Source organism: Pseudomonas sp. BCRC 81390, from assembly GCF_030341915.1.
Lineage (GTDB): Bacteria > Pseudomonadota > Gammaproteobacteria > Pseudomonadales > Pseudomonadaceae > Aquipseudomonas.
The window spans coordinates 228,360-316,247 of sequence record NZ_JATAAG010000025.1; the positions used below are offsets into that span (position 1 = coordinate 228,360).

Consider the following 87,888-nt stretch of genomic DNA (forward strand, 5'->3'; position numbering starts at 1 on the left):
CTCAGCCAGCCAGGCCGCTTCGGCAAATGCACACAGCGTCTGCCCATTGCCCAGCGCCAGCCGCACCTCGCTCGGCCCATCAGCCTCCGCCAGCACACCCTCCACCGTCGCCTCCAGGCAGTTGTCACTCGTTTCGGCCTCTTCCCCTGCCGCCAACAACCGTACCCACCCGGCCTTGAGCAGTGCCACCACCGTGGTCCCCAACGTCAGCTCTAGCCGCGCAGTGCTGTCCCGGGTGATCAGCGCCTCGATCTCCAGCCCGCCGCCCAGCGCCAGGCTGACGCGATCATGCCGCCCCTCCCGGCGCAAGCCACTGACCTGGCCCTGCAACTGGTTACGCGCACTGGTGCGCAGCATCAGGCGACCGAGCAGGTCGAGGTCGCTGGAGTGCTCAGCCGCTTCGAGCATTTGCGCCTGCAAGGCCTGCAGACGCTGATACAGGCGCAGCACCCGTTCGCCCTCCGGCGATAACCGTGCACCGCCGCCACCTCGCCCGCCGGCGCTCCGTTCAACCAGCGGTTGGCTGGCCAGGTTGTTGAGCTCGTCGATGGCGTCCCAGGCGGCCTTGTAACTGATGCCAGCAGCCTTGGCGGCGCGGGTGATCGAACCCTGTTCGGCAACGTGCTGCAGCAGCGCGATACGCTGGGGGCGGCGGGCGATGTGCTGGGTAAGGAGGGTGGGCAGAGGCATGGTATCCAGTCGTCATGAGGCTCAGGTGGATAGTGTGTAGGACTGGCCTTGTATCGCGAAAGGGCCGCGAGGCGGCCCCAGGGTTTCTGCCGTAGCAAATATCGTGGGTCATGCATACCCCGGTTTGGGCGTGCGGGCCAGGCAATAGACATCCACGCGCCGCGCACCGGCCTTGCGGAGCACCTGGGCGATGGTGTGCGCGGTTGCGCCCGTGGTCAGCACGTCATCGACAATGGCGACATGCTGGCCGGTCAACTCACCCGTGAAGGCAAACGCCTGACGCAAATTGCGCCGCCTTGCCCTGGCATCCAGTTGCTGCTGCGCGGGTGTTTCGCGTGTGCGCGTCAGCAACCGTTCGTCGTAACGTACCCGGAGCTGCCCCGACAACCAGCGCGCCAACATTCCAGCCTGGTTGAACCCACGCTCGCGCTGTCGACGCCTGGCCAGGGGCACCGGCAACAGCAGGTCGGGCCGTGCCATCCCCTCGGCGAAGCGATGCAGCAATCCATGGCCCAGCAATTCAGCCATCAGGCGTCCCAGCGGCCACTGGCGCTTGTGCTTGAAGCGGCTGATCAGCGTGTCTACCGGAAAACCGAAGTACCACAGCGCCACCACCTGCTCGAAAGCCGGCGCGCGGCGGCTGCATTGTGCGCAGGTCAGGCCAGACATCGGCATGGGCAACGCGCAGCGCAGGCATTGATCATCCAGCCAGGGCAGGGCCTGTTCGCAGGCGATGCACAACGGGTAGGCCTGCCCGGCCCGCTCGTCGCAAAGCAAGCATGTTTGATTAATTATTGAGCACTTGTAAACCAGCCTTTTCCAGTATGGTTGACAGTTCATAGGCCTTCCATGACTATGCGAGCTATCCGTGATGCGCTGGCGGGCTTCCCTGTCCCGGCGCCAGCTACAGCCTAAACAAGGAAACACCGATGAGCGCCAGCACAACTGCAACAACACGTCACGACTGGTCCCTGGCCGAGGTCAAGGCGCTGTTCCAGCAACCGTTCAATGACTTGCTGTTCCAGGCACAGACCGTGCACCGCGCGCACTTCGACCCGAACCGTGTGCAGGTATCGACCTTGCTGTCGATCAAGACCGGCGCCTGCCCGGAAGATTGCAAATATTGTCCACAGTCCGGCCACTACAACACCGGGCTGGAAAAACAGAAGCTGATGGAAGTGCAGAAGGTGCTGGAAGAAGCCGCACGCGCCAAGGCCATCGGCTCCACCCGCTTCTGCATGGGCGCGGCCTGGAAGCACCCGTCGGCCAAGGACATGCCCTACGTGCTGGAAATGGTCAAAGGCGTGAAGGCCATGGGCCTGGAAACCTGCATGACCCTCGGCAAGCTCGACCAGGAGCAGACCAAGGCCCTGGCCCAGGCCGGCCTGGACTACTATAACCACAACCTCGATACCTCGCCGGAGTTCTACGGCAGCATCATCACCACCCGCACCTACAGCGAGCGCCTGCAGACCCTGGCCTACGTGCGCGATGCCGGGATGAAGATCTGTTCCGGCGGCATCCTCGGCATGGGCGAGTCGCTGGACGACCGCGCCGGCCTGCTGATCCAGCTGGCCAACCTGCCAGAGCACCCGGAGTCGGTACCGATCAACATGCTGGTCAAAGTCGCCGGCACGCCGCTGGCCGAGGAAGAGGACGTCGACCCGTTCGACTTCATCCGCATGCTGGCCGTGGCGCGTATCCTCATGCCCAAGTCGCATGTGCGCCTGTCCGCCGGCCGTGAGCAGATGAACGAACAGATGCAGGCCCTGGCCTTCATGGCAGGCGCCAACTCGATCTTCTACGGTGAAAAACTGCTGACCACCGCCAACCCGCAGGCGGACAAGGACATGCAACTGTTCGCCCGCCTGGGCATCCAGCCCGAAGCCCGTGAGGAACACGCCGACGAAGTGCACCAGGCAGCCATCGAGCAGGCGCTGGTCGAGCAGCGCAGCAGCGAGATGTTCTACAACGCCGCGTCGGCCTGAGATGGCCTTCGACCTGGCCGCGCGCCTGGCCGAACGGCGCGCCGCAGACCTGTATCGGCAGCGGCCACTGCTGCAGAGCCCGCAGGGGCCGGAAGTGGTGGTTGACGGCCAGCCCTTGCTGGCCTTCTGCAGCAACGATTACCTGGGCCTGGCCAACCACCCGCAGGTGATTGCCGCCTGGCAGGCCGGCGCTGAGCGCTGGGGTGTCGGTGGTGGCGCCTCGCACCTGGTGGTCGGCCACAGCACCCCGCACCATCAGGTGGAAGAGGCCCTGGCCGAACTCACCGGGCGCCCGCGTGCGCTGCTGTTTTCCACCGGCTACATGGCCAACCTGGGCGCCATCACCGCGCTGGTGGGGCAGGGTGACACCGTGCTGCAGGACCGTTTGAACCACGCTTCACTGCTGGATGGCGGACTGCTCAGCGGGGCCCGTTTCAGCCGCTACCTGCACAACGACCCGGCCAGCCTGGCCAGCCGCCTGGACAAGGCGGTCGGCAACACCCTGGTGGTCTCCGACGGTGTGTTCAGCATGGACGGCGACCTGGCTGACCTGCCGGCACTGGCCGCTGTCGCCAAGGCGCGCGGTGCCTGGCTGATGGTCGACGATGCCCATGGCCTGGGCACCCTCGGCCGCCACGGCGGCGGTGTCGTCGAGCACTTCGGCCTGGGTGTGGATGAGGTCCCGGTACTGATCGGCACGCTGGGCAAGGCGTGCGGTACCGCCGGCGCCTTTGTCGCTGGCAGCGAAGAATTGATCGAGGCGCTGGTGCAATTCGCCCGCCCCTACATCTACACCACCAGCCAACCACCGGCGCTGGCCTGTGCCACGCTGAAAAGCCTGGAACTGCTGCGCCGCGAAACCTGGCGCCGCGAGCACCTGGCGGCTTTGATTCGCCAGTTCCGCGAAGGCGCACAGCAGATCGGGCTGCAATTGATGGACAGCCCGACACCTATTCAGCCGATCGTCATCGGCGACAGCGCGCAAGCCCTGCGCCTGTCGCACATGCTGCGCGAGCGCGGCCTGCTGGTGACGGCCATCCGCCCACCCACCGTACCGGCGGGCAGTGCGCGCCTGCGGGTGACCTTGAGCGCCGCCCACAGTGAGGCGCAGGTGCAGCTATTGTTGAATGCATTGGCCGAGTGTTATCCACAGTTGGAGAACGCCGATGCGTAATCGCCTTGTTCTATTGCCCGGCTGGGGCCTGGGCACTGCCTCCCTGGAGCCGCTGGCTGCCAGCCTGCGTGGCCAGGACGCGCGCCTGCAGGTAGAACTGATGTCCTTGCCGGAACTGCCACACAGCGATGTCCAGGCCTGGATCGAGCACCTCGATCGCAAGCTGCCGAACGATGTCTGGCTGGGCGGCTGGTCGTTCGGCGGGATGCTGGCCAGCGCCTTGGCGCACAAGCGCGGCGACCACTGCTGTGGCCTGCTGACCCTGGCCAGCAACCCCAGTTTCGTAGTGCGCCCGGGCTGGCCCCACGGCATGGCCGAGGACACCTTCGGCACCTTCCTCGACGGCTGCCGTAGCCATACCCAGGTCACCCTCAAGCGCTTTCGCACGTTATGCAGCGACGGCGCCCAGCAACCCCGAACCCTGCTGCGCCAGCTGGGTATCGGCGTGCCGGACACCGACCCGTTGTACCTGGCCACCGGCCTGGAAGTGCTGGCCAAGCTGGATACCCGCGAAGCCCTGCAGGCCTACGCCGGCCCGCAGCTGCACCTGTTCGCCGGCAGCGATGCACTGGTGCCGGCGGAAGCGGCAATAGCCCTGAGCGAGCTGTTGCCCGATGTGGAAGTGGGCCTGGTCGAAGACAGTTCCCACGCGTTCCTGCTGGAGTACCCGCAGGAACTGGCGGCGGGCATCAAGAGTTTCCTGCATGAGAGTGGCGATGACTGACCTTTCCCGTCCGACCCTGCCTGGCGCACTGCCCGACAAGCGCCAGGTGGCGGCCTCGTTCTCCCGCGCTGCGGCCAGCTATGACAGTGTGGCGGCCCTGCAGCGTGCCGTGGGCCTGAACCTGCTGGCGCATTTGCCGGAAGGCTTGCAGCCGTCGCGCTGGCTGGACCTGGGCAGCGGCACCGGCTACTTCAGCCGGGCCCTGGCCGGGCGTTTCGCCGCGGCCAGCGGCGTGGCGGTGGATATCGCCGAAGGCATGCTGCGCCATGCGCGCAACGAGCAAGGTGGGGCGCACTATCACGTCGCAGGCGATGCCGAGCGTTTGCCGTTGCGTGATGCCAGCGTCGACCTGGTGTTTTCCAGCCTGGCGGTGCAGTGGTGCGACCAGTTCGCCAGCGTGCTGGCAGAGGCGCAACGGGTGCTGCGCCCGGGTGGCGTGATGGCGTTCAGCAGCCTGTGCGTGGGCACCCTGGCTGAACTGCGCGCCAGCTGGCAGGCGGTGGATGGCCTGGTGCATGTGAACCGCTTTCGCCGTTTCGAAGACTACCAGCGCCTGTGTGCGGCCAGCGGCTTCGAGCAGCTTGAGCTGCAGCGTTGCCCGCATGTGCTGCACTACCCGGATGTGCGCAGCCTGACCCACGAACTGAAGGCGCTGGGTGCCCACAACCTCAACCCAGGCCGGCCTTCCGGCCTGACCGGGCGGGCTCGCATGCAGGGCTTGCTGCAAGCCTACGAGGCGTTTCGCCAGGCCGAAGGGCTGCCAGCCACGTATCAAGTGGTCTATGGTGTGTTGCGCAAGCCGCAGGCGTAAGGGGAGCGAGATGAGCCAGGCCTATTTCATTGCCGGTACCGATACCGACGTTGGCAAGACCACCATCGCTGCCGGGCTGTTGCATGCGGCGCGCTTGCAAGGCTTGAGCACTTTGGGGGCCAAACCGGTGGCTTCGGGTTGCACGATGACCGCGAAAGGGCTGCGCAACAGCGATGCCCAGGCATTGATCGACGAAAGTTCGATCAAGCTGCCCTACGAGCAGGTCAACCCGTTTGCCTTCGAACCGCCTATTGCCCCCCATGTGGCGGCGCGTGAAGCGGGGGTGACCCTTGCGGTATCCGAGCTGCTCGCGGCGATGCGCAATGTGCTGCAACAGAATGCCGATTTCACCCTGATCGAAGGGGCTGGCGGCTGGCGCGTGCCGTTGTCGGGGCAGGCCAACCTGTCCGACCTGGCCATTGCCCTCAAGCTGCCGGTAATCCTGGTGGTGGGGGTGCGGCTGGGGTGTATCAGCCACGCCTTGCTCAGCGCCGAGGCGATTGCCCGCGATGGGCTGCAGCTGGCGGGGTGGGTGGCGAACATCATCGAACCCCGTACCTCGCGCCTGGAAGAGAACCTGGCCAGCCTGGCCGAACGGCTGCCGGCGCCTTGCCTGGGGCGGGTGCCCAAGCTCAAGCAGGCCAGTGCCGACATGGTGGCTGAGCATTTGCAACTGGATCTGCTGGATTAGCCGCAGCAGGAATACCCAAGGGCTATCAAGTGGCACCGGGCCATTAGGGATTTAAACGGGCCTTTTCGCGCCCGGCCTGCTTTAATTGGGCCTGTTCGTTATCCAGGGTCAATGGAGTCCTGACATGGAAATCACCGGTAGCTCCGCCTATTACGCGGGCCTGAGCGCAATCCAGACCGGCCAGAACCGCGTCGATCAGGCCGCCAGCCAGATCGCCAATACCACCGCCGAACGTACTGCCACCAGCCAGTCCAGCGACTTTCAGGCCGAACGCCTGCGCGCGGTCGACCGCAGCCAGCAGATGGACCTGGCCACCAGCACGGTGCAGATGGCCATGGGCAAACATGAGGTCGAGCTTGGTGTGAAACTCGCCAAGGCATCCGACGAAATGCTCGGCCGGTTCATCGATACCTACGCCTGACCGCCGGTATCCACCTCCGTATCAACGCCTGCGCCCTTGTTGGAGCGGGTTCACCCGCGAATGCGTCAGCCCGGACAGCTGTTTTCCAGGCCGGCTTTTTCGCGGGTAAACCCGTGCCGACTGCAATCGTGTCATGTGTTGGCGTATTTGCCGTTTTTCGTGGCGTAAATGGCACCATAGTCCATTCTTGACATCCGGCGGAGCTAAACGTAAGTTTCAAACAAGTGTTTGATCGATGCCGCACGGCGCGCGTCACCCCACAGAACTCACCTAGAGGTTCATCGCAATGCCTGACTACAAAGCCCCCTTGCGTGATATCCGCTTCGTTCGCGACGAACTGCTCGGCTATGAGGCGCATTATCAGAGCCTGCCGGGTTGCCAGGACGCCACGCCCGACATGGTCGACGCGATCCTTGAAGAAGGCGCGAAGTTCTGCGAGCAGGTGCTGTCGCCGCTGAACCGTGTGGGTGACCAGGAAGGCTGTACCTGGAGCGAAGCGGGCGTGAAAACCCCGACTGGCTTCAAAGAGGCCTACCAGCAGTTCGTCGAAGGCGGCTGGCCGAGCCTGGCGCATGATGTCGAGCACGGCGGCCAGGGCCTGCCGGAGTCGCTGGGCCTGGCCCTGAGCGAAATGGTCGGCGGGGCGAACTGGTCGTGGGGCATGTACCCTGGCCTGTCCCACGGCGCGATGAACACCATTTCCGCGCATGGTACCCCTGAGCAGCAGCACACCTACCTGACCAAGCTGGTATCCGGCGAGTGGACCGGCACCATGTGCCTGACCGAGCCGCACTGCGGTACCGACCTGGGCATGCTGCGCACCAAGGCCGAGCCTCAGGCCGACGGCAGCTACAAGGTGTCGGGAACCAAGATCTTCATTTCGGCCGGTGAGCACGACATGGCCGACAACATCGTCCATATCGTCCTGGCCCGCCTGCCGGACGCACCGGCCGGCACCAAGGGCATCTCGCTGTTCATCGTGCCGAAGTTCCTGCCCAACGCCGAAGGTGGCGTGGGCGAGCGCAACGGCGTCAGCTGCGGCTCGATCGAACACAAGATGGGCATCCACGGCAACGCTACCTGCGTGATGAACTTCGACGGTGCCACCGGCTTCCTGATCGGCCCGGCCAACAAAGGCCTGAACTGCATGTTCACCTTCATGAACACCGCCCGGCTGGGGACCGCGCTGCAAGGCCTGGCTCACGCCGAAGTGGCCTTCCAGGGTGGCTTGAAATACGCCCGCGAGCGTCTGCAGATGCGTTCGCTGACTGGCCCGAAAGCACCGGACAAGGCAGCTGACCCGATCATCGTCCACCCTGACGTGCGTCGCATGCTGCTGACCATGAAGGCCTTCGCCGAAGGCAACCGGGCGATGGTGTACTTCACCGCCAAGCAAGTGGACATCGTCAAGTACAGCCAGGATGAAGAAGAGCGCAAGAAGGCCGACGCCCTGCTGGCATTCCTGACCCCGATCGCCAAGGCATTCATGACCGAAGTCGGCTTCGAGGCGGCCAACCATGGCGTGCAGATCTATGGTGGCCACGGCTTCATCGCCGAGTGGGGCATGGAGCAGAACGTGCGCGACAGCCGTATCTCCATGCTGTACGAAGGCACCACCGGTATCCAGGCCCTCGACCTGCTTGGCCGCAAGGTACTGATGACCCAGGGCGAAGCGCTGAAGGGCTTCACCAAGATCGTGCACAAGTTCTGCCAGGCGCAGGAAGGCAACGCTGCGGTGAAGGAATTCGTCGAACCGCTGGCGGCACTGAACAAGGAGTGGGGCGAGCTGACCATGAAGGTCGGCATGGCTGCCATGAAGGACCGTGAAGAAGTGGGCGCGGCCTCGGTCGACTACCTGATGTATTCCGGTTATGCCTGCCTGGCCTACTTCTGGGCCGACATCGCTCGCCTGGCCGCCGAGAAGCTGGCTGCCGGCACTGGCGAAGAGGCGTTCTACACCGCCAAGCTGCAGACCGCGCGCTTCTACTTCCAGCGTATCCTGCCGCGTACCCGCACCCATGTGGCGGCGATGCTGTCGGGTGCCGACAACCTGATGGCGATGGACGAAGAAAGCTTCGGTCTGTCCTACTGATTCATCGGTTGTAACCGAAACCCGCCTGCCCTCACCGGCAGGCGGGTTTTTTCGTTTCAGGCCCGGCGCGGTGCCTTTGCCGGAACGCTGCCTGATTTGAATTCAACTGTTCATGTGCACTGCCGATGAAGTATGGGCACAATGCCACCATTGATCTGCCGGGTTGGAGATTACCCTTGCTTCGTCTTAACGCTGTTCGCGCGAGCCACTTCCTGCCTTCGCTGATCCTGTTGCTGGCAGGCCTCGCCGCGGCTTACGTAAGAGACCTCAGTGTCTTTTTCACATCGTTGTTCAATGTCCTGCCCACCTTGGTCCTGCTGCTGGGCGGTGCCTACTGCGCGGTGTACCGCCGCCAGCGCGAGCTGTTCCTGATGCTCACGGTGTACATCGCCTACTTCCTGCTCGACACCCAGACCGACTTCTACCGTGACCATGGCCGCGTGCGCGAAGATGCCGCGGTAATCTTCCATTTGGTGTGCCTGCTGTTGCCCACCCTGTTCGGGCTGTACGGTGCCTGGCAGGAGCGCACCCACCTGCTGCAGGACCTGGTTGCCCGTGGCGCCGTGCTGTTCGCCGTGGGCAGCGTGGCGGTGGCCCTCGAACAGAGCTACCCCGAAGCGCTGCTGATCTGGCTGGCGGAAATTCGCTGGCCGTCATTGCATGGCCAGTGGATGAGCCTTATCCAGATGGTCTACCCGTTGTTCCTCGGCGTGTTCATCCTGCTGGTGGTGCAGTACCTGCGCGCCCCGCGGCCGCTGCACGCCGCGTTGATCTCGGGCCTGCTGGGGATTTTCTGGATGTTGCCGCAAACGTTCATCCTGCCGTTCACCCTCAACATCATGTGCAGCCAGGTAATGCTGATGATCGCGGCGTCGGTGGCTCATGAGGCCTACCAGATGGCCTTCCGCGACGAGCTGACTGGCTTGCCGGGGCGTCGCGCGCTGAACGAGCGCATGCAGCGCCTGGGGCGCAACTACGTGATTGCGATGACCGACGTGGACCACTTCAAGAAGTTCAACGATACCCATGGCCACGACGTAGGCGACCAGGTGCTGCGGCTGGTCGCCAGCCGCTTGTCCAAGGTGACCGGCGGTGGCCGGGCCTACCGTTATGGCGGCGAGGAATTTGCCCTGGTATTCGCTGGCAAGACAGCCGAAGAATGCGTGCCGCACGTGGAAGCCGTGCGTGAAGTGATTGCCAATTACGTGATGCACCTGCGCGACCAGCATAACCGCCCGCAGGACGACAACGCCGGGCGCCAGCGACGTGCGGGCAGCGCGGGCGGGACGGTATCGGTCACCATCAGCATCGGCGTAGCCGAGCGCCAGGCCGATCATCGCAACCCCGAGGCAGTACTGAAATCCGCCGACCAGGCGCTGTACAACGCGAAGAGCGCGGGGCGCAATTGTGTCATGGTGCACGGGCAGCAATCGCAGCGTGGCGCAGTGCGCATGGCGTGACCGAAACTGACTTTACAGTCTGGTGATGACCCTATGTCTCGTAAAAGTTGTTCGGTTACACTGCTCGTTACCCAGTGTCGCGGTTCCCCGAGACCGCTCCGACCCGACTAGCGAGAGGTTGTCATGGCTGAATATAAAGCGCCCTTGCGCGACATGCGCTTCGTACTGAATGAAGTCTTCAACGTGGCCGAGCAGTGGGCGCAGTTGCCCGGGTTGGCCGAGGTTGTCGATGCCGACACAGCCATGGCGGTGCTGGAAGAGGCCGGCAAGGTCACCGCCAGGTCCATCGCGCCGCTCAGCCGGGCCGCCGACGAAGAGGGCTGCCACTGGGACCAGGGTGCCGTACGCACCCCGGCCGGTTTCATCGAGGCCTACAACACCTACGCCGAAGGCGGCTGGGTGGGCGTGGGCGGCGACCCACTGTTCGGCGGCATGGGCATGCCCAAGGCCATTTCGGCCCAGGTCGAGGAAATGGTCAACGCCTCCAGCCTGGCGTTCGGCCTCTACCCGATGCTGACTGCCGGTGCCTGCCTGTCGATCAATGCCCACGCCAGTGAGGCACTGAAGGAAAAGTACCTGCCGAACATGTACGCCGGTGTGTGGGCGGGCTCCATGTGCCTGACCGAGCCGCACGCCGGTACCGACCTGGGCATCATTCGCACCAAGGCCGAGCCCCAGGCCGACGGCAGCTACAAGGTCAGCGGCACCAAGATCTTCATCACCGGTGGCGAGCACGACCTGACCGAGAACATCATCCACCTGGTGCTGGCCAAGCTGCCGGATGCACCGGCGGGGCCGAAAGGCATTTCGCTGTTCCTGGTGCCAAAGTTCCTGGTCAACGAGGACGGCAGCCTCGGTGCGCGCAACTCGGCCACCTGTGGCTCGATCGAACACAAGATGGGTATCCAGGCCTCGGCCACCTGCGTGATGAACTTCGACGAAGCCGTTGGCTACATCGTCGGCGAGCCGAACAAGGGCCTGGCGGCGATGTTCACCATGATGAACTACGAGCGCCTGGGCGTGGGTATCCAGGGCTTGGCCTCGGCCGAGCGCTCCTACCAGAACGCCGTGGAATACGCCCGCGATCGCCTGCAGAGCCGCGCCCCGACCGGGCCGCAAGCCAAGGACAAGGCCGCCGACCCGATCATCGTCCACCCGGATGTGCGCCGCATGTTGCTGACCATGAAGGCGCTGATCGAAGGTGGCCGGGCGTTCTCCACCTACGTGGCCATGCAACTGGACAGTGCCAAGTACAGCGAGGATGCCAGCGTGCGCAAGCGCAGCGAAGAGCTGGTGGCATTGCTGACGCCGGTAGCCAAGGCTTTCCTCACCGACCTCGGCCTGGAATGCGCGGTGCACGGCCAACAGGTGTTCGGCGGGCATGGCTACATTCGCGAGTGGGGGCAGGAACAGTTGGTGCGCGATGTGCGTATCACGCAGATCTACGAAGGCACCAATGGCATCCAGGCCCTGGACCTGATGGGGCGCAAGGTGGTGGCCAGTGGTGGTGCGTACTACCGCCTGTTCTCCGACGAGATTCGCCAGTTCATTGCCAGTGCAGGTAGCCAGCTGGCGGAATTTGCCAAGCCGCTGGCGGCCAGCCTGGACCGGCTGGACGGACTGACCGAGTGGGTGCTGGAACAGGCCAAGGGCAACCCGAATGAAATCGGCGCGGCTTCGGTCGAGTACCTGCACGCCTTTGGCTACGTGGCCTACGCCTACATGTGGGCGTTGATGGCACGGGCGGCGCAGGCAGGTGAAGGGGATGAGGCGTTCTATGCTGGCAAGCTGGGTACGGCGCGGTTCTACTTTGCGCGGTTGCTGCCACGGGTGGATTCGCTGGTGGCTGCGGTGAAGGCGGGGAGTGAATCGCTGTACCTGCTGGATGCCGAACAGTTCTGACAGGTTTTGGGGCCGCATGGCGGCCCCGATTCACAGGCCACAGGCGAACAACGTTGCCCGTGTAAGCTTTTTCCTACATGACGTGGTGACTTTTCTCCACTGTTATCACTTTGGATCCACGGTTAATCTTTCCCACATGGACGTTGCGCAGGAAGCGCAAAGTACAGATCAAGGAAGACAACGAAGGACCACCTGCCAGGATGGCGGGGCGATACGGATGTCACAGGGAAACAGTCTGGAAAACCCCGCTTAGGCGGGGTTTTCTTTGTGCACGCGTTTTTTCAGGCGAGCACATCCAGTGGCGATGCCCCCGACAGGCGGGCATCTGTCTCCTCCTCCAGCAGCGTGCGCAGCAGCTCCACAGAGGCCTGCTGGCGCTGGGCATCGCGAAATACCAAGCCAACCTTCAGCGGCACGCGCGGCTCGCTCAACGGTTTCCACAGCAGCGCCTGGTCTTCCTCGGCAGCCTCCTTGGCCCGGCCCGGCAGGATGGTCGCCAGCGCCGTGTGGGCGAGGCTGTCGAGTATCCCTGCCATGTTGTTCATCTCGGCCTGCACCTGCGGCCGACGCCCCTGGCTGGCCAGCTGCGCCTGCCAGATCTGGCGGATCTGGAATTCTTCACCCAGCATCAGCATGGGCAGCTCGGCGGCCTGGCGGATGGATACCTTCTTGAAGTCCTTCAACGGGTGCGTCGCGGGGATGACCAACTGCAGCTCATCTTCGTACAGCAACAGGCCATGCAGCCCCGGTTGGCGTGGCGGCAGGTAACTGATGCCGATGTCCAGGCTGCCGTTGAGCAGGCGCCGTTCGATTTCCAGCCCCGACAATTCGTAGATCTGCACCACAAGGTGCGGCTGTGCCCTGCGCAGGCGTTCGAGCAGTTGTGGTACGAGGCTGGGGCGCACGGTCTGCAGCACGCCGATGGCCAGGGTACGCAGCGACTGGCCCTTGAAGTTGCGCATGGCCTCGTGGGCGCGTTGCAGGCCGTCGAGCAGTGGCAGGGCGTGGTTGTACAGGGTATGCGCAGCCAGGGTCGGCAGCAGGCGCTTGTTGCTGCGCTCGAACAGGCTCAGGTCGAGGCTGTGCTCCAGCTGGCGGATCTGTTGCGAAAGCGCCGGCTGGGACAGTGACAGGCGTTCGGCGGCGCGGCCCACATGGCCCTCTTCATACACCGCGACGAAATAACGCAGTTGACGAAAATCCATAAGTAATACTTATCGAAAATGCTGGAAAAACGAAATGGTCGAAACCCCCTGCGAGGCCTAGTCTATCGCTGTATTCCAAAGGGTTACAGCGATGAATGGTTCGATTGTTACCCTGGATGAAAAACACTTTTGATAGGCAAGGCAAAATATCGAGTGACGGCATCCAGACCGCACCGACAACGCCTTCCGCTGTGACTGGTTGGAGCCCTGATGAACCTGTTCAAGCTGCGCCGCCCGGCCCTCGCCACCGTCGCCCAGCCCAAGCGTGCGCCGGTGATCGTGCCGCAAGCGTCGCAGCTGTCGCATGAGCAACTGATGCCTGGCAGCGAACGTGCAGCGCAGGTATTCGTACGTGGCCAGGGTTCCTGGCTGTGGGACAACGAAGGGCATGCCTACCTGGACTTCACCCAGGGTGGCGCGGTCAACAGCCTGGGGCACAGCCCCAGCGTGCTGGTCAAGGCACTGGGCAACCAGGCCCAGGCGCTGATCAACCCGGGGGCAGGGTTCCACAGCCGTGGCCTGCTGGAATTGGCCGACCGCCTGTGCCAGAGCACCGGCAGCGACCAGGCCTACCTGCTCAACAGCGGCGCCGAAGCGTGCGAGGGCGCGATCAAGCTGGCGCGCAAGTGGGGCCAGCTGCACCGCAACGGCGCCTATCACATCATCACCGCCAGCCAGGCCTGCCATGGCCGTAGCCTGGGTGCGCTGTCGGTATCCGACCCGTTGCCGTGCAATCGTTGCGAGCCCGGCCTGCCTGGCTTCAGCAAGGTGCCGTTCAACGACCTGGCGGCGCTGCACGCTGAGGTGGACTCACGCACCGTGGCGATCATGCTCGAGCCGATCCAGGGCGAGGCGGGTGTCATCCCGGCGACGCAGGAGTACCTCAAGGGGGTAGAAACCCTCTGTCGCGAATTGGGCATTTTGTTGATCCTCGATGAAGTGCAGACCGGTATCGGCCGCTGTGGTGCGCTGCTGGCCGAAGAAACCTATGGCGTGCGCGCCGACATCGTCACGTTGGGCAAAGGCCTGGGCGGTGGCGTGCCACTGGCGGCATTGCTCGCCCGGGGCACGGCGTGCTGCGCCGAACCAGGCGAACTGCAAGGCAGCCACCATGGCAACGCGCTGATGTGTGCTGCGGGCCTGGCGGTGCTGGACGCTGTACTCGAGCCTGGCCTGCTTGCCCAGGTGCGGGACAACGGGCGCCACCTGCGAGAAGGCCTGAGCCGCCTGGCCGGGCGTTACGGTCAGGGCGAAGTGCGTGGGCAGGGCCTGCTATGGGCGCTGCAACTGAAGGAAAACCTGGCCCGCGAGCTGGTGGCCGCAGCCCTGCATGAAGGCCTTCTGCTGAATGCCCCGCAGGCGGATGTGGTGCGCTTTTCGCCGGCCCTGACCGTGAGCAAGGGCAACATCGACGAAATGCTGCTGCGCCTGGCCCGCGCCTTTGCCCGCCTGCACACCCGGCAGCAGGCCCGCCGGGAAATGCCGGCATAGCGTATTGGCGAAACCGAGAATTCTACGAACCGTCTGGCGTTCCTGCGCATCGCCCCTGGCCTGTTTCATTCGGCCCGGGGCGTTTTTTTGCGGGTGGAACCTCTGTGGCGGGTGGCTAGTCTGTGAGGTAACCCCTACAGGAGAGACTCGCATGGACTTCATACGCATCATCATCGCCATCATCCTGCCGCCGCTGGGTGTATTCCTGCAGGTGGGGTTCGGCGGGGCGTTCTGGCTGAATATTCTGCTGACCTTGCTGGGGTACATTCCGGGGATCGTGCACGCGGTGTACATCATCGCCAAGCGCTGAGCCCTTCTGGGGCCGCAAAGCGGCCCCAGACTCTCAGCCCCTCAACACCCGACAATAGAACTTCCATTCTTCTTCCAGCGCGTGCGCCAGGTTTTCGGCCTTGCGGAACCCGTGCCGTTCGCCTGCATAGAAGTGCCCTTCGGCATCGATCCCGCTAGCCTGCAACGCTGCCAGCATCGAGCGCGTCTGCTCCGGCACCACCACCGCATCCAGTTCGCCCTGGAAGAAAATCACCGGCACCTTGATCTGCCCGGCATGCAGCAGCGGCGTACGCTGGCGATAACGCTCGGCGTCCTGCTGCGGATCACCGATCAACCAGTCCAGGTAGTCACCCTCGAACTTGTGCGTGGCCCGGCCCAGCGCCAGCGGGTCGCTGACCCCGTACAGGCTCGCGCCGGCGCGGAACACATCATGAAACGCCAGGGCACACAAAGTGGTATAGCCGCCGGCGCTACCGCCGCGGATGAACGCCTTGTTGCGGTCGACCAGGCCACGGCTGGCGAGGTATTCGACTGCCGCACAGGCATCGGCCACGTCGCTTTCCCCCCAGCGCAGGTGCAAAGCCTGGCGATAGTCCCGACCGTAACCGGTGCTGCCTCGGTAATTGAGGTCGGCTACGGCGAAGCCGCGCTGGGTCCAGTACTGCACGCGCATGTCGAGCACCGGATAGCAGGCCGAGGTCGGGCCGCCATGGATGAACACCACCAGCGGTGTGGCCCCTTGTGAGCGGGCTGCCGGGTAGAAGAAACCGTGCGCCTGGTGGCCGTCACTGCCATAGTGGATCGGCTGCGGCAGGCTGATCTGCGTGGCCGAAAGCACTTCGGCGCCACCGGCCAGTACGCTGACCTGATGGTTGCTGCGGCTGATACTGATGACTGCCGGTGGGCTGATCGGCGATGCGGCGATGGCGTACAGGTGTTCGTCATCCATGGCCAGGCTGCGAAAGCGCGTATAGGCACTGGCGAATCGCTCCAGGCCATTGGCGTTGCGCAGCCCCAGCTGCCCGAAGCCGTTTTCGAACCAGCTGGCCAGGTAGTTTTGCTGGCCCAGCGCCAACCAGGTGCTCGCGCCCAGTTGCCAGGGTGCGGCGGCATGGTCTGCTGGCTCGGCAGGCAGCGCCTGCCAGTGACCATCAACCTCGCCCCAGGGTTGCCAGAAGCCGTTACGGTCAGACAGGCAGTAAAGCCGGCCTTGTGCATCGAAGCGTGGCTGCTGTAGCGACTCATCGGCACCGGCCACAAACTGCGCGGGCCCCCATCGACCGCTGTCGTCACGCCTGCGACACATCAGCCGGGTGACCGTCCAGGGCTGTGCCGGGCGGTCCCACTCGATCCATGCCAGGCGCTGGCCATCGGCACTCACGGTAGGCGAGGCGTAGAAATCGGCGCCTTCGGCGAGCACTTGCCGGCTGCGCTCAGCCAGTGCCACCAGCCGATGTTCGACCCGTTCGCCATGCTGCTCCTCGACCGCCAGCACCAGGCCAGCGTGCCACTGCAGGTCGCCGTAGCGGCAATTGGCGCGGTCGGTCAGGGCGCGTGGTGGCGTTGCTGCCAAGCCCTGGGTATACACCTGCTGGTCCTTCTCGTTGACGAACAGCACGCCGTCGCCACCCAGGCAGAAGCTGCCGCCGCCGTATTCATAGACGCGGCTGCGCACGCTGAAACCATCGGGGGTCAGGCAGCGCGCCTGCTGATGTTGCCAATGCCAGATGCGGCATGCGCCGTCGGCGGGGCGGAACTCGTTCCAGAACAGCCCGGCAGCGCTGACCTTGAGTTCGGCGAAATCGGTGCCGGCGGCGACCGCCTGCGCCGCGCTGAACTCAGCCACGGGCGATGACACGGGAGTTTCGCTCATTGCGGAAGGTCATCTGTTCGATGGCGAGCTGGGCGCTTTCCGCCTCCTCGCGGGCCTTGAGGATGATGCCATGGTCGGCCGACTTGGCGCACACCGGGTCGGCGTTGCTGGCATCGCCGGTAAGCATGAAGGCCTGGCAGCGGCAGCCGCCGAAGTCCTTTTCCTTTTCGTCGCAGGAACGGCACGGTTCGGGCATCCACTCATAGCCACGGAAGCGGTTGAAGCCGAACGAGTCGTACCAGATGTGCCGCAGGTCATGGTCGCGCACGTTGGGGAACTGCACCGGCAACTGGCGCGCGCCGTGGCACGGCAGCGCGGTGCCGTCCGGGGTGACGGTAAGGAACAGGCTGCCCCAGCCGTTCATGCACGCCTTGGGTCGTTCTTCGTAGTAGTCCGGGGTGACGAAGATCAGCTTGCACGGGTTGCCTTCGGCCTTGAGCTTGTCGCGGTATTCGTTGGTGATGCGTTCGGCCCGCTCGAGTTGCGCACGGGTCGGCAGCAGGCCCAGGCGGTTGAGGTGGGCCCAGCCGTAGAACTGGCAGGTGGCAAGCTCGACGAAGTCCGCTTCCAGGGCGATGCACAGCTCGATGATGCGGTCGATCCTGTCGATATTGTGCCGGTGGGTGACGAAGTTGAGCACCATCGGGTAACCGTGGGCTTTCACCGCGCGGGCCATTTCCAGTTTTTGCGCGAAAGCCTTCTTCGAGCCGGCCAACAGGTTGTTCACCTGCTCGTCGCTGGCCTGGAAGCTGATCTGGATATGGTCCAGGCCAGCCTTCTTGAAGTCGGCGATGCGCGCCTCGGTCAAGCCGATGCCGGAGGTGATCAGGTTGGTGTAGTAACCCAGCCGGCGCGCCTCGCCGACCAGTTCGGCAAGGTCCTGGCGGACCAGCGGCTCACCGCCGGAAAAGCCGATTTGTGCGGCGCCCATTTCCCGCGCTTCGGCCATCACCTTGAACCACTGCGCAGTACTCAGCTCCTGGCCCTGGGCAGCGAAGTCCAGCGGGTTGGAACAGTACGGGCACTGCAGCGGGCAGCGGTAGGTGAGCTCGGCCAACAGCCACAGCGGCAGGCCCACTGCGGGCGTGGGCGGCAATTCAGGCGAGGACGATCCAGTGTTCGGCACGGGCCACCTCCATGAACTGCTCGATGTCATCGGCCACTTCCGGGACACCGGGGAACTGTTGTTCGAGTTCGGCGATGATCGCAGCCACGTCGCGTTGGCCGTCGATCAGCCCGCCGATCAGGGCTGCGCTGTCGTTGAGCTTGATCATGCCCTCAGGGTACAGCAGCACATGGCCCTTTTGCGCCGGCTCGTACTGGAAGCGGTAGCCGGGGCGCCAGTTCGGCACTTGATTACGGTCGAAACTCATAGGGTGATCCCCTTGTGCCACACCCGTTCCTGGGTGACGGAGTGATAGGGCGGACGGTTCAGCTCGTAGGCCATGCTCATGGCATCGAGCATGCTCCAGAGGATATCCAGCTTGAACTGCAGGATCTCCAGCATACGCTCCTGGCCTGCGCGGGTGGTGTAGTGCTGCAGGGTAATCGCCAGGCCGTGCTCCACGTCACGCCGGGCCTGGCCCAGGCGGGTGCGGAAGTATTCATAGCCGGCCGGGTCGATCCAGGGGTAGTGCTGCGGCCAGCTGTCCAGGCGCGACTGGTGGATTTGCGGGGCGAACAGCTCGGTCAGCGAGCTGCTGGCGGCTTCTTGCCAGCTGGCCCGCCGGGCAAAGTTGACGTAGGCGTCCACGGCAAAACGTACGCCGGGCAGCACCAGCTCCTGCGAGCGCAGCTGGTCCGGGTCCAGGCCCACGGCCTGGCCCAGGCGCAGCCAGGCTTCGATACCGCCGTCTTCGCCGGGCGCACCATCATGGTCGAGCAGGCGCTGGATCCATTCGCGGCGTACTTCGCGGTCCGGGCAGTTGGCCAGGATCGCCGCATCCTTCATCGGGATGTTGACCTGATAGTAGAAGCGGTTGGCCACCCAGCCCTGGATCTGCTCGCGGGTGGCGCGGCCCTGGTACATCGCCACGTGGTAGGGGTGATGGATATGGTAATAGGCGCCCTTGGCGCGCAGGGCCTGCTCGAATTCGGCAGGGGACATTGGCAGTGCGTCGCTCATTCGGCTGGCTCCTGTATAGCTGAGTCTCGGCTCACCTCGCCCCCTGTGGGAGCGGGCATGCCCGCGAACACCGGCGAAGCCGGTGCCATACACCGTGTCGGATTTTTCGCGGGCATGCCCGCTCCCACAGGGTTTGTGTCACCTCAAGGGCTGTGCTTACAACTCGATACTCATGCCGTCGAAGGCCACTTCCACGCCTCGGCGCAGCACTTCGGCGCGCTCGGGCGAGTCCTCGTCGAGGATCGGGTTGGTGTTGTTGATGTGGATAAGCACCTTGCGCTGGCGCGGGAAGCCCTCGAGCACCTCCAGCATGCCGCCAGGGCCGTTCTGAGCCAGGTGGCCCATTTCACGCCCGGTACGGGTGCCCACGCCACGGCGTTGCATCTCGTCATCTTCCCACAGTGTGCCGTCGACCAGCAGGCAGTCGGCGCCGTCCATCATCCTCAACAAATTGTCGTCCACCTGGCCCAGGCCCGGGGCATAGAACAGCTTGCCGCCAGTGCGGGTGTCCTCGACCAGCAAGCCAAGGTTGTCGCCCGGGTGCGGGTCGAAGCGGTGCGGCGAGTAGGGCGGTGCGGCGCTGCGCAGGGGAAACGGGGTGAAGCGCAGGTTGGGGCAGGCGTCGATCACGAAGCTGCCTTGCAGTTCGATGCGGTTCCATTGCAGGCCGCCGTTCCAGTGGCTGAGCATGTTGAACAGCGGGAAACCGGTGGTCAGGTCCTGGTGGACCATGTCGGTGCACCACACCTGGTGCGGGCAGCCTTCGCGCAGGCTGAGCAGGCCGGTGGTGTGGTCGATCTGGCTGTCCAGCAGCACGATGGCATTGATGCCGGTATCGCGCAGGGCACGAGCCGGTTGCATCGGCGCAAAGGCCTGGAGCTGGGCGCGGATATCGGGCGAGGCATTGCACAGTACCCAGTGCACACCGTCATCGGACAGGGCGATCGACGACTGGGTGCGTGCCGTGGCCCGCAAGGTGCCGTCACGGTAGCCCTTGCAGTTGATGCAGTTGCAGTTCCACTGAGGGAACCCGCCACCGGCGGCGGAGCCGAGAACCTGGATATACATGGCCACTCTCTATGCAGAAAACCGTAGCGAATAAACGAAAACGCCCCGGCAGGCCGAGGCGTTGAACCGTAAGCCAGGCTTAGCGGTTGGCGAAGTACATGGTGACTTCGAAGCCGATGCGAAGATCAGTGTAAGCAGGTTTGGTCCACATGGAATTACTCCTTCCGGATGAGGGTTGGGTTTGTCAGCTAATACTAGGGTACCGCCATGAGCTGGAGGTTCCCTTGAATCGGGATTGCGCTATCTTACAAGAAATAGGTGTACCGAAAGGTTAATTATTCAGAAATGTGCCCTTGCAGTTCGCGTAATAATCACGCGGTTGCGGTCAGCCAGGCGCCTTCTGGTGCGGCGGCGTTGGCCAGGCACAGCCACTGGCTGTCGCTGTCGAACAGGTAGCCCAGCAGGTGCTCAAGGTCCGCCTGTTGCGTGCTTAGAATCGCCCCGCGCAGCGCATCCAGCCCCCCAGCTTGCGTAGCCAGGTATGTCTGCCATGCCCATTCGGCGACTTCCTCGTTGGCCATCGCGGGTTCCGCGAACTGCCCGGCCAGTGCCTGACGAGCGGCAGGGTCGCAAGTAACACCCCGGCGTAGCAAGGTGAGCAGGTGGTCGAGTATCTGCGCCTGGCTGGCATGCGGCGACTGCACGCCGAACAGCAGGCCGCCGACCCCTTCGACCTGACGAAAGGCACTGAATACCGCGTAGCCGAGTTGCAGTTCTACCCGCAGCCGTTGATAGACCGGCCCTTGCAGCAATTGGGCGAGCAGGCGGCCAGCGGCTTCCAGCGCCGGTGGCAATGGGCAGAACAGCAGCAAGGCGTGTTCACTGCCAGGAACGTCGACCTGCTGCCAGCGGTGGCTGGCCCAGGTCGGCAGCGGGCCAGGTGCCGCGGCTTGACCAGGGCAATGCTGCAACGCCGCTGCCAAGGCATTCAGGGCGCTATCGCCGAAGCCAACCGCCAGGCCGTACCAGCGTGCGTTTTGCCAGAGGCTGTCGAGCTGAGGCCGCGCCAGCGTGCCGGGTGGAACAGGCGCAGGCAAAGCGCCCAGCACGGAATTCGGCAGTTGCTTGAGCAAGGCCCTGATCGGTATCAGCGGCGGAGGCGGGATCGAGGGGGCGAGCCAGCTGTCGTCCGGTGGCTCTAGCAGCAGCATCAAAGCCTGTTCCAGGGTACGCAACACCGCTGCCGGCAACCCGGCGCAGCGCAATTGCCAATACTCGCCAGCGGCGCTCAACTGCAACTGTACCGCTGCCCGCGCGCAGCGCTCCTGCAGGGGCTGCAAGGCGCGTTCGAGCACCGCGTACAGCGGCTGGCGCGAGGGGGCCGGGACCTGCCAGCGCAGGTACAGCGTTGCGTACTGACGGGTGGCCGGCAGCTGGTCGCTGATCTTCAGGGCTGCTGGCAATGGTTGCGGCCTGGCAGCAGGCAGGTCGACCACCAGCAAGGGCTCTACAGCGGGCAAATGCCAATGCCCATGTACGCTGCTCGGCAAGCCCGCCAGCAAGGTACGGAAGGCCTGCAGGCCTGTTGTATCCAGGCCGCTGAATGGCAGGCCGGCGCTGTCCCGGCGGGCCAGTTCAAGCGCGCTGGCACTGCGTTCACGGCTTTGCTGCAGCAAGCCGAACTCAGCGTTCAATTGCTCGGCTTCGGCCTGGCGGAGGAAGCCGAACCATCCTTGCAGCAGGGCATCCACCTCTTCCCGGCACGCGTCCTCGGTAAGCTGCAGGTCGATATGCCACAACATTTGCCCGGCGTATGCATACAACGCCTCGGCCTTGAAACCTTGCAGCCAGCCGTGTTGGCGAAGCGCAGCCAGCCAGGTGCCCGGGCGGCTGTCGCCAAGGCAACTGATCAGCAGCTCCAGGGCTTGCTCGGCACCCGCCGGCAGGTGCGTGTGGCTGAATACGCGCGGCAGGGTCGCCGTGGCCAGCGGCGGTGGCAGGGCCTGAGGTACCCGTCCACCCGTTGTGAACTGCGCGGCATGCTGCCGGCCGAGCATTTCCAGTTCGTCCAGCGGCTGTGGGCCGCACAGGCTCAAGGTAATCTGGCCACCTTGGTAAAAGTGTTGATGAAAACCCTGCAACGCTTGCTGGAAGGCTGGGTCGTGCAAGGCCAGGGTGTACCGGTTGCCGGCATGAAAGGCACCCAGTGGATGCTCGGGCGCCACGGCCTGCAGCAAGGCGAACTGCTGCTGGGCTTGCGGGTTGCGTGACCAGGCAATGAACTCGGCATGGATCACTTCACGTTCGCAGCGTTGGCGCTCGATGCCCAGGTCCGGTTCGGCGAGCATCTGGCACAAGCGCTCGAGCCCGCCCCCCAGGGCGCTGGGCGGCACTTCGAAGAAAAAGTCGGTGGTGCGTTCCCGGGTACTGGCATTGACCTGGCCGCCCAGCGCCTGCACGTAGCGCATCAGGCCGTCTGCGAGCGGGAAGCGCGGGGTACCGAGGAAGAACAGGTGCTCCAGGAAGTGGGCCAGGCCGGGCCATTTGCTCGGGGCATCGTGGCTGCCCGCGTGCACCCGCAGGGCAGCGGCTGACCGCTTCAGGCGCGGGGCGTGGCGCAGGGTCAGTTGCAGGCCGTTGGCGAGGGTGAGGTGGCGGGTGGCGTCAGGCATGGAAACTCCGGGGCAGGTGTTCATGCTAACCCATTTGTTCGCAGGGCCGGCCTCTTCGCGGATAAACCCGCTCCCACAGGGTAAATCACAGGCCTGAAAGCTGTGCAGTGCCTGTGGGAGCGGGCTTACCCGCGAATGGGCTGCAAAACGGCCCCTGTCAGCCTTTACGCCGGTGCAGCTCCTGGCGCAGATCGGTCAGGTAGGGAAATGCCGCCCGACCCTGTACCACCCGCTCGTGCTCGAGTTCAGCCAGCAACTGGCACTCGTCATGCCCGGCCATCGCCAGCAGGCTGCCATCGGGGCCGATGATGCTGCTCTGCCCGCAATACTGGATCTCGCCTTCCGCACCGCAGTAGTTGGTATATACCAGGTAGCACTGGTTCTCCTGTGCCCGCGCCCGCACGGTCACCTGGCAGACAAAGTCGTACGGCGTCATGTTCGCCGTCGGCACCAGGATCAGCTCGGCGCCGTCCAGCGCCAGGCGGCGGGCATTCTCCGGGAACTCGATGTCGTAGCAGATCAGCAGGCCGACCTTCCAGCCATCCAGCTCCACCACGGGGAAGTGGTCGGGGCCTGCGCTGAACATCGAGCGGTCCAGTTCACCGAACAGGTGGGTCTTGCGGTAGTTGCCCAGGCTGCGCCCCTGGGCATCGATCAGTTGCACGCTGTTGTAGATCGCGCCGTCATCGCCGCGCTCCGGGTAGCCATAGACGATGGCGATGCGGTGCGCCTGGGCGATCTCCACCACCTCCAGGGCTGCCGGGCCATCGTCGGCCTCGGCCAGGCGCTCGACCTGGGCCAGGCCGATGTTGTAGCCGGTCAGGAACATTTCCGGGCACACCAGCAACCGCGCGCCGCGTTCGGCCGCCAGTTGCGCCTGGTGGCGCAAGCGTTGCAGGTTGCCGGGCACGTCCAGTGGCTTGGGCGCGCCCTGGAACAGAGCGATGCGCATGCTGCCTCCTTGTCTCAGTCCGCCAGGGCGATCGGGCCGATTTCGTTGAACACGTCGCCTGGGCCAGGGTTTTCCGGGTGGGTGCGGCCACCAAAGTGGTTCATGATACCCCACACCGCATTCAGTGAGGTCTGCACAGCGCCTTCGACCCAGGCGGGGGTCCAGGACACGTCGTCACCGGCGATGAAGATGCCACGCTGCTCGGCAGGCATGTCTTGCTGCATGAAATGCGCATACATGCGCTGGTTGTAGCGGTAGTGGCCGGGCAGCGCACCCTTGAAGGCGCCGAGGAAGTACGGGTCGGCTTCCCAGGAAACGGTGATCGGGTCGCCAATGATGTGCCCGGCGATGTCGGTCTTCGGGTAGATCTTCTTCAGCGCGTCCAGGGCCAGCTGCACGCGTTTTTCCACCGGGTGCGGCAACATCTTCAGGGCGTCGCTCATCCAGGCGTAGGACAGGCAGATCACCCCCGGCTTGTCGTCGCCGTTGTCGAACAGGTAGGTACCGCGGGTGAGGCGATCGGTGAGGGTCATGCTCATCAGGTCGCGGCCGGTTTCCGGGTCCTTGTCCTTCCAGAATGGCCGGTCGACCATGACGAAAGTCTTCGACGATTGCATGTAGCGGGTGCGGTCCAGGGCCATCCACATCTTTTGCGAGAACAGCGATTCCTCGCAGTCGATCTGGGTGGTCAGCAGCCAGGTCTGGCAGGTGGCGAGCACGGCGCTGTAATGCCGCGTGTCGCCCCAGTTGTCGGTGACCGCCAGGCGGCCATCGGCAGCGCGGGCGATGCGTTTGACCCCGGTACGCGGCGCGCCGCCATGCAGCGAACTCAGGCTGGTGCCCTCGGGCCAGTGCACGCAACGTTCCGGCACATGGCGCCAGATGCCTTGCGGCACCTGCTCGACCCCGCCGACCACCAGGTGCTGGTGGTCGTCGCAATTGGTCATGACCACGCGGAAGATTTCCAGCATCGAGTTGGGGAAGTCCGAGTCCCAGCCGCCGGTGCCGAAGCCGACCTGGCCGAACACTTCACGGTGCTGGAAGCTCAGCTTGGCGAACGAGCGCGAGGTGGCCACGAAGTCGTAGAAGGTGCGGTCGTCCCACAGCGGTACCAGCTTGTTCCACAGTTCTTTCAGGCGCGGTACGTCACGGTCACGGATGGCCTGCTGGATGTCGGCGAACTGGGCACCGCTTTCCAGCGCGTCGGCCCAGGCGTCGGCCACCTCCTGGAACAGCTTGGGCAGGTCGCCGGGTTTCTCGGCGTAGTAGGTCTGGCCTTCCAGGTCGATCACGGTGCTGCCCGAGGCCGGCGTCAGCGGGTTGGGGAAGGGTTTGGTTTCCAGGCCCAGCTTGTCCACATAGTGGTAGAAGGCGGTGGACGATACCGGGAAGCGCATGCCACCCAGTTCGGCGATGACCCCGTCGGTACCGTTGAAGGCCTGCGAGCGCAGCCGGCCACCCAGTTTGGAGGCCTCGTACACCACCGGTTTGAGGCCCAGCTTCATCAGCTCGTAGGCCGCCACCAGCCCGGCGATACCGGCGCCCACGATGGCCACTTCCTCACCGTGGCGCTCGGCCGGGATGCTGCCAAGGCCTGCGGGGTGTTCCAGCCAGTCGTCGAAGGCGAAGGGAAAGTCCGGGCCAAAAATGGTGATGGGCTTTTTGCCGTCGGCGGGGTGGCGGTTTTTCTTGTTCATGGACTTGACCTTGCCAGAGGGGCTGCGCCGGGAGCGGAGCCTGAGTATAGGAGATGCCTGGGGCCATTCTAGGGAGTGGGGTGTTCGTTATTAAGGTGCATAGTGTTGTCCAAATGTCATTTATTTCGTCTCTATGACTGGCAATTGATCACTTAAGACGAATCAGTTGGATGCCTTCTCAAGGTGGACGCCTTAACTATCGGCTTTGAATCGGGGGGTGATCAGCCATTTCCTACACCCGAGCCGTGCGTTAAAGAATTACCCTACGCCCGCTATAGCCTCGGTCTGGCTGCGTGGGAAACGCCTCATCGTTAACTTCACTGGGTCGCCCCCGTTCGGGCGATCGGGTGTGAGAACCCATCCTCCAACTTCGCACCAAGGCTTGTGTCATGGCAGCTGTGCGCGGGCAGGCTTCGGCCTGGCCGGATTTCCAAGTTGGCCGGTTTCTCACCCCGTGCATGGCTGCCGCCCAGTCCCGTGAGAAGGAGTTGGCCGGCAGTTTCCTCAAGTCTCAATTTGGAAATTGCATCATGAAGAGTGCTGATTCCGGTCAACCCGAAAAACTCAGACCCACCGCCGAGAAATCCTTCTGCAACTGCGACTCCAGCCACCCATCGCTGTTCGCCATCCGCCCCGGCATCGACGCCGCAGATGCCTTGGTCCACGCTTGCCTTCTGGCCCGTGGCCTCAACCAGATCGCCAGCGACTACGCCCAGCACCATGCCCCCGAGCGCAGCCGTGCCATGGTCTGGTCGATGCAGCATTGCGCCGAAAGCCTCTCGGCGATCCTGGAGGGCTTGCTCGACGGCCAGGAGGCCTGAGCGCCAGCTGGCTCAGAGCGGCTGCCCGCGGTCCACCTTGCTGCTGAGGATGATCGACGTGGTGGTCTTCTCCACCCCGTCGAGACTGCCGATCTGGTCGAGCAACTGGTCCAGCTGTTCGGGCGAGTCGGTACGCAACCAGGCCACATAGTCGAACTCGCCGCTTACCGCACACAGCTGCTGCACCTGCCCCATGGCACTCAGGCGCCGCACCACCTCCTTGCCCGAGCGCGGCTGCACCTTGATCCCCACATACGCCTGCAGCCCGCCGCCCAGCACCCGCTGGCCCAGGCGCACACCATAGCCGGAGATGACCTTGTTCTTCTCCAGCCGCTCCAGGCGCGAGTTGACGGTGGTGCGGGCGATACCCAGCTGGCGGGCGAGGGTGGCGACGCTTTCGCGGGCGTTGATCTGCAGCAGGGCGATCAGCTGGCGATCGATTTCATCCAGCGTGATGGAGCGGGAATCCGACATGGCAAGTCTCTACGGTTGGCCTGCTAGCCTAGCCAGCCCTTGGCGATGAGGGCAAGGGCAGTCGCAGTGGCTTGTGTTGGCAAGGTGCTGTGCAGGCAGCAGGTGAGGCGTCGGGAGATGTGTGAGTCAGGTGTTGGGGGTTAGGCCATCCGCACTTGCAGAAACCGAAGCGACAGCGCCCTTGAGGAACGTCAGCAGACCAGGATGGAGCCAGGTGCCGATGCGCAACTCTGGCTCCGACGCCTCGGCCCGTCGCATCGCCTGGAGGGCAGCGTCGTCCAGCGCGAGCTTGCGGCGCATGTCCAGCCAGGACCTGGCGATAGCCTGCACCTCGGCGTTCGTGGTCGGACAACGAGCCTTGCGCAGGGCTTCCAACCTGTCCAGCAGGCGCGGCCACTCGCGCATCACGTCGATGTAGGTGCGTCGCAGATGTTTATAGGCGTTGGCAGCCAGGTGCTTGCGATACACCAGCAGGCGGTGCTCACAGAACGCACTGAGGATGTACTCTGCAAGTTGTGGAGTAAAACCTGTATTCGCCAGATCGGCGCTTTGCGAAGTCAGCAGATTATCTACGCGCACGAACATTCCGGCATTGGACCGCGTGTCTTTTTCCAACAGCGCCATCCAGTCGCGTGCTGCAAGGCGAGCAACCGATGCGCGTGGTGACACGCCCTTTGCAAGCAAAGCGCGAAGGCCATCAACCCGCCCCTGCCAAGCAGCCGCGAATTTTCCGTTGCTTCCCAGCAAAGGCAAGCTGAGATCGTCCTCGGTGAGGTGTTGGCGGTAGCACGCCAGGGCTTCCAGCGTGTTCAGGCAAGCCGCCTCAGACGGTTCCTCTTCAAGTAGTGCGCGCTGGAGACGTTCCAGGCTGGCGCGAAGCTTCTGCTGACGTGCTATTTCCGCATCGACACGGGCCAGCTGTGCAGCGAGAACCGCTGGAGTTGAAAGCACGCCTCCATCAAGGGTGTGGCGAATTTCATCCAGCGGAATGCCCAGCTCGCGAAGCGCCAGGATCTTGCCGAGCCTTTGGATGTCTGTCGCGCCATAAATTCGATAGCCGGCGTCAGAACGAACGGACGGTTTAAGCAGCCCAAGGCTGTCATAGTGGTGCAGGGTGCGTACCGAAAGCCCCGACCGCCTGGCAAGTTCGCCGACTTTAAGTCGCACGGCAATATCTCCTCCTATAACCCGGTGGCGAATGTAGGTTAACCGACGGTGGCCCTGTACAGGCGCAAACCGCCATCCAGAGTCTGCAGGCCGTCTCGCCGGCGCATGAAGTAGCGAGCGTTGATGGCTTCAGCGTCCAGGCATTCCACCTCGCAGAACCCACTGCCAAGGAGTGTCGCCTGCAGTTCGGCGGGGTCAAACGCGCTTAGCCAAGGCTCGCCTGCGGCCGCGAATGAGCGTGCAGCCATATCGTCCATCCATTGCTCGACCGGTGACAGCAAGCCGCGCGTAACGCGCGCATCGAACACAATTTCGCTCTGGGACGGATAAAGGGCAACCTGGCGGACCATTGCCAAAGCGACGGAGGTTTCCAGGTAGGGAAGTACGCCCAGGCAGCTGAAAAAGGTCGGGCGTTCCGGGTCGATTCCATGTTTATCGAGCACTGCTGGCAAAGAAACTTCGGCAAGGTCTGCGGTAACGAAGGCGACGTTGGAAGGGATCGCGACACCGCTCTTCTGCAAACGCTCCAGTTTCCATTGTTGGATCTCTGCCTGATCCAGCTCAACGCATCTGACGCTGTCGGGAAGGCGGAGCGACAGCGTGTCCAGGCCGGCTCCGAGGATCACGACCTGGCGCAGCCCAGCGCTTATGGCAAGGGCCACTCGGTCTTCCACCAGCTTGCTGCGTGCGACCACTGCCGCGCGCAGCGTACGGAGCATTGGCGCATTGTAGGCATAAGGGTCGACGACCGTTTGCCGTGCCAGGCTGCTGCCCAGTACATCGAACGCGTGCCTGTCCTGCAATAGCGTAGGTTCGTCGAGAAGTTGATGAGCCGCACGCGCAAGGGCCATGGTAAGCGCTGAGCGGCGGCGGGGAATACCCTCGAGAAGGGGTTGCTGTTTCATCATTGTCGTTACATCCCATCACGTCTGGTTGACCATACACATGGTCAAGCCTCCCGTAGCGTGAGGGTCAAGTCTGCTTCCGCGTTCTTTTGGCGCGGGGGGGAGCCACTGTTCTACGGCCTGATGAAGCAGTGCGGCAGTGGGGTGCGGTTCAACTGCTCAGCGTGTTATTTGATAGCGTGTGCTGCGCCCGCCACCAGGCAGTCGTTCGATACAGCCCTTTTCCAGCAAGTCGCTCAGGTGACGGGTCGCGGTGGCTTTGGACACCTTGGCCACCGCTTGGTACTGAGCGGCGCTGATGCCCTCTTCAAAGCCACGTTCTCCACCGTCCAGCAGGCGATTGAGCACTTTGATCTGCTCTACCGACAACGCCTGGCTGCGATGCTCCTGCCAGAAGCGTGCCTTGGCCAGCACGCGGTCAATACGAGCAAGGGCCTGTTCCAGGCTTTTGAGCAACGTCGTGAGGAACCATTGCAGCCAGGCGGTAATGTCCAGGGAGCCTTTCTGGCTGGCCTCGAGGATGCGGTAGTAACCGGTGCGGTCATCGAGGATGCTTGCGGACATGGCGTAAAAGCGGATGGCCTGCTGCTCGCCCTGGGCCAATGCCAGGTCGGTAATTGCGCGTGTGAGGCGACCGTTGCCGTCATCGAAAGGGTGCAAGGTAACGAACCAGAAATGAGCGATGCCGGCGCGTACAAAGGGGTCGAGGCTGGTCTCAGTGCGGCTGCGCTCGAACCAGGCGAGGAATTCTGCCAGTTGCACCTCCAGCCCTGCGCGAGGAGGGGCTTCGAAATGTACGGTAGGGCGGTCGATCCGGCCTGATACGACCTGCATCGGCTCATCGCCACGCAGTGCGCCGATGTGTAACGGTCGAGCCAGCAGTTGCTCATCGCTGGGGAATAACCAACGGTGCCAGGTGAACAGTCGCTGTTCGTCCAGCGGTTGCTGGTGGGCACGGGTGGCGTCGAGCAGGAGTTCCGCCAGGCCCTCGGAGCGGGAGGTGGTGCGGCCCTCCTCGTTCAGCCCCAAGCGCCGTGCCAGTGATGAGCGTACCGAACCGACATTCAGCTGCTCACCCTCGATGGCTGAAGAGGTGATGATGTTCTGCAGCATCGCATCCAGGCTGCTCTGCACTTCGGTGTCCTTCCCCACCGCGCCGAGCATGCCCAACAAACGTCCCTGGGCCTGACCGCAAGCGCGCAGCAGCGGTGCGAGCGCTTCGGCTTGCCAGCTGAAGTGTGGCCAGTTGGGCTGCTGCCACATCCAGAGCGGGTCGTTCATAAGATTCGCTGAGCCGATTAACGAGCCTATTCGGCTCACATGATGAGCCGATAATGCCGGCTATTCGGCTCACTGTCTATTTTCTGAGCAGGTTGTTTGGTTATGGCGTGTTTGGAACGTCAAAGTCACCTTGCGTTTTCGCAGGGCTAGAAACGCAAAAGCCGCGCAATCGCGCGGCTTCGTCGTAGCTGGTGGGCCCACACGGACTCGAACCGTGGACCAAAGGATTATGAGTCCTCTGCTCTAACCGACTGAGCTATAGGCCCTCAGTAAGTGGCCGGATTATAACGAGGGTTTCGCACCTGTGCCATCTGAAAGATCCGATAGTGCTATGCGAAGGAACCCTGCCGCAAACTCCTCCGGTGGCAATGGCAGGCTGACAATGTAGCCCTGGATCTGCTCGCACCCTTCAGCTGCCAGAAAACGCTGCTGGGCCTGGTTTTCCACGCCTTCGGCAATGATGGTCAGCTGCATGCTGCGGCCCAGGGCGATGATCGCGCGGGCGATGGCGGCGTCGTGTGGGTCGTCGGGCAGGCCGCGGATGAACGACTTGTCAATCTTCAGGATGTCCAGCGGCAGGCGCTTGAGGTAGCTCAGCGAGGAGTACCCGGTGCCGAAGTCGTCAATGGCCAGTTGCACGCCCAGTTTCTTCAACTGGTACAGCACGGCCAGGGCTTCTTCTGCCTGGCTCATGATGAAGTTCTCGGTGATTTCCAGCTGCAGGTCGCCGGCCCTCAACTGGTAGTGCTTGAGCAGTTGTTCGATACGTCGGGCCAGGTGCGGGTGGCGCAGTTGCGCGCCGGCCAGGTTGATCGACAGCGGGCCGAAAGGTTCGTAGTGCTGCTTCCAGGCCTGCATCTGGCTGCAGGCCTGCTCCAGCACCCAGTCGCCAAGCTGGAGAATGGTGCCGTTCTCTTCCGCCAGGTGGATGAAGTGCTCCGGCGGTACCTCACCGAAGGTCGGGTGGCTCCAGCGGATCAGCGCTTCGGCACCCACCAGGCTCTGGGTCTTGAGGCTGAGCTTGGGCTGGAAGCACAGGCTCATTTCGTTGCGTTCGATGGCGCGACGCAGCTCATGCTCCAGGGCGATGCGTTCGCTGGCCTGGGCGGTGAGGTCGACGGTATAGGCTTCGACGCGGTTGCGGCCCTTGGCCTTGGAGCGGTACATGGCCGCGTCGGCGTTGCGGATCAGGGTGGAAACGTCGGTGCCGTCCTGTGGATAAAGGCTGATGCCGATGCTGGCACTGGTGAAGAATTCGTGCTCGCCGGCCTGGAACGGCGCATTGAAGCAGGCCAGCAGCTTGTTGGCGATGGTGCTGGCGTCGCTGGGTTTGTGCAGGCCGGGCAGCAGGATGATGAATTCGTCACCGCCCAGGCGGGCCACGGTGTCGACGTCGCGTACCTGCTCCTTCAGGCGTTGGGCGATGCCCTTGAGCAGCAGGTCGCCGACCGGATGGCCAAGGCTGTCATTGATGTGCTTGAAGCGATCAAGGTCGAGGAACAGTACCGCGCCCTGGCGGTTGGATTGCTGTTCACTTGTAAGCACGGCCTGCAGGCGACTCTCGAACAGGGCGCGGTTTGGCAGGCCGGTGAGCGGGTCGTGGTGGGCCTGGTAGTCCAGCTTGGCCTGGGCGTGCTTGAGGCTGGAGATGTCGGCGAACACGGCGACGAAGTGGGTGATCTCGCGCTCGCTGTTGCGTACGGCGCTGATGGTCAGCCAGCCAGGGTACAGTTCGCCATTCTTGCGTTTGTTGTAGATCTCGCCTTGCCAGTGGCCTTCGGCAGTCAGCTGATGCCACATGGCGGCATAGAAGGCACTGTCGTGCTGGCCGGAGGCGAGCAGGCGCGGGGTCTGGCCGAGCGCTTCGATCTCGCTGTAGCCGGTAATTTCGCTGAAGGCGCGGTTGACGGCACTGATGCGCTGGTCGATGTCGGTGATCAGCACGCCTTCGGCGGTGTTTTCGAACACGGTGGCGGCCAGCTGCAGTTTTTCCTGCATCAGGTGGCGCTCGGTGATGTCGCGGGCGATGGTCAGCATGCAGTCGACGCCGGCAATCGGCAGGGGCCGCGCGGACAGTTCACAAAGGCGAATCTGTCCGTCGCTACGGCGAATGTGGCAGGTGAAGTCGCGCACGAAACCGTCGCGGTTGAGCTGGTCGACCAGGCGCTTGCGTTCGTTGAGGTCTACCCAGATACCCAGGTCCAGCGAGGTCTGGTCAAGGGTCGGGTGAAGGTCGTAACCGGTCAGGCGGCAGAAGCCCTCGTTCACTTCAAGCAGCAGGCCGTCGGCCTGGCGCGACAGCAGCAGGCCGTCGGGGGAGGCATGGAAGGCCTTGGCGAATTTTTCTTCCGAGGTCTGCAGCTGCTCCTGGGTTTCCTTGAGCTGGCTGATGTCGCGTACCGCAACCACCAGCGCCGGGGTACCGTCGAGCTCGAAAGTTTCGGCCGAGGTCAGGCCAGTGAACAGCTGGCCGTTGCTGCGCCGGAAACTCATCTCCAGGTTGCGGATGCCACCCTGGTGCAAGCGTTCGAGCAGGCGCGGGCCGCTGCCTTCGAGGCCCCACAGGTTCAGGTCGGTGGCAGTGCGGCCGATCACCTGGTCCGGGGTGAGGCCGATCTGCTCCTCGAAGGCTTCGTTCACCTCCAGCAGGCAGCCGTCGCTGTGGCGGGCAATCAGCAATATGTCAGGGCACTGCTGGAACACCGAGGCGAACTTCTGTTCCGACAGGCGCAGGGCATTCTCGGTGCGCTTGGTTTCGCTGATGTCGATCATCAGCCCGCGCATCACCGGCTTGTGGCCATGCTCGATCATGCTGACGATGTTGCGTACCCACAGCGGCTGGCCATCGGCCCGGATCACCCGGTAGTCCAGGCTGTGGTCCCGTCCGGCCGCCGTTTCGCTGTCGCAATAGGCCTGGGCCCACAGGGCATCATCCGGGTGCAGGATACTGCGCCAGAAACCGGGCTTTAACCAGTCGCTCAGCGGATAGCCCAGCAGGTCTTCGGCGTGGGGTGAAACGTAGCTGTAGACGAAGTCGTTGGCGTCGGCCTCCCAGGCTATCGCGGAGAGGCCCTCGACCAGGCTGCGGTAGCGATACTCGCTGCTGCGCAGCTCCTGTTCGAGGGCGATGCGCCGGGAAATCTCCGAGCTGAGGCGGCGATTGATGCGAATGACCACCGCCAGCACCGCCATCAATATCAGTACCGCTGGCAGGCCATACACCACCAGGTCGGACCAGAACATCCGTTGGTCGACCACATTGCCCACCCAGCGTTGCTGGATCTGGCTGACCTCGCCGCTGCTCATGTCGGCCATCACCTTGTCCAGAATGCCAACCAGTACCTTCTTGTCGCTTGGGACGGCCATTGCCAACTGGTAGCGGTAAGGCGTCTCGCCACTGACATAGAGGCCGTCCAGCTTGAGCTGGCGCAGGCTCCAGATGCTCGACGCAAGGTCACCGACCACGGCGTCCACCTCATCGGTGGCCAGGGCTTGCAGCGTGGAGCTGACATTGGGCAGGGCCACCAGGTTGAGGTCTGGGTGATGCGTGCGCAGCAATTCGTGAGGGGCGTAGTTTTCCACCACGGCCACCTTCAGGCCGTACAGTTCGTCGAGGTTGCGCGGCTGTGCTCCGCCCTTATGCGCGAGGATGACGATGGGGAAGTCGAGGTACGGACGGGTGAAGGCCAGGTAGGCCTGGCGCTCGGGGGTGGACATGATGCCGGGCAGCAGGTCGATGCGGTTTTCCCGCGCCAGCGCCAGTACTTCGGTCCAACTGTGGGGTTCGACCGGTTTGAGCGCCACCTCCAGGCGTTGCTGGATGGTGGCGATGTAATCGGCGGCCAATCCCTGGTAGCGGCCCTCCTGGTCGCGAAACTCGAACGGTGGCCAAGAGGCGTCTACACCCAGGCTCAGCTGCGGGTGGGCAGCCAGCCAGGCCTTTTCCTCGTCTGTCAGGGTCAGGGCGCCGGCCGTTGTGTTCCACAAAACCAGGAACATCAACAGGATGGCCGGCAACAGGGACATAGCGGCCTCGCATTCAGGGGGGACTGAATCGAGTGTAGACGGGCATTGCTGCCGGTGTGGGGTGGAAGGTGGAGTCTTTCGTGGAGGCCTGCACGATCCATGTGGAAGCTTCCGGAAGCGGAAAGAAAAACCCCGGCCTGGGCCGGGGTTTGTCATCACTCGTCGAGGAAGGAGCGCAGGTGCTCGCTGCGAGTGGGGTGGCGCAGTTTGCGCAACGCCTTCGCTTCGATCTGACGGATCCGCTCACGGGTCACGTCGAACTGCTTGCCCACCTCTTCAAGGGTGTGGTCGGTGTTCATGTCGATACCGAAGCGCATGCGCAGCACCTTGGCTTCACGCGCAGTGAGGCCGGAGAGCACGTCGCGGGTGGCTTCCTTGAGGCTTTCGACCGTGGCCACGTCGATCGGCGACTGCATGGTCGAGTCCTCGATGAAGTCGCCCAGGTGCGAATCTTCGTCGTCACCGATCGGGGTTTCCATGGAGATCGGCTCTTTGGCAATCTTCAGCACCTTGCGGATCTTGTCCTCAGGCATTTCCATGCGCTCGCCAAGTTCTTCCGGGGTCGGTTCGCGACCCATTTCCTGCAGCATCTGGCGGGAAATACGGTTGAGCTTGTTGATCGTCTCGATCATGTGCACCGGAATTCGGATGGTGCGTGCCTGGTCGGCGATCGAACGGGTAATTGCCTGACGGATCCACCAGGTGGCATAGGTCGAGAACTTGTAGCCGCGACGGTATTCGAACTTGTCCACCGCTTTCATCAAGCCGATGTTGCCTTCCTGGATCAGGTCGAGGAACTGCAGGCCACGGTTGGTGTACTTCTTGGCGATGGAGATCACCAGACGCAGGTTTGCCTCGACCATTTCTTTCTTGGCGCGGCGGGCCTTGGCTTCACCGATCGACATGCGACGGTTGATTTCCTTGATCTCGGCAACGGTCAGGCCGCTTTCGTTCTCAAGGTCGATCAGCTTCTGCTGGCAAGCGACAATGGCAGCGTCCTTTTCACCCAGGGCGGCAGCCCACTTGGTGTTGCGCTTGGCCAGGTCACCGCTCCAGGTCTGGTCGGTTTCGTTGCCCGGGAACATGCGCAGGAAGTCGGCGCGTGGCATGCGCGCATCACGTACGCACAACTGCATGATGGCGCGTTCTTGCTGGCGCAGACGGTTCAGGGCGTCACGTACACGTTCTACCAGTACCTCGAACTGCTTGGGTACCAGCTTGATCGGCATGAACAGGTCGGCCAAGGCCTGCAGGGCCTCGATGCTGTCCTTGTGGGCGCGACCGTTTTTCTTCAGGACCTTGTTGGTGGCCTGCAGCTGGTCGGCGACGGCACCGAAACGCTGGCGGGCGACTTCCGGGTCCGGGCCGCTCTCGGCCTCTTCCTCGTCGTCACCGCTTTCGGATTCTTCCTCGTCGTCGTCGGACTCTTCCTTCGCGGCCGCGGCCTTGGTGCCCGGGATCGGCACTTCTTCGGTCGGTGCAGCGATGTTGTCGTCAGGGTCGATATAACCGCTGAGAACGTCGGACAGCCGGCCACCTTCGCTGGTGACACGGTCATATTCGCCGAGAATGTAGTCGACAGTGCCCGGGAAGTGGGCGATGGCGCCCATGACTTCACGGATGCCTTCCTCGATACGCTTGGCGATTTCGATCTCGCCTTCGCGGGTCAGCAGCTCGACGGTACCCATTTCGCGCATGTACATGCGCACCGGGTCGGTCGTACGGCCGATATCGGTTTCAACTGCCGCCAACGCAGCAGCGGCTTCTTCGGCCGCAGCTTCGTCGGTGTCGGCTTCCGCCAACAGAAGGGCATCCGCATCCGGAGCACTCTCGAATACGTTGATCCCCATGTCGTTGATCATGCGGATGATGTCTTCCACCTGTTCCGGATCTGAAATATCCTCAGGCAGGTGGTCGTTGACCTCCGCGTAAGTCAGGTAGCCCTGCTCACGGCCGCGGGTGATCAACTCTTTGATACGAGACTGCTGTTGCGCTTTTCCGGACATAACACCCTATCCACTGAAGGTCTTGGCGGGCAAAAAACAAGCCGAGGATTATACCCGAGCATGGGCCTCACGCGCCAGATGAGGTCGGCGTTTGTGCGGGAACATTCCGGCTCAGCAGGGCGAGGAGCTGGGATTTTTCCTCGCTGGTCAATTCGCTTTGACGTGATTTCCTGAGCAGTTGTTCCAGGCTGCGCTCGCGTTGGCGGGCGGACAAGCTAGTTATAGTGTCGAAAAACTGTTGTTCAAGGTTGTCGGCCACGATCAGCCATTCCTTTTCCGCCAGCGCCCTTAGCAGACGGCCTTGTTCGGTGCCGTGCCAGCGTGCGATCAACTGCATTGAGCTTAGCCCAGGATTTTTCTGCGCGGCTTCGATCAGGGCCACCAGCAGCTGGCTGTACAGGTGTTCTTCGTCGGCAAAGTGGCTGGCATCTTCCACCTTGCCGGCCAGCAACGGGTGGTGCAGCAGCGTGCGCAGGGCGGCCAGGGTTGGCGGCTCGACCGGGGCCGGCACGCGCGGTGGCGCTTCGTCACGTTGTTGCCAGGGTTTGCCGCCCTTTCGGTTCTTGTCCCAGGGTTTGTCGCCCCATTGTTTCTTGCCGCCGCCCTTGTTCGGCTTCCACGCCTGTTCCTGCTGGGCAGGGGCGTAGTCGTGCGGCGGCATGTCGCCATAGTCGGGGGTGTAGCTGGCCATGGCATCGTAATCGTAGCCAGGGTCATAGTCCGGCACGTTGCCGGGGGCCGGCGCGTGCTGCGCCAGTTGCTCGACCTGCTGCGGGTCGAGGCCGGTGATTTCGCGCAGGCGATTGCGCATCAGCTGGCGCAGGTTGGCGCCGGGGATCTTTTCGATCAGCGGTGCTGCCAGGGTCGCCATGTGCGCCTTGCCTTCCAGCGAGCGCGGGTCGGCTTCGACGCCCAGCTGCTCGAAGAAGTAGTCGGCCAGCGGCTGGGCGTGCTGGTTGATGCGGGCCATGAAGGCATCGGTGCCTTCGGCGCGCACCAGGCTGTCCGGGTCCTCGCCTTCGGGCAGGAACAGGAAGCGCGCACGGCGGCCATCCTGCAGGTTCGGCAGGGTCGACTCCAGGGCACGCCAGGCGGCCTTGCGCCCGGCCTGGTCGCCGTCGAAGCAGAACAGCACGCTGGGTACCACGCGGAACAGGCGCTTGAGGTGCTCTTCGCTGGTGGCGGTGCCGAGGGTGGCCACGGCATTGCGCAGGCCCTGCTGGGCCAGGGCGATGACGTCCATGTAGCCCTCGACGACGATGATTTCGTCGAGGTTGCGGTTGTGCTTGCGTGCCTCGTACAGGCCGTACAGTTCCTGGCCCTTGTGGAACACCGGGGTTTCCGGGGAGTTCAGGTACTTCGGCTTGTCGTCGCCGAGCACCCGGCCACCGAAGGCGATGATGCGCCCGCGGCTGTCACGGATCGGGAACATCACCCGGTCGCGGAAGCGGTCGTAGCGCTTGCCGGTTTCGGCGTTCTCGATCAGCAGGCCAGCGTCGATCATCACCTTCTGCTGCAGGCTATCGGCACCCAAGTGCTTGAGCAGGTTGTCCCAGCCTGGCGGGGCGAAACCCAGGCCGAAATCGCGGGCGATCTCCCCGGACAGGCCGCGGCCCTTGAGGTAATCCACTGCCGCCTTGCGGGTCGGGTGGCTGCGCAGGGCCTGGCGGTAGAACTCCGAGGCCGCGTCCAGTAGCGGGTACAGCGGCGAATCGGTGGGCTGGCGCGGTTTGTGGTCGCGGCGGCCTTGCTCGCGGGGTACTTCCATGCCGGCGGCCCGGGCCAGCTCCTCGACTGCCTGGGGAAAGTCCAGGTTGTCGTGGTCCATGACGAAGCCCAGGGCGTTGCCACCGGCACCGCAGCCGAAGCAGTAGTAGAACTGCTTGTCGGGGCTGACCGTGAAGGAAGGGGTCTTTTCCTTGTGGAACGGGCAGCAGGCGGAGTAGTTCTTGCCGGTCTTTTTCAGCTGGACGCGCGAACTCACCACATCGACGATGTCGAGGCGGTTGATCAGGTCGTCAATGAAACTCTGGGGAATCAGCCCGGCCATGGCAGTCTCGTCATCTGGCAACTGGCAAGTCTAATCGCTCACGCGCCGAATGGGGCGGGTGCCGCTTGGAGAAGTACGAGGGAAAATGTGCTCGTCGCCAGCCCTGTAGGGCCCGTCAGTCGGACGTGCACGTCTGGTCATACAACAAGGAGGACCAGCTCTGACGTTTCAGGCAGGTTGCCCATGTGCAGTTCGCTAGAAGCTTGTGCAGGGCCTTGAGCTAGCTGCTCAAGTTTGAAGCGACCACTGCCATCGCCCGGCGGTGAGCCGGGCAGGGCAGAAGCCTTGCGTAGAGCGCCTGTATTAGTACAGGCGAACGGCGCGGCGCTGTTCGCGCTGAACTTTCTTGGCGTGACGCTTAACAGCAGCAGCTGCTTTGCGCTTACGCTCGGCGGTCGGCTTCTCGTAAAACTCGCGGCTACGAACTTCAGCCAGTACACCGGCTTTTTCGCAGGAGCGCTTGAAACGACGCAGAGCTACGTCGAAGGGTTCGTTCTCTTTAACTTTGACGGCTGGCATCCAGGGCTACCTTAATTCATTACCGGGGTAGACGTGCTCCTGGCAAAACAAAGGTGTGCTGGAGAACGTCGGTTTTCAAGGGTTGCGGATGTTAACCCTTAGCAAGCCGGAATGCAAAGCCTCTGATCGAAAACCGCTGGTCGGCATCCGACACGGGGACTATCATGCGCGGCTTCGAATTCAGCCCCCACAAGGGACGAACCCATGCTAGTACTGGGATTGGAAACATCCTGCGACGAAACTGGCGTCGCATTATATGACAGCGAGCGCGGTTTGTTGGCCGACGCCCTGTTCAGCCAGATCGACCTGCACCGCGTGTTCGGCGGGGTGGTACCCGAGCTTGCCTCGCGTGACCACGTCAAGCGCATGTTGCCGCTCATCCGCCAGGTGCTGGACGAGGCCGGCTGCGTCGCCACCGAGATCGACGCCATTGCCTACACCGCTGGCCCCGGCCTGGTCGGGGCCTTGCTGGTGGGCGCATCCTGTGCCCAGGCGCTGGCCTTTGCCTGGGACATCCCGGCGATTGGCGTGCACCACATGGAAGGCCATCTGCTGGCGCCCATGCTGGAGCAGAATCCGCCTGAGTTTCCGTTCGTCGCCTTGTTGGTCTCGGGCGGCCACACCCAGCTGGTGCGCGTCGATGGCATCGGCCACTACGAGCTGTTGGGCGAGAGCCTGGACGACGCCGCTGGCGAAGCGTTCGACAAGACGGCCAAGCTGATCGGCCTGAACTACCCCGGTGGCCCGGAAATCGCTCGCCTGGCCGAGCGCGGTGTGCCGGGGCGCTTCGTCTTCCCGCGGCCGATGACCGACCGGCCGGGCCTGGAGTTCAGCTTCAGCGGCCTGAAAACCTTCGCCCTGAACACCTGGCAGCAGTGCCGCGATGCTGGTGACGACAACGAACAAACCCGTTGCGACCTGTCCCTGGCGTTCCAGCAGGCAGTGGTGGAGACTCTGACCATCAAGTGCAAGCGGGCGCTGAAGCAGACCGGCCTCAAGCGCCTGGTCATCGCCGGTGGCGTCAGCGCCAACAAGGCCTTGCGGGCGTCCCTCGAAGACATGCTCGCCAGCATCAAGGGCAACGTGTACTACGCGCGCCCGCAGTTCTGTACCGATAACGGCGCGATGATCGCCTACGCTGGCTGCCAGCGGTTGTTGGCCGGGCAGCAGCAGGACCTGGCAATCAGTGTGCAGGCACGCTGGCCGATGGAGCAGTTGCCGCCGGTCTGATGGCTAGAAATGCCGTTCACGCCCGGCGAACAGGTCGCGCAGGTTGTTGCGGTGGCGCCATACGATCATCAGCGTGAGCACGCTGATCGGCAGCAGCGCCTCGGGCTCGCGCCAGGCCAGCAAGGGCAAGGTCAGCGGCGTGGCGATCAGCGCGGCCAGCGAGCTGGTGCGGGTAAGGTAGAAGGTCAGCAGCCAGGCGCCGATGGCCAGCAGTGCGGCCGGGAAGTACAGGGCCATGAGCATGCCGGCGGCAGTCGCCACGCCCTTGCCGCCGCGGAAGCGGAAGTACAGCGGAAACAGGTGGCCCAGCACCGCGCACACGCCAACCCAGGCCTGGGCGTGCAGGTCCAGCCCGGCAAGGCGGGCGAGCAATACTGGCAACAGGCCCTTGCACAGGTCGCCAAGCAGGGTCAGGATCGCCAGTTTGCGGCCTGCCAGGCGTAGCATGTTGGTGGCGCCAGCGTTGCCTGAACCGCTGGAACGCGGGTCCGGGCTGCCCGCAAGGCGGCTGAGTACAATGGCGAAGGACAGCGAGCCGAGCAGGTAGGCGAGCAGCGCCAGTAACCAAAACATGCTAACTATTCCGGGCGAGGACGCCCTGATTCTAACGGCGCCAGTCGCCCTTGTCGTGCTGTGGAGAGAAGTGCTTGGACAGAGTGTTCATCGAAGGCCTGGAAGTCGATACCGTCATCGGTGCCTATGACTGGGAGCGGGATATTCGCCAGTGCTTGCGCCTGGACCTGAGCTTTGCCTGGGACAACCGCCCGGCTGCTGCTGGTGACGACCTGGGCCTGGCGCTGGATTACGCCAGTGTGTCGGCGCGTATCCAGGCGTTTGCCGAACAGGCCCGCTTCGAACTGGTGGAAACCTTTGCCGAGCGCCTGGTGGCAACGTTGATGGACGAGTTCCACATCCCGTGGGTGCGGTTGAAGCTGACCAAGCCGGGTGCGGTGCCTGCGGCCCGCGGTGGTGTTGGCGTGGAGATCGAGCGCGGATGTCTCTGAGCACGGTTTACCTGGGCCTTGGCAGCAATATCGACCGCGAGGCGCACTTGTGCGCCGGGCTCGATGCGTTGGCCGGCATCCTCACCGGCATGCGCTGTTCGCCGGCATTCGAAAGCCAGGCGGTAGGCATCAAGAGCGGGCCGTTCATCAACTTCGTGGTAACCGGGCAGACGGCATTGCCGTTGATCGAGCTGGACCGCCGACTGAAGTTCATCGAGGCCGACAACGGCCGCTATGCGCCAAACCGCAAGGGGCTGCCGCTGGATATCGATGTGCTGATGTATGACGATTTGCTCGGCACGTTCGATGGGCTGGTGCTGCCCCGTGCCGAGATTCTGAAGAATGCCTTCGTGCTGTGGCCGCTAGCGCTGCTGGCGCCCGACCTGGTGCATCCGGGGGTGGGCAAGCGCATGGCGCAGTTGTGGCAGGAGGCGCGGATTGACCAGGTACTGGCGCCGGTTGCCTTCGAGTGGCGTGGGCTGCAGCTGACTCCGGCTTGAGCCTGTACCGGCCCTTTCGCGGCTCAAGCCGCTACACGGACGGCTTGAGCCTTGAGGTGCGGCGTTAGCCGCGAAAGGGCCGTCTAACTGCGCGGGTAAGCCTCAAGCGCTTTCAACCGCTCGGCTTTGAGCGCTTCGCCCAGTGCCTGGCCAGTCAGCCCGGCCTGCACCAGCGGTTTCACATCCACCGCCCGCGCTGCCGTTGCCGCCCCTCGCAGGTAATCGGCCTGTGGATAACCTGCTTTGCCCTCGCTCAGCGCGATCATCTGGCAAGCAATCAGGAAGTCCTCGAACCGCTGCGGCCGCCGGTACACATCGAACTTCTGTAACAGCTCCAGCAGCGCCGTCGCCGGCAACGCCAGCGCCTGGTTGCCTTGCGCCAGGCACTCGCCGATCAGCAACGCCAGCTCCTGGCATTCCCGCGGCGCCTTGAGGCGCTGGTTGACGGTCTTGATCGAGGCAGGGGCCAGCCCGTGCAGCAGGCAGGCCCAGCGCACCGGCAGGGCCTGCTCATGCAGTGCAGCCTGTTCCAGCGCCAGCAGCGCCTGGGTATCGTCTTCAAGCTCAGGCAGCAACTCCGGCAGGGCACCACAGGCACGCAGCACCTGGAAGAATACCTGCGGCTGCGCTTCCATCAACGCCCGCTCGATTTCCTTCCAGCTGCGTTCGGCAGTCAACGCCTGCAGCTCACCCGAAGCACTGATCTGGCGCATCAGTTCCAAGGTTTCCTCGGCCACTCGGAAACCCAGCGGTGCATAACGCGCAGCGAAGCGCGCAACCCGCAACACACGCAAGGGATCTTCGGCAAATGCCGGGGAAACGTGGCGTAACAGGCGCTGATCAAGATCGCGCTTGCCATGGTAGGGGTCGTACAGGACCCCCGCTTCGTCCTCGGCCATCGCATTGATGGTCAGGTCGCGGCGTATCAGGTCTTCTTCCAGCGTCACGTCGGGGCTGGCATGGAAGGTGAAACCACCATAACCACGTCCACTCTTGCGCTCGGTGCGTGCGAGGGCGTATTCCTCGCCGGTTTTCGGGTGCAGGAATACCGGGAAGTCAGCCCCGACCGGGCGGTAGCCCTTGGCGTGCATTTCCTCGACCGTGGCGCCGACCACCAGCCAGTCGATATCGCTCACCGGGCGGCCGAGCAAGCGGTCGCGCACGGCGCCGCCGACTTTGTAGATGTGCATGTGCAGCTCTCCATAACTGCCGACAGGATAACCCGTCGGCAGCCATGGCGTAGCATCAGAGGTGGTGGATGACAGCCAGGTCCATGCGCCCGTAGTCGGCGTTTTCGCCGTGCTCGCCACGCGGTGGCATGTGGTGGGTCTTCATCACCTGGTCGCCTTGCACGGTCTCCAGGTGGATGTCGAAGCCCCACAGGCGGTGCAGGTGCTTGAGCACTTCATCGGTGGAATCGCCCAGCGGTTTACGGTTGTGTTGCTGATGGCGCAGGGTCAGCGAGCGATCGCCGCGGCGATCGACGCTCCAGATCTGCACGTTCGGTTCACGGTTACCCAGATTGTACTGCGCTGCCAGTTGCTCGCGAATGGTCCGGTAGCCGGCCTCGTCATGAATGGCCGGCACCAGCAGGTCGTCGCGCTGGTCATCATCGAGTATGCTGAACAGCTTGAGGTCACGCATCACCTTGGGTGACAGGTACTGCAGGATGAAGCTCTCGTCCTTGAAGCTGCTCATGGCGAACTTGATGGTAGAAAGCCAGTCACTGCCGGCAATGTCGGGGAACCAGCGGCGATCTTCCTCGGTCGGGTTTTCGCACATACGGCGGATGTCGGTGTACATCGCAAAGCCCAGTGCGTACGGGTTGATGCCGTTGTAGTACGGACTGTCGAAGCCAGGCTGGAACACCACACTCGTGTGCGACTGCAGGAACTCCATCATGAAGCCTTCGGTGATCAGGCCCTCGTCGTACAGGTCGTTCATCAAGGTGTAATGCCAGAACGTAGCCCAACCTTCGTTCATCACCTGAGTCTGGCGCTGCGGGTAGAAGTACTGGGCAATCTTGCGCACGATACGCACTACTTCACGTTGCCACGGCTCCAGTAGCGGGGCGTTCTTCTCGATGAAATACAGGATGTTCTCCTGTGGTTCGGCGGGGAAGCGCGCATCATCGCGTTCGTTGCCTTTGTCTGCGCTTTTCGGGATGGTCCGCCACAGGTCGTTGATCTGCCGTTGCAGGTGCTCTTCGCGTTCTTTCTGCCGGCGTCGCTCCTCTTCGGCGGAAATCGGATAGGGCCGCTTGTAGCGGTCGACGCCATAGTTCATCAGCGCATGGCAGGAGTCGATCAGGTCCTCCACGGCATCGATGCCGTGGCGCTCTTCGCATTGGGCGATGTACTGCTTGGCGAACACCAGGTAGTCGATGATCGAGCTGGCGTCGGTCCAGGTGCGGAACAGGTAGTTGCCCTTGAAGAAGCTGTTATGGCCGTAGCAGGCATGGGCGATCACCAGTGCCTGCATGCACATGGTGTTTTCTTCCATCAGGTAGGCGATGCAAGGGTCGGAGTTGATCACGATTTCGTAGGCCAGGCCCATCTGGCCACGGCTATAGGACTTTTCCGTGCTGAGAAACTGCTTGCCATAGGACCAGTGATGGTAGCCCAGCGGCATGCCGACCGAGGCGTAGGCATCCATCATCTGCTCGGCAGTAATCACTTCGATCTGGTTGGGGTAGGTGTCCAGGGCGTAACGCTCGGCCAGGCGGCTGATTTCCCGGTCATAGGTCTGGATCAGCTCGAACGTCCACTCGGACCCGGTGGAAATGGGTTGGCGTCTCTGTGCTCTGGCGGTCATGTGGCTAACCTGCGCTGGAAGAGTTCACGGAAGACCGGGTAGATATCGCCGGCCGATACCAACTGCTGCTGGGCGAACGTGTCGGGGAAGGCTTCGCCGATGCGCTCGTATTCGTACCACAGCGCCTGGTGCTCACGTGGGGTGATCTCGACGTAAGTGTAGTACTGCACATGCGGCATGATCTGCTTGGACAGGATATCGCGGCAGATCGGCGAGTCGTCGTTCCAGTTGTCGCCGTCCGAGGCCTGGGCGGCGTAGATGTTCCAGTCACTGGCCGGGTAGCGCTCGGCCATGATCTCCTGCATCAGCTTGAGCGCGCTGGAAACGATGGTGCCGCCGGTTTCCCGGGAGTAGAAGAATTCTTCCTCGTCGACTTCACGGGCGCTGGTGTGGTGGCGGATGAACACCACTTCGATGCGGTCGTAATTACGCTTGAGGAACAGGTACAGCAGGATGAAGAAGCGTTTGGCAATGTCCTTGGTGGCCTGGGTCATCGAACCGGACACGTCCATCAGGCAGAACATCACCGCCTTGGAGCTGGGGTTGGGCTGCTTGACCAGCAGGTTGTACTTGAGGTCGAAGGTGTCGAGGAAGGGCAGGCGGTTGATGCGGGCCTTCAGGCGTTCGATTTCCTGTTCGACTTCCTGGATATCAGTGAAATTATCCGGCTCCTCCACCTTCAGGCGGGCAAGCTCCTTCTGCGCTTCGCGCAGCAAGGCACGGCTGCTACCGGTCAGGGCGATGCGCCGGGCATGCGCCGAGCGCAGGGTGCGCACGATGTTGATGCGTGACGGGTTGCCTTCGTTGGCGATACCGGCGCGCACGGTCTTGAAGGTGTCGGCACCGGTCAGGTGGCGTTTGACCAGGTTGGGCAGTTCGAGGTCCTCGAACATGAACTCGAGGAACTCTTCCTGGGTAATCTGGAAGACGAAGTCGTCCATGCCCTCGCCGGAGTTGCCGGCCTTGCCACGGCCGCTACCTCCCCCGCCACCTTGTGGCCTGGGGATGTGTTCGCCGGCGGTGAATTCCTTGTTGCCCGGATGCACGATGGTCTGCTTGCCGCCGCGGCCATGGTGCAGCACCGGTTCGTCGATGTCGCGCCCCGGAATGCTGATCTGCTCGCCATGTTCCATGTCCATGATGGAACGGCGGCTCACCGCCTCTTCGACGGCCTTCTTGATGTGTTCGCGGTACCGTCGCAGAAAGCGCTGGCGGTTGACCGTGCTCTTGTTCTTGCCGTTCAGGCGTCGGTCGATAACGTAGCTCATGGTCCCTCCGGTAGCTGGAGCAGCTGCAAGCCACAAGCTTCAGGCTGCAGGAAAGAGCAGCCACCGCTGCTGCAGGCTGCAGCGCCGGGCTTGCGCTCGGCGCCGTACAGCCTGGAGCTTGCGGCTTGTAGCTTGCCGCTTTATTGCGATTTCCTGACCCGCAGATACCATTCCGACAGCAGGCGAACCTGTTTGTCGGTGTAGCCACGTTCCACCATGCGCGTGACGAAGTCGTTGTGTTTCTGTTGGTCCTCCTTGCTGGCCTTGGCGTTGAAACTGATGACCGGCAGCAGGTCCTCGGTGTTGGAGAACATTTTCTTCTCGATTACCACTCGCAGCTTCTCATAGCTCAGCCAGCTCGGGTTCTTGCCGTTGTTGTTGGCCCGCGCACGCAGCACGAAGTTGACGATTTCGTTGCGGAAATCTTTCGGGTTGCTGATGCCGGCCGGCTTCTCGATCTTCTCCAGTTCTTCGTTGAGGGCGATACGGTTGAGAATTTCGCCGGTTTCCGGGTCGCGGTATTCCTGGTCCTGGATCCAGAAGTCGGCGTACAGCACGTAGCGGTCGAAGATGTTCTGCCCGTACTCGCTGTAGGACTCGAGATAGGCGGTCTGGATTTCCTTGCCGATGAACTCGATGTAGCGCGGTGCCAGGTACTCCTTCAGGTAGCGCAGGTAGCGCTCGCGCACTTCGGCAGGGAACTGTTCCTGCTCGATCTGCTGTTCCAGCACGTACAGCAGGTGCACCGGGTTGGCAGCCACTTCATGCGGGTCGAAGTTGAACACCTTGGACAGGATCTTGAACGCGAAGCGGGTCGACAGGCCGTTCATGCCCTCGTCGACGCCTGCGGCATCGCGGTATTCCTGGATCGACTTGGCCTTTGGATCGGTGTCCTTGAGGTTTTCCCCGTCGTACACCCGCATTTTCGAGTAGATGTTTGAGTTTTCCGGCTCTTTCAGGCGCGAAAGCACAGTGAACTGGGCCAGCATCTTCAGCGTGTCCGGGGCGCAGTGGGCCTTGGCCAGCGAACTGTTGATCAGCAGCTTGTCGTAGATCTTGATTTCGTCGCTGACGCGCAGGCAGTACGGCACCTTGACGATGTAGATCCGGTCGATGAACGCCTCGTTGTTCTTGTTGTTGCGGAAGGTGTGCCACTCCGATTCGTTGGAGTGGGCCAGGAGAATCCCGGAGTAGGGGATGGCACCGAGGCCTTCGGTACTGTTGTAGTTACCTTCCTGGGTGGCGGTGAGCAACGGGTGCAAGACCTTGATCGGGGCCTTGAACATCTCGACGAATTCCATCAGGCCCTGGTTGGCCCGGCACAGCGCGCCCGAATAACTGTAGGCGTCGGCGTCGTTCTGCGGGAATTCCTCGAGCTTGCGGATATCCACCTTGCCGACCAGGGCCGAGATGTCCTGGTTGTTCTCGTCACCCGGTTCGGTCTTGGCGATGGCGACCTGGTTGAGGATCGACGGGTACAGCTTCACCACCTTGAACTTGCTGATGTCGCCGCCGAACTCCTGCAGGCGCTTGGTGGCCCAAGGCGACATGATAGTGTTCAGGTAGCGCCGCGGGATGCCGAATTCCTCCTCGAGGATCGCCCCGTCTTCGCTGGCATTGAACAGCCCCAATGGCGACTCGAACACCGGCGAGCCCTTGATGGCGTAGAACGGTACCTTTTCCATCAGCTGCTTGAGTTTTTCCGCCAGCGACGATTTACCGCCGCCCACCGGGCCCAGCAGGTAGAGGATCTGCTTCTTCTCTTCCAGGCCTTGGGCGGCGTGGCGGAAGTACGACACGATCTGGTCGATGCACTCTTCCATGCCATGGAAGTCGGCAAACGCCGGATAGCGGCGGATGACCTTGTTGGAGAAGATACGCGACAGCCTGGAGTTGGTAGAGGTGTCGATCAGCTCTGGCTCACCGATGGCCAGCAACAGGCGTTCGGCTGCCGATGCGTAGGCACTGCGATCCTCTTTGCACAGCTCGAGGTACTCCTGCAGCGTTAATTCTTCCTGGCGCGTTGACTCGAAACGTTGTTGGAAGTGGCTAAAAATACTCATGACGTCACCTCGCTCGATACGTGGAGACGACGCCGGATCAGTCAGCTGATGCTGGCACGCAACCGGGGTTACCGATTGCTGTATACCCCCCAAACACCCTGTAACGCTACCGATGACCCGCACGCCGGTGTACCGGCTCTCCCCTTTTTCTGGATGGCCTGCGCTTAAGAATAGTTGGTTATCCGCAAGGTCAAGGGCGAGGTACGGAGAAGTTGCGGCCGACCGTTCGTCAGATAAGCCGCGAGCCCACGCTGTGCGCGGGCTGCAGTGTAGATGAAAAAATTATTCGGCAGCGCCTTGGGCGGTCTCGGCCGGGTAGGTGGCGCGCCACAGTTCGAAGCCGCCGTCGACGCTGTAAACGTCGGAAAACCCCTGGTTGACCAGGTAGGCTGCGGCGCTCTGGCTGGAGTTGCCGTGGTAGCACACCACCAAGGTCGGGGCATCGAGGTCGGCGTTGCGAATGAACTCGGCGACCGACTGGTTATCCAGATGCTTGGCACCGGTAATGTGGCCGGCGGCGAAAGCCTGAGGGTCGCGAATATCGACGACGACCGCACCTTCTTTCTTGCGAAGCTCCAAGGCCTGCTCGGGAGGGATGCGCTTGAATTCGCTCATGGTTACTACTTCCTTCAGGTGGGGTCGTTGAGTGTAGTGGGTTGTGCCGGTTGGCGCAGGGTGCCGTCGTCGGCGCAGTCACAGCGGTGGTATTCGCCGCTGTCGACGTTGTACAGGGTCATGGCGCCACCCCACACGCAGCCGGTGTCCAGGGCAATGATGCCGGGTTCGTCAACCTGGCCCAGCAGGGCCGCCCAGTGGCCGAAGATGATCTTCACGTGGCGTGAGCGGCGCTCCTTGTGCGCGAACCAGGGCTTGTAGCCTTTGGGGGCGGTGTCCAGGCCTTCCTTGCTCTTGAGGTCGAGTTTGCCCTCGGCAGTGCAGAAGCGCATGCGCGTGAGGTAGTTGGTGATGACCCGCAGGCGTTCGACGCCGCAGAGGTTCTTGCTCCACTTGTTCGGCTCGTTGCCGTACATGCCGTCCAGGTACTGCTTCAGGCGGCTGTCGTCACGCAGCACTTCCTCGACCTCACCGGCCAGGGCCAGGGCCTTGCCCAAGGTCCATTGCGGTGGAATGCCGGCGTGCACCAGGGCAATGCCCCGGGGCTCGTCGTAGTGCAGCAGTTTCTGCTGGCGCAGCCAGTCGAACAGCTGGTCGGCGTCCGGCGCTTCGATGATCTCGCGCAGGGTGTCGCTTTTCTTCAGGCGTTCGACGTTATGCCATACGGCCAGCAGGTGCAGGTCATGGTTGCCCAGCACGCATACCAGCGACTGGCGGATCGAATACAAGAAGCGCAGGGTTTCCAGCGACTCGGGGCCGCGGTTGACCAGGTCACCGACCAGCCACAGGCGGTCGACGGCGGGGTTGAAGCTGACGCGTTCGAGCAGGCACTTGAGTGGCTGCAGGCAGCCCTGCAGATCCCCGACAGCGTAGGTGGCCATCAGTGCAACGCTCCGGGCACCGCCAGGCGGAAGGGGGCGATCGGCGCATCGAAGCGTTTGCCGTCTTCGGCGAACATCTGATAGCTGCCTTGCATGGTGCCTACGCGGGTGCTGATCACGGCACCGCTGCTGTAGGTGTGGCTCTGGCCAGGGTCGATGTTGGGCTGCTGGCCGACCACGCCAGCGCCGCGCACTTCTTCGACTTCGCCGTCACCGTTGGTGATCAGCCAGTGGCGCGACAGCAGCTTGGCCTTGAGCGAGCCGTTGTTCTGCACGGTGATGGTGTAGGCGAAAGCGAAACGACTGTTTTCAGGGTCGGATTGTTCTTTGAGGTAGCGGGTCACGACGCTGACGTCGATCTGATAGCGGGGGTCGGACATGCAAGGGCCTTGGGAGAACTGACGCAATAATGCAGTCTAGGCCATTGAGCGGGGGGAGGGCCAGCGGTGTGGCGGCTTGGAGATAGCTATGGTCGGTACCGGCCTCTTCGCGGGCGTGCCCGCGAAAAGGCTGATCCAGGCTGTCAGGCCTGCTGGTCGGCCAGCTGGTCAGCCAGGCGCACGAAGGCCGCCAGGTCCAGCTGTTCAGGGCGCAGGCTGCCGTCTACACCTGCTGCCTCGATGGCCGCGCTGTCGAGCAGGCCCTTCATGGTATTGCGCAGGGTCTTGCGGCGCTGGTTGAACGCCTCGCGTACCACGCGCTCCAGCAGTTGCGCATCCTTGGCGGGGTGCGGCAACACTTCGTGCGGCACCAGGCGGACGATCGCCGAGTCCACTTTCGGCGGCGGATTGAAGGCGCCCGGGCCGACGTTGAACAGGTGTTCGACGCGGCAGTGGTACTGCACCATGATCGACAACCGCCCCCAGTCACCACCGCCAGGGCCTGCGGCCATGCGCTCGACCACCTCCTTCTGCAACATGAAATGCATGTCGCGGATCAGCCCGGCGTGGCTGAGCAGGTGGAAGATCAGCGGGGTGGAAATGTTGTAGGGCAGGTTACCCACTACCTTGAGGCTGCGCGGTGGTACACCCAGCTGGTTGAAATCGAACTTCAGCGCGTCGCCCTGGTGCAGGCGGAAGTTGCTGCGGTTGGCGAACTTGTGTTGCAGGATCGGCACCAGGTCCTTGTCCAGCTCCACTACGTCCAGCTGTGCGCCGCTGCCCAGCAGGCCTTCGGTCAGGGCGCCCTGGCCCGGGCCGATTTCCAGCAGGTGTTCACCGGCCTTGGCGTTGATGGCGCGCAGGATGCGGTCGATGATGCCGGCGTCGTGCAGGAAGTTCTGGCCGAAGCGCTTGCGCGCCCGGTGTTGGTATTGCTCGTTCATGGTCGGTTCTCGGCCATCTGATAGGCGGTGTCCAGCGCGACGCGCAGGCTGCCGGTGTCGACCTTGCCGCTGCCGGCAAGGTCCAGGGCGGTGCCGTGGTCAACCGACGTGCGGATGATCGGCAGGCCCAGGGTGACGTTCACGGCTGCGCCAAAACCTTTGTACTTGAGTACGGGCAGGCCCTGGTCGTGGTACATCGCCAGCACTGCGTCGCAGTGCTCCAGATACTTGGGGGTAAACAGGGTATCGGCCGGCAGCGGCCCGCGCAGGTCCATGCCCTCGGTGCGCAGGCGGGCCAGGGTCGGCTCGATGATGTCGATTTCCTCGCGGCCCAGGTGGCCACCTTCACCCGCGTGCGGGTTGAGGCCGCATACCAGGATGCGCGGGTTGGCAATGCCGAACTTGTCACGCATGTCTGCATGCAGGATGCGGGTCACACGTTCGACGCGCTCGGCAGTGATGGCCTCGGCAATGTCACGCAGCGGCAGGTGCGTGGTCACCAGGGCCACGCGCAGGCCGTGGGTGGCCAGCATCATCACCACCTGTGCGGTATGGGTCAGTTCGGCGAGGAATTCGGTATGCCCGGAAAAGGCGATGCCGCTTTCGTTGATGACGCCCTTGTGCACCGGGGCGGTGATCATCCCGGCGAAGTGCCCGTCCAGGCAGCCTTGCCCAGCGCGGGTCAGGGTTTGCAGCACGAACGCGGCATTGGCCTTGTCCAGCTGGCCTGGCACCACCGGGGCCGCCAGGGGGGTGTCCCAGACGTACAGGCTGCCCGCCGGTGCCGGCTGCTCGGGCCATTGGCCCGGCGCTACCGGCAGCAGGTCGACAGCCAGCCCCAACTGCGTGGCCCGCTCGGCAAGCAGGTCACGGCTGGTGATGGCGATCAGAGGGTGCGGCTGGGCGTCTGCGGCGAGCAGCAAGCACAGGTCGGGGCCTATGCCGGCTGGTTCGCCGGGGGTGACGGCGAAGCGCAGGGGCTTCACTGGGCGGCCTGGTCAGCGCCAGGCAGCTTGATTTCAACGTAGGCTTCGTCGCGAATCTGGCGCAGCCAGGTTTGCAGCTCTTCGTCGTACTTGCGGTTACGCAGTACGCTCAGGGCCTGCTGTTCGCGAGCCTGCTCGGTGCTGTCGGTGGCGCGGCGGCCCAGCACTTCCAGGACATGCCAGCCGTACTGGGTCTTGAACGGACGGGTGACTTCGCCTTGGGTGGCGTTGGCCATCTGCTCGCGGAACTCGGGCACCAGGCTGTTCGGGTCTACCCAGTTGAGGTCGCCGCCGTTGAGCGCCGAGCCTGGGTCTTCCGAGAAGCTCTTCGCCAGTTCGCCAAAGTCTTCGCCGTTCTTGATGCGCTCGTACAGGCGCTCGGCCAGTTGCTCGGTGGCCGCCTCGCTGCGGATTTCGCTCGGCTTGATCAGGATGTGGCGCACGTGCACTTCGTCACGCAGCACGTTCTCGCTGCCGCCGCGCTTCTCCTCGAGCTTGAGGATGATGAAACCGTTGGGAATGCGGATCGGCTGGGTGATTTCGCCAACCGGCATGCTGCTGAGCATCTTGGCGAAGTCCGGTGGCAGCTGGCCGGCTTTGCGCCAGCCCATCTCGCCGCCTTCCAGGGCGTTTTCGCTGGCCGAGTTGGCAATTGCCATCTGGCCGAAGTCGGCGCCCTGACGCAGTTGCTGGTACAGGTCACCGACCTTGCGCGCAGCCTTCTGGATGTCATCCGAGCTGGCCGCTTCCGGGGTCGGGATGAGGATGTTGGCCAGGCGGTACTCTTCCGACATCTGCATCTTGCCGAGGTCGGAGTTGAGGTAGTTCTTCACCTCCTGCTCGGACACCTGGATGCGCTCGGCCACGCGGCGCTGGCGCACGCGGCTGATGATCATCTCGCGTTTGACCTGCTCGCGGGCGTCGTCGAACGACAAGCCGTCACGGGCCAGGGCCGCGCGGAACTGGTCCAGCGACATGCCATTGCGCTGGGCAATGGTGCCGATGGCCTGGTTCAGCTCTTCGTCGGTGATGCGGATGCCGGAGCGTTCGCCGATCTGCAGCTGCAGGTTCTCGACGATCAGGCGCTCCAGCACCTGCTGCTCCAGGGCACCCGTCGGCGGCACGCCGCCGCCACGTTTGGCGATGGTCTGCTGCACTTCGTGGATGCGCTGGTCCAGCTGGCTTTGCATGACCACGTCGTTGTCGACGATGGCCACCACGCGATCAAGAGGTTGCACCGCGGCATGCACCGCGCCACTCAGCAATGCGACGCCCAGCAACGCTGGGCGCAGTCGATCAATAAGCTTGGTCTTCACGTTCACGGTAACCTTGAATGCCTTCGTCGAGGAAAGACTCGACCTTGTTGCCGACTACACCACCGAGACCCTTCAGGACGATCTGAAGGAAGATGCCATGGTCGCCTTTTTCGTTCGTCGGAAGCGCCTGGCTGAAGTCGTCGTAGTCCATCCAGTAACGGTTGATCAGACGCAGCTTCCAGCAGCAGTTGTCGTATTCGAAACCGCCCATGGCTTCCAAGGTGCGGTTGCGGTTGTAGTCATGCTGCCAGCGCGCAATGACGCTCCACTGCGGAACGATCGGCCAGATGACCGAGAAGTCATGCTGCTGGATCTTGTAGTAGTCCTTGATGTAGTTCGGGCTACCCGGTACGCCGTAGTCGCCGCCGCCCACTTTCCAGGTACCGGTCGCGGAGTCGTAGGAGATGGTGTCGTTACGGTAGCGATAACCGAGGTTGACCACCTTGTTCGGGTTGTCTTCAGGCTGGTAGTGGAACATCGCGCTGCCCGAACGGGTGCTGCGGCTGTCCGGGTCCCAGTTGAAGTCCGAATTGAAGCGCCAGTCGCGGTTGAAGAAGTAGTTGTACATCAGGGCGTACGGCGATACGTCGGACTGCGAGTCTGTGCGCTCTTTGTAATTGATGCCTGGCAGCTGGACCTTGCGGTCCTTGAAGTAATACGCCTGGCCAATGCTGAAGTTCTGGCGTTCGAAGCCATTGTCCTCGATCCAGCGGGTGGTCACGCCCAGCGACAGCTTGTTCTCGTCACCGATGCGGTCGGTGCCGCTGAAGCGGTTGTCACGGAACAGCGAGTCGTAGCTGAACAGGGTTTCACCGGAGTCGAACAGCGGGATGTCCTTCTGGTCCTCATACGGGACGTAGAGATAGAACATGCGCGGTTCGAGGGTCTGCTTGTAGTTGGTGCCGAACAACGACGTCTTGCGGTCGAAGTAGAGCCCGCTGTCCACGCTGAAGATCGGGATGTCGCGGTTCAACGAGCTGTTGTAGCTGCCGTACGCCGGGTTGGCCGACTGCGCGATGGCCTGGGCCTTGCCCTGGCTGTCCAGATCCAGGTCGTAATGGGTGTACGCATATTTCAGCTTGGGGGTCAGGAAGCCGTAGCTGGCTTCCATCGGCAGGCTGATCGACGGTGCCACATTGAAGCGGTTGCCGTTGGCACGGGCGATACCGCTGACGTTCTGGTCCAGGCGACGGCCTGCTGCACCAGCGGAGAAGTCCGGGTTGCCGTCCTTGTCGAATACGAAGTCGTCTTTCAGGTCACGATCGAAGCGGACTGCCTCGGTTTCGTAGGCGATGTTGAGCCCACCTGGTTCGTACGGCAGCTTACCGTTGAAGGTAATCTGCGGCAGGCGATCATACGGAGTGATCCTCGAGATGGTGGCCATCTCGTAGGCATGCACGTTCAGCCGCGCGGTGTAGCTGTCACCCCGGTAGGTCAACGCGCCCTGCTGGTTCAGCAGGTCCTGGGATTCCACACCAATCTGGTCGGTTTCCAGGTCCTGGAAGTAGAACGGGTCGCTGATGTCGGTGTAGTCCACCTCGGTCATCAGGCGCTCGTTCAAGCCCCCCTTGTGCTGCCAGTTGGTCATCCAGCGCTGTTCTTTGTAGTCAGTCTGGTCTTTGCGGTCGTCGTTCTTGTCGTTGAGGTACGCGCCACCGAACTGGCCTTCGCTGGAAGGCGTCAGGTAGCGGAACTCGCCTTCCATCAGCAGGCCGCGCTTGGTCATGTAGCGCGGGTACAACGTGGCGTCGTAGTTCGGCGCCAGGTTGAAGTAGTACGGCGTGACCAGCATGAAGCCGGTGTCGCTGGTGCTGCTGAACGATGGCGGCAGGAAGCCGGACTGGCGACGGTCGTCGATCGGGAAATAGATGTACGGTGTGTAGAACACCGGGAAATCCTTGACCCGCAGCGTAACGTTGGTCGCGGTACCGAAACCGGTGGCCGGGTTCAGGGTGATGTTGTTGCCCTTCAGCTGCCAGGCGTTGCTGCCCGGTTCGCAGGTGGTGTAGGTACCATCCTTGAGGCGGATGATGGCGTTTTCACCACGCTTGGCGTACAGGGCGCTGCCACGGATGTGCGACTTGTGCATCACGTATTCGGCGTTGTCGACCTGGGCTTCGCCGGTGTCGAGCTGAATCTGCGCCTGGTCACCGACTACCAGCGAACCGTTGTCACGGATCTTGACGTTGCCCTTGAGCTCGCCACGGTTTTCGGTCTGGTAAAGGTTCGCCTCGTCCGCCTCGGCCTGCATGCTGCCCTGGCGCATGACCACGTCACCGGCGAGGGTAGCGATCTGCTGCTCCTGCTGGTACTTGGACACCTTGGCGTTGATGTAGGTCGGCGACTCGTCCTTCGGCGTGGTATCGGCCATGCCCGGGCGGGTTGGCTCGATGTACGCGCCACCACAGTACGGGCCGGTTTCGGCCAGCTGCGCGGCAGTGAGCTTTTCTCGCGGTACCCAGTCCAGGTGGCTGTAGTCTTCGCTGCGCGACTTCAGGGCACGGCCCTTGGCTTCGGTGACCAGCATCGGCCGGTCCGCCGTTTCGCCTTCGCTCGCGGCTTCGGTGCCGGTGCTTACGGCAGCACCCTCATGCACCGGGCGCGGCGGCAGGTTGTTGACTGGGGTCTTGGGCTTGCAGTCCCAACCACCGGAGGCGGACACTTGGCAGTCGAACTGTTCGGCTGCCACCACGTAAGACGTGGCCAGAGGTTGCAGGGCCAGCAGACCGCCGGTTACCAGCAACGGAAACTTTCTACGAAACGCGGGGGATTTCAATGCCATCTTATTAGTCCGGGCTTCCTGCGTGCCATCTGCCCGCGTGTGGGGCCGCACGCCTCTCGATGGTCTGAAAAAGATGCTGGATAATAAAGCATGACCCGCTTGACGGCTAGGGCCGTCGGAGACCCTTGTAATGCCTGAACACGATGTACGCCTGCAACAACTGACGGTCTGGCTCGATGAGCAGCTCAAAGATCTTTTCCGCAAAAACGCCTGGGGCGAAGTGCCCGCCGGCAGTCTGACCGCGGCCAGCAGCGACGCCAGCTTCCGGCGTTATTTCCGCTGGCAGGGCGCCGGGCACAGCTTCGTGATCATGGATGCGCCGCCACCACAGGAAAACTGCCGACCGTTCGTCGCCATTGACCACCTGCTGGCCAGCGCCGACGTGCATGTGCCGCTGATCCATGCCCAGGACCTCGAGCGTGGCTTCCTGCTGCTGGGCGACCTGGGCCGCCAGACCTACCTCGACATCATCAATGCCGACAACGCCGACAGCCTGTTCAGCGATGCCATCGACGCCCTGCTGGCCTTCCAGCGCCTGCCGATGGACGCGCCGCTGCCCAGCTACGACGACGCCTTGTTGCGCCGCGAAGTCGAGCTGTTCCCCGAGTGGTACGTGGGCCGTGAGCTTGGCCTGGCCTTCAGCGATGCCCAGAAAGCCGTCTGGCAGCGGGTCAGCCAGCTGCTGATCGACAGCGCCCTGGCCCAGCCCAAGGTGCTGGTGCACCGCGACTACATGCCGCGCAACCTGATGCAGAGCACGCCCAACCCCGGTGTGCTGGACTTCCAGGACGCGGTCTATGGCCCGGTCACCTACGACATCACCTGCCTGTTCAAGGACGCCTTCATCAGCTGGCCTCAGGCGCGTGTCGAGGGCTGGTTGCGTGATTACTGGCAAAAGGCGCGGGCTGCCGGTGTCCCGGTGCAGGCTGACTTCGAGGCATTCCAGTGCGCCAGCGATCTGATGGGTGTGCAGCGCCACCTCAAGGTGATCGGCATCTTTGCCCGCATCTGTCACCGCGATGGCAAACCGCGCTACCTGGGCGACGTGCCGCGTTTCTTCGCCTATATAGAAGAAGTGATCGGTCGTCGGCCCGAATTGGCGGAGCTGGGCGAACTGATTACCGAGTTGCAGGCCGGAGCGCGTGCATGAAGGCAATGATCCTGGCAGCGGGCAAAGGCGAGCGCATGCGGCCGTTGACCCTGCATACGCCTAAACCATTGGTTCCGGTCGCGGGCCAGCCGCTGATCGAGTATCACTTGCGCGCCCTGGCCGCGGCGGGCATCAGCGAGGTGGTGATCAACCACGCCTGGCTTGGCCAGCAGATCGAAGACCACCTGGGTGATGGCAGCCGTTTCGGCCTGAGCATCCGCTATTCGCCGGAAGGCGAGCCGCTGGAAACCGGCGGTGGCATCTTCAGGGCCTTGCCACTGCTGGGGGATGCACCGTTCCTGCTGGTTAACGGCGATGTCTGGACCGACTATGACTTCACCCGCTTGCAGGCGCCCTTGCAAGGCCTGGCGCACCTGGTACTGGTCGATAACCCGGGCCACCATGGGCGTGGTGACTTCCGCCTGGTCGGTGGACAGGTGGTCGATGGCGATGATGCGCCTGGCACGCTCACCTTCAGCGGCCTCTCGGTGCTGCACCCGGCGCTGTTCGAGGGCTGCCAGCCTGGGGCCTTCAAGCTGGCGCCGCTGCTGCGTCAGGCCATGGCGGCGGGGCAGGTCAGTGGCGAACACTACCGCGGGCACTGGGTGGATGTCGGTACCCTCGAACGCCTGGCCGAGGCCGAGCGCCTGATCGGCGAGCGCGCCTGACATGTGGTGGCCAAGCACGGTGATTGGTGCCGGTGCCGGCTTCGCCGTCGCCAGTATCCCCGGCGCTCTGCTCGGCGCCTTGCTCGGGCAGTTCATCGACCGCCGCCTGCGTTTGCAGGGCTGGGACGACCTGCGCGAACGCCTGGGCGGGCGCCCGGCCTTGCCGGACGATGAGTTGCTGTTCGTGATGCTCGGTCGTCTGGCCAAGTGCGATGGCCGGGTGGCCGAGCAGCATATCCAGCAGGCGCGTCAGGAAATGGTGCGCCTGGACCTGGCCGAAGAGGCGCGGTTGCGCGCGATTGCCGCGTTCAACCGCGGCAAGGCTGGCAAGGACCGGCTGAGCGGGCATTTGCGGCGCATCCGCCAGCAGCCACATGCCGCGGAAGGTACCCTGCGCGCCTGTTGGCGCATGGTCTGGGCCGACGGCAAGATGGGCAACAAGGAGCGCGAACTGCTGCTGGACTGGGGGCAGAAACTGGGCCTGAGTCGACGTCAGGTTCAGGCCATGTCGCTGGAGTACGAGCCGCGCAGGGCTGCCGGTGCGCGCGAGGCGCCCATGACCTATGCGGCCGCGCTGCGGCTGTTGGCGGTCGAGGCGGATACCGACGGCGACAAAGTCAAGCAAGCCTATCGTCGGCTGGTCAGCCGCCACCACCCAGACAAGCTGGCGGGAACGGGGGCGAGCGAGGCACAACTACGTGAAGCGACCGAGCGTACGCGGGAGTTGCACCAGGCCTACGCCTTGATCCGCAAACGGCGAGGGCTTTGACAGGTACCTGGCTGGAGTTTGCGGTGATGCGTAAATCGAGCGCCGCGCGGGCGGCGCTCGATCTTACCGGCGCAACACAACCTCAGCCTTGCGGGCTCATCCACCCCCGCACCCGGCGGAACAGCTGCTCCTGTTCAGCCGCCTTGTTCCCGGGCATGGCAATCAGCGACAACTGCCGGTACTGGCTGTCCTTCTGCCGCTTGCTGGCCTGCAGGCGCTGCGCGGCGGCGCTGCGGTCACCGCTACGGGTGGCGTAGTAGATATCGGCAGTCGGCACCCTCAAGGTCGGTACCAGGCTTTCCAGGTCATGTTCCACTCGCGCCGGTGTCTGCGCGGCCACCATCACCAGCTTCTGTACCTGCGGTGGCTGCGTTTCGCTCAGGTAGCGGGCCGCCCAATACGCGCCGCTGCCATGGCCGATCAACACGATGCTGCGGGCGTTGTGCTGCTGGGCGAAGGCCACCGCGGCGTCCAGCCGCGCAAAAATGCGCGCGGCATCGGCCGGGTCGGTTTGCTCGCTGGCCTGTTCGGCATCGGTGCTTTCTGCCGTGTCGGCATCGGCCGCGGTGGCCTGGGCGACGTTGGCGTTGGCATCGGCCGGCAGGTCCTTGGCTGGGGCGCTTTCGCCCTGTTCTGGCGCCGGCTTGGCAGCGGGCTTGGCTTCGACCCGCGCCTGTGGGCTGTCGGCGAGCAGGTCGGGCAGGCTGATGCTCAGGCTGTGCCAGCCGACATCGGGGAATTTCTGCCGCAGCGGGCCGACCGCGTTTGGCCAATCGGCCGTTTCGCCAGCCCCGGGCACGATGATCACGGCCCCTTGCGGGTCGCTGTCGTTGGCCGGTTTCCACAGTGCCAGGAAGCTTTCGGCACCGCCCTGCAGCGTCTGTTGCTCGGCCTTGGGCACCAGCCGTTCGAGCGCCTGGGCGTCCTCTTGGCTACGCTCCAGCAACGGCGGGCGTGGGGCTGGTGCGGCCGGGGCCTCGCTGGCAGCAGGCGGTTGTTCGGCCTCGGCGGCCAGGGCGCCGAGTGGAAGGAACGAGGCCAGGCAGCACATTGCCAGCGTCGTGCGATAAAGTGTGGACATGAATCAACCCAAGACCAGAATGATACCGGCAGCCTAATAGTATTTGCCCGTGACGGCCATGCCGCATGGCCGCCTTTGCCAAGACGAGCGTGTAGATGAAGCGAATGCGTCGCCTGTTGGTTATCGGCTGTTTATGGCTGCCCTTGATGGCGTTGGCCCAACCCGAGGCGCAGCCCTCGGTAGTGCTGGAACCTGCGCAACAGCAATGGCTGGACACCCATCGCAGCCTGCGCGTCGGCCTGGTGCTGCAGGCGCCTTACGCCCAGTTCGACCGGCGCCTGCAGCAGCTATACGGGGCCAATGTGGAGTTGGTCAGCAGCCTGGCACAGGCGCTGCGCCTGGACCTGACCTGGCGCAATTTCGCTGACCAGGCCAGCCTCGAACATGCCCTGCAGGCGGGTGAGATCGACTTTGCCCCGGGCCTGACCCAGACTCCCGCCAGCCTGCGCCTGTGGTTGTTCAGCGACCCCTACATGCGCGTGCCGCAACTGGTGGTCGGGCCTCGCACCGGGGCCATGGCCGTGGAGCTGGAAAAACTCGAAGCCGAGCAACGTGTGGCGGTACGCATGCCCAGCCAGCTGGCGGACTACCTGCGTGCTAACTACAACAACCTCAACCTGCAAGGGGTGCCCAACGAGCGCGAAGCGTTGCAGTTGGTGGTGGGCGGCCAGGCCAGTTTCGCGGTGCTGGACGAAGCCCAGCTCAGCCGCCTGTCACGCGAGAGCGAGTTCGGTGAGCTGGCGGTGGTGGGTGACATCGGCTTGCCGCAGCTGCTGCGCATCGGTTCGCGGCGCGACCAGCCGCTGCTGGCCGATGTGCTGGAGCGTGGCCTGCAGGCGCTGCCGGCCAAGGAGCTGGAGCAACTGCACCAGCGTTGGCTGCAGCCGAAATACCCGCGCCTGAGTGAGTCGACCGGTTTCTGGCAGAACCTGGCCTTGTTGTCCGGCATGTTGCTGCTGTGCGCGTTGGCGACCCTGGTGTGGCAACGCCGGCAGCAACGCCAGCTGGAGCGCAGCCTGCTGGCCACGCGGGAGAACCTGGCAGAGCGGCAGGTGCGCGAGGAAGCACTGCGCCTGAGCCAGTTCGCCATCGACCAGAGCACGGTGGGCATCCTCTGGGTCAACTGGGACAGCCATGTACGCTACGCCAACCACGCCGCCGAACGCATGCTGGGCTACGGTGAAGGCGAGCTGCTGGAGCGGCCGCTGAGCACCTTCGAACCCAACCTGACCATGGACCGCTGGCTGGAGCTATGGAAGGGCGCGCGCACCGGGGAAGGCGGTGTCGGCCAGTTCGAGACGCAATGCCGGCGGGCCGACCAAAGCCTGCTGCCGGTGGAGTTGTCGCTGAGCTTCCTGCGCTTTCGTGATTCCGAGTACCTGGTGGTTTACCTCGCCGATGTCACCGAGCGCCATCGCGCCCTGGCGGCGCTGCGAGAAAGCGAGGCGCGGCTCAAGGGGATTGCCGGCAACGTGCCGGGGCTGGTGTTCCGCCTGGAACGCGACCCGGCCGAGGGTGACCTGGAGTTCCCTTACATCAGCGAGGGCAGCGAGGCGCTGGTGGGGTATGCGCCCAGCGAGATCCAGCACCCGCAGATGGGCCTGCGCAACCTGGTGCACCCCGACGACCGTGCTGATTACCACCGGGTACAGGACCTGGCCCTGGCCAGCGACCAGGACTGGTCCTGGCAGGGGCGTATCCTGACCCGTCAGGGCGAACAGCGCTGGGCCGACATCAAGGCCAGTACCCGTCGCCTGGCCGATGGCCGCGTGGTATGGGATGGCGTGGTGTGGGACATCACCCAGGGCAAGCGGGCCGAGTTGGCGCTAGCCAGGTCTCAGGAGCAACTGCGCGAATTGTCGGCTCATCTGGAGAGCGTGCGCGAGGAAGAAAAGGCCCGCATCGCCCGCGAAGTGCACGATGAACTGGGGCAGATGCTGACCGTGCTCAAGCTGGAAGTGTCGATGTGCGAACTGGCCTTTGCCGAGCTGGACCCAGGCCTGCACGAGCGCCTGGACAGCATGAAGCGCTTGATCGCCCAGCTGTTCCAGCTGGTGCGTGATGTGGCCACCGCCTTGCGCCCGCCGATCCTCGATGCCGGCATCGCCTCGGCCATCGAATGGCAGGCGCGGCGCTTCGAGGCGCGCACGCAAATCCCCTGCCTGGTACAAGTACCGGATAATCTGCCAGCATTGAGCGATGCCAAGGCCACTGGGCTGTTCCGTATTCTCCAGGAGGCGCTGACCAACGTGATGCGTCACGCCCAGGCGCACAGTGTGGAGATCGAACTGGTGCATGAGCACGGGCAATTGCGCATGACCGTCAGCGATGATGGGCAAGGGTTCTGCCGCGACCAGCCTCGGCCTGCGTCGTTTGGCCTGGTAGGTGTGCGTGAACGGGTGCTGATGCTGGGCGGCAGCATGGCGCTGGACAGTGAGCCGGGCGAAGGCACCAGCCTGAGCGTGGCCATTCCGTTGGAGTAGGAGAGCGATCGTGATTCGAGTGCTGGTGGCCGAAGACCACACCATTGTCCGCGAAGGCATCAAGCAGTTGATTGGCCTGGCCAAGGACATGCAGGTGGCGGGGGAGGCAGCTAACGGCGAGCAACTGCTGGAAACCCTGCGCCATACGCCGTGCGAAGTCGTGTTGCTGGATATCTCGATGCCGGGCGTGAATGGCCTGGAGGCGATCCCGCGGATCCGGGCACTGCATGACGCGCCGGCGATCCTGATGTTGTCGATGCACGATGAGGCGCAGATGGCGGCGCGTGCACTGAAGGCCGGGGCGGCGGGCTACGCCACCAAGGACAGCGACCCGGCGCTGTTGCTGACCGCCATTCGCCGGGTTGCTGCCGGGGGGCGCTATATCGACCCGGCGCTGGCCGACCGCATGGTGTTCGAAGTGGGCCTGACCGAGTCACGGCCGTTGCACACGCTATTGTCGGAGCGCGAGTTTTCGGTGTTCGAGCGCCTGGCCCAGGGTGCCAACGTCAACGACATCGCCCAGCAGCTGGCGCTGTCGAGCAAGACCATCAGCACGCACAAGGCGCGGTTGATGCAGAAGCTGAAGGTGAACTCGCTGGCAGAGTTGGTGAAGTACGCCATGGAGCACAAGCTGGTCTGATTGCGACATGCCTGTTCTCGGAACTTGCCGAGGTCCCTGTGGGAGCGGGCGTCCCCGCGAAAGCGCCTGACCTGCGGATCTCCATGGCTGAACCTGCCCTTTCGCGGGTTTGCCCGCTCCCACAGGTTTGGCGGGTGGCTCGGATGAGCGTTCCAAACCCGCCATCCTTGTAGGGAAATCCCTACAATAAATCTTCCATCCGGATGATGGCATTCTCTCAGCACCCCCGATTTCCGCGCGCCTGCGCCTTCTCTACTCTTCTGCCTACGCAGTCATCCAACAAGAAGGTGCAGGCATGAGCGAGGCGAAGTCGAACGCTGCAACCAGCGAAACGCTGGTCAGCTTCCGTGGTGTGCAGAAGAGCTACGACGGCGAGTCGCTGATCGTCAAAGACCTCAACCTGGATATCCGCAAGGGCGAATTCCTCACCCTGCTCGGCCCGTCCGGCTCGGGCAAGACCACCAGCCTGATGATGCTGGCCGGCTTCGAGACCCCCACCGCCGGTGAAATCCAGCTGGCCGGGCGTTCGATCAACAACGTGCCACCGCACAAGCGCGACATCGGCATGGTGTTCCAGAACTACGCGCTGTTCCCGCACATGACCGTGGCCGAGAACCTGGCTTTCCCGCTGACCGTGCGCAACCTGAGCAAGACCGACATCAGCGAGCGGGTCAAGCGCGTGCTGAACATGGTCCAGCTCGACGCCTTCGCCAAACGCTACCCGGGCCAGCTGTCCGGCGGTCAGCAGCAGCGCGTGGCCCTGGCCCGTGCCCTGGTGTTCGAGCCACAGCTGGTGCTGATGGACGAACCGCTGGGTGCCCTCGACAAGCAGTTGCGTGAGCACATGCAGATGGAGATCAAGCACATCCACCAGCGCCTGGGCGTAACCGTAGTCTACGTGACCCACGACCAGGGCGAAGCGCTGACCATGTCTGACCGCGTGGCGGTGTTCCACCAGGGCGAGATCCAGCAGATCGCCGACCCGCGCACCTTGTACGAAGAGCCCTGCAACACCTTCGTGGCCAACTTCATCGGCGAGAACAACCGTATCAATGGCACCTTGCTGGCCAGCGATGGCAAACGCTGCCAGGTGCAGCTGGCGCGTGGCGAGCGGGTCGAGGCGCTGGCGGTGAATGTCGGCCAGGCCGGCGAGCCGGTGACCCTGTCGATCCGCCCGGAGCGTGTACGCCTGAACGGCCACAGCGAGCGCTGCGTGAACCGCTTCTCTGGGCGGGTGGCCGAATTCATCTACCTGGGCGACCACGTACGGGTGCGCCTGGAAGTTTGCGGCAAGGGCGACTTCTTCGTGAAGCAGCCCATTGCCGAGCTCGACCCGGCCCTGGCCGTGGGCGATGTAGTACCGCTGGGCTGGGAGGTGGAGCACGCCCGCGCGCTCGATCCGATTGCCGAAGCCCATTGATGGATTGCTTCACCAACCCTGTACTGTGGAGAGAATAATAATGCGCAAGCAGTTGAAACTGACCGCCCTGGCCCTGGGGCTGTTCGCCGCTGGCCAGGCCATGGCCGCAGACCTGACCGTGGTGTCCTTCGGTGGTGCCAACAAGGCGGCCCAGGTCAAGGCGTTCTATGAGCCATGGGAGAAGGCCGGCAAGGGCAAGATCGTCGCTGGCGAATACAACGGCGAGATGGCCAAGGTCAAAGCCATGGTCGACACCAAGAGTGTGTCGTGGAACCTGGTGGAAGTGGAGTCGCCAGAGCTGGCCCGCGGTTGTGATGAGGGCATGTTCGAAGAACTCGACCCGGCCCTGTTCGGCAACGAGGCCGACTACGTGCCAGGTGCCATCCAGCCCTGTGGCGTGGGCTTCTTCGTGTGGTCGACGGTGCTGGCCTACAACGCCGACAAGCTGAAGACCGCACCCACCAGTTGGGCGGATTTCTGGGACACCAAGAAATTCCCGGGCAAGCGCGGCCTGCGCAAGGGCGCCAAGTACACCCTGGAATTCGCCCTGATGGCCGATGGTGTCGCGCCGAAGGACGTCTATCAGGTGCTGGGCACCAAAGAGGGCGTGGACCGCGCGTTCAAGAAGCTCGACGAACTCAAGCCAAGCATCCAGTGGTGGGAAGCCGGCGCCCAGCCGCCGCAGTACCTGGCATCCGGTGACGTGGTCATGAGCTCGGCCTACAACGGCCGCATCGCCGCCGTGCAGAAAGAGAGCAACCTCAAGGTGGTATGGAACGGCGGCATCTACGACTTCGACGCCTGGGCCATCCCGAAAGGGGCCAAGGACGCCGACGAGGCGAAGAAATTCATCGCCTTCAGCGTGCAGCCCGAGCAGCAGAAGACCTATTCCGAGAACATCGCCTACGGCCCGGCCAACTCGAAAGCCGTGAGCCTGCTGTCGGACGAGGTGAAGAAAGACATGCCGACCACGCCTGAGAACATTGCCAACCAGGTGCAGATCGACGTGGCCTTCTGGGCCGACAACAGCGAGCAACTGGAGCAACGCTTCAACGCCTGGGCGGCGAAGAAGTAACAGCCGGTGTGCGGGGCCGCCTGGCGGCCCCTATTTCAGCCTGTATTGCGGAGTTCGCCATGGCCATTGCAGTGCCCCTCAACGAAGGCGCAGGTCCAAGTCTCAAGCAGCGCCTCAAGCACGCCGAGCGGGTCAACCGCTGGAAGGCGCAGGCGTTGATCGCGCCGCTGGCGCTGTTTCTCCTGCTGGTGTTCCTGGTGCCGATCGCGGCACTGCTGTACAAGAGCGTCGGCAACCCGGAAGTGGTTGGCGGTCTGCCGCGTACGGTGGAGGTCATCACCCAGTGGGACGGCAAGAGCCTGCCGGGCGAGGACGTATACAAGGCGCTGAGCCTGGACCTGGCCGAATCGCGCAAGAACCAGACCCTGGGCGACCTGTCCAAACGCCTGAACATGGAGCTGGCCGGCTACCGCAGCCTGTTGGCCAAGACCGCGCGGGCGCTGCCATTCAAGAGCGAACCCGCTTCCTATAAAGATGCCTTGCAGGCGCTCGACGAGCGTTGGGGTGACCCGGCCTACTGGCAGGCGATCCGCCGCAACACCAGCACGGTGACCTCGTTCTACCTGCTGGCCTCGCTCGACCATCGTATAGATGACCTTGGCGAGCTGGCCAAGGCCACACCGGACCAGGCCATCTACCTGGACATCTTTGCCCGCACCCTGTGGATGGGTGTGGTGATTACTGCCATCTGCCTGGTGCTGGCCTACCCGTTGGCTTACCTGCTGGCCAACCTGCCGACCCGGCAGAGCAACCTGCTGATGATCCTCGTGCTGCTGCCGTTCTGGACTTCGATCCTGGTGCGAGTGGCCGCGTGGATCGTGCTGCTGCAGTCCGGTGGCCTGATCAACAGTGCGCTGATGGCCATGGGCATCATCGACCAGCCACTGGAACTGGTGTTCAACCGTACCGGCGTGTACATCTCGATGGTGCACATCCTGTTGCCGTTCATGATTCTGCCGCTGTACAGCGTGATGAAGGGCATTTCGCCCAGCTACATGCGCGCGGCGATCTCGCTGGGCTGCCACCCGTTCGCCAGCTTCTGGCGGGTGTACTTCCCGCAGACCTACGCCGGTGTTGGCGCGGGATGCCTGCTGGTGTTCATTCTGGCCATCGGCTACTACATCACCCCGGCGTTGCTGGGCAGCCCGAACGACCAGATGGTCAGCTACTTCGTCGCCTTCTACACCAACACCAGCATCAACTGGGGCATGGCCACCGCGCTGGGCGGGCTGTTGCTGCTGGCGACCGTGTTGTTGTACCTGATTTATAGCTGGCTGGTCGGCGCCAGCCGCCTGCGCCTGAGCTGAGGAGCCTTGTCATGCTGAGCCCTTACATGTCGCCCGTGGAGCGGGTGTGGTTCTACAGCCTGCGTATTCTTTGCGGTCTGGTCCTGCTGTTCCTCATCCTGCCGGTGCTGGTGATCGTGCCGCTGTCGTTCAACAGTGGCAGCTTCCTGGTGTACCCGTTGCAGGGCTTCTCGCTGCACTGGTACCAGGACTTCTTCGGTTCGGCCGAATGGATGCGCGCCTTGAAGAACAGCATCATCGTCGCCCCGGCGGCCACGGTGCTGGCCATGGTGTTCGGCACCCTGGCGGCGATCGGCCTCACCCGTGGCGATTTCCCGGGCAAGTCGCTGGTCATGGCGCTGGTGATTTCGCCGATGGTGGTGCCGGTGGTGATCATCGGTGTGGCCAGCTACCTGTTCTTCGCCCCGCTTGGCATGGGCAACAGCTTCACTTCGCTGATTCTGGTGCATGCGGTGCTGGGTGTGCCGTTCGTCATCATTACCGTGTCGGCGACCCTGCAAGGCTTCAATTACAACCTAGTACGCGCGGCGGCCAGCCTGGGCGCCTCGCCGCTGCTGACCTTCCGCCGGGTCACCCTGCCGCTGATCGCGCCCGGGGTCATTTCGGGGGCGTTGTTCGCCTTTGCCACGTCGTTCGACGAGGTGGTGGTGACGTTGTTCCTCGCCGGCCCGGAGCAGGCGACCCTGCCACGGCAGATGTTCAGTGGCATCCGCGAAAACCTGAGCCCGACGATTGCGGCGGCGGCCACCTTGTTGATCGCCTTCTCGGTGATACTGCTGCTGACCCTGGAGTGGTTGCGCGGGCGTAGCGAGAAGTTGAGAACCCAGCAGCCCGGTTGAAGGTATGTTGCCTGTGCTGGCCTCTTTGCGGCTAAAGCCGCTCCTACCGGGTTTGTGCAGCTTCCAATGCCTGCGTGGCCCCTGTGGGAGCAACTGTCTTGCTCAAATGTCCAAAGCTGGCGTTATTCCTGTAGGAGCGGGCTAGCCCCGCGAACACCGGCGAAGCCGGTGCCATCCTCCGCGTCGCCTGCTTCGCGGCACAAGGCCGCTCCCACAGGTACTGCGCTGCTTCGAGTTGTCACTACACCTCTGGGAGCAACTGTCCTGCTCAAATGTTCAAAGCTGGCGTTATTCCTGTAGGAGCGGGCTTGCCCCGCGAACACCGGCGCAGCCGGTGCCATCCTCCGCGTCGCCTGCTTCGCGGCACAAGGCCGCTCCCACAGCTACTGCGCTGGCTTCGAGTTGACACTACACCCGTGGGAGCGGCTTTAGCCGCGAAGAGGCCAGCACAGGTTGATGCTAGTCAGCCCTCATCCGCTTGCCTGGGTTACAATGCGCGCCACCGTGATTCTGCCAACAGGTGCGCCATGCAGCCCTACGCTATTGCCCCCTCCATTCTCTCCGCCGATTTCGCCCGCCTGGGCGAGGACGTCGACAAGGTATTGGCGGCGGGTGCCGACATCGTCCATTTCGATGTCATGGACAACCACTACGTGCCCAACCTGACCATTGGTCCGATGGTCTGCAGCGCCCTGCGCAAGTATGGCGTTACCGCGCCGATCGACGTGCACCTGATGGTCAGCCCGGTCGACCGCATCATCGGCGACTTCATCGAAGCCGGCGCCACCTACATTACCTTCCACCCGGAAGCCACGCAGCACATCGACCGCTCCCTGCAACTGATCAAGGACGGCGGCTGCAAGGCTGGCCTGGTGTTCAACCCGGCCACCAGCCTGGACGCCCTGAAGTACGTGATGGACAAGATCGACATGGTGCTGCTGATGAGCGTCAACCCGGGCTTTGGCGGGCAGAAGTTCATCCCCGGTACCCTCGACAAGCTGCGTGAGGCACGTGCGCTGATCGATGCCAGTGGCCGTGATATCCGCCTGGAAATCGACGGTGGCGTCAACGTCAACAACATCCGCGAGATCGCCGCCGCTGGCGCCGACACCTTCGTGGCCGGTTCGGCGATCTTCAACGCCCCGGACTACCAGGAAGTCATCGCCAGGATGCGCGCCGAACTGGCCCAGGCGCGCCCATGAGCGGCTTCGAGCAGCTGTTCCCGGGGACGCTGCCCAGGCTGGTGATGTTCGATCTGGACGGTACCCTGATCGACTCCGTGCCAGACCTGGCCGCAGCCGTGGACCGCATGCTGCTCGAACTCGGGCGCCCGCCTGCCGGCCTTGAGGCGGTGCGTCACTGGGTCGGCAACGGCGCCCAGGTATTGGTGCGCCGGGCGCTGGCGGGGGGCATCGACCACGCCGGCGTGGACGACGCGCTGGCCGAGCAGGCGCTGGCGCTGTTCATGGATGCCTATGCCGAAAGCCACGAACTGACCGTGGTCTACCCCGGCGTGCAGGACACCCTGCGCTGGCTGCACAAGCGGGGCGTGGAGATGGCGCTGATCACCAACAAGCCCGAGCGCTTCGTCGGCCCGCTGCTGGACCAGATGAAGATCGGCAAGTACTTCCGCTGGATCATCGGCGGCGACACCCTGCCACAGAAAAAGCCGGACCCGGCGGCGCTGCTGTTCGTCATGCAGATGGCCGGCGTTACCCCGCAGCAGTCGCTGTTCGTCGGTGACTCGCGCAGTGACGTGCTGGCCGCCAAGGCAGCGGGTGTGCAATGCGTGGGCCTGAGCTACGGCTACAACCATGGCCGGCCGATTCACGACGAATGCCCCAGCCTGGTGATCGATGACCTGCGCGCACTGCTGCCAGGTTGCGCAGACCTGGCCACTGGGATAACGTTGGCGGACCTTCAAGCCTCACAAGACAGAGAGTCCACCGTGGCGGTTACTGGCAAGTTCTGGATGAAAGTCATCAAGGCCCTGGCCCGTTGGCGTTGGCGCGCCTGACTTCTGCCTGCCGGCGCGTGCCGGCCCGTCCGTTTGCCTGACCCATTGCTGCTTGCCACGAGGCTACCCATGACCCGCGAAGAATTCCTGCGCCTGGCCGCTGCCGGCTACAACCGCATTCCCCTGGCCTGCGAAACCCTGGCCGACTTCGACACCCCGCTGTCGATCTACCTGAAACTGGCCGACCAGTCGAACTCGTACCTGCTCGAATCGGTACAGGGCGGCGAGAAGTGGGGCCGCTACTCGATGATCGGCCTGCCGTCGCGCACGGTGCTGCGGGTACACGGCTACCACGTCAGCATCCTGCAAGATGGCGTGGAGGTGGAAAGCCACGACGTCGAAGACCCGCTGGCCTTCGTCGAAACCTTCAAGGACCGTTACAAGGTCGCCGACATCCCTGGCCTGCCGCGCTTCAACGGCGGCCTGGTCGGTTACTTCGGCTATGACTGCGTGCGCTACGTGGAAAAACGCCTGGGCGCCAGTCCCAACCCGGACCCGCTGGGCGTGCCGGATATCCTGTTGATGGTGTCGGACGCGGTGGTGGTGTTCGACAACCTGGCGGGCAAGATGCACGCCATCGTGCTGGTCGACCCGGCTGAACAGCAGGCATTCGAACATGGCCAGGCACGTCTGCAAGGGCTGCTGGAAACCCTGCGCCAGCCGATCACGCCACGCCGTGGCCTGGACCTGAGCGGCCCGCAGGCCGCCGAGCCGGCTTTCCGTTCCAGCTATACCCGCGAGGATTACGAAAACGCCGTTGGCCGTATCAAGGAATACATCCTGGCCGGGGACTGCATGCAGGTGGTGCCGTCGCAGCGCATGTCGATCGACTTCAAGGCCGCGCCCATCGACCTCTATCGCGCGCTGCGCTGCTTCAACCCGACGCCGTACATGTATTTCTTCAACTTTGGCGACTTCCACGTGGTCGGCAGTTCGCCTGAAGTGCTGGTGCGGGTCGAGGACAACCTGGTTACCGTTCGGCCGATTGCCGGTACCCGCCCGCGTGGTGCCACCGAAGAGGCCGACCGTGCGCTGGAAGACGACCTGCTGTCGGATGACAAGGAGATCGCCGAGCACCTGATGCTGATCGACCTGGGCCGCAACGATGTCGGCCGTGTGTCTTCCACCGGTAGCGTGCGCCTGACCGAGAAGATGGTGATCGAACGCTATTCCAATGTGATGCACATCGTGTCCAACGTCACGGGCCAGCTGCGTGAAGGGTTGACGGCGATGGACGCACTGCGGGCGATCCTGCCGGCCGGTACGCTTTCCGGGGCACCGAAGATTCGCGCGATGGAAATCATCGACGAACTTGAGCCAGTCAAGCGTGGGGTCTACGGTGGGGCGGTCGGTTACTTTGCCTGGAATGGCAACATGGATACCGCGATTGCCATCCGTACCGCAGTGATCAAGGATGGCGAACTGCATGTGCAGGCCGGTGGCGGCATCGTTGCCGACTCGGTGCCGGCGCTGGAATGGGAAGAAACCATCAACAAGCGCCGGGCAATGTTCCGCGCGGTGGCGTTGGCCGAGCAGACCTCCGCCAAGTAGATTGGTTGGGGCCGCCAAGCGGCCCCGGCAACCTAGAAGTCGACACTGACCCCCAGGCTAACCCCCTGCTGCGTCAGCTCATCGCTCTTGCGCCAGTTGTAATTCCCGCGCAAATGCACCCCCGTCACCACCTCATGGCTCAGCCCAAGGCTGGCCCGGGTCAGGTCGCTGTGCGGCTTATACCCGGTAAGAGTGAAGTCATTTGCCGGCAGACTGGTCAGGTGCATTGTCACATCCTGCTGATCATCTTCGAACTCATGCTCCTGCGCCACCTCGGCGAACAGCCGGGTGCCTGATGCAACCTGTACGCTGCCCAGCAACCCCACGCCCAGTCGACGTGACGTGCGCTCCTGATCATCGAAGCCCAGCGCCGTCGAACGCCCGCTCTTCTCGTCATAGCCATCCACCTTTACCCGCGCATAATCGGCGCTGACGAACGGCGCCAGTTGCCAGCCGCTGTTCTCGGCCGCCAGGTTATAGCCGAGCCGCGCCGACATCGCCCAGGCCTCGCCGTCGGTATCACCCTTTTCGCTGCGGCCGTTCACGCCGAGGGCGAAGGTACGTTTCAGATCGCTGTAGTCCAGGTGCCCGGCGGTCAGCGCCGCATCGGCCCACCAACGGTCCTGGCGGTATTCGGCGAAGGCACTGGCCAGGTAGCTGTCCAGCTTGTAGTCCGAGTCCTGTTCCCCGGCTTCCAGCTTCTGCCGATACACGCCGCCGGCCAGGCCCAGGCGCCAGGCCTCGTTCAGCCGATAGCTGCCGCCCAGGGTCAGGTTGTAGCCGCGGCCATCAGCGCTGGCCGCGCTGCGCTGCTCATCGAAGTCCAGGTCCTGCACGCTGGTGGAGACGAAAGCCTGCCATTGGCCCACCGCCTGCCAGGGCGTCTGCCACTGGTTGCGCAGTTCGTCCTGGTGAGCGCGCAGGCTGGCGTGGGCCATTTCCGGTAGCAGGGTCAGCTCCCAGGGGGCGGCAAGGATCGAATAGGCGTAGTCGGCAATCAGTTGCTGGCCGGCGATGGTCGGGTGCACCGCGTCGTTGAACAGCAGCTTGGTCGGGTCTGGCGTGCTGCCATTGATGCCATAAACCGGGTTCTCCACGCAGCCTTCGCCGCTGTAGCAGGTACCGACCAGGTTCTGGCCACTGGCCAAGCCATACTGGCTGGGGTCGGCCAACGCTTCGCCCAACAGCACGGGAATGTTGAGCGGAATGATCTCGGCATCGATCTGCCCCAGCTGGCCGAGCAGCGCCTGGTTGAACGCGCCAGACAGCAGCGACAGCTGGTTTTGCTCGGGCGTGCCACTGAAGTTTGGGGTTTGGCCGAGGTCGGGTAGCAGCCAGACCATGATGTAGCGGGCGCCACCTTGTTGCAGCGCCTGGGCGCTGGCGGCCAGGCGGGCACCGGCGGCCACCGCGTCGGCGGGGCTGCCGATCAACCCTTGCAAGAAGTCGTTGCCGCCGCCGGTCAGGTAGTACAGTGCGTTGGGGTCGGCACGCAGGCCGTTGGCCAGGTAGCCGGGGCGATCGCGAAGCACCAGCCCGGCGCCAGGATTGCCGGGCGGAATGACGGTCTCGGAAATCGTCGTGATCGAATCCAGGATCTGCTGGGTGGTGTAGCCGCCAACGGCCCAGTTGTTGCCATCGGGCCGAATGCCCACCGACGTTGAGGGGTTCAGATCGTCTGGGGCGATGCCCAGCCGACCACCCAGGATCATCGGCGACACCGGAGCAAAGTTGCCATTAGCATCCCGGTTGGTGAACCGTGAGCCAGACGTGCCGCCGGTCAGGTCGGGGAATTGCCCGGCATCGGCCAGGCTGTCGCCAAATACGATCAGCGAGGAGTAGGGCGAGGAGGCGCCGAACACCTGGCTGCAGGCCAAGGCCAGTGAGGCGAGGGTAAAGCGCAATAGCGTGGCTTTTCGCATCGGTGAACATCCTTTTCATTGTTTTTATCGGAACAACCCGATCGACCTTAGCAAATCGCAGGGCATCCCTCCCAAGTCCATTCGTTTTCCCCGTGTTTACGGGCATATTGCGCCCGTCGCCCCGGTAGGCTACTGTGCCGTGACGTATGAGCGAGACCTATCCTGTGTTGATCGTCAGCAAACTCTTGATGCGCGTAATCAAGGCCCACGCCCGTTGGCGTTGGCGCGCCTGACTTTATCCCCTGCCGGCCCGCCCGGCCCGTCCCCGTTTGCCTTCCTGTCTACCGCCCCTTGTGGCAATGCTGCGCCTGTTGGCGGGTGCAGGAAGGTTCGAATTCTGAAGTCAGTAGATTCAAGAGGTTTAACCCGATGTTACTGATGATCGACAATTACGACTCATTCACTTACAACGTCGTTCAGTACCTTGGTGAGCTGGGTGCCGAGGTCAAGGTCATTCGCAATGACGAGATGACCATCGCCCAGATCGAAGCCCTGAACCCCGAGCGCATCGTCGTTTCCCCAGGGCCATGCACGCCGAGCGAGGCGGGCGTGTCCATCGAGGCCATCCTGCACTTTGCCGGCAAGCTGCCGATTCTCGGGGTATGCCTGGGCCACCAGTCGATCGGCCAGGCTTTTGGCGGTGACGTGGTGCGTGCCCGCCAGGTGATGCATGGCAAGACCAGCCCGGTCCAGCACCGTGACCTTGGCGTGTTCGCCGGCCTGAACAACCCGCTGACCGTGACCCGCTACCATTCCCTGGTGGTCAAGCGCGAAACCCTGCCCGAGTGCCTGGAAGTGACCGCCTGGACGGCCCACGCTGATGGTTCGGTCGACGAAATCATGGGCCTGCGCCACAAGACCTTGAATATCGAAGGGGTGCAGTTCCACCCTGAATCGATCCTTACCGAACAGGGCCACGAGCTGTTCGCCAACTTCCTCAAGCAGACCGGCGGCCACCGCTAAGGATCGACCATGGATATCAAGAGCGCGTTAAGCCGTATCGTCGGCCACCTGGACCTTTCCACCGAAGAAATGCGCGACGTCATGCGCCAGATCATGACTGGCCAGTGCAGCGAAGCGCAGATTGGTGCCTTCCTCATGGGCATGCGCATGAAAAGCGAAAGCATCGACGAAATCGTCGGTGCGGTATCGGTGATGCGTGAACTGGCCGACAAGGTCGAGCTGCAAAGCCTCGATGGCGTGGTTGATATCGTCGGCACCGGCGGTGATGGTGCCAACATCTTCAACGTGTCTACCGCCTCCTCGTTCGTCCTGGCAGCGGCAGGTTGCACCGTGGCCAAGCACGGTAATCGCGCGGTTTCGGGCAAGAGCGGCAGTGCCGACCTGCTGGAGGCGGCTGGCATCTATCTGAACCTGACGCCCACCCAGGTAGCCCGCTGCATCGACAGCCTGGGTATCGGCTTCATGTTTGCACAAAGCCACCACAGTGCCATGAAGCATGCCGCTGGCCCGCGTCGCGACCTGGGGCTGCGTACCCTGTTCAACATGCTCGGCCCGCTTACGAATCCGGCCGGAGTGAAGCATCAAGTGGTGGGGGTGTTCACCCAGGCCCTGTGCCGGCCATTGGCCGAGGTGCTGCAGCGCCTGGGCAGCAAGCATGTATTGGTCGTGCATTCGAAAGACGGCCTGGACGAGTTCAGCCTGGCCGCGCCCACCTTCGTTGCCGAACTGAAAAATGGCGAGATCACTGAATACTGGGTCGAGCCGGAAGACCTCGGCATGAAGAGCCAGAGCCTGCACGGCCTGGCGGTCGAGGACCCGCAGGCGTCTCTGGAGTTGATCCGTGACGCGCTGGGGCGGCGCAAGACCGAGAACGGCCAGAAGGCGGCCGAAATGATCGTGCTCAATGCTGGCGCAGCGCTGTATGCCGCTGACCATGCCATGAGCCTGAAAGCTGGTGTGGAACTGGCCCACGACGTACTGCACACCGGCCTGGCCTGGGAGAAACTGCAGGAACTGGGTGCCTTTACTGCAGTATTCAAGGTGGAGAACGAAGCATGAGTGTGCCGACGGTGCTGGAAAGGATCATTGCCCGCAAGTTCCAGGAAGTGGCCGAGCGCAGTGCGCGCGTCAGCCTGGCTGAACTGGAAGCGCTGGCCAAGGTGGCCGACGCCCCGCGTGGCTTTGCCAAGGCGTTGATCGAGCAGGCCGGGCGCAAGCAGCCGGCTGTGATTGCCGAAATCAAGAAGGCCTCGCCGAGCAAGGGTGTGATCCGCGAGCATTTCGTGCCGGCGGAAATCGCCGTCAGCTACGAAAAAGGCGGGGCGACCTGCCTGTCGGTGCTGACCGATGTGGATTATTTCCAGGGTGCCGATGAATACCTGCAGCAGGCCCGCACGGCAGTTTCGCTGCCGGTGATCCGTAAGGATTTCATGGTCGACCCGTACCAGATCGTCGAAGCCCGCGCCTTGGGCGCAGACTGTGTGCTGCTGATCGTGGCAGCGCTGGATGACGTGAAGATGGCCGAGTTGGCGGCCACGGCCAAGGATGTCGGCCTTGACGTGCTGGTGGAAGTGCACGACGGCGATGAGCTGGAGCGCGCACTGAAAATCCTCGATACGCCGCTGGTGGGGGTGAACAACCGCAACCTGCACACCTTCGAGGTCAGTCTGGAAGCCACCCTTGACCTGCTACCACGTATTCCGCGTGATCGCCTGGTGGTTACCGAAAGCGGCATCCTGAACCGGGCCGATGTGGAACTGATGGAAATCAATGAGGTTTATTCGTTCCTGGTGGGTGAGGCATTCATGCGTGCCGAGCAGCCTGGGCTGGAATTGCAGCGGTTGTTCTTCCCGGAACTGGTGAAGAAGACTGTTCAGCAACTGGACTGACCAAACAAAGCCGGCCTTTTGCGCCGGCTTTTTTGTTTGCCTGGCCTGGCCCTTTCGCGGGTTCACCGGGGAAGAGCCCGTAGACATCGATATCGAAGGTGGATCAATGACCGATCAACCCCTGGCCCTGACCGTCGAACAAGGCCTGCACGCCGAACAGGAATTGCTGGCCGCCGTGTGCCGCGGCGAACGCAACAGTGGCGTACTGTTCTGGCGACCCACCGACCACGCCCTGGTCATGCCGCGGCGCATGAGCCGCCTGGACAATTTCGAGGCCGCCTGTGCGGAGCTGGCCATTGCCGGCTGGCCGGTGCTGCTGCGCGAGACCGGCGGCGAGCCCGTGCCGCAGTCGCATGCGACGGTGAACGTTGCACTGGTTTACGTCGCCCCACGCAGCGAAGGTGACCATGGCCGTATAGAAAACGCCTACGAACGCCTGTGCCTGCCGCTGTGCGAGGTGCTGCGCGAGTGGGGCGGGGTAGCATCGGTAGGCGAGATCGACGGGGCGTTCTGCGATGGCCGCTACAATGTCAACCTCAACGGCCGCAAACTGGTGGGCACTGCACAACGCTGGCGTCAGGGCCTGGCTGGCAAGCGTCCGGTGGTGCTGGTGCATGGTGCACTGCTGCTGGACAACGAGCGCGAGTCGATGGTGGCAGCGGTCAACCGCTTCAATGAATGTTGCGAACTGGACCAGCGCTGCCGTGCCGACGCACACATCGCCTTGCATGAAGTAGTGCCCGAGGCACCCTGGTTCGAGCGCCTGTCGCAGGCCTACGCCAAGGTGCTGGCAGAACTGCCCAGCGACTAGCGGGTACCGTAGACCACCATGGTCTTGCCTTTGACCTGCACCAGGCTGCGCTCCTCGAGGTCCTTGAGGACGCGGCCGACCATTTCCCGGGAGCAACCGACGATACGCCCGATCTCCTGACGGGTGATCTTGATCTGCATGCCGTCGGGGTGGGTCATGGCGTCAGGTTGCTTGCACAGGTCCAGCAGGCAACGTGCAACCCGCCCGGTCACGTCGAAAAACGCCAGGTCGCCTACCTTGCGCGTGGTGTTGCGTAGGCGTTGGGCCATCTGGCTGCCCAGCGCATAGAGAATCTCCGGGTCCTGGCGCGCCAGTTCGCGAAATTTCTCGTAACTGATTTCGGCCACTTCGCATTCGGTTTTCGCGCGCACCCAGGCACTGCGGTGTTGCTCGCTGCCAGCAGGCTCGAACAGACCCAGTTCGCCAAAAAAATCGCCACTGTTCAGGTAGGCGATGATCATTTCATGGCCTTCGTCGTCCTCGATGAGGATGGTGACCGATCCTTTGACAATGAATGACAGCGTCTCGGCCCGGTCGCCGGCGCAAATGATATTGCTTTTGGCGGGGTAGCGGCGGCGCTGGCAGTGCACCAGCAGCCTGTCGATGTTCTTTATCTTGGCGGGTAAGGCAGAAGCAACCATCACGAAATCCTGTTCGATGCGACGCATTGGCTTTTTGAAAGGGGTGGTTGGCGCGAAGCGCCAGTCATTTGGCGCCAGCTTATCAGACACAACAGAATGTTTCGGTATTAAACCGACGGGACTCGTACTTTTCCCACGACCATACAAGGTCTAAGCTGACACCCTTTTCCAAAAGTCAGGAGTCCGGTTAGATGAAGGCACGTATCCAGTGGGCCGGTGAGGCAATGTTCCTCGGCGAATCGGGGAGCGGCCACGTCGTCGTGATGGACGGCCCACCCGAGGCCGGCGGCCGCAACCTGGGGGTGCGGCCGATGGAAATGCTGTTGCTGGGCCTGGGTGGCTGCAGCAGCTTCGACGTGGTCAGCATTCTGAAGAAGTCGCGGCAGGCGGTGGAAAGCTGCGAGGCGTTCCTTGAGGCCGAGCGTGCAGGCGAGGACCCGAAGGTGTTCACCAGGATTCATATGAACTTCGTGGTGAAAGGGCGCGGGCTGAAAGAGGCGCAGGTCAAGCGCGCGGTGGAGCTGTCGGCGGAAAAGTACTGCTCGGCCTCGATCATGCTGGAGCGTGCCGGGGTGGAGATCAGCCACGGTTATGAAATTGTAGAGCTGGGTTAAGGCCATGGTTATGGGGCTGCTGCGCGCAGCCCCAACGTTATCACCTGCGAAGCGCAGGCAATGCCGCCCGCACCCGGTCAGGCAGCCAACCGCGCATCACCTGGCTCAATCGCTCCCGCCGTTTCTGATAAGCCAGGCCCAGCCCTATGACTGCGAGCCCGATCAAGGTCACCACCAGCGGGAACAGCAGCGACTCGGCAAACACCTCATACGACAGGTAGCCCAGGTAGGCCCCCACTCCCAGCGCGCCGAAAACCATGAACACCGGCCGGCGCAGCAGTACTGCCATGCCCATGAGTGCAACGTTGACCAGGCAGTACATGGCTTTGCCCAGCTCGCTGCCGCTGTCCGTCAGCGTCAGCCCGCCCCAGAAAGCCGCCAGCCCGGCGAGATAACCCCAGTGCGCGTAGTCTTCGCGGGTGCGGCCGTCGACCACGATGAATACCGCCAGCAGGCCCAGCCCGAACCATAACGACACCTCGCGGCGTTGCTCCCAGCTGAACGGCGAGCCGAACAACCATTCGCTCAGGTCCATCGACATGAACCACAAGGCCACGGCCACCGGCATGATGATGAACGGGTAGGGGACCAGCCTCAGCATCAGCAGCCCGGCGACTACCGTAGCCGCTTCCATTGCCAGCCAGCCGCCCTGCACATAGGTGTAATACTGGTGATAGTTGGCCTGCACGTCGTCGAGTGGCCACCAGCCGGCCAGCCGTTCGACGGCGAACACCGCCAGTGGCACGATGCTGACCGCGACTGCTGCCAGCACCCCGGCCGCGACGGGCTGGGCGCGATGTTGCAGGTTAACGGCGAACAGCGTGAGCAGCAGGATGTAAAGGCTGGCAATGGCCAGCAGTGCCCAGTCGCCAATACTCATCCAGGCTTCGGTGAGCAGCCAGCCCATGGCCGCCATGATCAGCATGGCGCCGAAATAGAATGCGACATGGGCCAGCTGGAAGCTGCCGCGGGGTGCCGGTTGCTGGCGCAGGAAGGCCACAAGGGCCTGGTCCTGGCCAGGCTGGAGAATGCCGGCGTGCACGGCGCGCGCCAGGTCCTTGGCGTCGAAACGGTCCGTCATGGTAATGCCTTCAGATACGGTAGGTGCTCTTGGTCATGACCTTGGCCAACAGGCTCATGCCAAAGCGGACCGGGGCGGGGAAGCGATAACCACCGGCTGCCAGTGCGGAGTCGGCGTGCTGTTCCTCATCGATACGCATCTGTTCGAGGATGGCCCGGGACTTTTCGTCTTCCTGCGGGATCTGCTCCAGGTGTTCGTCGAGGTGCTTGCACACCTGATGTTCGGTGGCAGCGACGAAGCCCAGGCTGACCTTGTCGCTGACCAGTCCGGCGAGTGCGCCGATACCGAACGACATGCCGTAGAACAGTGGGTTGAGCACGCTGGGGTGGCTGTTCAGCTGGCGGATACGCTGTTCGCACCAGGCCAGGTGGTCCACTTCTTCCTCGGCGGCATGCTCCATGGCCTTGCGCACTTCAGGCAGCTTGGCGGTCAGGGCCTGGCCCTGGTACAGCGCCTGGGCACAGACTTCACCGGTGTGGTTGATACGCATCAGCCCGGCAACGTGGCGGGCCTGCTGTTCGTCCAGGTCGATGTCCGGCTGCACGATAGCCGGCGAGGGGCGGGCGGGTTGGCCGCTGAAGGGCAGCAAGGTGCGCATGGCGGTGTCGGCCTGCAGCAACAAGCGGTCGAGCGGCGAGTAGTGACGTTCGGTAGCCATCGGGCACCTCCGCAAGAATGTGCCCGACAGTTTACCGCAATAGTGGCAGGGTGGCTTGCCGTGGATCAGCCCGGTGGCCAGTGCATCTGGCGCTGGCCAAGCACGTGCATGTGGATGTGGTAAACGGTCTGGCCGCCTTGCTCGTTGCAATTCATGACTACGCGGAAGCCGTCCTCGCAGCCCAGTTCCCTGGCCAGGCGCTGGGCGGTGAACAGGATGTGGCCCGCCAGGCCCTTGTCTTCTTCGGTCAGGTCATTGAGGGTGCGGATATGCTTTTTCGGGATGACCAGAAAATGCACGGGCGCCTGGGGGGCGATATCGTGGAACGCCAGGACCTGGTCGTCCTCGTAGATGATCTTCGCCGGGATTTCCCGGTTGATGATCTTGATGAATAAATCGTCCACAGCACTTGCTCCATGGTGAGGGTCGGGCCGAGTGTACTCAGCCAGGCGTCGCTCGCCCAGTGGCTATTCCATGCCGAGCGGGCAGTAGCGGCGGTGGATGAAGCCGGCCAGCTTGCGCACCAGCCAGCGGGGCAGCAGGCGCGGTGCGAAAGCCAGCCAGCGGTTGCGCCGGCCGGGCATGATCAGTGCGCGGTTCTTGTCCAGTGCGCGCACGGTGTACAGCGCCACCTCCTCCGGGCTGAGGCAGCGTGGCTTGCCATCGAGCCGCGGTATACGCCGACGCGAGGAGCGCACCGGGCCGGGGCACAGCACCGAGACCTTGATGCCGGTGCGCTTAAGTTCTTCGCGCAGGGCCTGCGAGAAGCTCAGTACATAGGCCTTGCTGGCGGCATAGGCGGCCATCCAAGGGCCCGGCGCCACGCCGGCCAGGCCTGCAACATTGAGGATCTGACCGCCGCCCTGCACCGCCATCAGGTTGCCGATGGCGTGGCATAGCCGGCTCAGGGCCAGCACGTTGACTTCCAGCAGGTCCTGCTCGTCGGCCCACTCATGAGCCAGGAACGGGCCGTAGGTGCGCAAGCCGGCACAGTTGACCAGCAGATCGATGCGCCGTTCGCCTTCTTCCAGTTCCAGCACGAAGCCCGACAGGCGCAGTGGCTGGCTGAGGTCGCAAGCGCGGAACAGCACTTCCACGCCAAAGCGCTGGGTAAGCTCGATGGCTACCGGCTCCAGCGTCTCCCGTTGGCGTGCCACCAGGATCAGGTTGCGCCCGCGCCGCGCCAGCGCTTCCGCCAGGGCCAGGCCCAGGCCGCTGGAAGCACCAGTGATCATGGCGTAACGGGTCATGCAAGGCTCCTGGGGGCTGAAGAGGCGCCTAGTGTACAGCTTGGCCGGACCAGGTGTTGCCTTTTGCTACGAGGCGCAATGAGCCAGGGCCTGGTAGCGCTGCACGGCTTCCCGGTACTCGTTGTAGAGCCGTTCGATCAGCGCACCGGCATCCGGCAGATCGTCGATACTGCCGACACCCTGGCCCGCCGACCACACGGTTTTCCAGGCCTTGGCTTCGTCGTGTATCGGCTTGAGCTTGCCGTGCTCGTGGCCGCGCTTGAGTGCGTCCAGGTCGTAGCCGGCCTGCTCCAGGCTCGCGCGCAGAAAGCTGGCAGGCACGCCGGACACTGCCGGAGTGTGGATGATGTCGGCGGCATGGGCATCGAGCAGCATCTGCTTGTAGGCATTCTGGGCCTGGCTTTCGGTCGTGGCGATGAAGCGGGTGCCCATGTAGGCCAGGTCGGCGCCGAGCATCTGTGCCGCCAGGATCTCGTGGCCATGGTTGAGGCAGCCGGCCAACAGCAAGGTCTTGTCGAAGAACTGGCGAATTTCCGCGACCAGGGCGAACGGGCTCCAGGTGCCGGCATGGCCGCCTGCGCCTGCGGCCACCGCAATCAGCCCATCGACCCCGGCCTCGGCTGCCTTTTCGGCATGGCGGCGCGTGGTGACGTCGTGGAATACCAGGCCGCCGTAACCGTGCACGGCATCGACCACTTCCTTCACTGCGCCCAGGCTGGTGATGACGATCGGCACGCGGTGCTCCACACACAACGCCAGGTCGGCCTGCAGGCGCGGGTTGGTCGAATGAACGATCAGGTTCACGGCATACGGGGCTGGCGCCGGCAATTGCCCCAGACCGTTCTCGATTTCCTCCAACCAGGCCTTGAAACCGGCGCTGTCGCGCTGGTTCAGGGCCGGGAAACTGCCGACTATTCCACCGGAGCAGCACGCCAGCACCAGCCTGGGGTTGGAAATCAGGAACATCGGTGCGGCAACCACTGGCAGGCGCAGGCGTTGGTCGAGCGAGGCGGGTAGTGCCATGGCGAGGCTCCTTGAGCGGGGGCGGCGTCAGAACGGCTTGACCACCACCAGGATCACGATGCCCAGCAGAAACAGCACGGGCACTTCATTGAACCAGCGATAGTAGACGTGGCTGCGGGTATTGGTGCCGCTGGCGAAGCGTTTGCGCTGGGCGCCGCACATGTGATGGTAGACGGTCAGGAGGATGACCAGGGTCAGCTTGGCATGCAGCCAGCCCTGGCTGAGCCAGCCGGGGGTGAGGTACAGCATCCATCCGCCGAACACGTAGGTGGCGATCATCGCCGGGTTCATGATGCCGCGGAACAGCTTGCGCTCCATGGTCACGAAACGTTCCTGGCTGATGCTGTCCTGGCTCTGGGCGTGGTAGACGAACAGCCGCGGCAGGTAGAACAGGCCGGCGAACCAGCAGACCACGCTGACGATGTGCAGCGCTTTGATCCATAGGTAAAGCATGGGGGAGTTCCTTCAGGTATTCACGGTCGTCAGATAGTAGTGGTCAAGCGCCCGAAGGGTCATCCGAAGAGTTGTTACAGGCGCCTTGCACCCCTATTATCGTGCGCTTTCCAGACGGCTCGTTGATAAGGGGCAAGCGTTATGATCAAGGTCGGTATCGTCGGCGGCACGGGTTACACCGGCGTCGAACTGTTGCGTCTGCTGGCACAGCATCCACAGGCCGAAGTGGCGGTCATCACTTCGCGCTCCGAGGCGGGCGTGGCGGTGGCGGACATGTACCCGAACCTGCGCGGCCATTATGACGGGCTGGCATTCAGCGTGCCCGACAGCAAGACCCTGGCGGCCTGTGACGCGGTGTTCTTCGCCACACCGCACGGCGTCGCCCATGCCCTGGCCGGCGAGCTGCTGGCGGCGGGTACCAAGGTGATCGACCTGTCGGCCGACTTCCGTTTGCAGGACGCCGCCGAGTGGGGCAAGTGGTACGGCCAGCCGCACGGCGCACCGGAGCTGCTCAAGGACGCGGTTTACGGTTTGCCTGAAGTCAACCGTGAGAAAATCCGCCAGGCACGCCTGATCGCCGTGCCGGGTTGCTACCCGACCGCTACCCAGCTGGGCTTCCTGCCGCTGCTGGAGGCAGGCCTGGCCGACCCGTCGCGCCTGATCGCCGACTGTAAGTCCGGGGTCAGCGGTGCTGGCCGTGGTGCGGCGGTGGGCTCGCTGTTCTGCGAAGCCGGCGAGAGCATGAAGGCCTATGCGGTCAAGGGCCATCGCCACCTGCCGGAAATCAGCCAGGGCCTGCGCCTGGCGGCTGGCAAAGACATCGGCCTGACCTTCGTGCCGCACCTGACGCCGATGATCCGTGGCATCCACGCCACCCTGTACGCGACCGTTGCCGACACTTCGGTCGACCTGCAGGCGCTGTTCGAGAAACGCTATGCCGACGAGCCGTTCGTCGACGTGATGCCGGCTGGCAGCCACCCGGAAACCCGCAGTGTGCGCGGCGCCAACGTCTGCCGCATTGCCGTTCATCGCCCACAGGGCGGCGACCTGGTGGTGGTGCTTTCGGTGATCGACAACCTGGTCAAGGGCGCATCCGGCCAGGCGGTGCAGAACCTCAACATCCTGTTCGGCCTGGACGAGCGCATGGGCCTGTCCCACGCTGGCCTGCTGCCGTAAGCCATCATCGGTGGAAAGGCCCGCGTCGTGCGGGCCTTTTTGTTTGTCGCGACTAAAGCCGCACAATTCTTGACCGATTTTCTCGGGAAAGCGGATAATGCGCGTCATCGAGTTTTATGGCGGCTACCGCGCCGGGAGAATCAACATGAGCGTCGAAACCTTCACCCCTACGGCTTTGGAATTCACCCACGGTGCTGCGCAGAAGGTGAAGAACCTGGTTTCCGAGGAAGGCAACGATCGTCTGAAGCTGCGCGTGTTCGTCACCGGTGGCGGTTGCTCCGGCTTCCAGTATGGCTTCACCTTCGATGAAGACGTGGCCGAGGATGACACCATCGTCGAGCGCGAAGGGGTTTCCCTGGTGGTCGACCCGATGAGCTTCCAGTACCTGGCCGGCGCCGAGGTGGATTACCAGGAAGGCCTGGAAGGCTCGCGCTTCGTGATCAAGAACCCTAATGCTGCAACTACTTGCGGCTGCGGCTCGTCGTTCTCGATCTAAAGCCTGGCCATACGAAAACGCCGCGCAATTGCGCGGCGTTTTGCTTTCTGCTGGATGCTCAGGCTGGGTAGATTGCGCCCAATACCCGCAGGCCTTCGGCCGCTGTCACGCTAGGGCGGTTGGCGGCGATACCTTCCAGGCAACAATGGGCCAGCCAGGCGAATGCCATGGCTTCGACCCAGTCCGGGTCAACACCGTGGGTGCCGGTGCTGGCGACCCGGGCGGCGGGTAGTAGCTGGCCAAGCCGTGCCATCAGGGCGCCGTTGCGCGCGCCGCCGCCGCACACCAACAGCGCTTCGGTGCCTTGTTGGGCATTGCTCAGCGAGTCGATGATGCTGCGTGCGGTCAGCTCCAGCAGTGTTGCCTGCACATCTTCGTCGCGGTAGGCAGGCAGGCGGGCAAGGTGACCGTCCAGCCAAGCCAGGTTGAACACCTCGCGACCTGTGCTCTTCGGGCCGCTGCCAGCGAAGAACGGGTCGGCCAGCAGTGCGTCGAGCAAATCGGCCTGTACCGTGCCCGAAGCCGCCCAGGCACCATCCGCATCATAGGCCTGGCCGCGCTTGCGCTCGATCCAGGCGTCCAGCAGCACGTTACCCGGGCCGCAGTCGAAGCCACGGACCGGCTTGTCCTGCTCGATCAGGCTCAGGTTGCTGAAGCCGCCCACGTTGAGAATGGCAAGGCGCTGGCCGAGATGGCCGAACAGGGTTTCATGAAAGGCCGGGACCAGCGGTGCGCCTTGACCGCCGGCTGCCACATCGCGGCGGCGGAAGTCAGCGACCACACTGATGCCGGTGAGCTCGGCGAGCAGCGCCGGGTTGCCGATTTGCACGGTAAAACCGCGTGCGGGCTCGTGGCGGATGGTCTGGCCATGGCTGCCGATGGCGCGGATGGCATCAGCCTGCAACCCCTGGCTGGCCAGCAGTTGGCGAATGCCTTCACTGGCAAGCGTGGCCCAGCGGTTTTCCGCCAGCGCGGCGCGCGCGATCTCGTCAGGGCCGCTGCTGCAGAGGGCAAGCAGTTCCTGGCGCAGGTCGCCTGGCATGGGCAGGTAGTGGGTGGCGAGCAGCTCAGGCTGCTCGCCTTGTGCGATCAGGGCAATGTCCAGGCCATCGAGGCTGGTGCCGGACATCACCCCCAGGTAGCGCGCCATGGCTTAGCGCTTGTTCGCCGCGAGCAGGGTGGCCTTTTCCTGGTCCATGCGGGCAATCAGGGGTTGGCTCTGCTGCAGGAAGCGTTGACGTTCGTTGCGGGCGATCGGGTCGGCCATTGGCACTTTCTGGCTCAACGGGTCGACGTGCACACCGTTGACCTGGAACTCGTAGTGCAGGTGCGGGCCGGTGGACAGGCCGGTGGTGCCGATGTAGCCGATGATCTGGCCTTGCTTGACCATGCCGCCGGTCTTGATGCCCTTGGCGAAGCCCTGCATGTGGCCATACAGCGTCTTGTAGCGGTTGCCGTGCTGGATGATCACGGTGTTGCCGTAACCGCCACGGCGTCCCGCCAGTTCGATACGGCCGTCACCGGCCGCCTTGATCGGGGTGCCGCGTGGGGCGGCGTAGTCAACGCCCTTGTGCGCGCGGATCTTGTTCAGGATCGGGTGCTTGCGGCCTGCGGAGAAGCGCGAGCTGATGCGGGCGAAGTCCACCGGGGTGCGGATGAACGCCTTGCGCAGGCTGTTGCCGTCGGCGGTGTAGTAGCTGGTGTTGCCCTGCTTGTTGGTGTAACGCACGGCGGTGTAGGTCTTGCCACGGTTGGTGAACCGTGCGGAGAGGATGTTACCGGTGCCGACGACCTTGCCGTCCATCACCTTCTGCTCGTAGACCACGTCGAATTCATCGCCTGGGCGGATGTCCTGGGCGAAATCGATGTCGTAACCCAGCACGCGAGCCATGTCCATGGTCATGCTGTGGGACAGGCCGGCGCGCTGCGCCGAGGCCGACAGGGAGCTTTTGATCACGCCATGGGCATAGGCGGTACGCACGACCGGCTTGCTGATTTCGCGGTTGAAGGTGTAGCCCTTGTCGGTCTTGGTCAGGCGGATGGTTTCGAGGTTGCTGACCTTGCTGTGCAGGCTGGCCAGCTGGCCGTCCTTGTCGAGTTCGAACTGCAGCACCTGGCCATGCTTGAGCTGGCTGAACTGCTTGGCCTGCTTGTTGCTGGCCAGCAGGTCATGCACTGCATTGGTCGGCAAGCCCACCTTGGCGAACAGGGTGGAGAGCGTGTCGCCGCGGGCTACAGTGACTTCGCGGTGGCCGGGCTCCTTGGTGGTTTCGGCGACCGGTGCTGCGACTGGGGCGTCTTCCTGCTTGGCGTTCTGGGTTTCGGGGGTGGCGTCCTCTATCTGGGCGAATGGCGAGCCTTGCTCACCTTCTGCCTGTACCAGGGGCGCAGCGCGGGATTCGTCCTTCAACTGCTCGGCAGGGCTTTCCAGCTCGAGGTTGAGGGTGGTTTTCTTGGCTTCCACTTCGCTGGAGGGAAATACCAGCAGGGCCAGGCTGAGCAGGGCGGCGATGCCGCTGGCGGCCAACAGATGGCTTTTCGGATAAAGCGGGGGCGCTTTAGGCGGTTCGTTGGTCATGGGCACGGTGACTTTGAAAAAGGTGAAATGGAAAAGATGAATGACATGATGAAGATGAAATAACTGTATAAAATATAACCAAAACCATTTTCACGCAAGGGCGCGTAGACGCCGCAAGCCTGTGCCCGGGTCACATTCCTTTGCGAAACTTGTAATTGACGGCCGATCTTGTATGGTTGGCTCCCCCTGAATCTGAGCCTTGCGGGTTTGTCTATGAAGTCGGTTGAAGAGCAGCTGGCGCTTATCAAGCGCGGTGCGGAAGAAGTACTGGTCGAGTCGGAACTGGTGGAGAAGCTCAAGCGCGGCCAGCCTCTGCGCATCAAGGCCGGCTTCGACCCGACCGCGCCAGACCTGCACCTTGGGCACACAGTGCTGATCAACAAGCTGCGTCAGTTCCAGGACCTGGGGCACCAGGTCATCTTCCTGATCGGTGACTTCACCGGCATGATCGGCGACCCGAGCGGCAAGAGTGCCACGCGTCCGCCGCTGACTCGCGAGCAGGTGCTGGAAAACGCCGAGACCTATAAGCAGCAGGTGTTCAAGATCCTCGACCCAGCCAAGACCGAGGTCGCGTTCAACTCCACCTGGATGGACAAGCTGACCCCGGCTGACTTCATTCGCCTGGCTTCGCAGTACACCGTGGCGCGCATGCTTGAGCGTGATGACTTCGACAAGCGCTACACCACCAACCAGCCGATCGCTATCCATGAATTCTTGTACCCGCTGGTCCAGGGCTATGACTCGGTGGCACTGAAGGCTGATGTCGAGCTGGGTGGCACCGACCAGAAGTTCAACCTGCTGATGGGGCGCGAGCTGCAGCGTGCCTATGGCCAGGAAGCGCAGAACATCGTGACCATGCCGCTGCTCGAAGGGCTCGATGGCGTCAAGAAGATGTCCAAGTCGCTGGGTAACTATGTCGGTATCCAGGAAGCGCCGGGCGTGATGTACAGCAAGCTGGTGTCGATCCCGGATACCCTGATGTGGCGCTACTTCGAGCTGCTGAGTTTCCGCTCGATGGAAGAGATCGAGCAGTTCCGTGCCGACGTCGCCAATGGCGCCAACCCGCGTGACATCAAGATCAAGCTGGCGGAAGAGATCGTTGCGCGCTTCCATGGCGAAGAAGCTGCGGCCAATGCGCACCGTGCAGCAGGTAACCGCATGAAGGATGGCGAGTTGCCGGAAGACCTGCCGGAGGTTGAAGTGACTGCGGCGGAAGACCTGCCGATCGCTGCGGTGCTGAATCGTGCTGGTCTGGTGAAGAACTCGGCGCAGGCTCGTGATCTGCTCAGTGGCGGCGCGGTAAAGGTTGATGGTGTCGTGGTCGAGCGTGACTTCATGTTTGCCCTGGGGGCGACCCACGTTTGCCAGGCGGGCAAGAAGTCGTTTGCGCGGGTTACCCTCAAGGCGGAGTGATTGCTGGTAGGTGTAGCTATATAGAAGCGGGGAGGCCGTCAGGCCTCCCCGCTTTGTTTTTCAGTGATATGAAGGTTTCTTGAAATTAAAGGTTGACGCGGTTTCGAATGCCCTTATAATGCGCCCCACTTCCAGCGACATCGGAACGAAAAACTCCTTGATAATCAATGAGTTAATTAGTGGCGAAGAGGTTGGAAGGGCTACGGTCGCATGATCGGCGGCGGTTGAGATGAAGGTTGACAGCGGGTTTAAACGCTGTATGATTCGCCTCCCGCTACGAGAGATCGCAGCGAGTCAAGTGTTTGAAGCTAAACGAGTTTCTCGCAAAAAACTTCAAAATAAACGCTTGACAGCCAATGAGGAAAGCGTAGAATGCGCGCCTCGGTTGAGACGAAACATTCTTAACCAAACGCTCTTTAACAAATCGAATCAAGCAATTCGTGTGGGTGCTTGTGAGTACGGACTGATAGTCACAAAGATTATCAGCATCACAAGTGGCCATGCGAAAAATCACATAGTCATTTGAGATTGCTGAGCCAAGTTTAGGGTTTCTTAAAAACCCAAGCAGTATTGAACTGAAGAGTTTGATCATGGCTCAGATTGAACGCTGGCGGCAGGCCT

Annotated in this window: 78 protein-coding genes and 1 tRNA gene (1 of these 79 cut by a window edge); 35 read left to right on the forward strand and 44 right to left on the reverse strand. The window is 63.3% G+C overall.

Annotated features, from left to right (window positions below; all coding sequences use genetic code 11):
* Positions 1 to 690: the 5' portion of a TOBE domain-containing protein gene (locus QSV36_RS11830; protein ID WP_289131738.1), read on the reverse strand. The gene continues 75 nt to the left of window position 1, outside the view; only the first 690 of its 765 coding nucleotides appear in the window; the start codon lies at positions 688 to 690; its stop codon lies beyond the left edge, outside the window.
* 108 nt (positions 691 to 798) lie between these two features.
* Positions 799 to 1,530 (reverse strand): ComFC family protein, encoded by a 732-nt coding sequence (locus QSV36_RS11835; protein WP_289131856.1) that lies wholly within the window; start codon positions 1,528 to 1,530, stop codon positions 799 to 801.
* Positions 1,531 to 1,619: 89 nt separating this feature from the next.
* Here QSV36_RS11835 and bioB point away from each other — a divergent pair, with 89 nt between their 5' ends.
* The 9 genes from bioB to QSV36_RS11880 all read left to right on the forward strand — a co-directional run bounded on the left by bioB (position 1,620) and on the right by QSV36_RS11880 (position 11,953).
* Positions 1,620 to 2,678 carry a biotin synthase BioB gene (gene bioB, locus QSV36_RS11840; protein WP_170027915.1) on the forward strand — a complete coding sequence of 353 codons (1,059 nt, stop codon included), beginning with the start codon at positions 1,620 to 1,622 and terminating at the stop codon, positions 2,676 to 2,678.
* A gap of 1 nt (position 2,679) precedes the next feature.
* Positions 2,680 to 3,852 carry an 8-amino-7-oxononanoate synthase gene (bioF, locus tag QSV36_RS11845; RefSeq protein ID WP_289131739.1) on the forward strand — a complete coding sequence of 391 codons (1,173 nt, stop codon included), beginning with the start codon at positions 2,680 to 2,682 and terminating at the stop codon, positions 3,850 to 3,852.
* On the forward strand, positions 3,845 to 4,576 hold the full coding sequence (locus tag QSV36_RS11850; protein WP_289131741.1) for an alpha/beta fold hydrolase: 732 nt from the start codon (positions 3,845 to 3,847) through the stop codon (positions 4,574 to 4,576). The genes bioF and QSV36_RS11850 overlap by 8 nt, the downstream gene beginning before the upstream one ends.
* Complete coding sequence (bioC, locus tag QSV36_RS11855; RefSeq protein ID WP_289131742.1) at positions 4,569 to 5,387, forward strand: malonyl-ACP O-methyltransferase BioC; 819 nt, start codon at positions 4,569 to 4,571, stop codon at positions 5,385 to 5,387. Before QSV36_RS11850 ends, bioC begins: the two co-directional genes overlap by 8 nt.
* Positions 5,388 to 5,397: 10 nt before the next feature.
* Positions 5,398 to 6,078 (forward strand): dethiobiotin synthase, encoded by a 681-nt coding sequence (gene bioD, locus QSV36_RS11860; RefSeq protein ID WP_289131743.1) that lies wholly within the window; start codon positions 5,398 to 5,400, stop codon positions 6,076 to 6,078.
* A gap of 124 nt (positions 6,079 to 6,202) precedes the next feature.
* Positions 6,203 to 6,499 (forward strand): pyrroloquinoline quinone biosynthesis protein PqqE, encoded by a 297-nt coding sequence (locus QSV36_RS11865; protein WP_225780100.1) that lies wholly within the window; start codon positions 6,203 to 6,205, stop codon positions 6,497 to 6,499.
* Between the two features lie 286 nt (positions 6,500 to 6,785).
* Positions 6,786 to 8,591: a phenylacyl-CoA dehydrogenase gene (locus QSV36_RS11870; RefSeq protein ID WP_289131744.1), complete on the forward strand. Its 1,806-nt coding sequence runs from the start codon at positions 6,786 to 6,788 to the stop codon at positions 8,589 to 8,591.
* Positions 8,592 to 8,767: 176 nt separating this feature from the next.
* Positions 8,768 to 10,051 carry a GGDEF domain-containing protein gene (locus QSV36_RS11875; RefSeq protein ID WP_289131745.1) on the forward strand — a complete coding sequence of 428 codons (1,284 nt, stop codon included), beginning with the start codon at positions 8,768 to 8,770 and terminating at the stop codon, positions 10,049 to 10,051.
* A 123-nt stretch (positions 10,052 to 10,174) separates the two neighbouring features.
* Positions 10,175 to 11,953, forward strand: a complete 1,779-nt coding sequence (locus QSV36_RS11880; protein ID WP_289131746.1) for an acyl-CoA dehydrogenase C-terminal domain-containing protein — start codon at positions 10,175 to 10,177, stop codon at positions 11,951 to 11,953.
* A gap of 281 nt (positions 11,954 to 12,234) precedes the next feature.
* Here QSV36_RS11880 and QSV36_RS11885 read toward each other — a convergent pair whose 3' ends face one another.
* A complete protein-coding gene (locus tag QSV36_RS11885) occupies positions 12,235 to 13,158 on the reverse strand; it encodes a LysR family transcriptional regulator (protein WP_225780104.1) in 924 nt (307 codons plus the stop codon).
* A 210-nt stretch (positions 13,159 to 13,368) separates the two neighbouring features.
* On the opposite strand from QSV36_RS11885, the gene QSV36_RS11890 reads away from it, so the two are divergent.
* Both QSV36_RS11890 and QSV36_RS11895 read left to right on the forward strand, forming a co-directional pair.
* On the forward strand, positions 13,369 to 14,649 hold the full coding sequence (locus tag QSV36_RS11890) for an aspartate aminotransferase family protein (protein WP_289131747.1): 1,281 nt from the start codon (positions 13,369 to 13,371) through the stop codon (positions 14,647 to 14,649).
* A gap of 151 nt (positions 14,650 to 14,800) precedes the next feature.
* Entirely contained in the window at positions 14,801 to 14,959 is a 159-nt protein-coding gene (locus QSV36_RS11895; RefSeq protein ID WP_009681539.1) for a YqaE/Pmp3 family membrane protein, read from the forward strand.
* A gap of 33 nt (positions 14,960 to 14,992) precedes the next feature.
* Here QSV36_RS11895 and QSV36_RS11900 read toward each other — a convergent pair whose 3' ends face one another.
* From QSV36_RS11900 to QSV36_RS11940, 9 genes are all read right to left on the reverse strand, one after another.
* Positions 14,993 to 16,813 (reverse strand): S9 family peptidase, encoded by a 1,821-nt coding sequence (locus tag QSV36_RS11900; RefSeq protein WP_289131749.1) that lies wholly within the window; start codon positions 16,811 to 16,813, stop codon positions 14,993 to 14,995.
* On the reverse strand, positions 16,779 to 17,939 hold the full coding sequence (gene pqqE, locus QSV36_RS11905) for a pyrroloquinoline quinone biosynthesis protein PqqE (protein ID WP_289131751.1): 1,161 nt from the start codon (positions 17,937 to 17,939) through the stop codon (positions 16,779 to 16,781). The genes QSV36_RS11900 and pqqE overlap by 35 nt, the downstream gene beginning before the upstream one ends.
* Positions 17,911 to 18,186 carry a pyrroloquinoline quinone biosynthesis peptide chaperone PqqD gene (gene pqqD / locus QSV36_RS11910; RefSeq protein WP_289131753.1) on the reverse strand — a complete coding sequence of 92 codons (276 nt, stop codon included), beginning with the start codon at positions 18,184 to 18,186 and terminating at the stop codon, positions 17,911 to 17,913. The genes pqqE and pqqD overlap by 29 nt, the downstream gene beginning before the upstream one ends.
* Positions 18,183 to 18,938: a pyrroloquinoline-quinone synthase PqqC gene (gene pqqC / locus QSV36_RS11915; protein WP_003255592.1), complete on the reverse strand. Its 756-nt coding sequence runs from the start codon at positions 18,936 to 18,938 to the stop codon at positions 18,183 to 18,185. The genes pqqD and pqqC overlap by 4 nt, the downstream gene beginning before the upstream one ends.
* A gap of 156 nt (positions 18,939 to 19,094) precedes the next feature.
* Entirely contained in the window at positions 19,095 to 20,006 is a 912-nt protein-coding gene (gene pqqB, locus QSV36_RS11920) for a pyrroloquinoline quinone biosynthesis protein PqqB (protein WP_289131754.1), read from the reverse strand.
* A gap of 79 nt (positions 20,007 to 20,085) precedes the next feature.
* A complete protein-coding gene (gene pqqA, locus QSV36_RS11925) occupies positions 20,086 to 20,157 on the reverse strand; it encodes a pyrroloquinoline quinone precursor peptide PqqA (protein ID WP_003243383.1) in 72 nt (23 codons plus the stop codon).
* A 160-nt stretch (positions 20,158 to 20,317) separates the two neighbouring features.
* A complete protein-coding gene (gene pqqF / locus QSV36_RS11930; RefSeq protein WP_289131756.1) occupies positions 20,318 to 22,618 on the reverse strand; it encodes a pyrroloquinoline quinone biosynthesis protein PqqF in 2,301 nt (766 codons plus the stop codon).
* A 157-nt stretch (positions 22,619 to 22,775) separates the two neighbouring features.
* Entirely contained in the window at positions 22,776 to 23,570 is a 795-nt protein-coding gene (locus QSV36_RS11935; RefSeq protein WP_289131757.1) for a carbon-nitrogen hydrolase family protein, read from the reverse strand.
* A 14-nt stretch (positions 23,571 to 23,584) separates the two neighbouring features.
* On the reverse strand, positions 23,585 to 25,267 hold the full coding sequence (locus QSV36_RS11940) for a flavin monoamine oxidase family protein (protein WP_289131759.1): 1,683 nt from the start codon (positions 25,265 to 25,267) through the stop codon (positions 23,585 to 23,587).
* A 530-nt stretch (positions 25,268 to 25,797) separates the two neighbouring features.
* On the opposite strand from QSV36_RS11940, the gene QSV36_RS11945 reads away from it, so the two are divergent.
* Positions 25,798 to 26,088 (forward strand): hypothetical protein, encoded by a 291-nt coding sequence (locus QSV36_RS11945; RefSeq protein ID WP_289131761.1) that lies wholly within the window; start codon positions 25,798 to 25,800, stop codon positions 26,086 to 26,088.
* 12 nt (positions 26,089 to 26,100) lie between these two features.
* Here QSV36_RS11945 and QSV36_RS11950 read toward each other — a convergent pair whose 3' ends face one another.
* The 9 genes from QSV36_RS11950 to rpsU all read right to left on the reverse strand — a co-directional run bounded on the left by QSV36_RS11950 (position 26,101) and on the right by rpsU (position 38,516).
* Positions 26,101 to 26,562, reverse strand: a complete 462-nt coding sequence (locus tag QSV36_RS11950) for an Lrp/AsnC family transcriptional regulator (protein ID WP_289131763.1) — start codon at positions 26,560 to 26,562, stop codon at positions 26,101 to 26,103.
* 126 nt (positions 26,563 to 26,688) lie between these two features.
* Entirely contained in the window at positions 26,689 to 27,729 is a 1,041-nt protein-coding gene (locus QSV36_RS11955; RefSeq protein WP_289131764.1) for a MerR family transcriptional regulator, read from the reverse strand.
* A gap of 38 nt (positions 27,730 to 27,767) precedes the next feature.
* Positions 27,768 to 28,637, reverse strand: a complete 870-nt coding sequence (locus QSV36_RS11960) for a class I SAM-dependent methyltransferase (protein ID WP_289131766.1) — start codon at positions 28,635 to 28,637, stop codon at positions 27,768 to 27,770.
* Between the two features lie 156 nt (positions 28,638 to 28,793).
* Positions 28,794 to 29,915 (reverse strand): Fic family protein, encoded by a 1,122-nt coding sequence (locus QSV36_RS11965; RefSeq protein ID WP_289131768.1) that lies wholly within the window; start codon positions 29,913 to 29,915, stop codon positions 28,794 to 28,796.
* A 189-nt stretch (positions 29,916 to 30,104) separates the two neighbouring features.
* Positions 30,105 to 30,181 (reverse strand) — tRNA-Ile (locus tag QSV36_RS11970).
* A 16-nt stretch (positions 30,182 to 30,197) separates the two neighbouring features.
* Positions 30,198 to 33,941, reverse strand: a complete 3,744-nt coding sequence (locus tag QSV36_RS11975; RefSeq protein WP_289131770.1) for an EAL domain-containing protein — start codon at positions 33,939 to 33,941, stop codon at positions 30,198 to 30,200.
* 155 nt (positions 33,942 to 34,096) lie between these two features.
* Complete coding sequence (rpoD, locus tag QSV36_RS11980; RefSeq protein ID WP_289131772.1) at positions 34,097 to 35,947, reverse strand: RNA polymerase sigma factor RpoD; 1,851 nt, start codon at positions 35,945 to 35,947, stop codon at positions 34,097 to 34,099.
* 67 nt (positions 35,948 to 36,014) lie between these two features.
* Positions 36,015 to 37,997, reverse strand: a complete 1,983-nt coding sequence (gene dnaG, locus QSV36_RS11985) for a DNA primase (protein ID WP_289131774.1) — start codon at positions 37,995 to 37,997, stop codon at positions 36,015 to 36,017.
* Positions 37,998 to 38,300: 303 nt separating this feature from the next.
* The gene (gene rpsU / locus QSV36_RS11990; RefSeq protein ID WP_003255575.1) at positions 38,301 to 38,516 is read right to left on the reverse strand and encodes a 30S ribosomal protein S21; all 216 of its coding nucleotides are present in this window, start codon (positions 38,514 to 38,516) and stop codon (positions 38,301 to 38,303) included.
* A 204-nt stretch (positions 38,517 to 38,720) separates the two neighbouring features.
* Here rpsU and tsaD point away from each other — a divergent pair, with 204 nt between their 5' ends.
* Positions 38,721 to 39,746: a tRNA (adenosine(37)-N6)-threonylcarbamoyltransferase complex transferase subunit TsaD gene (gene tsaD / locus QSV36_RS11995; protein WP_289131776.1), complete on the forward strand. Its 1,026-nt coding sequence runs from the start codon at positions 38,721 to 38,723 to the stop codon at positions 39,744 to 39,746.
* A gap of 3 nt (positions 39,747 to 39,749) precedes the next feature.
* Here tsaD and plsY read toward each other — a convergent pair whose 3' ends face one another.
* The gene (gene plsY / locus QSV36_RS12000; protein WP_289131778.1) at positions 39,750 to 40,319 is read right to left on the reverse strand and encodes a glycerol-3-phosphate 1-O-acyltransferase PlsY; all 570 of its coding nucleotides are present in this window, start codon (positions 40,317 to 40,319) and stop codon (positions 39,750 to 39,752) included.
* A 74-nt stretch (positions 40,320 to 40,393) separates the two neighbouring features.
* On the opposite strand from plsY, the gene folB reads away from it, so the two are divergent.
* On the forward strand, positions 40,394 to 40,750 hold the full coding sequence (gene folB, locus QSV36_RS12005; protein WP_289131780.1) for a dihydroneopterin aldolase: 357 nt from the start codon (positions 40,394 to 40,396) through the stop codon (positions 40,748 to 40,750).
* The gene (folK, locus tag QSV36_RS12010) at positions 40,741 to 41,250 is read left to right on the forward strand and encodes a 2-amino-4-hydroxy-6-hydroxymethyldihydropteridine diphosphokinase (RefSeq protein WP_289131781.1); all 510 of its coding nucleotides are present in this window, start codon (positions 40,741 to 40,743) and stop codon (positions 41,248 to 41,250) included. The genes folB and folK overlap by 10 nt, the downstream gene beginning before the upstream one ends.
* A gap of 83 nt (positions 41,251 to 41,333) precedes the next feature.
* Here the strand turns inward: folK and QSV36_RS12015 are convergent, their stop codons facing one another.
* The 11 genes from QSV36_RS12015 to QSV36_RS12065 all read right to left on the reverse strand — a co-directional run bounded on the left by QSV36_RS12015 (position 41,334) and on the right by QSV36_RS12065 (position 55,299).
* Positions 41,334 to 42,440, reverse strand: a complete 1,107-nt coding sequence (locus QSV36_RS12015) for a tRNA nucleotidyltransferase/poly(A) polymerase-related protein (RefSeq protein WP_289131783.1) — start codon at positions 42,438 to 42,440, stop codon at positions 41,334 to 41,336.
* Between the two features lie 55 nt (positions 42,441 to 42,495).
* On the reverse strand, positions 42,496 to 44,064 hold the full coding sequence (locus QSV36_RS12020) for a SpoVR family protein (RefSeq protein WP_225780131.1): 1,569 nt from the start codon (positions 44,062 to 44,064) through the stop codon (positions 42,496 to 42,498).
* Positions 44,061 to 45,332: a YeaH/YhbH family protein gene (locus QSV36_RS12025; RefSeq protein ID WP_289131785.1), complete on the reverse strand. Its 1,272-nt coding sequence runs from the start codon at positions 45,330 to 45,332 to the stop codon at positions 44,061 to 44,063. The genes QSV36_RS12020 and QSV36_RS12025 overlap by 4 nt, the downstream gene beginning before the upstream one ends.
* Before the next feature lie 140 nt (positions 45,333 to 45,472).
* The gene (locus QSV36_RS12030; protein ID WP_289131786.1) at positions 45,473 to 47,395 is read right to left on the reverse strand and encodes a PrkA family serine protein kinase; all 1,923 of its coding nucleotides are present in this window, start codon (positions 47,393 to 47,395) and stop codon (positions 45,473 to 45,475) included.
* 282 nt (positions 47,396 to 47,677) lie between these two features.
* A complete protein-coding gene (glpE, locus tag QSV36_RS12035; RefSeq protein WP_289131787.1) occupies positions 47,678 to 48,010 on the reverse strand; it encodes a thiosulfate sulfurtransferase GlpE in 333 nt (110 codons plus the stop codon).
* A gap of 14 nt (positions 48,011 to 48,024) precedes the next feature.
* Positions 48,025 to 48,891 (reverse strand): symmetrical bis(5'-nucleosyl)-tetraphosphatase, encoded by an 867-nt coding sequence (locus tag QSV36_RS12040; protein ID WP_225780135.1) that lies wholly within the window; start codon positions 48,889 to 48,891, stop codon positions 48,025 to 48,027.
* Entirely contained in the window at positions 48,891 to 49,271 is a 381-nt protein-coding gene (gene apaG, locus QSV36_RS12045; RefSeq protein ID WP_225780136.1) for a Co2+/Mg2+ efflux facilitator ApaG/CorD, read from the reverse strand. The genes QSV36_RS12040 and apaG overlap by 1 nt, the downstream gene beginning before the upstream one ends.
* 143 nt (positions 49,272 to 49,414) lie before the next feature.
* Complete coding sequence (rsmA, locus tag QSV36_RS12050) at positions 49,415 to 50,215, reverse strand: 16S rRNA (adenine(1518)-N(6)/adenine(1519)-N(6))-dimethyltransferase RsmA (RefSeq protein ID WP_225780137.1); 801 nt, start codon at positions 50,213 to 50,215, stop codon at positions 49,415 to 49,417.
* The gene (gene pdxA, locus QSV36_RS12055; protein WP_289131789.1) at positions 50,212 to 51,201 is read right to left on the reverse strand and encodes a 4-hydroxythreonine-4-phosphate dehydrogenase PdxA; all 990 of its coding nucleotides are present in this window, start codon (positions 51,199 to 51,201) and stop codon (positions 50,212 to 50,214) included. The genes rsmA and pdxA overlap by 4 nt, the downstream gene beginning before the upstream one ends.
* On the reverse strand, positions 51,198 to 52,517 hold the full coding sequence (surA, locus tag QSV36_RS12060) for a peptidylprolyl isomerase SurA (protein ID WP_289131790.1): 1,320 nt from the start codon (positions 52,515 to 52,517) through the stop codon (positions 51,198 to 51,200). The genes pdxA and surA overlap by 4 nt, the downstream gene beginning before the upstream one ends.
* Complete coding sequence (locus QSV36_RS12065) at positions 52,498 to 55,299, reverse strand: LPS-assembly protein LptD (protein WP_289131791.1); 2,802 nt, start codon at positions 55,297 to 55,299, stop codon at positions 52,498 to 52,500. The genes surA and QSV36_RS12065 overlap by 20 nt, the downstream gene beginning before the upstream one ends.
* Positions 55,300 to 55,429: 130 nt before the next feature.
* On the opposite strand from QSV36_RS12065, the gene QSV36_RS12070 reads away from it, so the two are divergent.
* The 3 genes from QSV36_RS12070 to QSV36_RS12080 are packed head-to-tail and all read left to right on the forward strand — an operon-like array spanning position 55,430 to position 57,886.
* A complete protein-coding gene (locus QSV36_RS12070; RefSeq protein ID WP_289131793.1) occupies positions 55,430 to 56,449 on the forward strand; it encodes an aminoglycoside phosphotransferase family protein in 1,020 nt (339 codons plus the stop codon).
* The gene (murU, locus tag QSV36_RS12075) at positions 56,446 to 57,117 is read left to right on the forward strand and encodes an N-acetylmuramate alpha-1-phosphate uridylyltransferase MurU (RefSeq protein WP_289131794.1); all 672 of its coding nucleotides are present in this window, start codon (positions 56,446 to 56,448) and stop codon (positions 57,115 to 57,117) included. Before QSV36_RS12070 ends, murU begins: the two co-directional genes overlap by 4 nt.
* A gap of 1 nt (position 57,118) precedes the next feature.
* Positions 57,119 to 57,886 carry a TerB family tellurite resistance protein gene (locus QSV36_RS12080; RefSeq protein ID WP_225780143.1) on the forward strand — a complete coding sequence of 256 codons (768 nt, stop codon included), beginning with the start codon at positions 57,119 to 57,121 and terminating at the stop codon, positions 57,884 to 57,886.
* 82 nt (positions 57,887 to 57,968) lie between these two features.
* Here QSV36_RS12080 and QSV36_RS12085 read toward each other — a convergent pair whose 3' ends face one another.
* Positions 57,969 to 58,967, reverse strand: a complete 999-nt coding sequence (locus tag QSV36_RS12085; RefSeq protein WP_289131796.1) for an alpha/beta hydrolase family protein — start codon at positions 58,965 to 58,967, stop codon at positions 57,969 to 57,971.
* A gap of 95 nt (positions 58,968 to 59,062) precedes the next feature.
* On the opposite strand from QSV36_RS12085, the gene QSV36_RS12090 reads away from it, so the two are divergent.
* The 9 genes from QSV36_RS12090 (at position 59,063) to trpE (ending at position 70,299) form a co-directional block, all read left to right on the forward strand.
* A complete protein-coding gene (locus QSV36_RS12090) occupies positions 59,063 to 61,450 on the forward strand; it encodes a PAS domain-containing sensor histidine kinase (RefSeq protein WP_289131798.1) in 2,388 nt (795 codons plus the stop codon).
* A gap of 7 nt (positions 61,451 to 61,457) precedes the next feature.
* Complete coding sequence (locus tag QSV36_RS12095) at positions 61,458 to 62,090, forward strand: response regulator (protein WP_170034010.1); 633 nt, start codon at positions 61,458 to 61,460, stop codon at positions 62,088 to 62,090.
* A 295-nt stretch (positions 62,091 to 62,385) separates the two neighbouring features.
* Complete coding sequence (locus QSV36_RS12100) at positions 62,386 to 63,510, forward strand: ABC transporter ATP-binding protein (protein WP_170027961.1); 1,125 nt, start codon at positions 62,386 to 62,388, stop codon at positions 63,508 to 63,510.
* A 40-nt stretch (positions 63,511 to 63,550) separates the two neighbouring features.
* Complete coding sequence (locus QSV36_RS12105; protein WP_186690128.1) at positions 63,551 to 64,585, forward strand: ABC transporter substrate-binding protein; 1,035 nt, start codon at positions 63,551 to 63,553, stop codon at positions 64,583 to 64,585.
* Between the two features lie 59 nt (positions 64,586 to 64,644).
* Positions 64,645 to 65,892 carry an ABC transporter permease gene (locus QSV36_RS12110; RefSeq protein ID WP_289131803.1) on the forward strand — a complete coding sequence of 416 codons (1,248 nt, stop codon included), beginning with the start codon at positions 64,645 to 64,647 and terminating at the stop codon, positions 65,890 to 65,892.
* A gap of 11 nt (positions 65,893 to 65,903) precedes the next feature.
* Complete coding sequence (locus QSV36_RS12115; protein ID WP_186675045.1) at positions 65,904 to 66,731, forward strand: ABC transporter permease; 828 nt, start codon at positions 65,904 to 65,906, stop codon at positions 66,729 to 66,731.
* Between the two features lie 527 nt (positions 66,732 to 67,258).
* A complete protein-coding gene (rpe, locus tag QSV36_RS12120) occupies positions 67,259 to 67,933 on the forward strand; it encodes a ribulose-phosphate 3-epimerase (RefSeq protein WP_289131808.1) in 675 nt (224 codons plus the stop codon).
* Positions 67,930 to 68,748, forward strand: coding sequence for a phosphoglycolate phosphatase (locus QSV36_RS12125; protein ID WP_289131811.1), 819 nt, complete (start codon positions 67,930 to 67,932; stop codon positions 68,746 to 68,748). Before rpe ends, QSV36_RS12125 begins: the two co-directional genes overlap by 4 nt.
* A gap of 69 nt (positions 68,749 to 68,817) precedes the next feature.
* Positions 68,818 to 70,299: an anthranilate synthase component I gene (trpE, locus tag QSV36_RS12130; RefSeq protein ID WP_289131813.1), complete on the forward strand. Its 1,482-nt coding sequence runs from the start codon at positions 68,818 to 68,820 to the stop codon at positions 70,297 to 70,299.
* 32 nt (positions 70,300 to 70,331) lie between these two features.
* Here trpE and estP read toward each other — a convergent pair whose 3' ends face one another.
* A complete protein-coding gene (estP, locus tag QSV36_RS12135; protein ID WP_289131816.1) occupies positions 70,332 to 72,221 on the reverse strand; it encodes an esterase EstP in 1,890 nt (629 codons plus the stop codon).
* 369 nt (positions 72,222 to 72,590) lie between these two features.
* Here estP and QSV36_RS12140 point away from each other — a divergent pair, with 369 nt between their 5' ends.
* The 4 genes from QSV36_RS12140 to QSV36_RS12155 all read left to right on the forward strand — a co-directional run bounded on the left by QSV36_RS12140 (position 72,591) and on the right by QSV36_RS12155 (position 75,884).
* Entirely contained in the window at positions 72,591 to 73,184 is a 594-nt protein-coding gene (locus tag QSV36_RS12140; RefSeq protein WP_289131819.1) for an aminodeoxychorismate/anthranilate synthase component II, read from the forward strand.
* A 9-nt stretch (positions 73,185 to 73,193) separates the two neighbouring features.
* Entirely contained in the window at positions 73,194 to 74,243 is a 1,050-nt protein-coding gene (gene trpD / locus QSV36_RS12145; RefSeq protein ID WP_289131821.1) for an anthranilate phosphoribosyltransferase, read from the forward strand.
* A complete protein-coding gene (trpC, locus tag QSV36_RS12150; protein WP_289131823.1) occupies positions 74,240 to 75,073 on the forward strand; it encodes an indole-3-glycerol phosphate synthase TrpC in 834 nt (277 codons plus the stop codon). Before trpD ends, trpC begins: the two co-directional genes overlap by 4 nt.
* 106 nt (positions 75,074 to 75,179) lie before the next feature.
* Positions 75,180 to 75,884, forward strand: coding sequence for a lipoate--protein ligase family protein (locus tag QSV36_RS12155; protein ID WP_289131825.1), 705 nt, complete (start codon positions 75,180 to 75,182; stop codon positions 75,882 to 75,884).
* On the opposite strand, the gene crp is transcribed toward QSV36_RS12155, so the two are convergent.
* A complete protein-coding gene (gene crp, locus QSV36_RS12160; protein ID WP_289131827.1) occupies positions 75,881 to 76,525 on the reverse strand; it encodes a cAMP-activated global transcriptional regulator CRP in 645 nt (214 codons plus the stop codon). The genes QSV36_RS12155 and crp overlap by 4 nt on opposite strands.
* 191 nt (positions 76,526 to 76,716) lie before the next feature.
* Between crp and QSV36_RS12165 the strand changes: the two genes are divergently transcribed.
* The gene (locus tag QSV36_RS12165) at positions 76,717 to 77,139 is read left to right on the forward strand and encodes an OsmC family protein (protein ID WP_225780154.1); all 423 of its coding nucleotides are present in this window, start codon (positions 76,717 to 76,719) and stop codon (positions 77,137 to 77,139) included.
* Between the two features lie 40 nt (positions 77,140 to 77,179).
* Here QSV36_RS12165 and QSV36_RS12170 read toward each other — a convergent pair whose 3' ends face one another.
* The 6 genes from QSV36_RS12170 to hemJ all read right to left on the reverse strand — a co-directional run bounded on the left by QSV36_RS12170 (position 77,180) and on the right by hemJ (position 81,604).
* Positions 77,180 to 78,220, reverse strand: coding sequence for a DUF2157 domain-containing protein (locus tag QSV36_RS12170; protein WP_289131831.1), 1,041 nt, complete (start codon positions 78,218 to 78,220; stop codon positions 77,180 to 77,182).
* A gap of 10 nt (positions 78,221 to 78,230) precedes the next feature.
* The gene (coq7, locus tag QSV36_RS12175; protein ID WP_186690118.1) at positions 78,231 to 78,878 is read right to left on the reverse strand and encodes a 2-polyprenyl-3-methyl-6-methoxy-1,4-benzoquinone monooxygenase; all 648 of its coding nucleotides are present in this window, start codon (positions 78,876 to 78,878) and stop codon (positions 78,231 to 78,233) included.
* Between the two features lie 65 nt (positions 78,879 to 78,943).
* On the reverse strand, positions 78,944 to 79,282 hold the full coding sequence (locus QSV36_RS12180; RefSeq protein ID WP_225780157.1) for a histidine triad nucleotide-binding protein: 339 nt from the start codon (positions 79,280 to 79,282) through the stop codon (positions 78,944 to 78,946).
* Between the two features lie 63 nt (positions 79,283 to 79,345).
* Entirely contained in the window at positions 79,346 to 80,128 is a 783-nt protein-coding gene (locus QSV36_RS12185) for an SDR family NAD(P)-dependent oxidoreductase (protein ID WP_289131836.1), read from the reverse strand.
* A gap of 66 nt (positions 80,129 to 80,194) precedes the next feature.
* Positions 80,195 to 81,151 (reverse strand): NAD(P)H-dependent flavin oxidoreductase, encoded by a 957-nt coding sequence (locus QSV36_RS12190; RefSeq protein WP_289131838.1) that lies wholly within the window; start codon positions 81,149 to 81,151, stop codon positions 80,195 to 80,197.
* 27 nt (positions 81,152 to 81,178) lie between these two features.
* Positions 81,179 to 81,604 (reverse strand): protoporphyrinogen oxidase HemJ, encoded by a 426-nt coding sequence (gene hemJ, locus QSV36_RS12195; RefSeq protein ID WP_289131840.1) that lies wholly within the window; start codon positions 81,602 to 81,604, stop codon positions 81,179 to 81,181.
* 141 nt (positions 81,605 to 81,745) lie between these two features.
* Here hemJ and argC point away from each other — a divergent pair, with 141 nt between their 5' ends.
* Both argC and erpA read left to right on the forward strand, forming a co-directional pair.
* Complete coding sequence (gene argC / locus QSV36_RS12200; protein WP_289131842.1) at positions 81,746 to 82,780, forward strand: N-acetyl-gamma-glutamyl-phosphate reductase; 1,035 nt, start codon at positions 81,746 to 81,748, stop codon at positions 82,778 to 82,780.
* A 145-nt stretch (positions 82,781 to 82,925) separates the two neighbouring features.
* Entirely contained in the window at positions 82,926 to 83,276 is a 351-nt protein-coding gene (gene erpA / locus QSV36_RS12205) for an iron-sulfur cluster insertion protein ErpA (protein ID WP_015268740.1), read from the forward strand.
* A gap of 58 nt (positions 83,277 to 83,334) precedes the next feature.
* Here erpA and QSV36_RS12210 read toward each other — a convergent pair whose 3' ends face one another.
* Both QSV36_RS12210 and QSV36_RS12215 read right to left on the reverse strand, forming a co-directional pair.
* Positions 83,335 to 84,426, reverse strand: a complete 1,092-nt coding sequence (locus tag QSV36_RS12210) for an anhydro-N-acetylmuramic acid kinase (RefSeq protein WP_289131844.1) — start codon at positions 84,424 to 84,426, stop codon at positions 83,335 to 83,337.
* Positions 84,427 to 84,429: 3 nt separating this feature from the next.
* Positions 84,430 to 85,854, reverse strand: a complete 1,425-nt coding sequence (locus QSV36_RS12215; RefSeq protein ID WP_289131846.1) for a peptidoglycan DD-metalloendopeptidase family protein — start codon at positions 85,852 to 85,854, stop codon at positions 84,430 to 84,432.
* 213 nt (positions 85,855 to 86,067) lie between these two features.
* On the opposite strand from QSV36_RS12215, the gene tyrS reads away from it, so the two are divergent.
* On the forward strand, positions 86,068 to 87,267 hold the full coding sequence (gene tyrS, locus QSV36_RS12220; RefSeq protein WP_289131848.1) for a tyrosine--tRNA ligase: 1,200 nt from the start codon (positions 86,068 to 86,070) through the stop codon (positions 87,265 to 87,267).
* The last annotated feature ends 621 nt before the right edge of the window (positions 87,268 to 87,888 follow it).

Coding starts and splice junctions, on each gene's coding strand:
- QSV36_RS11835 (WP_289131856.1), bottom strand. CDS start 1,530: ATGAACTGTCAACCATACTGGAAAAGGCTGGTTTACAAGTGCTCAATA.
- bioB (WP_170027915.1), top strand. CDS start 1,620: ATGAGCGCCAGCACAACTGCAACAACACGTCACGACTGGTCCCTGGCC.
- bioF (WP_289131739.1), top strand. CDS start 2,680: ATGGCCTTCGACCTGGCCGCGCGCCTGGCCGAACGGCGCGCCGCAGAC.
- QSV36_RS11850 (WP_289131741.1), top strand. CDS start 3,845: ATGCGTAATCGCCTTGTTCTATTGCCCGGCTGGGGCCTGGGCACTGCC.
- bioC (WP_289131742.1), top strand. CDS start 4,569: ATGACTGACCTTTCCCGTCCGACCCTGCCTGGCGCACTGCCCGACAAG.
- bioD (WP_289131743.1), top strand. CDS start 5,398: ATGAGCCAGGCCTATTTCATTGCCGGTACCGATACCGACGTTGGCAAG.
- QSV36_RS11865 (WP_225780100.1), top strand. CDS start 6,203: ATGGAAATCACCGGTAGCTCCGCCTATTACGCGGGCCTGAGCGCAATC.
- QSV36_RS11870 (WP_289131744.1), top strand. CDS start 6,786: ATGCCTGACTACAAAGCCCCCTTGCGTGATATCCGCTTCGTTCGCGAC.
- QSV36_RS11880 (WP_289131746.1), top strand. CDS start 10,175: ATGGCTGAATATAAAGCGCCCTTGCGCGACATGCGCTTCGTACTGAAT.
- QSV36_RS11885 (WP_225780104.1), bottom strand. CDS start 13,158: ATGGATTTTCGTCAACTGCGTTATTTCGTCGCGGTGTATGAAGAGGGC.
- QSV36_RS11890 (WP_289131747.1), top strand. CDS start 13,369: ATGAACCTGTTCAAGCTGCGCCGCCCGGCCCTCGCCACCGTCGCCCAG.
- QSV36_RS11895 (WP_009681539.1), top strand. CDS start 14,801: ATGGACTTCATACGCATCATCATCGCCATCATCCTGCCGCCGCTGGGT.
- QSV36_RS11900 (WP_289131749.1), bottom strand. CDS start 16,813: ATGAGCGAAACTCCCGTGTCATCGCCCGTGGCTGAGTTCAGCGCGGCG.
- pqqD (WP_289131753.1), bottom strand. CDS start 18,186: ATGAGTTTCGACCGTAATCAAGTGCCGAACTGGCGCCCCGGCTACCGC.
- pqqC (WP_003255592.1), bottom strand. CDS start 18,938: ATGAGCGACGCACTGCCAATGTCCCCTGCCGAATTCGAGCAGGCCCTG.
- pqqB (WP_289131754.1), bottom strand. CDS start 20,006: ATGTATATCCAGGTTCTCGGCTCCGCCGCCGGTGGCGGGTTCCCTCAG.
- pqqF (WP_289131756.1), bottom strand. CDS start 22,618: ATGCCTGACGCCACCCGCCACCTCACCCTCGCCAACGGCCTGCAACTG.
- QSV36_RS11935 (WP_289131757.1), bottom strand. CDS start 23,570: ATGCGCATCGCTCTGTTCCAGGGCGCGCCCAAGCCACTGGACGTGCCC.
- QSV36_RS11940 (WP_289131759.1), bottom strand. CDS start 25,267: ATGAACAAGAAAAACCGCCACCCCGCCGACGGCAAAAAGCCCATCACC.
- QSV36_RS11945 (WP_289131761.1), top strand. CDS start 25,798: ATGAAGAGTGCTGATTCCGGTCAACCCGAAAAACTCAGACCCACCGCC.
- QSV36_RS11950 (WP_289131763.1), bottom strand. CDS start 26,562: ATGTCGGATTCCCGCTCCATCACGCTGGATGAAATCGATCGCCAGCTG.
- QSV36_RS11960 (WP_289131766.1), bottom strand. CDS start 28,637: ATGATGAAACAGCAACCCCTTCTCGAGGGTATTCCCCGCCGCCGCTCA.
- QSV36_RS11965 (WP_289131768.1), bottom strand. CDS start 29,915: ATGAACGACCCGCTCTGGATGTGGCAGCAGCCCAACTGGCCACACTTC.
- QSV36_RS11975 (WP_289131770.1), bottom strand. CDS start 33,941: ATGTCCCTGTTGCCGGCCATCCTGTTGATGTTCCTGGTTTTGTGGAAC.
- rpoD (WP_289131772.1), bottom strand. CDS start 35,947: ATGTCCGGAAAAGCGCAACAGCAGTCTCGTATCAAAGAGTTGATCACC.
- dnaG (WP_289131774.1), bottom strand. CDS start 37,997: ATGGCCGGGCTGATTCCCCAGAGTTTCATTGACGACCTGATCAACCGC.
- rpsU (WP_003255575.1), bottom strand. CDS start 38,516: ATGCCAGCCGTCAAAGTTAAAGAGAACGAACCCTTCGACGTAGCTCTG.
- tsaD (WP_289131776.1), top strand. CDS start 38,721: ATGCTAGTACTGGGATTGGAAACATCCTGCGACGAAACTGGCGTCGCA.
- plsY (WP_289131778.1), bottom strand. CDS start 40,319: ATGTTTTGGTTACTGGCGCTGCTCGCCTACCTGCTCGGCTCGCTGTCC.
- folK (WP_289131781.1), top strand. CDS start 40,741: ATGTCTCTGAGCACGGTTTACCTGGGCCTTGGCAGCAATATCGACCGC.
- QSV36_RS12015 (WP_289131783.1), bottom strand. CDS start 42,440: ATGCACATCTACAAAGTCGGCGGCGCCGTGCGCGACCGCTTGCTCGGC.
- QSV36_RS12020 (WP_225780131.1), bottom strand. CDS start 44,064: ATGACCGCCAGAGCACAGAGACGCCAACCCATTTCCACCGGGTCCGAG.
- QSV36_RS12025 (WP_289131785.1), bottom strand. CDS start 45,332: ATGAGCTACGTTATCGACCGACGCCTGAACGGCAAGAACAAGAGCACG.
- QSV36_RS12030 (WP_289131786.1), bottom strand. CDS start 47,395: ATGAGTATTTTTAGCCACTTCCAACAACGTTTCGAGTCAACGCGCCAG.
- glpE (WP_289131787.1), bottom strand. CDS start 48,010: ATGAGCGAATTCAAGCGCATCCCTCCCGAGCAGGCCTTGGAGCTTCGC.
- QSV36_RS12040 (WP_225780135.1), bottom strand. CDS start 48,891: ATGGCCACCTACGCTGTCGGGGATCTGCAGGGCTGCCTGCAGCCACTC.
- apaG (WP_225780136.1), bottom strand. CDS start 49,271: ATGTCCGACCCCCGCTATCAGATCGACGTCAGCGTCGTGACCCGCTAC.
- rsmA (WP_225780137.1), bottom strand. CDS start 50,215: ATGAACGAGCAATACCAACACCGGGCGCGCAAGCGCTTCGGCCAGAAC.
- QSV36_RS12065 (WP_289131791.1), bottom strand. CDS start 55,299: ATGGCATTGAAATCCCCCGCGTTTCGTAGAAAGTTTCCGTTGCTGGTA.
- QSV36_RS12070 (WP_289131793.1), top strand. CDS start 55,430: ATGCCTGAACACGATGTACGCCTGCAACAACTGACGGTCTGGCTCGAT.
- murU (WP_289131794.1), top strand. CDS start 56,446: ATGAAGGCAATGATCCTGGCAGCGGGCAAAGGCGAGCGCATGCGGCCG.
- QSV36_RS12080 (WP_225780143.1), top strand. CDS start 57,119: ATGTGGTGGCCAAGCACGGTGATTGGTGCCGGTGCCGGCTTCGCCGTC.
- QSV36_RS12085 (WP_289131796.1), bottom strand. CDS start 58,967: ATGTCCACACTTTATCGCACGACGCTGGCAATGTGCTGCCTGGCCTCG.
- QSV36_RS12090 (WP_289131798.1), top strand. CDS start 59,063: ATGAAGCGAATGCGTCGCCTGTTGGTTATCGGCTGTTTATGGCTGCCC.
- QSV36_RS12100 (WP_170027961.1), top strand. CDS start 62,386: ATGAGCGAGGCGAAGTCGAACGCTGCAACCAGCGAAACGCTGGTCAGC.
- QSV36_RS12105 (WP_186690128.1), top strand. CDS start 63,551: ATGCGCAAGCAGTTGAAACTGACCGCCCTGGCCCTGGGGCTGTTCGCC.
- QSV36_RS12110 (WP_289131803.1), top strand. CDS start 64,645: ATGGCCATTGCAGTGCCCCTCAACGAAGGCGCAGGTCCAAGTCTCAAG.
- QSV36_RS12115 (WP_186675045.1), top strand. CDS start 65,904: ATGCTGAGCCCTTACATGTCGCCCGTGGAGCGGGTGTGGTTCTACAGC.
- rpe (WP_289131808.1), top strand. CDS start 67,259: ATGCAGCCCTACGCTATTGCCCCCTCCATTCTCTCCGCCGATTTCGCC.
- QSV36_RS12125 (WP_289131811.1), top strand. CDS start 67,930: ATGAGCGGCTTCGAGCAGCTGTTCCCGGGGACGCTGCCCAGGCTGGTG.
- trpE (WP_289131813.1), top strand. CDS start 68,818: ATGACCCGCGAAGAATTCCTGCGCCTGGCCGCTGCCGGCTACAACCGC.
- estP (WP_289131816.1), bottom strand. CDS start 72,221: ATGCGAAAAGCCACGCTATTGCGCTTTACCCTCGCCTCACTGGCCTTG.
- QSV36_RS12140 (WP_289131819.1), top strand. CDS start 72,591: ATGTTACTGATGATCGACAATTACGACTCATTCACTTACAACGTCGTT.
- trpD (WP_289131821.1), top strand. CDS start 73,194: ATGGATATCAAGAGCGCGTTAAGCCGTATCGTCGGCCACCTGGACCTT.
- trpC (WP_289131823.1), top strand. CDS start 74,240: ATGAGTGTGCCGACGGTGCTGGAAAGGATCATTGCCCGCAAGTTCCAG.
- QSV36_RS12155 (WP_289131825.1), top strand. CDS start 75,180: ATGACCGATCAACCCCTGGCCCTGACCGTCGAACAAGGCCTGCACGCC.
- crp (WP_289131827.1), bottom strand. CDS start 76,525: ATGGTTGCTTCTGCCTTACCCGCCAAGATAAAGAACATCGACAGGCTG.
- QSV36_RS12165 (WP_225780154.1), top strand. CDS start 76,717: ATGAAGGCACGTATCCAGTGGGCCGGTGAGGCAATGTTCCTCGGCGAA.
- QSV36_RS12170 (WP_289131831.1), bottom strand. CDS start 78,220: ATGACGGACCGTTTCGACGCCAAGGACCTGGCGCGCGCCGTGCACGCC.
- coq7 (WP_186690118.1), bottom strand. CDS start 78,878: ATGGCTACCGAACGTCACTACTCGCCGCTCGACCGCTTGTTGCTGCAG.
- QSV36_RS12185 (WP_289131836.1), bottom strand. CDS start 80,128: ATGACCCGTTACGCCATGATCACTGGTGCTTCCAGCGGCCTGGGCCTG.
- QSV36_RS12190 (WP_289131838.1), bottom strand. CDS start 81,151: ATGGCACTACCCGCCTCGCTCGACCAACGCCTGCGCCTGCCAGTGGTT.
- hemJ (WP_289131840.1), bottom strand. CDS start 81,604: ATGCTTTACCTATGGATCAAAGCGCTGCACATCGTCAGCGTGGTCTGC.
- argC (WP_289131842.1), top strand. CDS start 81,746: ATGATCAAGGTCGGTATCGTCGGCGGCACGGGTTACACCGGCGTCGAA.
- erpA (WP_015268740.1), top strand. CDS start 82,926: ATGAGCGTCGAAACCTTCACCCCTACGGCTTTGGAATTCACCCACGGT.
- QSV36_RS12210 (WP_289131844.1), bottom strand. CDS start 84,426: ATGGCGCGCTACCTGGGGGTGATGTCCGGCACCAGCCTCGATGGCCTG.
- QSV36_RS12215 (WP_289131846.1), bottom strand. CDS start 85,854: ATGACCAACGAACCGCCTAAAGCGCCCCCGCTTTATCCGAAAAGCCAT.
- tyrS (WP_289131848.1), top strand. CDS start 86,068: ATGAAGTCGGTTGAAGAGCAGCTGGCGCTTATCAAGCGCGGTGCGGAA.